Source organism: Maribacter sp. HS (assembly GCF_048059195.1).
Taxonomy (GTDB): domain Bacteria; phylum Bacteroidota; class Bacteroidia; order Flavobacteriales; family Flavobacteriaceae; genus Maribacter; species Maribacter dokdonensis.
In genome coordinates this window covers 749728-865070 of record NZ_JAYLVV010000002.1, presented here as the reverse complement: position 1 = coordinate 865070, position 115343 = coordinate 749728, and the positions used below count along the sequence as shown (strand labels likewise).

91 protein-coding genes and 2 tRNA genes (2 of these 93 only partly in view) are annotated in these 115343 nt (G+C 36.2%); 53 read left to right on the top strand and 40 right to left on the bottom strand.

Annotation, left to right across the window (positions count from 1 at the left end; translation table 11 throughout):
• From VBZ51_RS03830 to dnaE, 5 genes are all read right to left on the bottom strand, one after another.
• On the bottom strand, positions 1-1458 hold the 5' portion of the coding sequence (locus VBZ51_RS03830) for a hypothetical protein (protein WP_416576110.1). It extends 459 nt beyond the left edge of the window; 1458 of the gene's 1917 nt are visible here — the first part of the coding sequence; the start codon lies at positions 1456-1458; its stop codon lies beyond the left edge, outside the window.
• Positions 1459-2087: 629 nt separating this feature from the next.
• A tRNA-Asp gene (locus tag VBZ51_RS03825) sits at positions 2088-2161 on the bottom strand.
• 72 nt (positions 2162-2233) lie between these two features.
• A complete protein-coding gene (locus VBZ51_RS03820; protein WP_215998577.1) occupies positions 2234-3163 on the bottom strand; it encodes a DUF58 domain-containing protein in 930 nt (309 codons plus the stop codon).
• Positions 3164-3286: 123 nt separating this feature from the next.
• On the bottom strand, positions 3287-3604 hold the full coding sequence (trxA, locus tag VBZ51_RS03815; protein ID WP_027065108.1) for a thioredoxin: 318 nt from the start codon (positions 3602-3604) through the stop codon (positions 3287-3289).
• Positions 3605-3817: 213 nt separating this feature from the next.
• Positions 3818-8254: a DNA polymerase III subunit alpha gene (dnaE, locus tag VBZ51_RS03810; RefSeq protein WP_416576109.1), complete on the bottom strand. Its 4437-nt coding sequence runs from the start codon at positions 8252-8254 to the stop codon at positions 3818-3820.
• Between the two features lie 354 nt (positions 8255-8608).
• Here dnaE and VBZ51_RS03805 point away from each other — a divergent pair, with 354 nt between their 5' ends.
• The 8 genes from VBZ51_RS03805 to VBZ51_RS03770 all read left to right on the top strand — a co-directional run bounded on the left by VBZ51_RS03805 (position 8609) and on the right by VBZ51_RS03770 (position 19129).
• Complete coding sequence (locus VBZ51_RS03805) at positions 8609-9172, top strand: 30S ribosomal protein S16 (protein ID WP_091607202.1); 564 nt, start codon at positions 8609-8611, stop codon at positions 9170-9172.
• A gap of 13 nt (positions 9173-9185) precedes the next feature.
• Complete coding sequence (gene rimM, locus VBZ51_RS03800; protein ID WP_058104061.1) at positions 9186-9713, top strand: ribosome maturation factor RimM; 528 nt, start codon at positions 9186-9188, stop codon at positions 9711-9713.
• 188 nt (positions 9714-9901) lie between these two features.
• The gene (locus VBZ51_RS03795) at positions 9902-12253 is read left to right on the top strand and encodes a PSD1 and planctomycete cytochrome C domain-containing protein (protein WP_416576108.1); all 2352 of its coding nucleotides are present in this window, start codon (positions 9902-9904) and stop codon (positions 12251-12253) included.
• 2 nt (positions 12254-12255) lie between these two features.
• Positions 12256-13749 carry a DUF1501 domain-containing protein gene (locus VBZ51_RS03790; protein ID WP_058104060.1) on the top strand — a complete coding sequence of 498 codons (1494 nt, stop codon included), beginning with the start codon at positions 12256-12258 and terminating at the stop codon, positions 13747-13749.
• Positions 13749-14783 carry a 6-bladed beta-propeller gene (locus tag VBZ51_RS03785; RefSeq protein ID WP_416576107.1) on the top strand — a complete coding sequence of 345 codons (1035 nt, stop codon included), beginning with the start codon at positions 13749-13751 and terminating at the stop codon, positions 14781-14783. Before VBZ51_RS03790 ends, VBZ51_RS03785 begins: the two co-directional genes overlap by 1 nt.
• On the top strand, positions 14780-15586 hold the full coding sequence (locus VBZ51_RS03780; RefSeq protein WP_416576106.1) for a chitobiase/beta-hexosaminidase C-terminal domain-containing protein: 807 nt from the start codon (positions 14780-14782) through the stop codon (positions 15584-15586). Before VBZ51_RS03785 ends, VBZ51_RS03780 begins: the two co-directional genes overlap by 4 nt.
• 1 nt (position 15587) lies before the next feature.
• Positions 15588-17645: an FN3 associated domain-containing protein gene (locus VBZ51_RS03775; protein ID WP_416576105.1), complete on the top strand. Its 2058-nt coding sequence runs from the start codon at positions 15588-15590 to the stop codon at positions 17643-17645.
• A gap of 50 nt (positions 17646-17695) precedes the next feature.
• On the top strand, positions 17696-19129 hold the full coding sequence (locus VBZ51_RS03770) for a sulfatase (protein WP_416576104.1): 1434 nt from the start codon (positions 17696-17698) through the stop codon (positions 19127-19129).
• On the opposite strand, the gene VBZ51_RS03765 is transcribed toward VBZ51_RS03770, so the two are convergent.
• From VBZ51_RS03765 to VBZ51_RS03745, 5 genes are all read right to left on the bottom strand, one after another.
• A complete protein-coding gene (locus tag VBZ51_RS03765) occupies positions 19130-22468 on the bottom strand; it encodes a VCBS repeat-containing protein (protein ID WP_416576103.1) in 3339 nt (1112 codons plus the stop codon).
• 119 nt (positions 22469-22587) lie between these two features.
• A complete protein-coding gene (locus VBZ51_RS03760) occupies positions 22588-24159 on the bottom strand; it encodes a SusD/RagB family nutrient-binding outer membrane lipoprotein (protein WP_071341173.1) in 1572 nt (523 codons plus the stop codon).
• Positions 24160-24168: 9 nt separating this feature from the next.
• A complete protein-coding gene (locus tag VBZ51_RS03755) occupies positions 24169-27270 on the bottom strand; it encodes a SusC/RagA family TonB-linked outer membrane protein (protein ID WP_416576102.1) in 3102 nt (1033 codons plus the stop codon).
• Between the two features lie 144 nt (positions 27271-27414).
• Complete coding sequence (locus VBZ51_RS03750; protein ID WP_416576101.1) at positions 27415-28539, bottom strand: family 10 glycosylhydrolase; 1125 nt, start codon at positions 28537-28539, stop codon at positions 27415-27417.
• Positions 28523-29614, bottom strand: a complete 1092-nt coding sequence (locus VBZ51_RS03745; RefSeq protein ID WP_416576100.1) for a carbohydrate-binding family 9-like protein — start codon at positions 29612-29614, stop codon at positions 28523-28525. Before VBZ51_RS03745 ends, VBZ51_RS03750 begins: the two co-directional genes overlap by 17 nt.
• Before the next feature lie 339 nt (positions 29615-29953).
• On the opposite strand from VBZ51_RS03745, the gene VBZ51_RS03740 reads away from it, so the two are divergent.
• The 4 genes from VBZ51_RS03740 to VBZ51_RS03725 are packed head-to-tail and all read left to right on the top strand — an operon-like array spanning position 29954 to position 33728.
• Positions 29954-31039: a sensor histidine kinase gene (locus VBZ51_RS03740; RefSeq protein ID WP_071341177.1), complete on the top strand. Its 1086-nt coding sequence runs from the start codon at positions 29954-29956 to the stop codon at positions 31037-31039.
• Positions 31036-31749, top strand: coding sequence for a LytR/AlgR family response regulator transcription factor (locus VBZ51_RS03735; RefSeq protein ID WP_071341178.1), 714 nt, complete (start codon positions 31036-31038; stop codon positions 31747-31749). Before VBZ51_RS03740 ends, VBZ51_RS03735 begins: the two co-directional genes overlap by 4 nt.
• 31 nt (positions 31750-31780) lie before the next feature.
• Positions 31781-32494, top strand: coding sequence for a tRNA1(Val) (adenine(37)-N6)-methyltransferase (locus VBZ51_RS03730; protein WP_416576099.1), 714 nt, complete (start codon positions 31781-31783; stop codon positions 32492-32494).
• A gap of 55 nt (positions 32495-32549) precedes the next feature.
• Positions 32550-33728, top strand: a complete 1179-nt coding sequence (locus tag VBZ51_RS03725; RefSeq protein ID WP_416576098.1) for an acyl-CoA dehydrogenase family protein — start codon at positions 32550-32552, stop codon at positions 33726-33728.
• Between the two features lie 133 nt (positions 33729-33861).
• Here the strand turns inward: VBZ51_RS03725 and VBZ51_RS03720 are convergent, their stop codons facing one another.
• From VBZ51_RS03720 to VBZ51_RS03695, 6 genes are all read right to left on the bottom strand, one after another.
• Positions 33862-35223, bottom strand: coding sequence for a GH1 family beta-glucosidase (locus VBZ51_RS03720; RefSeq protein ID WP_416576097.1), 1362 nt, complete (start codon positions 35221-35223; stop codon positions 33862-33864).
• A 15-nt stretch (positions 35224-35238) separates the two neighbouring features.
• Complete coding sequence (locus tag VBZ51_RS03715; RefSeq protein ID WP_416576096.1) at positions 35239-36237, bottom strand: glycosyltransferase family protein; 999 nt, start codon at positions 36235-36237, stop codon at positions 35239-35241.
• Entirely contained in the window at positions 36234-37097 is an 864-nt protein-coding gene (locus VBZ51_RS03710) for a UDP-2,3-diacylglucosamine diphosphatase (protein WP_058104044.1), read from the bottom strand. The genes VBZ51_RS03715 and VBZ51_RS03710 overlap by 4 nt, the downstream gene beginning before the upstream one ends.
• 239 nt (positions 37098-37336) lie before the next feature.
• On the bottom strand, positions 37337-39634 hold the full coding sequence (locus VBZ51_RS03705) for an FdhF/YdeP family oxidoreductase (RefSeq protein WP_416576095.1): 2298 nt from the start codon (positions 39632-39634) through the stop codon (positions 37337-37339).
• 82 nt (positions 39635-39716) lie between these two features.
• Positions 39717-40082, bottom strand: coding sequence for a DUF7009 family protein (locus tag VBZ51_RS03700; protein ID WP_074671776.1), 366 nt, complete (start codon positions 40080-40082; stop codon positions 39717-39719).
• A 263-nt stretch (positions 40083-40345) separates the two neighbouring features.
• On the bottom strand, positions 40346-41224 hold the full coding sequence (locus VBZ51_RS03695) for a nucleotidyltransferase family protein (protein ID WP_416576094.1): 879 nt from the start codon (positions 41222-41224) through the stop codon (positions 40346-40348).
• A gap of 142 nt (positions 41225-41366) precedes the next feature.
• On the opposite strand from VBZ51_RS03695, the gene VBZ51_RS03690 reads away from it, so the two are divergent.
• Complete coding sequence (locus VBZ51_RS03690) at positions 41367-42719, top strand: Gfo/Idh/MocA family protein (RefSeq protein WP_416576093.1); 1353 nt, start codon at positions 41367-41369, stop codon at positions 42717-42719.
• A 3-nt stretch (positions 42720-42722) separates the two neighbouring features.
• Here the strand turns inward: VBZ51_RS03690 and VBZ51_RS03685 are convergent, their stop codons facing one another.
• Entirely contained in the window at positions 42723-43916 is a 1194-nt protein-coding gene (locus tag VBZ51_RS03685) for an AEC family transporter (protein ID WP_416576092.1), read from the bottom strand.
• A gap of 123 nt (positions 43917-44039) precedes the next feature.
• Complete coding sequence (locus VBZ51_RS03680) at positions 44040-45230, bottom strand: pyridoxal phosphate-dependent aminotransferase (protein WP_091607154.1); 1191 nt, start codon at positions 45228-45230, stop codon at positions 44040-44042.
• Between the two features lie 480 nt (positions 45231-45710).
• Between VBZ51_RS03680 and VBZ51_RS03675 the strand changes: the two genes are divergently transcribed.
• Positions 45711-46184 carry an Lrp/AsnC family transcriptional regulator gene (locus VBZ51_RS03675; protein WP_058104038.1) on the top strand — a complete coding sequence of 158 codons (474 nt, stop codon included), beginning with the start codon at positions 45711-45713 and terminating at the stop codon, positions 46182-46184.
• Here VBZ51_RS03675 and VBZ51_RS03670 read toward each other — a convergent pair whose 3' ends face one another.
• Positions 46185-47576: a Gfo/Idh/MocA family protein gene (locus tag VBZ51_RS03670; RefSeq protein WP_416576091.1), complete on the bottom strand. Its 1392-nt coding sequence runs from the start codon at positions 47574-47576 to the stop codon at positions 46185-46187. It lies immediately after the preceding gene.
• Between the two features lie 227 nt (positions 47577-47803).
• On the opposite strand from VBZ51_RS03670, the gene VBZ51_RS03665 reads away from it, so the two are divergent.
• Both VBZ51_RS03665 and VBZ51_RS03660 read left to right on the top strand, forming a co-directional pair.
• A complete protein-coding gene (locus VBZ51_RS03665; protein ID WP_416576090.1) occupies positions 47804-48262 on the top strand; it encodes a COG2426 family protein in 459 nt (152 codons plus the stop codon).
• A 105-nt stretch (positions 48263-48367) separates the two neighbouring features.
• Positions 48368-48724 (top strand): pyruvate kinase, encoded by a 357-nt coding sequence (locus VBZ51_RS03660; RefSeq protein ID WP_071341190.1) that lies wholly within the window; start codon positions 48368-48370, stop codon positions 48722-48724.
• Between the two features lie 182 nt (positions 48725-48906).
• Here the strand turns inward: VBZ51_RS03660 and hutG are convergent, their stop codons facing one another.
• The 4 genes from hutG to hutH form a co-directional block, all read right to left on the bottom strand.
• The gene (gene hutG / locus VBZ51_RS03655) at positions 48907-49863 is read right to left on the bottom strand and encodes a formimidoylglutamase (RefSeq protein WP_416576089.1); all 957 of its coding nucleotides are present in this window, start codon (positions 49861-49863) and stop codon (positions 48907-48909) included.
• A gap of 6 nt (positions 49864-49869) precedes the next feature.
• On the bottom strand, positions 49870-51870 hold the full coding sequence (locus tag VBZ51_RS03650) for a urocanate hydratase (protein WP_416576088.1): 2001 nt from the start codon (positions 51868-51870) through the stop codon (positions 49870-49872).
• Between the two features lie 100 nt (positions 51871-51970).
• A complete protein-coding gene (hutI, locus tag VBZ51_RS03645) occupies positions 51971-53218 on the bottom strand; it encodes an imidazolonepropionase (RefSeq protein WP_416576087.1) in 1248 nt (415 codons plus the stop codon).
• A 4-nt stretch (positions 53219-53222) separates the two neighbouring features.
• Positions 53223-54797: a histidine ammonia-lyase gene (hutH, locus tag VBZ51_RS03640; RefSeq protein ID WP_416576086.1), complete on the bottom strand. Its 1575-nt coding sequence runs from the start codon at positions 54795-54797 to the stop codon at positions 53223-53225.
• Between the two features lie 84 nt (positions 54798-54881).
• Between hutH and VBZ51_RS03635 the strand changes: the two genes are divergently transcribed.
• Together VBZ51_RS03635 and VBZ51_RS03630 are read left to right on the top strand one after the other, a co-directional pair.
• Positions 54882-55769 (top strand): LysR family transcriptional regulator, encoded by an 888-nt coding sequence (locus tag VBZ51_RS03635; RefSeq protein WP_416576085.1) that lies wholly within the window; start codon positions 54882-54884, stop codon positions 55767-55769.
• A gap of 147 nt (positions 55770-55916) precedes the next feature.
• Positions 55917-56474, top strand: a complete 558-nt coding sequence (locus VBZ51_RS03630) for a nitroreductase (RefSeq protein ID WP_416576084.1) — start codon at positions 55917-55919, stop codon at positions 56472-56474.
• Positions 56475-56483: 9 nt separating this feature from the next.
• Here VBZ51_RS03630 and VBZ51_RS03625 read toward each other — a convergent pair whose 3' ends face one another.
• Complete coding sequence (locus VBZ51_RS03625; protein ID WP_416576083.1) at positions 56484-56999, bottom strand: DUF456 domain-containing protein; 516 nt, start codon at positions 56997-56999, stop codon at positions 56484-56486.
• A 144-nt stretch (positions 57000-57143) separates the two neighbouring features.
• Between VBZ51_RS03625 and VBZ51_RS03620 the strand changes: the two genes are divergently transcribed.
• From VBZ51_RS03620 to hemW, 7 genes are all read left to right on the top strand, one after another.
• Positions 57144-57506 carry a BlaI/MecI/CopY family transcriptional regulator gene (locus VBZ51_RS03620; RefSeq protein ID WP_071341198.1) on the top strand — a complete coding sequence of 121 codons (363 nt, stop codon included), beginning with the start codon at positions 57144-57146 and terminating at the stop codon, positions 57504-57506.
• Positions 57503-59959: a TonB family protein gene (locus VBZ51_RS03615; protein WP_416576082.1), complete on the top strand. Its 2457-nt coding sequence runs from the start codon at positions 57503-57505 to the stop codon at positions 59957-59959. Before VBZ51_RS03620 ends, VBZ51_RS03615 begins: the two co-directional genes overlap by 4 nt.
• Complete coding sequence (locus VBZ51_RS03610) at positions 59960-61099, top strand: tetratricopeptide repeat protein (RefSeq protein ID WP_416576081.1); 1140 nt, start codon at positions 59960-59962, stop codon at positions 61097-61099.
• Between the two features lie 42 nt (positions 61100-61141).
• Complete coding sequence (locus VBZ51_RS03605) at positions 61142-61618, top strand: hypothetical protein (RefSeq protein ID WP_091607132.1); 477 nt, start codon at positions 61142-61144, stop codon at positions 61616-61618.
• Positions 61619-61623: 5 nt separating this feature from the next.
• The gene (gene ruvC, locus VBZ51_RS03600; RefSeq protein WP_416576080.1) at positions 61624-62181 is read left to right on the top strand and encodes a crossover junction endodeoxyribonuclease RuvC; all 558 of its coding nucleotides are present in this window, start codon (positions 61624-61626) and stop codon (positions 62179-62181) included.
• A 59-nt stretch (positions 62182-62240) separates the two neighbouring features.
• Positions 62241-62606 (top strand): four helix bundle protein, encoded by a 366-nt coding sequence (locus VBZ51_RS03595; RefSeq protein ID WP_210708415.1) that lies wholly within the window; start codon positions 62241-62243, stop codon positions 62604-62606.
• Positions 62607-62676: 70 nt separating this feature from the next.
• Positions 62677-63810 carry a radical SAM family heme chaperone HemW gene (hemW, locus tag VBZ51_RS03590; RefSeq protein WP_416576079.1) on the top strand — a complete coding sequence of 378 codons (1134 nt, stop codon included), beginning with the start codon at positions 62677-62679 and terminating at the stop codon, positions 63808-63810.
• Between the two features lie 98 nt (positions 63811-63908).
• Here hemW and VBZ51_RS03585 read toward each other — a convergent pair whose 3' ends face one another.
• The 3 genes from VBZ51_RS03585 to VBZ51_RS03575 all read right to left on the bottom strand — a co-directional run bounded on the left by VBZ51_RS03585 (position 63909) and on the right by VBZ51_RS03575 (position 65382).
• The gene (locus tag VBZ51_RS03585) at positions 63909-64199 is read right to left on the bottom strand and encodes a GIY-YIG nuclease family protein (RefSeq protein WP_416576078.1); all 291 of its coding nucleotides are present in this window, start codon (positions 64197-64199) and stop codon (positions 63909-63911) included.
• Positions 64200-64586: 387 nt separating this feature from the next.
• Positions 64587-64877: a GIY-YIG nuclease family protein gene (locus VBZ51_RS03580; RefSeq protein ID WP_416576077.1), complete on the bottom strand. Its 291-nt coding sequence runs from the start codon at positions 64875-64877 to the stop codon at positions 64587-64589.
• A 214-nt stretch (positions 64878-65091) separates the two neighbouring features.
• Complete coding sequence (locus VBZ51_RS03575; protein WP_416576261.1) at positions 65092-65382, bottom strand: GIY-YIG nuclease family protein; 291 nt, start codon at positions 65380-65382, stop codon at positions 65092-65094.
• Between the two features lie 472 nt (positions 65383-65854).
• On the opposite strand from VBZ51_RS03575, the gene VBZ51_RS03570 reads away from it, so the two are divergent.
• The 10 genes from VBZ51_RS03570 (at position 65855) to VBZ51_RS03525 (ending at position 76795) form a co-directional block, all read left to right on the top strand.
• Positions 65855-66601, top strand: coding sequence for a cyclase family protein (locus tag VBZ51_RS03570; RefSeq protein ID WP_416576076.1), 747 nt, complete (start codon positions 65855-65857; stop codon positions 66599-66601).
• 2 nt (positions 66602-66603) lie between these two features.
• Positions 66604-66963, top strand: a complete 360-nt coding sequence (locus VBZ51_RS03565; RefSeq protein ID WP_058104020.1) for a DUF4260 domain-containing protein — start codon at positions 66604-66606, stop codon at positions 66961-66963.
• The gene (locus VBZ51_RS03560) at positions 66956-67582 is read left to right on the top strand and encodes a DUF4230 domain-containing protein (RefSeq protein ID WP_058104019.1); all 627 of its coding nucleotides are present in this window, start codon (positions 66956-66958) and stop codon (positions 67580-67582) included. The genes VBZ51_RS03565 and VBZ51_RS03560 overlap by 8 nt, the downstream gene beginning before the upstream one ends.
• Positions 67583-67636: 54 nt before the next feature.
• A complete protein-coding gene (locus tag VBZ51_RS03555; protein ID WP_394332428.1) occupies positions 67637-67996 on the top strand; it encodes a Dabb family protein in 360 nt (119 codons plus the stop codon).
• Positions 67997-68006: 10 nt separating this feature from the next.
• On the top strand, positions 68007-68549 hold the full coding sequence (locus tag VBZ51_RS03550) for a GNAT family N-acetyltransferase (protein WP_416576075.1): 543 nt from the start codon (positions 68007-68009) through the stop codon (positions 68547-68549).
• A gap of 1 nt (position 68550) precedes the next feature.
• Positions 68551-68904: an MmcQ/YjbR family DNA-binding protein gene (locus VBZ51_RS03545; RefSeq protein ID WP_416576074.1), complete on the top strand. Its 354-nt coding sequence runs from the start codon at positions 68551-68553 to the stop codon at positions 68902-68904.
• A 66-nt stretch (positions 68905-68970) separates the two neighbouring features.
• Complete coding sequence (locus tag VBZ51_RS03540) at positions 68971-70743, top strand: MutS-related protein (RefSeq protein WP_416576073.1); 1773 nt, start codon at positions 68971-68973, stop codon at positions 70741-70743.
• A 48-nt stretch (positions 70744-70791) separates the two neighbouring features.
• A complete protein-coding gene (locus tag VBZ51_RS03535; RefSeq protein ID WP_416576072.1) occupies positions 70792-73191 on the top strand; it encodes a hypothetical protein in 2400 nt (799 codons plus the stop codon).
• A gap of 197 nt (positions 73192-73388) precedes the next feature.
• Positions 73389-75785 (top strand): hypothetical protein, encoded by a 2397-nt coding sequence (locus VBZ51_RS03530; RefSeq protein WP_416576071.1) that lies wholly within the window; start codon positions 73389-73391, stop codon positions 75783-75785.
• An 8-nt stretch (positions 75786-75793) separates the two neighbouring features.
• Positions 75794-76795 carry a metal-dependent hydrolase gene (locus VBZ51_RS03525; protein ID WP_416576070.1) on the top strand — a complete coding sequence of 334 codons (1002 nt, stop codon included), beginning with the start codon at positions 75794-75796 and terminating at the stop codon, positions 76793-76795.
• A gap of 3 nt (positions 76796-76798) precedes the next feature.
• On the opposite strand, the gene VBZ51_RS03520 is transcribed toward VBZ51_RS03525, so the two are convergent.
• Together VBZ51_RS03520 and VBZ51_RS03515 are read right to left on the bottom strand one after the other, a co-directional pair.
• Positions 76799-79084, bottom strand: coding sequence for a BamA/TamA family outer membrane protein (locus VBZ51_RS03520; protein ID WP_416576069.1), 2286 nt, complete (start codon positions 79082-79084; stop codon positions 76799-76801).
• A gap of 46 nt (positions 79085-79130) precedes the next feature.
• On the bottom strand, positions 79131-84107 hold the full coding sequence (locus VBZ51_RS03515; RefSeq protein WP_416576068.1) for a translocation/assembly module TamB domain-containing protein: 4977 nt from the start codon (positions 84105-84107) through the stop codon (positions 79131-79133).
• A 429-nt stretch (positions 84108-84536) separates the two neighbouring features.
• Between VBZ51_RS03515 and VBZ51_RS03510 the strand changes: the two genes are divergently transcribed.
• Positions 84537-84665 (top strand): hypothetical protein, encoded by a 129-nt coding sequence (locus VBZ51_RS03510; RefSeq protein WP_257786201.1) that lies wholly within the window; start codon positions 84537-84539, stop codon positions 84663-84665.
• Positions 84666-84725: 60 nt separating this feature from the next.
• Here VBZ51_RS03510 and VBZ51_RS03505 read toward each other — a convergent pair whose 3' ends face one another.
• From VBZ51_RS03505 to VBZ51_RS03490, 4 genes are all read right to left on the bottom strand, one after another.
• Positions 84726-85829, bottom strand: coding sequence for a DUF4407 domain-containing protein (locus VBZ51_RS03505; RefSeq protein ID WP_416576067.1), 1104 nt, complete (start codon positions 85827-85829; stop codon positions 84726-84728).
• Between the two features lie 116 nt (positions 85830-85945).
• Positions 85946-88279 (bottom strand): M56 family metallopeptidase, encoded by a 2334-nt coding sequence (locus VBZ51_RS03500; RefSeq protein ID WP_416576066.1) that lies wholly within the window; start codon positions 88277-88279, stop codon positions 85946-85948.
• Between the two features lie 2 nt (positions 88280-88281).
• A complete protein-coding gene (locus VBZ51_RS03495; RefSeq protein ID WP_058104004.1) occupies positions 88282-88647 on the bottom strand; it encodes a BlaI/MecI/CopY family transcriptional regulator in 366 nt (121 codons plus the stop codon).
• Positions 88648-88743: 96 nt separating this feature from the next.
• Complete coding sequence (locus VBZ51_RS03490; protein WP_416576065.1) at positions 88744-89280, bottom strand: GldL-related protein; 537 nt, start codon at positions 89278-89280, stop codon at positions 88744-88746.
• 123 nt (positions 89281-89403) lie between these two features.
• Here VBZ51_RS03490 and VBZ51_RS03485 point away from each other — a divergent pair, with 123 nt between their 5' ends.
• A complete protein-coding gene (locus VBZ51_RS03485; protein WP_416576064.1) occupies positions 89404-89982 on the top strand; it encodes a PhnA domain-containing protein in 579 nt (192 codons plus the stop codon).
• Between the two features lie 144 nt (positions 89983-90126).
• Here the strand turns inward: VBZ51_RS03485 and VBZ51_RS03480 are convergent, their stop codons facing one another.
• Positions 90127-91518, bottom strand: a complete 1392-nt coding sequence (locus VBZ51_RS03480; protein ID WP_416576063.1) for a dipeptidase — start codon at positions 91516-91518, stop codon at positions 90127-90129.
• Positions 91519-91646: 128 nt separating this feature from the next.
• On the opposite strand from VBZ51_RS03480, the gene VBZ51_RS03475 reads away from it, so the two are divergent.
• From VBZ51_RS03475 to VBZ51_RS03445, 7 genes are all read left to right on the top strand, one after another.
• Positions 91647-91728, top strand: a tRNA-Leu gene (locus tag VBZ51_RS03475).
• A gap of 307 nt (positions 91729-92035) precedes the next feature.
• The gene (locus VBZ51_RS03470; protein WP_416576062.1) at positions 92036-92710 is read left to right on the top strand and encodes a DUF6796 family protein; all 675 of its coding nucleotides are present in this window, start codon (positions 92036-92038) and stop codon (positions 92708-92710) included.
• The gene (locus VBZ51_RS03465) at positions 92703-94355 is read left to right on the top strand and encodes a CRTAC1 family protein (RefSeq protein WP_416576061.1); all 1653 of its coding nucleotides are present in this window, start codon (positions 92703-92705) and stop codon (positions 94353-94355) included. Before VBZ51_RS03470 ends, VBZ51_RS03465 begins: the two co-directional genes overlap by 8 nt.
• Before the next feature lie 7 nt (positions 94356-94362).
• Entirely contained in the window at positions 94363-94638 is a 276-nt protein-coding gene (locus tag VBZ51_RS03460; RefSeq protein ID WP_416576060.1) for a hypothetical protein, read from the top strand.
• Positions 94625-95008: a hypothetical protein gene (locus VBZ51_RS03455; RefSeq protein ID WP_416576059.1), complete on the top strand. Its 384-nt coding sequence runs from the start codon at positions 94625-94627 to the stop codon at positions 95006-95008. The genes VBZ51_RS03460 and VBZ51_RS03455 overlap by 14 nt, the downstream gene beginning before the upstream one ends.
• A gap of 219 nt (positions 95009-95227) precedes the next feature.
• Entirely contained in the window at positions 95228-96433 is a 1206-nt protein-coding gene (locus VBZ51_RS03450; protein ID WP_416576058.1) for an alpha/beta fold hydrolase, read from the top strand.
• Between the two features lie 16 nt (positions 96434-96449).
• The gene (locus tag VBZ51_RS03445) at positions 96450-96731 is read left to right on the top strand and encodes a DUF427 domain-containing protein (RefSeq protein WP_058103996.1); all 282 of its coding nucleotides are present in this window, start codon (positions 96450-96452) and stop codon (positions 96729-96731) included.
• Positions 96732-96783: 52 nt separating this feature from the next.
• On the opposite strand, the gene VBZ51_RS03440 is transcribed toward VBZ51_RS03445, so the two are convergent.
• Together VBZ51_RS03440 and VBZ51_RS03435 are read right to left on the bottom strand one after the other, a co-directional pair.
• Complete coding sequence (locus tag VBZ51_RS03440) at positions 96784-97032, bottom strand: hypothetical protein (RefSeq protein ID WP_058103995.1); 249 nt, start codon at positions 97030-97032, stop codon at positions 96784-96786.
• Between the two features lie 130 nt (positions 97033-97162).
• On the bottom strand, positions 97163-99499 hold the full coding sequence (locus VBZ51_RS03435) for a TonB-dependent receptor domain-containing protein (RefSeq protein WP_416576057.1): 2337 nt from the start codon (positions 99497-99499) through the stop codon (positions 97163-97165).
• 227 nt (positions 99500-99726) lie between these two features.
• Here VBZ51_RS03435 and VBZ51_RS03430 point away from each other — a divergent pair, with 227 nt between their 5' ends.
• The 4 genes from VBZ51_RS03430 to VBZ51_RS03415 all read left to right on the top strand — a co-directional run bounded on the left by VBZ51_RS03430 (position 99727) and on the right by VBZ51_RS03415 (position 106763).
• On the top strand, positions 99727-100755 hold the full coding sequence (locus tag VBZ51_RS03430; protein WP_416576056.1) for a sensor histidine kinase: 1029 nt from the start codon (positions 99727-99729) through the stop codon (positions 100753-100755).
• Positions 100752-101456, top strand: coding sequence for a LytR/AlgR family response regulator transcription factor (locus VBZ51_RS03425; RefSeq protein ID WP_416576055.1), 705 nt, complete (start codon positions 100752-100754; stop codon positions 101454-101456). Before VBZ51_RS03430 ends, VBZ51_RS03425 begins: the two co-directional genes overlap by 4 nt.
• A gap of 137 nt (positions 101457-101593) precedes the next feature.
• On the top strand, positions 101594-104380 hold the full coding sequence (locus VBZ51_RS03420; protein ID WP_416576054.1) for a triple tyrosine motif-containing protein: 2787 nt from the start codon (positions 101594-101596) through the stop codon (positions 104378-104380).
• 298 nt (positions 104381-104678) lie between these two features.
• A complete protein-coding gene (locus VBZ51_RS03415; protein WP_416576053.1) occupies positions 104679-106763 on the top strand; it encodes a family 16 glycosylhydrolase in 2085 nt (694 codons plus the stop codon).
• 520 nt (positions 106764-107283) lie between these two features.
• On the opposite strand, the gene VBZ51_RS03410 is transcribed toward VBZ51_RS03415, so the two are convergent.
• Together VBZ51_RS03410 and VBZ51_RS03405 are read right to left on the bottom strand one after the other, a co-directional pair.
• A complete protein-coding gene (locus VBZ51_RS03410; protein WP_257786203.1) occupies positions 107284-107415 on the bottom strand; it encodes a hypothetical protein in 132 nt (43 codons plus the stop codon).
• A gap of 182 nt (positions 107416-107597) precedes the next feature.
• Positions 107598-108848: a 3-deoxy-D-manno-octulosonic acid transferase gene (locus VBZ51_RS03405; RefSeq protein WP_416576052.1), complete on the bottom strand. Its 1251-nt coding sequence runs from the start codon at positions 108846-108848 to the stop codon at positions 107598-107600.
• 90 nt (positions 108849-108938) lie between these two features.
• On the opposite strand from VBZ51_RS03405, the gene VBZ51_RS03400 reads away from it, so the two are divergent.
• From VBZ51_RS03400 to VBZ51_RS03385, 4 genes are read left to right on the top strand one after another with little or no spacing between them, the layout of a single operon-like run.
• Complete coding sequence (locus tag VBZ51_RS03400; protein WP_416576051.1) at positions 108939-110093, top strand: DegT/DnrJ/EryC1/StrS family aminotransferase; 1155 nt, start codon at positions 108939-108941, stop codon at positions 110091-110093.
• 43 nt (positions 110094-110136) lie between these two features.
• Positions 110137-111153: a UDP-glucose 4-epimerase GalE gene (galE, locus tag VBZ51_RS03395; protein ID WP_099189860.1), complete on the top strand. Its 1017-nt coding sequence runs from the start codon at positions 110137-110139 to the stop codon at positions 111151-111153.
• 34 nt (positions 111154-111187) lie between these two features.
• Positions 111188-112459, top strand: coding sequence for an amidohydrolase family protein (locus tag VBZ51_RS03390; RefSeq protein WP_416576050.1), 1272 nt, complete (start codon positions 111188-111190; stop codon positions 112457-112459).
• A gap of 41 nt (positions 112460-112500) precedes the next feature.
• The gene (locus tag VBZ51_RS03385; protein WP_416576049.1) at positions 112501-112854 is read left to right on the top strand and encodes a hypothetical protein; all 354 of its coding nucleotides are present in this window, start codon (positions 112501-112503) and stop codon (positions 112852-112854) included.
• 13 nt (positions 112855-112867) lie between these two features.
• Here VBZ51_RS03385 and VBZ51_RS03380 read toward each other — a convergent pair whose 3' ends face one another.
• Together VBZ51_RS03380 and VBZ51_RS03375 are read right to left on the bottom strand one after the other, a co-directional pair.
• Positions 112868-113971: an acyltransferase family protein gene (locus VBZ51_RS03380; protein ID WP_416576048.1), complete on the bottom strand. Its 1104-nt coding sequence runs from the start codon at positions 113969-113971 to the stop codon at positions 112868-112870.
• Positions 113972-114005: 34 nt separating this feature from the next.
• Complete coding sequence (locus VBZ51_RS03375; protein WP_058104326.1) at positions 114006-114521, bottom strand: hypothetical protein; 516 nt, start codon at positions 114519-114521, stop codon at positions 114006-114008.
• A gap of 117 nt (positions 114522-114638) precedes the next feature.
• Here VBZ51_RS03375 and VBZ51_RS03370 point away from each other — a divergent pair, with 117 nt between their 5' ends.
• On the top strand, positions 114639-115343 hold the beginning of the coding sequence (locus VBZ51_RS03370; protein ID WP_416576047.1) for a 2-oxoglutarate dehydrogenase E1 component. It continues 2091 nt past the right edge of the window; only the first 705 of its 2796 coding nucleotides appear in the window; it begins with the start codon at positions 114639-114641; its stop codon lies beyond the right edge, outside the window.

Sequence of the window (115343 nt, the reverse complement as noted above, 5' to 3'; positions counted from 1 at the left end):
ATAAACATAATAGTAATTACCCATACCATCACTTAGCAACACATTACTTCTTTCCCTTAAAAAGTTTGAGTTGGTATAACCAATAACTGGACCATTAAACAAATTTTCCCCCAATATTTTAAAAGTTCCATCTTTGCGCACCGAAGTAGTACTTATAGAATTAACTACCGGTTCCTTGGCAAAAACAACCTCTATTTTGTTTCCTTCGCTATTGACAAAATCAAATACTTCATCCCCATCGGCATTTCGTATGACCAATTTAAAATCGGTACCTTCTGCCGGCAATACATTTGGAAGTTCCGGCATCTCAACCCTAACCCCTGATGTAATGGATGTATTATACTCATCTTTTTTAATCAATTCATAATAGACCCCACCCTTTAAAAGGAAAAATTCATGATCATCCACAGCATCATCCTTTATATATACAAACAAATCAAAAATATGTCCCGGCCATATTGCTTTCTCAACAGGTATTGGATTGCCATCGTTATAAGGGGTTACTACCCTTGTGAAATTCGATTTTCCTTTAAGTAACCTAAATCCGTCAGATTCATCGGTATTTTCACTTGCTATCGAAACTTCAAGTGCAAATCTGTTATTTGTATAGGATTCGGGTAGGGTTGCCGTTATTTCATTGGTTTCTTCATTAATACTCTTTACCTCAAGGTCAAAGGACTCCAAATCACTGAACAACCGTACTTGGATACTATCGCGATAAGGTGTGAGTTCATTCACCTCGAACGTTATATCGCCTCCTAAAGGCACATCAGCAAATTCACTTGAAACAAAACCATCTATTCTCACTTCTTGAAGTAGCCGATTCTTAGCCAAAACAAGAATCTCATTTGTTGAACCATCGGCTCCTGTCACTGTATATTTGACCGGAGAAGAATAATCAGTTATTCCGGCGGGATCAGGCTCCAAAGTAGATCCTTCAGAAACCTCGATCTGTGCTGTTAAATCTGTTATATCGGCAAAGGTGAACGTGTAGTACAATGTATCTATATCTGCCGGATTTTGCCCGTAAAAACCTGTGCTATAACTACCCGAATTCTCAAAAGTTACCAATGTAATTTCATTTTCGGAATCAGATTTGTCCAATACGGCCGTATATTCCTTTTGGGATTCGTCCTCAGCTGTTACCGTATATTTAACCGGACTTGTAAAATCTACCGTTTCTTCCGAAGCTGGATCTATATCCGCCAATTCGGAATAAGTGATTATCGGTGCCAAAGCAGTTAAATCCGTGGTAGAAGGAAAAGTATAAAAGATACTGTCGTTCCTGATTGCCGCCGTATAATCTTCATTGTCAATACTTATTTTAAATGAAAGAATCTCTTTGGCATCACTCAAAACCTCCTCTTCTGGAATTTTAGGCGAATCATCGGATTCATTTTTAGAACATCCTAAAAAAGACAAGATCAATAAAAAAAGTGCAATAGGTTTTTTAAGCATAATTTGATTGTTTGTTAAATTGGTTTAACGACGAAAATATAATTTCATTGCTTTTAAAAACATAATCACGGGTATTCACAACATGTTTTGCTCTCTACGTATTATTTCTTTTTAACACAGGAAGGGGTTAGCTACTTTTTACATGTAATTAAAACGAAAATTTTTTTTATTTTCATGTAGTGCAATCATAAATCAATGACATATGTTATTTGTTTAGTTTTGAGAATATTGGTTTAATAATCTTAGCAAATTAATATACTTACCATCCGGATGCCCGTTTCGATTAGGTCCTACAGAGATTATTGCTTGCCCCGCGGACGGCTAAGTTTTAGAAAATTTCTCTGCTTAACAAACATACTTGCGATAACATAAGGTAGATTTTTTTACAATTTGGAGTTTCTGTTGATGGTCAATAGAATATCTAATCTTGGATAATTGTGAATAGCCTCCGATATAATCGAATATTTAAAATTACCAATTGTATCATCTTGTCTCTAAGGACGGACAGCTTGTAGAAATAAATATGAGTGTAATTTTAGCTAGGAAAAGTGTTACCGTACAAATACCGTACACGCTATAAACACAAAAATCCTAACTAGTTATTAGTAACTAATTAGGATTTGTTTTTGCGGTCTGGACGGGACTCGAACCCGCGACCCCCTGCGTGACAGGCAGGTATTCTAACCAACTGAACTACCAGACCGTGGCGTTTAGCGAGTGCAAATATACACCGCATTTTCAATTGCACAAACATTTTTCTTTATTTTTTTTCAAACTAGAGAAACTTATTTCTCTCTACAAGAAAAGTATTGAGCACTGTAGAGAAATCTCGGTGTATATCTATGTCCACATATTTAATTTTATATTGGGCACATTTCATTTTTATATCATTTAAGTAATTTGTAACCCGTTCATTATAAGCTTCTTTTATGTTGTCTGCATAGAGGTCTAAATGTTCTCCGGTTTCTACATCGACAAATCTCTTGGGGGTGTTTTCAAAATTGAAGAAGATTTCTCGCTGTTTATCCATTGGGTGAAAAAGTACCACATCATGCTTATTATATTTTAAATGACGTAGCGCTTCAAACAATTCTGCATCATTTTTTTCGGTCTGAAACATATCGGTAAACAAAAAAATGAGACTTCTACGCTTAATATTCTCTGCAATCTGATGTAAATAGGTGTACGTTTTGGTCTCCTTAGGCGGATTCTTTGCCATTCCCACACTACTTAATTGGGCTAAAAGCATCTGAAAATGACGTTCGCTGCCTTTTTCTGGGGCGTAATAGTTATAAGCATCGGAGTATATGCTAAGCCCAACAGCATCTCGTTGTCTTTTAAGTACGTTCATCAACGCTGCTATACTCAAGACGCTAAAACCAATTTTATTTAAGTTATCAATACTTAAATTGTCTACCTCAGGATAATACATAGAAGCAGAGTTATCCAAAATCATGTGACATCTTAAATTGGTCTCTTCCTCATATCTCTTGGTGTAGAGTTTGTCTGTTTTGGCAAATAGTTTCCAATCTATATGCTTGGTACTTTCGCCATTGTTATAGATTTTATGTTCCGCAAATTCCGCAGAAAACCCATGGAACGGACTGCGGTGTATTCCACTTATAAAGCCTTCTACAACTTGATTGGCAAGTAGCTCTAAATTGGAGAATAACGACGATTTGTTTAATTCTGATTGTAGATTCACATTACTAAAGATAGTGAAGACGGCTGAACTATATAAATGGAAAGAATTAAAATTACTGCAAATAATAAAAGCCGGCATTTGCCGGCTCTCCTAACTTATTTTATTATAACGTGATACAGTTGCTTACAAAGCTGCGTCAATAGCGTCTGTGTACACTTTCTTAGGTGAAACACCTACTTGTCTACTTACTATCTCGCCGTCTTTAAAAACTAAAACTGTTGGTATATTACGTACACCATATTTTGCAGCAAACTCTTGATTTGCATCTACATCAACCTTACCAACAACAGCTTTGCCGTCATATTCAGTACTAACTTCGTCTATGATAGGACCTACCATACGACAAGGACCGCACCATGCTGCCCAAAAATCTACTACTACAGGTTTATCGCTTTTTAAAACTACCTCGTCAAAAGTAGCATCTGTTATTTCTAATGCCATTTTATTTACTTTTATTGATTATGCAAATTTAGTCAATTATTCTTCTGTTTCCTTACGTGCCAACAATTCGTTTTGCCTATACGGGTATCAAGCTAATTTATCAATTTTTAGGGCTATTTTCTTACATTTTACTGCTAAATAAAAGTTATAATTTGCAGTAATGATGTTTTGTAAAACGCATATTCTTAGCTTAATACTTCATAAATGCATTATTTAGTTGAGCTTAAAATGAACGTCTTGTTGCTCTAAAAGTTGTAATAATTCGCTCGAAATCTGCACTTTTTGTCGTCTACTGTTCAAATTCACCTTAATTTTTTCTTCCATTTCGTAGACAATAAAATTAATGGCATGGTCTCCTTTATGGTTGTCAAAGGTGTCTTTTAAGGTCCTGACTTTTTCTTCTTTTAACTCGGCAATATTAAGTTTAATGGTCAATTTTCTGGCATAGGTTTCCATGACTTCTTGTAATAACATAAAGCTATTGAATTGCATTCTTGGATCTCCTTTCTTTCCCGTATCCTTATTTGTCCATCCATCTCGTACATAGAGTTTTACATACGCGAAGGAATTGATCATTAAGAAATGTCTGAATTTCAGGTATTCCTCACCAAATATTCTAAATTCAAAAGAGTCCGTATAATCTTCCATGGTAAACGCAGCCCAGCCTTTACCGTTTTTAGAAACCCTATGCTGTACATCTGTAATGACTCCTGCAAACGTAAGTTCTCTGTTTACATATGTTGGTAAATCGTTTACGCAGCCCACATTTGCGTTACAAAAAGCTTTGATTTCCGTTTTAAAATCGTCCAAAGGGTGTCCGGATATATAGATACCTACCACTTCTTTTTCTCGACGGAGTTTTTCCATGGTTCCCCATTCTTCGCAAGGTGGTACAACGGGTTCTGGTATTTGTACTTCACTGGCGTCACCAAAAAGGCTTACCTGTGAAGAGTTTTCGTTTTCTTGATACTTGGCACCGTATTTAATGACTTTTTCAAGAAATGTAATACCGTCACCTTCGTCATGAAAATATTGTGCCCTATGTGTAGTACCAAAAGAATCGAAGCCACCTGCAACGGCAAGGTTCTCAAATGCCTTTTTATTGGCTGCACGTAGGTCTATTCGCTTGGCAAAATCGAATACAGATTTATAAGGACCTACATCTTTTCTGTTTTCAACTATGGTTTCAACGGCACCACGACCAACGCCTTTTACTGCTCCCATACCAAAACGAACCGCACCGGCATCGTTTACGGCAAATTTGTAGTAAGATTCGTTTACATCTGGTCCAAGTACATCTAAGCCCATACGCTTACATTCTTCCATGAAAAATGTAACCTGTTTAATATCGTTCATGTTGTTACTCAATACCGCGGCCATATATTCGGCAGGGTAGTGGGCCTTGCAATAGGCAGTTTGGTACGCAATCCAAGCGTAACAGGTAGAGTGCGATTTGTTAAAGGCGTAGGCAGCAAAGGCTTCCCAGTCTTTCCAGATTTTTTCCAATTTATCAACGGCATGCCCTTTTGCTGAAGCTTGTTCAATGAACTTGGGCTTCATTTTATCCAGAACGTGCTTTTGCTTTTTACCCATGGCTTTACGCAAAACATCGGCCTCACCTTTGGTAAAGTCGGCCAGTTTTTGAGAAAGGAGCATCACCTGCTCTTGGTACACGGTAATTCCGTAGGTTTCCGCTAGATACTCTTCGCAAGCATCCAAATCATATACAATTTCTTCTGTACCGTGTTTACGGGCAATGAAGCTAGGTATATATTCCATTGGGCCTGGGCGGTACAGGGCATTCATGGCAATTAAATCCGCAAAAACCGTTGGCTTTAATGAGCGCATGTGTTTTTGCATACCGGGGGATTCGTATTGAAAAACCCCAACTGTTTCCCCTCGTTGAAAGAGCTCGTATGTTTTTACATCGTCAAGCGGAAAATTCTCTGGGTCTAGTTCAATACCATGTTTTGCCTTTACGATTTTAACGGTGTCCTTGATCAAGGTCAGCGTTTTTAATCCCAAGAAATCCATTTTCAACAACCCTGCGCTTTCCACTACCGAGTTGTCAAATTGGGTACAGTACATTTCCGAATCTTTGGCAAGTGCCACGGGTACGAACTTGGTTATATCATCTGGTGTAATGATAACCCCACAGGCATGAATACCGGTGTTACGTACAGAGCCTTCCAATACGTACGCTTGGTTTAAGGTTTCAGATTCTAATCCGTCGCCTTCGGAAATGTTCAAAAGCTCGTTTATCTTCTCGAGTTCTTCACTGTTGAATTTGCTTCGGAGTACCTTTTCATCAATGCCGATAATTTTTTTCAGCTTGGACATGTTCGGGATCAACTTCGCCATACGGTCCGCATCACCTAAAGGTAGATCAAGCGCTCTTGCCGTATCTCGAATAGATGATTTTGCGGCCATGGTACCATAGGTGATAATCTGTGCCACCTGGTTAGATCCATACTTGTCAATTACATAGTCCATAACTCGACTTCGCCCTTCGTCATCAAAGTCAATATCGATATCGGGCATACTTACACGATCCGGATTTAGGAAACGCTCAAAAAGTAAATCGTACTTAATAGGGTCTAAATTCGTAATCCATAAGCAATAGGCAACTGCAGATCCCGCAGCCGATCCACGACCCGGACCAACGGATACATCCATTTGCCTTGCCGCCCTTATGAAATCTTCCACGATCAAGAAATACCCTGGGTAGCCGGTCTTTTCAATTACCTTGAGTTCAAAGTCTAAACGTTCATCAATTTCGGGCGTAATTTCCCCATATCTCTTTTTAGCACCTTCATAGGTAATGTGTCTTAGAAATTTGTTCTCACCACGTTTGTCTCCGTCTAATTTATCTTCTTCGAATTGAAACTCTTCTGGAATATCAAAAGCAGGTAACAGTACGTCACGTGCTAGGGTAAAGGTTTCTACCTTGTCTATAATTTCTTGAATATTGATGATGGCTTCAGGAATATCCTTAAAAAGCTCCTTCATCTCATCAGATGATTTAAAGTAGTATTCTTGGTTGGGTAAACCGTAGCGGTAACCACGACCACGACCTATGGGAGTTGATTGTTTTTCCCCGTCTTTTACACATAAAAGAATATCATGCGCATGGGCATTTTCTTTCTCTGCATAATATGTGTTATTGGTAGCAACGAGCTTGACATTGTGCTTTTTTGCGAACTGTATTAAAACTTGGTTCACACGGTCTTCATCTTCTTGACCATGGCGCATAATTTCTATGTAGAGATCATCGCCAAAGGTTTCTTTCCACCAAAGCAATGCCTCTTCAGCCTGATTTTCACCAACGTTCAGTACTTTACTTGGAACTTCACCATATAAGTTACCGGTAAGTACCATGACGTCTTCCTTGTACTGCTCAACAATTTTCTTATCAATACGTGGTACGTAGTATTTACCGTCTACAAAGGCTATTGAAGACATTTTTGCCAAATTTAGATATCCTTTTTTGCTTTTGGCAAGCATGACTATTTGGTATCCATTGTCTTTTTGAGATTTGTTGGTATGGTCTTCACATACTTGAAATTCACAACCAATTATGGGTGTGATCTCCTGTTCTGGTTCGGGCAACTCATTTAAAGGTTCTTGACCTTCTTCCAGCGTTCCGTTTTGGGTAGCCTCATAGCGCTTTTGGTTGGCTTCATTCCTGGATACTACTCCTTTATTATGATTGAGTACGCCGTTGACGAAATGAAAGGCGCCCATCATATTTGCATGGTCCGTCATAGCTACTGCCGGCATTTTTGCCTTGGCGGCGGCCGCTACTAGATCAGGAACACTAATGGTGGACTGTAGAATAGAGAATTGCGTATGGTTGTGTAAATGCGCAAAACTTGCATTTTCTAATGTCGCAAGGTTTTCCTGTATTTCTTCTTGTGAAACTCCGCCCGTATCTTTTTCCCATAGGGCATCGGCAATTTTTTTCGATGCTTTTTTAAGGTTGATATGCTTAAGACCAATGAGTTGAATTTCTTGCGGATTAGCTTCGGAGAAATTCTTGAAATAATCGGGTTGAACGTCTAATTGTTCTTTGGTATATTGTTGCTTTCGTATAAGTTCTAGAAAACAACGTGTGGTAGCTTCAACATCGGCGGTTGCATTGTGGGCTTCACCAAATGGTTCGCCAAACAAAAATTCATGCAGTTCTGTCAATGTGGGTAATTTGAACTTACCGCCACGTCCACCGGGTATTTGGCATAGTTGTGCAGTGTGCTCTGTACAAGTATCTAAAACGGGTAGTTCTTGTAATGGGTTTTCAACACCTAAACGGTGAAATTCCGCCCCCATGATATTCACATCGAATCCAACATTTTGCCCAACAATGAATTTTGTTTTGGACATAGCAATGTTGAATTTCTCTAAAACCTCTGCAAGAGATACACCTTGCTGCTCCGCAAGTTCTGTAGAAATACCGTGGATCTGTTCAGCATCATAGGGAATGTTGAATCCGTCTGGGCGCACCAAATAATCTTGATGTTCAATACAATTACCCATTTCATCATGCAACTGCCAGGCGATCTGTATACAACGTGGCCAGTTGTCCGTGTCAGTAATAGGGGCATTCCAATTTTTTGGAAGACCGGTGGTTTCGGTATCAAAAATAAGGTACATATCGTGTTTTCTGAGTGTTCAAAAGAGGTCAGAATTTTGACCTAAAAAGTGCCTATAAAATTACGAAAAAGGAGGTGTTGGTGAAAACGTAGTTGCTAAGAGTTATCAACGGGTGATTTTTTAGCTATTTTTATTTGGGCTATTCCTGATTTAAATAATTGAATTTGAGTGTTTTTAGAGCTTGAAAAGAATTTTGGGTTTGTTGATTCAAATAACTTTAAAACATTGTTGCCAATTCAGCATTTTGAATTATATTTGCACCCGCTTTCAGATGAGCTTTGCTTATTGGTGGCGAACGAGTTAAAAAACTAGAATTAATAATCAGGGGTCGGGCACCCTACAAATTAATGTGATATGCCAGTAAAAATTAGATTACAAAGACACGGTAAAAAAGGTAAACCATTCTATTGGGTAGTTGCTGCAGATGCAAGAGCTAAAAGAGATGGTAAATTTTTGGAAAAATTAGGTATCTACAATCCTAATACAAACCCTGCAACTATTGAACTTGATGTTGATAGTTCTGTAAAGTGGTTACAAAACGGTGCACAACCAACGGATACAGCTAAAGCTATTCTTTCTTATAGAGGTGTGCTTTTAAAGCATCATTTATTAGGAGGTGTTCGTAAAGGAGCATTGACCGAAGAGCAAGCTGAAGAAAAATTCAACGCTTGGGTTACTGAAAAAGAAGCTGCAATTGCAGATAAAGTTGGTGGATTGGATAAAGCGAAAGCAGAAGCTAGAGCTGCTGCATTAAAGGCTGAGAAAGAAGTAAACGATAAGCGTGCTGCTGAAGCTGCCGCTGCTGCTTTGCCAGAGACTCCAGAAGGTGAGGACGCTGAAGCAGAAGTAGAAGCTGTTGAAGCTGCTGGTGAGCCAGAACAAGCTACTGAAGCTCCTGCTGAAGACGATAAAGCATAATTTTTAAGAAACGATGCGAAAGGAAGATTGTTTCTACCTAGGTAATATCGTTTCAAAATATAGTTTCAAAGGTGAGGTATTGGTTAAGCTAGATACCGATGATCCTGAGATATACGAAAATATGGAATCAGTATTTGTTTCTTTAGGAAACAATCTGGTTCCATTTTTTATTAAAAGATGCCGACTTCATAAATCTAACTTACTTCGTATAGATTTTGAAGAGGTGAAATCAGAATCAGATGCAGATCGCATCATGAAATCTGGACTTTATTTGCCCCTTACCATGTTGCCAAAACTTACCGGCAACAAATTCTATTATCATGAGATTATCGGTTTTGCTATGATCGACTCCGTTCACGGTGATATTGGTATTATACAAAGTGTTAACGATACAACTGCACAAGCGCTCTTTGAGGTAGAAAAAGATGGCGCGCAGTTATTGATACCCATAAGTGATGATATCATCACTAAGGTAGATCGTGAGAATAAGCGTATTCTTGTAACTACACCAGAAGGTCTAGTAGATCTGTATCTATCTTAAAATCAAACACTACTACATATTGCTGTTTTTGTAAGTATTTCAAGCATTTTTTAGGATAATCATATTTTATGATTTCATTTTTACGAATTTTGATATTATTTAGCTTGTTTGCTTTGTTATTGGTCGAATTTTAACGGTTATAAAATGGTAAAGTTTGTAAGTTCATTACAGATTTAAAACCACCATCAATGACCAAGAATGTAATGAGCCAATTGTTCAGCATTGCTGCTTTTGTTTTTGCAAGCTGTATATTATGCAGTTGTGCTTCTGAAGCTGATAAGACAATTGCACTGGAAGATGGCAATAAAGAAACGGCCATACCCGAGAAAATCGATTTCACTTTTCATGTTAAGCCTATTCTATCGGACCGATGTTTTATATGTCACGGACCAGATAAGAATGCCGTTGAAGGTGATCTATCTCTTCACTCCGCCGAAGAAGCATATAGGGCTTTAGGCGAACTTAAGGACCATGCGGCCATTGTGCCCGGTAATGCAGCTAAAAGTAGTTTGGTAGAACGTATTTTCAGTGATGATCTTAATTTGATCATGCCACCACCGGAATCTAACCTGGTTTTAGAGGATTTTGAAAAGGCTATTCTAGAAAAATGGATAGCTCAAGGTGCCGAGTATAAAACACATTGGGCATTTATACCACCTACTCCGCAAGAAGTACCGGAAAATGATGGTGCTAAAGTTTGGGGCAGCAATGAAATAGATGCTTTTATCTTAAATAAATTGACCGAAAAAGGGTTGAGCCCTAGTTCTCGGGCAAGTAGTGAAAAACTATTGCGTAGAATTACTTTTGACTTAACCGGATTGCCACCCACTTTAGAGCAAATAGAAAAATTTGCGACAAATCCTTCACAGCAAAAATATGAAGAGGTTATAGATTCATTGCTGTTAACGGTAGATTATGCCGAGAATATGGCTGCAGAATGGATGGATATTGCCAGATACGCAGATACCCACGGGTATCAAGATGATTTTGAACGTACCATGTGGCCTTGGCGAGATTGGGTTATTCACGCTTTTAAGAAGAATATGCCATATGACCAGTTCGTTACCTATCAATTAGCGGGTGATCTAATGCCAAATGCCAATCTAGAACAAATATTAGCTACCGGTTTTAACAGGAATCACAAGATAACTGCCGAAGGTGGGGTGATTCCTGAAGAATACCGGGTTGAATACGTAGAGGATAGAAATACCACGCTGGGTACGGCGTTTTTGGGGCTTACCTTAGAATGTGCAAGATGTCATGACCATAAGTATGATCCCATTAGTCAAAAAGATCACTTTCAGTTTTATAGCTTCTTCAATACAATACCTGAAAAAGGCTTGTTGGATAATGCTGCAGATTTGCCAGAACCTTACATTAAAGTGACGCAGAAAGAAGTGAACGATATTCTAGGATTCATCAACCTAGAGAAAAGTGAGATGAAAGAGGTGCCGGTAATGGTGATGAAAGAAATGGATCAGCCTAGGTCTTCATTTATATTAAAAAGAGGTATTTATGATCAATATGGCGATGAGGTATTTCCTGATACTCCGGAATCCATTTTACCTTTTGATAACTATCCGAAGAACAGATTAGGATTGGCAAAATGGTTGTTTGATGATGAGCACCCACTTACGGCAAGGGTTGCGGTGAACAGATTATGGCAGCGAATGTTCGGTAGTGGTATTGTAGCATCTTCTTTCGACTTTGGTAATCAAGGTTCGTTGCCTACACACCCTGAATTATTGGATTATCTGGCAATCAAATACAAAACTGAAGGTTGGGATACCAGAAAAATGTTGAAATACATTGCAATGTCCGAGGCATATCAGCAAGATACAAAGGCTAGTCCCGAGAAGTTGGAGCAAGACCCTGAGAATAAATATTTGGCGCGCGCCACTCGTTTACGACTTTCGTCTGAAGCTATTCGTGATCAAGCCTTGGCGTTTAGTGGATTACTGAATAGGGAAGTGGGCGGTCCTAGTGTTAAGCCCTATCAGCCAGAAGGTATCTGGGAAGAAACCACGGGTGGCGGTGGTGGTAGTACGGCTTCCTATACCTTAAGTGAGGGTGAAGATGTGTATAGAAAAAGTATTTATACGTTTTGGAAACGTACCGTTCCACCACCAAGTATGATGACTTTTGACAGTAGCTCAAGAGATTATTGTTCGGTTAAAAGGCAAGAGACCAATACCCCGTTACAAGCTTTGGTATTATTAAATGATCCACAAATAGTTGAAGCCGCAAGGGTAGCTGCCGTAGGTGAGATGGAGGCAAACCCCAATGCGGAGAGCGAGCAGATAAAAACCCTGTTTTACAAAGCAACCTCTCGTATGCCCAATGAAACGGAGATACAGTCATTGACCGATTACTATACTGAAATGTTGTCGAAAGTTGAGAACGGCGAAATTTCTACAAGCGAGTATTTAAGTATTGGCAGAAGTGAAGTACCTACGGGTTTAAACAAAGAAAAGTTAGTGGCAATGACCTTAACGGCACACACAATTTTGAATTTAGACGAAACTATAAATAGAGGCTGATTATGAGCGAAAAGAAAATAGTTGAAGAGCGGTCGCTAATTTTAAACAGACGGTCTTTTTTAGGAAAAGCTGCATTGGGAGTTGGTGGAATTGGATTGGCTTCCTTATTGGGTACAAACTTATTTAGAAAAGGTGAAAACGGATTATATACGGCAGATAGCGGACCTACTGGAGTAAAGGGAGTATTGGATTCGCTACATCATCCATCGAAAATTAAAAGGGTTATTTATTTATTTCAAAGTGGTGGTCCTTCGCAATTGGAGCTGTTTGATTATAAGCCGCTTTTAAACAAACGTAGAGGTGAAGATCTGCCGGAATCTATTCGTAACGGACAACGATTAACGGGTATGACTTCCGGTCAAGATAGATTTCCTTTGGTGGGCTCTAATTTCGGATTTCAGCAGTATGGTAAAAATGGCACCTATATCAGTGACCTTTTGCCTTATACCGCCAAAATTGTAGATGATATCTGTATTGTTAAATCAATGTACACGGAAGCTATTAACCATGATCCTGCGGTAACATTTTTTCAAACAGGATCACAGCAACCGGGTAGACCAAGTATTGGCTCGTGGTTAAGTTACGGGCTGGGTAGCGAGAACGAAAATTTACCCGCTTTTACGGTGCTTCTGTCAAGAGGTTCGGGTAGACCTAACGGGCAACCGTTGTATACGAGACTTTGGGGTAACGGGTTTCTACATTCCCTTCATCAAGGGGTACAGTTCAGAGCGGCAAAAGATCCTGTTTTATATTTGAATGACCCCAAAGGAACTACGGCAGATGTTAAAAGATCTATGTTGGATAAATTGGCAGAACTCAATGATCAACATTACCAAGAATCTAACGATCCTGAAATTCAAAGTAGAATTGCCCAGTATGAAATGGCATATAGAATGCAAACTTCTGTACCAGATGTTATGAATACGGATGGTGAGCCAGATTATATTTATAAAATGTATGGTTCGGATGCTAAAATTCCCGGGACTTTTGCAGCTAATTGTCTTTTAGCAAGACGTTTGGCAGAGAAAGATGTTCGTTTTATACAATTGTACCACATGGGCTGGGATCAGCATGATAATCTTCCTGGGGCTATAGAAAAACAGGCTAAAGATGTGGATCAAGCATCGGCGGCTTTAGTGGCAGATCTTAAACAACGTGGTATGCTAGAAGATACTTTGGTGGTTTGGGGAGGAGAATTCGGTAGAACCAATTACTCCCAAGGTTTGCTCACAGATACCAATTATGGTAGAGATCACCACCCAAGATGTTTTACCATGTGGATGGCAGGTGGCGGTATTAAACCGGGTATTGTGTATGGTGAAACCGATGATTTTGGGTATAACATTACCAAGAACCCGGTGCATGTTCACGATTTTCAGGCTACTATGTTGCATCAATTGGGTATTGATCATGAGAAATTCACCTATAAATATCAAGGTAGACGATTTAGGCTTACCGATGTTGAAGGTCATGTGGTTAAAGATATTTTATCGTAATGCAGAGAAGAACATTTATAAAAAATACCGCCGCAGCCTCAGCGGGACTTTTAACTTGCTCTTCTTTTGGCGCAAGTATATTGGAATATAAAGATGCCGTTATTGGTCATGGCAGTCACCGGTATAAAATAGATTTGAACTGGGGTGCATTGAATTCTAATTACCATCCGGTGAACGATTGCCATGAAATGGTGCAAGATTCCAAGGGCAGGATTTTATTGTTAACCAACCATACCAAGAACAATGTTATTATTTATGACCGTTCTGGTAAATTGTTGGAAACCTGGGGAACGGATTATCCCGGTGCGCACGGTTTAACATTGAATGTTGAAAATGGTGAGGACTTTCTGTACATAGCGGATAACAATAGGCATGAGGTGATTAAGACAACCATAGACGGTAAGGTGGTACAAGTTTTTTCGTATCCCAAGGAATCAGGAAAATATACTGCCAAGGAGCAATACATACCTACAGAAACGGCTATTGCTGAAAATGGCGATGTATATATTGCTGACGGTTATGGCGCTCAATACATTATGCGGTACAATGCCAAAGGGGAGTTGTTACAGACTTTTGGCGGTAAAGGCGATACAGATCACCTTTTTAATAATGCCCACGGTATTTGTATAGATACTAGAGGCGGGAAGTCTCCCGAACTTTTAATAACAGCAAGACAGCAAAATAAGTTGAAACGGTTTACCATGGATGGGGAATTTATAGCAAGTGTAGATTTACCCGGAGCATATATTTGTAGACCGGTAATTAAGGGTGATACCATTTATTTGGCAACTATCTGGTCTGGTGATGGGTCTGATGGTACCGGATTTATCTCCATATTGGATAAGCAAAATAAACTTACATCCGCACCTGGCGGATGTACTCCTGTTTATGGGAAAAATGGTTTGGAGCCCATGTATCAATCCATCAAAATATTTACGCATCCGCATGATGTATGTGTAGATGATGAAGATAATTTATATGTTGCCCAGTGGAATTCAGGGAAGACGTATCCTATAAAACTGAATAGAATATGATCAAACGAATTTTCTATTCAATAGCTATAATTCTAGTATTGTGCCAAGCCTGTTTTTCTCAAAATACGGAACATGCACCAACAGCCTTATTTAAACTATCCAACCCTCGTGTTCAAGTGTCGTCCATATTTTTCGATTCGTATACTATGCTCAATTTCAGCGTAGATATGCCAAATTCGATTATAAAATATACCTTGGATGGAATTTCGGTAAATAAAAACGCAAAGGTGTTTTCTGGACCATTGAAAATACAGGAAAGTGCCGTAATCAAGGCTAAAATGTTTCATCCGGATTATAAAGAAAGTGATGAAGTTGTAGTAGAAGTGGTAAAGATTGCCAAGAATAGTGCTATTAAGCAGGTAGCAATTAAACCGGACCCTAGCGATAAATATTCAGGTATGGGTGCCATGGGGTTATCAGATTTGAAAAAAGGAAGTGCACAATTTGCAGGGGATAAACAGTGGATGGGTTTTCAAACGGAGATGATAACGGCATCACTTCAGCTAGAAAAGAATAGCACGGTCAATAAAATAGTGGTCAGTGTATTGACCAATCAATCCAACTGGATATTCGCACCTGGTAAAATTGAAGTTTTTAATGAGAGCGAATTAATAGGAGAAAGGACGTTTGCAAAGAGTGAACAAGAAACACCTAACAGTCCCACATTTTTACATGTACCGGTGAGTACAGGAATGTACAATACGTTGAATGTAGTAATACATCCGCTAAGCGAAATTCCAGCATGGCACCAAGGAAAAGGAACAACGCCTTGGGTTTTTATAGATGAAATAATTATACAATAGCATGATTCAATTAGGAATACAAATAGGACACCTGCACCCGCTTTTTGTTCACCTGCCCATAGGTATCATCATGCTTGCCTTTATTTTAGAGGTTTATGGTAGATTAAAATCAAAAGGATCTTTTGCTGAGGTAGTAGAATTTACACTTTTGGTAGCGGGTATTACGGCAATATTTTCACTGGGTACCGGGTGGTTGCTCGGAGAGGAAAGTGGTTATGATGAAGATTCCCTTTTTCTACATAGGTGGATGGCTGTTGCGTTTACCGTGACAACAGTACTTCTCTATTTGGTAAAACGAAGTAAAATTGGGTGGGTTAGAAAAACCTATATTCCAACGTTTTTATTGGTATTGGCATTAATTAGCCTTACCGGTCACTTTGGCGGTAATATGACCCATGGAGAAGATTATTTATTTGTAGATGAAAAAGAAGCTATTGTCATTACAAATATTGAAGAGGCTCAGGTTTACGCCCAAGTCATACAACCTATTTTTGACGCTAAATGTGTAAGCTGCCATAATGAAAGCAAGGCTAAAGGCGGTTTGCTTATGGGTTCACCTAATGATATTATTAAAGGTGGTGATACGGGTAGTCTTTTAGATACTATTTCAGGTCAAGAAAAATCTTTGTTCTTGGAAAGGGTGCATCTGCCTTTAGATCATGATGAACATATGCCACCACAAGGTAAGGTGCAATTGACCGATAATGAAAAGGCTTTGCTTGAATGGTGGATGGAAAATAACAATTGCTTTGAGTGTAAAGTAAATGAACTGACTAGGGAAGGAAATATAGCTGGAATATTAACTTCATTGGAGCAAGACACTTCTGCAATTGCCGTATTAACTAAAGAAGCAATGGAAGTGCCACAGGAATGGTTGCAAAATGTTAGGCGCGCCGGTATATCGGTTCAAACCTTATCTAGTGAGAATCACTTGCTCTCGGTGAATATGGCAAGTATGGATTCTATTACTGACGATACGTTAGAAGTGCTTGAAGAATATGCATCCAACATTGTGGAACTAGATTTAGGGTTCAGCAATTTTAACGATGATCTTGCCTCAGAATTGAAACCGTTTAAAAATCTGTTGAAATTAAAGTTACAGCACACTAAAGTAACCGATGCTATTGGGAAATATCTTAGTGATCTTGAGCTGTTAGAGTCATTAAATTTATATGGTACCGCTGTTACCGATAAGATCATTCTTGATTTAAAGGAAAATAAAAAGCTTCGTAATATTTATTTATGGAAAACTGATGTTTCCGAAGACGGACTGGTACAATTACAGCAGAATTTACCGGGAGTGACCATTCAGCAAATTGGGGCAGATGTATTTAAGGCAACCGTTTTAGATCCGCCCACCATTATAAGTGACCGTAGTTTTTTTAGTGATAGTTTAACCATAGCTATTGAAAGCCTATTTGATGGTACTGAGATTTACTATACGCTTGATGGCTCTGAGCCCACGGAATCTTCTTTGAAGTATGATGGTGCGATCACATTAGAGACAACGGCAAATGTGAAAGCGATTGCTGCAAAAAAAGAATGGGAGCCAAGCAACATCACCGAGCGAACGTTTATTAAGAACAATATAGCCTATGCCGATGTAGATTTATTAACGGTGCCCAATGATAAGTATCAAGGAAAAAAAGGTAAAACTTTAATGGATCAAAAGCGTGGGTCTACCAATTTTGTAGATGGCAACTGGTTGGGTTTTGAAGGAAAGCACTTGAATGCCGTGGTGGAGCTGAAAGAGCAGAACGCCATTTCAAAAGTATCTATTGGTGCATTGTCCGCACCTGCAAGTTGGATTTTTTACCCCACATCTTTTGTGGTATCGGTTTCCAATGATGGTACTAACTTTAAGGAAGTAGGGAGAAAAGATATGGGAGAAGAGAAACCCAATGCCGAGGTGAAACTCACTTTTTTCGATTTAGACATACCTGCCACCCAAGCAAAGTATGTAAAACTATCCATTAAGAGTCCCTTGAAAAACCCTGATTGGCACACTGATCCTGGTGGTAAAAGCTGGATTTTTATTGATGAAGTAGTGCTGAATTAAAAAGGGTATAGTATTGAGAAATGTCCATTAATAGAGTCAAAATAATAGTTATGAGTTTAAGATCAGTTTACTTTATAATATTCCTATTGGTTAAGGGGCAGCGTCTTTTGGCTCAGAAAACCGGAGTTGCTGCAAATGATAGACCTAATGTTATTTTAATTTTTACGGATGACCAAGGTTACAATGATGTGGGCGTTTTTGGTGCTCACGACATAGATACTCCCAATTTGGACCAAATGGCTAAAGACGGTGCAATGCTTACCCATTTTTATGCTGCTCAAGCTGTGTGTTCCGCCTCAAGGGCAGGTATATTAACGGGGACATATCCTAATAGGATCGGTATTCATAACGCTTTTATGCCCAATAGTAAAGTAGGTTTGAATCCTGATGAAACTACCCTCGCAGAATTATTGAAAGCGGAAGGGTATGCTACGGCTGTTTTTGGAAAATGGCATTTGGGAGATGCAAAAAAATTTATGCCCAATAATCAAGGGTTTGATGAATATTATGGTATACCTTATTCCAATGATATGTGGCCGTTACATCCGCAGCAAGGTCCTATTTTTAATTTTGGTCCCTTGCCTCTTTATGAGAATGAAAAGGTATTGGATACATTAACGGATCAAACGAATTTGACTACTGAGATTACAGAGCGTAGTGTTGACTTCATTAATCGTAATAAAGAAAACCCATTCTTTTTGTATGTACCGCATCCTCAGCCCCACGTGCCTTTATTTGTGTCCGATAAGTTTAAAGGAAAGTCTAAAAGAGGATTGTACGGTGATGTTATTATGGAATTGGATTGGTCTGTAGGTGAAATTATAAAGGCTGTTGATAAGAATGGATTAGCCCAAAATACCATTATAATTTTTACTTCTGATAATGGACCTTGGTTGGCATACGGAAATCACTCCGGAAGTGCTTTACCATTTAGAGAGGGTAAGGGCACTGGATGGGAAGGTGGTCAACGTGAACCGTTCATCATTAAATATCCGAAAGAAATAAAAGCGGGAATTACTATTGAGGCACCTGTTATGGCAATAGATATTTTACCTTCAATAGCAGCCGTTATCAATGCTCCTTTGCCAGAGAAAGAGATAGACGGTAAAAGCGCATGGTCTTTATTTACAGGCAAAACAGATGAGAGTCCGCAAGAAGCCTATTTCTTTTATTATCGCGTAAATGAGCTGTTTGGGGTGCGGTATGGGAAATGGAAGCTTTATTTTCCTCACAAGTACAGAACTATGAACGGACAAACTCCTGGTAAAGATGGATTGCCCGGGGTGTATAAAATGATTGATCTAGAGCAAATTGAACTCTATGATTTAGAACAGGGTGAAAGCGAAACTACCGATGTAGCAGCAGCTCATCCAGAAGTGGTAAAGACCATACAAAAATTGGCGGATGATATGCGAGCCAAATTGGGCGATTCCCTTTTGGACATAAAGGGTAGTGAAACCCGGTCTCCCGGGCGTATTGATTAATTAGTTTTTCTGTAATTCAAAAATCTGAAGGACATCATCATTATTGCCCACCAAGAAATAGTCATTTTGAACATTGCTTAAGGTAACCAGTTTTTTGGCGTCCCTATCTGCAAAGAATCCTATCTCTGACCCTCTTTTAGCAGAAAAGCTCCCGTTACCATCTCCCAATAACAGTAGTCCTGTTCCAGCGTCGTTTCTAGGGGTTTCTATCTCTGAAACGTATAAGTTGCCTATGGCAAGAACATCTAATGCCCCATCGCCGTTAAAATCCCTTACAAGCATATCATTGAGATTAGATAGTTGAGCTACATTGGGCAAGTCCGTTATTTTAAATTGACCATTGCCTAGATTTTCAATGTATACCGATGCAAAAGTGTCTGCGCTGTAATGTAGGGAGTTTTTCAGTTTTTCTTCACCATATACATCCTTTAGTTCCATAGAGGCAAAGGCATCATACTTTACTATTTTTTTCTTTAGGGCAGGAATTTGTTCCGATGAACATGAAAACCCTCTTAATGGATAATGTTTTTCCTTGTTGTAATATCCTAAGACAATATCTGCATTACCATTGGCATCAAAGTCATTATAATATACATCAAAAGGTTTGTCAGAGCTGGTTTTGTACTTGTAGTTAAGACCTAAATTACCCGCTATATAATCCAAATCTCCATCATTGTCAAAATCTCCTTGTTCTATGCTGAACCACCAGCCGTAGCTAGATGTAAAGTTTTCCTTCTCAACCTTTGTTAGGTTGCCATTATTGTTTTCAAAAATGGTAATAGGCATCCATTCGCCAACAATCATTAAATCTAAATCTTGGTCATTGTCATAATCGCTCCAAATGGCATCGGTAATCATTCCTATTTGCAACAATTGTGGGGATAATAATTCTGTTTGGTTCACCAATTGTCCATTGTCGTTTACCAATAACATGCTAGAAGATGGGTTTGGGTATTGTTGCGGAGTATGTCTGCCACCAACAAAAAGGTCCATATCACCATCACCGTCATAATCGGCGGATTTTACTACAGAGCCACTAATTCTGTTAGCATTTAAAATGGCTCCTTTTTTAAAGGTCGCATTACCTTGGTTTAGGTAGATTCTATCCGTATAGTGAAAATCGTTTTTTGGATACTCATTACCACCACTTACTACGTACAAATCTTTTAATCCGTCATTATTGATGTCCACAAATAAGGCATCTACATCTTCATAATCGGCTTCTTTTTGCCAAAATGCAACCTGACTTTCTTCAAAATTGCCATCTTTTTGTTGAATAAATAGGGTAGGTGCTTGGTTGGCGGCACCGCCAATATAGAAATCATCCAATCCGTCATCATTGATATCTCCCGCGGTCAGGGCTGGTCCAAATTGAGAAAGCTTATGTGGCAACAGTATTTGTTTCTTAAAATCATCGAATTGATTCTCTTGATGTCTAAATTTTACAGGAAAAACATTGGTCATATCTGCAAAAAGAGTCTTATCCGTTCCTTCATTTTTGATTTCTAAAATTTCAGATTCGTCAGATGAAATTTCTAACAGTTGATTTGCCGAGATGTCTCTTTTTACAGTACTTTTTCCATTGGGCCAAACAACCGTTAGACTGTCTACTTGTGTCAAATTCTTTAATCCAAAATGTAGCGTAGGTTCACTGGTAGAATAAATACCACGTACGTTTGTGGTCTCTAAGGTTTGTACACCATTTTGAGTGTATATGTTTACCCTAGTTCCAAATGTTGGTCTGTTGTTTTTATCGACCAATTGTATTCTTAGATAGTTACTGTTTGGTTTTGCTTCCGAATTGTTTCTGTAAATAAATGCCTCACTGTTGATGTTATTGACCACCAAATCTAGATCACCATCGTTATCTAAATCGGCATATGCTGATCCGTTGGAGAAAGATTCATTGTCCAAACCCCATTCAGTGGAAGTATTTTTAAATTCCAAATTGCCCAAATTTTGATAGGCGTAGTTTTTTAAAGGTTGGGACGGGACCATGCTAACCGCTTTTTCAAGGTCTACGATATCCCATATGCTTTTTACGTTTTGAGCATTGGGATTATTCTGTAGCCATTGTGCTCTAGTGGTATTTATATAATGGGCTACATTTTTATCCGCATCTGTATTTCTAATATCACGCAATAATCCGTTGGTGACATAAGTGTCTTTTAGACCATCATTGTCAAAATCGGCTATAAGATTAGACCAGCTCCAATCTGTTGCGGACATGCCGGTAAATTGCGCAATGTTACTGAAGGTTTCATTACCGTTGTTTAGCTGTAGTGTATTATACATGTATTGATATCCGCCACCGTCTTCTACTACTTTCCAAAAAGCACCAATGTTCATACCGCTCATGTTAGATTTTAATCTGAAATTATCTTCAGACACCATATCCAGTACAAATACATCTAAATTTTGGTCATTATTGATATCGGCTACATCTACACCCATACTATAGTAAGACGTTTGTTTTAAAGCGTTTTTTTCAATGCTTGTAAACGTGCCGTCTTGATTATTTAGAAATAGAAAATCTGGTGCATAAAAATCATTGGCCACATAGAGGTCTGGCCATCCATCATTATTAATGTCACTTGCCGATACGGCATTTGGAAAACCGGTGCGGTCTATACCAGCAGCTTTAGAAACATCTTCAAAGGTATTGCCATTGTTTTTATACAGTTTTAGTGCATATTCCGGTATGAGTAAATTGTCCGCACTGTGATATTGAGAAAGACTTCCCGGATTTGGTGGTTGCGTCAATAGAAAAAGATCTAATAGTCCATCTTTATCAAAATCTAAGAATGTTGCGTGTCTTGTTCTTTCGGTATTTGCAATAGACAATTCTTTGGCTTTCTCTGTAAATGTGCCATCTCCATTGTTAATGTACACTAAATTTCTTCGCCACTCCGGGTTTTCATCATACAGTTCTCTGCTGACATAAATATCTTGGTGTCCGTCATTATTGATATCAGCAATGGTGACTCCGGTAGACCAACCATCAAAATTTTTGATGCCAGCTTTTATGGTAACATCTTCAAAAACCAAATTTCCTTTGTTCAGATATAATTTATCAGGTACCATATTCCCTGCAAAAAAAATGTCTTGCAGTCCATCATTATTAAAGTCGCCCACACCAACACCTGCCCCGCCATAAAAATTGGCATAGGCAAATATGTTTTTATGCTTATCATCTTTAATAATATTATTAAAGTCAATTCCTGTATCATTGGAACTGAGAAGTGTAAATAATTTTGGTGTTGCCTTGGTCTCTTCAGGAGCATTTTCACAACATAAAACGAGTAAGGAGCAGAAGTATAATAAATGCCTAATTTTCATGATTACAAGATACTATTTTATACAAAAAAAGGAGAGTTTCCCCTCCTTTTCAAACTCAATAAAAAATTAACTCAAAACTATTATGAGAGGTTTCACTCAAAAACCAAACTTAATTGTTATTATTCAACATCCCACCACACTCTAGTGGTAAGAACATCTGGACCTTGAGCGGCTATTACAGCGGCATAATTATCAGGGTTGTTACTTTGTTCACTTTCAGAATACGTTAATCTTCTTGGTATAGTACCGTTGGTAACATTACCAGGGTAGTTTACCGGTGTAAGTGCCGGGAAACCTGTTCTTCTCCAGTTAGAGAAAGATTCATATTCATTTAAGAAAGTGGCAGCCCAATATTGTGTATTGATCTGCTCTAGTGCATTAGCCGAATCATAAGGATTGGCAGCAAGATAATCTGCAATGTCGGCATCTGCAATAATACCGGCATCACCATAAAGTGATAATTGTTTCATAGCAGCGGTAACTCCATTGTTATAATGTGTTTCTGCATCACCTGCAAGACCCCATCTTACATTTGCTTCTGCAAGCATAAACTCTACTTCTGCATAAGTTTGAAAAATCATAGGGGCAGTTTCTGAGGTAATTAAAAGACGATTAGGCTCAGAGTAGTCGTTTAAATTGCTGAAAAGATTATCAAGGTCAACATCTTGCTCTTGTAGCATTGGAAGATCCTTACCATTGGACAGACCTCTTTGTGCGTCTGGATCCAGTCTTTCCTCCACTGTTCTATCTTCTCTAAAATCCTCTATGAACAGACCAGGATTATCAGGGTCTTCTTTGAAAATTATTTTCTGTGCAGGTAATGATGCCAATACCGTTAATCTTGGGTCATTTGCATCTTTTAATAAATTGATGAACGTATCGCTCATTCTTGGATTTCCATCAGCCGTAAACACTTCGCCAATTCCATTTTTATTGTCTGCATCATGTTGTAGGTAAAAGATGTCATCATTAGATGTCATTACACCTCCGTCAATAGCTTTTGTAACCCAAGCTTGTGAAGCGGTAGGGTCTACTTTAATTAGCCTAAGACCTAAACGTAGCATCAAGGAATTAGCTAACTTTTTCCATTTTGCTTGATCACCATTATAGATGACATCTGCAGAACCAAATTCAGAAATGCCAGAGCCTAATGCAGCAGAAGCCTCTTCCAGTTCATTTAACAAATCTGGGTATATTTCGCTTTGCGCATCATATTTAGGAAGAAAAATACCTTCTATAACTGCTTTACCTGCCTCGCTATACGGCACATCACCATATAGATCGGTAAGTCTGGAATAAGCAAAGACACGTAGTATTTTTACAATTGCCTTCATTTCTTCAGGAGCTTCTTCCTCTTCTAATTGAAAGGTTAAATCCTCAATTGATTTAATGGCATTCTCATAATAGCGATCCAATAAGGATGAAGCATAACCTTTGTTCCACGTATATTTATCACCACTCCAGTAACCGGCAGTTGTAGCTACATGTTGCATCATGGTAGATTGATAGATCATGGCCGCTCTCCAGTTGTCATATCTTTCACTAGATATAAATTTCATCACCGCAGTTAGCTTATTACCCGCAGCAACTTGGGTAGGTTTTGTTGGATTTACATTTAAATCTTCAAAACCATCATCACATGCACCTACAGAAAGTAGTGCAAACATTAGTATATATATTGATTTTTTCATAGTTCTCTTTTAAAACTTTACATTGATAGTTAGACCGTAACTTCTAGAAGAAGGAACTCCAAAATATTCCAGACCCTGTGAGTTTCCAACAGAGTATGCACTTTCCGGGTCAATATTATCTACACTTCTTTTTATGTAGAATAAGTTAGAAGCGATTAGTGATACATTAACATTGGTTAAAAATACATTGTCTAAGGCTTTCTTTGGTAATGAATAACCTAGGCTTAATTGTCTGAATTTTATATAATCAGAGTCTTCAACGAATTCTTCTGCGATATCTGCAATTTCACCATAATAGTCAGCTAGATTTTCAGGTGCCACTGTCGTAGTAAATGCAGCCCCGGTTTGGTCAACACCAGATACGGTTAAACCATTTTCTCTACCTTCTAAAGTGTTTTTGTGAAGTCCATTACTATAAAGTATAGTGTTGGTGCCAGAAAAGATCTGTCCACCAAATTTTCCGTCGATCAAGAAGTTAAGGTTGAAGTTCTTGTAAGTAAATGAATTTGAAAAACCTAACGTTAATGGAGGTACACCCTCACCTAAGATTTTACGCTCACCTTCAACAGCTCTAGGTACACCATCATCACCTACTTCATAAACTATGGTACCGTTTTCATCACGCTCATAAGAAACACCAACTATAGAACCATAAGTTTCACCAACGATGTGGGTAATTCTTACATTCTGTGTTCTTGGTTCATCTAAGTTAACGTCAGAATTAACATCATCTGTAGCTACTACCAGTCCTTCATTATAAGCACCGTTTACGGTCATATTCCAAGAGAAGTCATTAGTTCTGATCGGTGTACCACTGATTAAAAATTCAACACCCTCGTTGGTTACCTTACCTAAATTTGCGCTAGCCCCGGTATAACCAGAATATATAGATGTTGATACATCTACAATATCATTTGTAGTTTCATTGCTATAGTAAGCAACATCAAAAGATAGTCGGTTATTAAAGAACCTCATATCTAAACCAATTTCTGTTTCACTTTTGCTAAAAGCAACTAAATTGGCATTAGGAACAATGCTACCGGAAACTCTACCTAATGGCTGACCGCTGATCGGGATTCCGAAAATTTCATAGTTCAAAGCCAATGTATAAGGATCTTGAGCACCACCTGCAACTTCTGAATAACCACCTCTTAATTTTAAGAAGCTAACGAAAGAAGGCATATTAAAAGCATCTGATAATATTAAACTACCATTAACAGAAGGGTAGAAATCATCATTTGGTGTAGTCTTGCCAGGGAATGATAACGTAGAAAACCAGTCATTTCTACCAGTAAACGTTACATATGCCCAACGGTCATAAGATAATTCCAACGAACCGTAAACAGAACCAATTTTTCTTTCTGAATATTCTCTGCTACGAGATTGGCTAACTGTGTTGCCTATGTCTTCTAAACCTGGAACAATAAAGTCGTTACCACCTAAAAATAAATTTTCAGATTTAACGTGGTTGTTGTTTGCACCTACTAATGCAGAAATGGCAAACTTATCTGTAATATCTTTTTCTGCCGCTAAAATTAAATCGGCATCCACTTGATTGTATCTTCTTTCTTCCTCGTTAATGCCTCCCAATGGTTTATAAGCCGTACCGAAAGGTTCAACGGAAGTTCTTCTGATAATATCATTATCAATACCAATTCTACCGGTTAGCGATAGCCAATCCAATATATCATAACGAAGAGATGTTGATGCAATTATTCTATTTCTGACATCTTCATTATTGAAATTATAAGCGGCAAAATACGGGTTGGTAGAAAATGTATTGTTTGAGAATTGTCTTTCAGAACCATCAGGATTGGTAGATGGCTGTAATGTAGTTACATCTATATTGCCTGGTAGCAAAGCCACTGAAAAGTTGGCATTACCAGGGGAATCTGAAAGTCTAGGTCTGTTTTGTACCTTTTCTATAATATATTTGGCATTTACGCTACTAGTTATCTTATCTCCTAAGATAGCACTGGAGTTGAAAGAAAAAGATTTTCTGTTCAATCCTGCATTTGGCAATACATCCGCATTATCCAAATTAGATGCAGAAAGTCTATAGGTCAAATTTTCTTTAGCACTGGTTATGGCAACCGTGTTAATGAAAGTAGACCCTGTTCTATAAAATTTGTCAACATTGTTACCTAAATAGGAGTAAGGTCTTGATACACCATCGAACTGAGGAGAATTTACACCATCATAAGCTTCTCCCCATGAAGAACTACCTGCTTCTAATGCGGCGCTTTGTGAAGATGGTCTTACACCTCTAACTCCTTGTCCATATTCTGTTTGAAAATCTTGTAATGAAGTGTCCACCTTGTCAAAGGTTACGGAGCTACCTACTTCAATGCCAAAACCTTCCTGGCCCTTACCGGATTTTGTGGTAACGATAATAACACCACCCGCAGCACGAGAACCGTACAGCGCAGAAGCCGCACCACCTTTTAGTACGGAGATAGATTCAATATCATCTGGATTTAAACTAGAGATACCGTCCCCACCATCTGATCCACCCCATAAACTGGCAGAACCGTTATTACCATTTCCGATAGGAATACCATCCACTACATAAAGTGGTTGGTTGTTACCGGATAATGAACTTGCACCTCTAATGACTACTCTACTGGAACCGGCGGCACCAGTAGCATTTTGAGAGATGTTTACACCTGCAATTTTACCCTGTAAAGAATTAATTGCATTTGGAGTTTTAATGGTTGCAATTTCTTCTGCATCTACTTCAGTTAAGGAGTATCCTAATGCTTTGGTTTCTTTACGTATACCAAGTGCTGTAACAACTACTTCGTCCAATTCGCTGGCATCTTCCGCTATTGAAGTGTTTACTATAGATCTACCATTTACTCCTACTTCTTTGGTTTTGTATCCTAAAGAAGAGAAAACCAATGTAGCATTTGCATCAACGTTGATGGAGTAATTACCATCAAAATCAGTAGAAGTTCCATTTGTTGTGCCTTTTTCAACGACGTTAACACCTGGCAAAGGTGAACCGGTGTCATCTGTGACTACACCAGATACGGTCTTGTCTTGACCTATTACTGCTTGAAAAAACAGCAGCACAGCAATGGTCAAAAAACTTGAGATTTTTTTATTCATAAATGTTTGAGTTAAGTTAGTTTGTATAAAATACTGTCATAAGGTGAGCCATATTCCAGTTAATTATCAAAAATTTCGACAAATAACAATTATGAAAAGCTTAACAGCATGTTAATAAATAGGAAATTTTTAGGAATGAAACAATTATTGAGGGTTTTGTGATGCTCTAATTACTTGCCATTGTTCTTCAGTTATGGCAGGTCCATCAAAGAAAGATACTCCTTTTGCACCGTTGCTAATAGATTGATGTATAGCTTCCTGCAATTGTTCTGGTGTCATGCCCGGCACATATATGCCAGTATGTAACTCAGTGTTTTTCCCTTTTAAATCAATAACACCTTGCTGGGTTGCATACCCGATCCAATCTATTTCTTCATTATAAAAGACATTGTAGATCATGGGTAGAACTGCATCTATATTCCATTTATCCCAACGTTGACGAACCATGTGATCTGCCATTTCTGGATAAGGAAATACAGCTGCGGTAAGTATTTTGCCATTTGCATGCGTAATTTTGTAAGCTTCGTCTACAATGGCTTTTACTTTATTTAAACGGAAGTTTTTCCACTCCATATCTATTGCCGGATTGCTAAAATCATTTGGGTTTTTATGATGTTCTTTTTCAAATTCCGAAGTACAAACATCACAATAGCAAAAGTCATATCTGGGCAATTCCGTTTCTTGTTTTAAATTGTATTTAGGAAGAAGACCTATAGGTAAAAAAATGTCCGAGTATCTAATATAATCTAAATGGAAACTTGCTACACCCTCTACTTTTGACAATCCTTCAATTAAACTTAGTATGTGTTCGCGAGATTCTTTTCTTGTGGGGCAAAGCCATTTGTAATATCCTACATAGGGTGGTTCATCAAAGCAAGACTTGCCATCTCTACTTACAGCATACCATTCTGGATGCTGTTCTGCAACTTTATCGCCAGGGCGGTTCATAGTGAACATCCAAGCATGGACTTCTAAATTGTATTTTTTGGCTATTGGTACCAACCTAGCCAGTAATTCTGGATCTCCGTAGGTATTTATAAGTATTGCATTAATACCATTGTCTCCGTACTTTTTAAACTCTTCATCAAAAGATTCATTTGTCCGTGCTTTGTCAGCAGTAATCCATGTCCATAATTTAAATGTCTCAGTGTTAGATGAAGTATCTGTAGTGGCTATTTTCTCTTTTTTTTGTTCATTTGTTCCGCATGAGATGAAAAGAGTAATAAGTACAAGAAGTAATGCCTGTAAAAACTTAGTTGGTTTGGTCATAGTCAGTTGTAAATTTTCCGTCAGTATGTATAATTAGTCTGTTGTTCGTGAATGGGCTTTTTGCCCATATGTTAAAGCCAAAGTTGTTCTTTTCTAAAACAGCAACAACCGGTTTGCCCTGTATTAAAATCGGCTTTTTTTGCAGTTCCCCATGTACGGACAACCATTCTTGGTCGTTTTTGGTCTTTACATTTCTATATAGTTTGTATAAATACCATTTTATATGTTCATCATCAGGTATATCGAATTTGGTGGTTTTGCTACCTTTATTGAAATAGACATATCCCCAATGTTCTGGCTCGTGCATATTAATGACTCCCTGTGGTGACCATACCCAATTGTATTCTGGTAAAAAATTACCATTGCTATCTTTCTTTCTAGAATACGTACCATTATCAAGATCAAAATCCCAGTTTACTCTAGAAAAATTTATTCTCCAATATTCATTTTCCGGTACTTTGGTAGTTCCACCTGGGGCTGTAGTAAAAGACCATGGTATGGCTACTTCAACAGTCCAACCTTGGTCTATGTCCGTTGAGTTGTTCAATGTGCCGTTGCAATGTATGGCGGTTTTAATGCCTTTAAAATCCCAAGCATCGGTAACGTGCCCATTATTTCTGTATGGTTTTGATAAGTAGAGGTCCCATATGGTATTTAGGGCATTTATTTCAAATTCGTAATAGTTGTGCGTATCGCCATCTGGGTCCAGGAATATTTCAAAATCGTTATTGTAAAATATTATGGTATCCTTTTGCTTTAATGTGGCCCAAATATGTGGTTCTTCAATTTTTGCAAAAAAATAAATGTATTGTTGGTCCCATAGCATTTTAAATTTTGTGTTATACGTGGGTTTCTTAGTGCCTTCAATATCAATAAAATCGCTAGACCAACTGGTTGTCTGCCATGCACTCTCATTCATTTTGCCATCTATGGATATGTTTTCAAGTGTATTTTCTGCAATATATGAGCGTGGTGTTTCTTGGGCCATTAGGGAAATTGCTCCTAGGTATAGTAGAAACAATAATAATGCTATGGCTTTTTTAGTTTTTAAAGATTTTTTATTGATTATATCCATAGCCTAATAGTCTGTCCTGTACTTGTTGATGATCTTATAATCCTAAGAATAGAAAATTGTAAGTAGTGAATAATCTGCTACTTCTGTATTATGCTAAGCTTTTCTAAAGTTTTTGAATGCACAAACTAAGCGATGAAGTTGCTTTTCAATTTTACAAATTACACTTTTGCTTAGGCCGTTTTTAACTACATTTAGAAATAATTAAGCTAAGGAGGCTATTCTGAGATTATAATTGAATATTTTTAAAATTCTTCGTAAACTGAATGTTTTTAGCTTAACAACCGTAGATTGTTGCTCAACGTCAAAAAAACGGAAAAAATAAATTGGTTTTAGTAGCCTATGGACATTAGATTAATGAAGTTTTTGAGAAGGCCCAAATTTTTTGGTACAAGTGAAATTAAACCTTGGCACCATATTTTATTTTGGTCTGTCTATTTTATCTTTAATACGTTTAGGTGGACCTTTATACATGACGACTTTTTACTTTCTTTACGTACCAATCTTATAGGTTTTCCCATTCATATGTTTTTGGCGTATTTAAATGCCTATTACCTAATGCCAAAATTTATATATACCAAAAGATACTTTGAGTATACGGTATATATACTTCTGTCATTGTTCATAATGCTCTTGGTGAAGTATAACCTAACGTATTACTTGGTAAGTACAGATGTTATGCCCGAAGCACAGGATGTTATCAACTCATTGACCATTGGGTATGCCGTGCAGACAATGATTGGTGAGGTTTATGTGATATCGTTTTTTACAGCAATTAAATTGACCATAGATTGGTTAAGGGAAAGTAGCAAGCTACATGATCTTGAAAAACGACAGCTAAAGACCGAACTTAGATTTTTGAGGTCACAGGTATCACCTCACTTTTTCTTCAATACCTTGAACAATATATATTCATTGACCTTGGAGAAATCTGACCAAGCTCCAGAGGTGGTTTTAAAACTTTCAGAGCTAATGCGTTACTTATTGTACGCAACCAAAAAGCAACGACAGGATCTAACCAGTGAAATTAATTGTATAAGAAATTACATAGATTTGGAACGTATAAGGTTCGATGATTCTTTGAAAATTGATATGAATATCTCGGGCAACCTTGACAATTGTAAAATACCACCTATGTTATTGATACCACTTATTGAAAATTGCTTTAAGCATGGGGCAAGTAAGAATATTGGGGATATGAAGATTAAGATCGATGTAAATGTTGACGATAGTTTTATGGATTTTAAAGTATCCAATTCCATACCAGTAGTAAAAAAAGAATATGTATACCCGGTAAAACGAGGAGGTATTGGTCTTTCTAATGTGAAAAAGAGGTTAGAGCTGGGCTACGCTAAGAGTGAGTACGATTTAAAGATTTTTGAAGAGGATAAAATGTTCAATGTGTTTTTAAAGCTTAAGGTAATATGATTTTAAAAGTAATAGTAGTAGATGATGAGCCGTTGGCAGTAAATGTGATTAAGAACTATATACTTAGGGTAAAAGAATTACAGCTAGAGGGTACTTTTTCCAATGCCTTGGATGCATCGACCTTTTTGAGGGACAATGAGGTAGATATCATGTTCTTAGATATCAATATGCCTTATTTGGACGGATTGGAGTTTTTAAGCACCTTGCACAAAAAACCGTTTGTAATCATGACCACCGCTCATGAAGAACATGCATTAAGAAGCTTTGAACTAGAAGCCATTGACTATTTGGTGAAACCCATTTCATTACCTCGATTTTTTAAATCCATAGATCGTATTATAGGTCTTAAGAAAATAGGTAGTAACGGTAGTGCTGAAAAAGAAGAGAAGCCTTCTATTTTTGTTAAGGTTGACAAAAAGAAGTTACAAAAGATTTATTTGGACGAGATTATGGTGATAGAGAGCCTAAAAGATTACATTAGGATCATAACGCCAACGGCAAAATATATAATTCACAGAACCTTAAGCAGTTTTACAGATGAGTTACCAGGTGATAATTTCATAAGAATACACCGTTCCTATACTATTGCTGTTGATAAGGTAAGTGTGGTTGAGGGCAATAGCGTTGAAATTGGCGGTATTAGGTACACCATAGGTAGAAGCTATTTAGCCGATGCCAAAAGCAGAATACTTAACAACCTTACAGATTAAAATTTCTTATTCACTATAGAATTAAATTGCCTTGAGCCAACTATTTAAATTTAAACAATTTAGTATTGAACAAGATCGTTGTGCCATGAAAATTGGTACAGATGGTGTGATGTTAGGTGCATGGACGCCAGTGGACACATCATTGGAATCTATTTTAGATATTGGCGCCGGTACAGGAATCATCGCTTTAATGCTGGCCCAGAGAAGCAATGCGGATGTGGTAGATGCCATTGAGATAGATGCTGATGCTTATGAACAATGTGTTGAGAATTTTGAAGGCTCCCCATGGGGAGATCGGTTGTACTGTTACCACGCCGGCTTAGATGAATTTGTTGATGAAATCGAAGACCAGTATGAGTTGATCACGTGTAATCCTCCTTTTTATTCGGAAAATGTCAGTTCTGGCAACTTACAGCGGGATCAAGCACGCCAGAACGGTTTTTTACCTTTTAACGAGCTTATTGCCTCGGCTGCTGTTTTGTTGGCGGAAAATGGATTGTTTACAACGGTAATTCCCTATAAAGAGAAAGATGAGTTTGTCGCCATGGCAGAGGAAAAAGGTCTTTATCTTATCAAATGCACTTATGTAAAGGGTAATACTATTGCAGAGGTGAAACGGGTATTATTGGCATTCTCAAAAAATAAAACACCATTAGAATCGTCAGAATTGGTCATTGAAACTGAAAGGCACTCTTATACTGATGATTATATAGCCTTAACTAAGGAGTTCTATTTAAAAATGTAACTTTAGTGTTACATGTTGTTATATTTCTTTATTTATCTTTGATAAAAGCATAGTTATGAGACCAGATTTATTTGAAGCCCCAGACTACTATCACTTAGATGATTTATTATCTGAAGAGCATTTGTTGGTACGTGATGCCGCACGTCAATGGGTAAAAAGAGACGTATCCCCAATTATTGAAGAATATGCCCAAAAAGCTGAATTTCCTAAGCAGATAATAAATGGCTTGGCTGAAATTGGTGCATTCGGACCTTATATTCCTGAGGAGTACGGCGGTGCGGGATTAGATCAAATTAGTTATGGAATTATTATGCAAGAAATTGAAAGGGGAGATAGTGGTGTTCGTTCTACGGCATCAGTACAATCCTCTTTGGTAATGTATCCTATTTATACGTATGGAACCGAAGACCAACGTAAAAAATACCTACCTAAGTTGGCTACTGGCGAATGGATGGGCTCTTTTGGGTTGACCGAACCAAACCATGGTTCTAACCCTAGTGGTATGGAAACCAAGTATAAGGATATGGGCGATCATTATCTTTTGAACGGAGCCAAACTTTGGATTTCCAATGCTCCATTTTGTGATATTGCGGTAGTATGGGCAAAGAACGAGGAAGGACGTATTCATGGTTTGATCGTGGAGCGTGGAATGGAAGGTTTTACAACACCGGAAACCCATAACAAATGGTCATTGAGAGCTTCGGCTACCGGTGAATTGATATTTGATAATGTAAAGGTCCCTAAAGAAAACCTATTACCTAATAAATCTGGTCTAGGGGCGCCATTAGGATGTTTGGATTCTGCCAGATTTGGTATTTCTTGGGGTGCTATAGGTGCTGCTATGGATTGTTATGATACTGCATTAAGATATGCCAAAGAACGTATTCAGTTTGGTAAACCTATTGCTGCAACTCAATTACAGCAGAAGAAATTGGCAGAAATGATTACGGAGATCACCAAAGCCCAGTTATTGGCCTTTAGACTAGGTCAATTAAAGAATCAAGGGAAGGCAACCTCTGCCCAAATATCTATGGCCAAGAGGAATAATGTAGAAATGGCCATTAAAATAGCACGAGAGGCGAGACAAGTTCTAGGTGGTATGGGTATTACCGGTGAATATAGTATAATGAGGCATATGATGAATTTGGAAAGCGTAATTACCTATGAGGGTACTCATGATATTCATCTGCTGATTACAGGGGCGGATATTACTGGAATGCCTGCTTTTCAATAATTTAACGGTTTGCTTTAATGGGCATAACATTTAACTGTTGAACACCATCTATCTTTGATTTGCGCGTGTAAGATGTGTGCATGTTTTTTTTAGATATAAGCTATGGCCGATGGAGACATCGGCTTTTTTAATGCTAATTTTTTCGCGATAAAAAATCGGCAAACCATTTACCAGAGGCTTTAATAGTCCTTTTTAAGGTTTTAAAATTAATATGTACCAAGCCAAACCTAGGGTAATACCCTTCTGCCCATTCAAAATTATCCGTAAAGGTCCACACGAAATATCCGTGGATATTCAACCCTTCTTTTTTGGCTTTAAGCACTTGGTTTAAATAACGCTGCAAATAATTTACCCTAGCGATATCATTTATAATTTCTCCATCAATGGAATCTTTAAAAGCAGCACCGTTCTCGGTGATGATGATTTTTTTAATTTGCGGGTATGAACTGTATTTCTTGATCATGTTGTAAATACTAGGCGGATATACCTCCCAATCCATCAATGTTGTAGGTACATTTCTCTTACTTGCCTTTACAATTTTAGCTCTAATGTACGGTACCAAAAGACTATATCTTACTTTTTCTCGAGTGTAATTTTGAATTCCGATAAAATCGAAATCAAACAGGCAATCTTCCATATCAGTAGGTTGAATGTAAGGTTGTAGTTTTTTTAAAACCGGAGCTTCTTTGGTTGGATAACCTAAACCCAATGCTGGTTCAATAAATAACCGATTCAATAAGGCATCAACCAGAACAGCTGTTTTCTTGTCTCTGTTATTTTGTCTGTAGGGTGAAATTTGTGAACATGAAAACGTGGTGCCTATTTGGGCATTGGGTACTAGTTTACGAAGTAATCTGCCACCTTCCGCTTGGCACAAAACAGCATGGTGCACGGCGGGAAGAAAATTCTTCAATCTTTTTTTTCCAGGTGCATGTACGCCTAGAAAGTAACCGGCACCCGTAAATACCATGGGTTCGTTCAAAACCATCCAATGTTTAACCCTATCTCCAAAAGAAGTTGCGCAAAGGCTGGTAAATTCTGAAAACCATTGTATAATGTTTCTATTCGTCCATCCGCCTTTACCCTCTAACACCTGTGGAAGATCCCAATGGTATAGGGTTACCCATGGGGTAATACCTTGTTCTAGACAAAAGTCAATGACATTATTATAAAATTGAATACCTGGTTCGTTTACAGAGCCAATACCATTAGGTAAAATTCTTGACCAAGAAATAGAGAAACGAAAGTTGTCAATATTCATGGACTTCATCAATAGAATATCTTCCTTGTATTTATGATAGTAATCGCAAGATACATTGGCATTGTTACCATTTAAAACCGTATTTGGTTTGGTGGTAAATGTATCCCAAATAGAGGGTCCCTTTCCATGGGTGTCGTACGCGCCCTCAATTTGGTATGCTGCGGTGGAAACTCCCCAAGTGAAATTTTTGCCAAATTCATGGGCATTTAAAAAGAATTCTTCTTGTTCTCTCAATAGAGTAGTGGCTTTTTAATGTGTTTTTAGAGATTTCTCTAATAGTTGGCTCACAATTTGGTCGGTAATATCTGGGTAGTCTATCGGCACAATGGTTTCGGTATCTAACCAATGTTGCAACTTGGGTAAGTGTTTTGTTTTAAGCGATTTTATTACCGGTACACCCATATCTGCCAAGGCAGCTGCATTACATTGCTGCTCATATTGCCCTTTCATAGGCACTACCATTAGCTTTTTTTGCATGTGTAGGCTTTCAGCTGGTGTTTCAAAACCTGCACCGCATAGTATTCCTCTACTACTTGCCATGCTTTTTACAAATGCCTCATTGGTTATTGGCTTTATATGAATGTTCTTTTTAAAATATTCATAGGTATTGTGCTTTGAAAATACTTCCCATTTTACCCTTTTCATCTTACTTAAAAACTTCAACAATTTCTCATCACTGTAAGATGGTAGATATACGGTATAATGCTCGCCTTTGGAAATTGATGCCGATCGTATATCGTTTCTGATTATAGGTGTGTAGATATTAGGTTCATAAGGTTTGAAATGAAGTCCGAATTGATGGCTGGTGGGTGCATAATTATTAAGAATCCATTTGCCCATTCTGTCCGTTTTTTTAGGCTTTGGAGCTAATTTAGAGAGTACTGCCGCTTGGTGGCTAAAACTATAGCAAGGTATATTTTTTAACTTGCACGCCCACGCCGTAACCGGTTCAAAATCATTAATAATGAGGTCGTAATCTTCAACCGGTATACTTTTTATCTCTTTTTGCAAACGCATAGAGTTTGCCTTGTAATAGGTTTTCCAAACATCTACACCTCCTTTTTTGCCAAAAATAAAGCTTAATCCTTTTAGCTGATACTTAATGGGGTAGGGTAGTTTTATATCTGCTTGAATGCCGCTCACTAAAAGATCTAATGAAACATTATGTTTTAATATTGCAGGTATTACATCTCTAGCCCTGCTCAAGTGTCCGTTGCCGGTACCTTGAATTGCGTATAGTATTCTCATTTACTCTGTTGCGTCATTCCACTTATTCTAAACTCTTCAAGCAAGCTTTGAAACAGTTCAGCTTTTTCCAATACATAGGTTTCTTCCTTACTATCCTCTTTATGGTCAATGGTTAATTGATCTTCAAGATAAGAGTATAGTTTCCAGTGACCATTATGATACTCAAGTGCGGTTAAATTTTCTATCCAATCTCCAGAATTTAAATAGACGACTTCTCCTTTATCTGTTTTTATATTGCGAATTTCCGGTTGGTGAATGTGACCGCAAATAACATAGTCATAACCATTTTCTATGGCAATATCTGCGGCAATCTGTTCAAAGTCGTTTATGAACTTAACGGCAGACTTTACACCGTTCTTAATTTTCTTGGACATTGAAATTGGACCCTTGCCCATTTTTTTGCTTATAAAATTAATGGCTCTATTTAATAGAATTAAAAAGTCATATCCTTTTGCACCAAGTTTGGCTACCCATTTTGAATGCTGCATGGTAACATCGAACACGTCACCATGAAAAATCCAAGCTTTTTTATCTTCAAGCGGAATCACCATTTTATTGACAATATTTAATGAACCCATACTGTTGCCCGAAAATTTCCGCAAAAGTTCATCGTGGTTACCTGTTATATAATGTACCGGAATTCCTTTGGCCACCCATTCCAATAATAGTTTAATGACTTTCATATGAGACTTGGGCCAATAGCGTTTGCTAAATTGCCAAATATCTACAATATCGCCATTAAGGATTACCTCTTTTGGCTTAATGGACTTTAAATATTTTAAAAGCTCTTTGGCGTGGCAGCCATATGTTCCTAAATGAACATCGGAAATGACGACAATATCAACCGGTCTTTTTTTCATAAGTGAATGAGGGATTCCTTTCTTGGGAATTTTAGAAAATTAGAAAGAGATAGAACCACCTCAAACTTGACATTAAATGCAAGAATGGCAATACATAAGGCGGCCAAATCAGTAGATTTCATATGCTGAAACTTATGACCGTAAAGTTTCAAAATTTATGATTATAGAAAGGTTACTGTTAACTTATTATTCGGTTACGAGATTGTTAAGTAATTGAATTTCAGAAATGTATTTATTAACTATTTCTTTACTAGTCTAACTTTTACAGATTTGCTTATTGGTGTTTTGCTTTTATCGGCAAAATGATTGTAGGGTACTAAAACATTGGTCTCCGGAAAATAAGAAGCCAGATTTCCAGATGGAATATTATATGGAACGATCTTAAAATTATGGGCTGTTCTTACAATACCGTCATAAGTACTGGTAATATCAACAATGTCCAGTTTGTTTACACCAATGGCCTTCATATCGTCTATATTCATAAAAACCACTCTTCTTGCATTGTAAACACCTCTGTAACGGTCATTTAATCCGTAAATAGTGGTGTTGAACTGATCGTGAGAACGTATAGTCATCAACATGTATTCATCCTTTGCCAAGGTGTGTTCAGGAAGTTTGTTAATGGTAAATTGTGCTTTACCGTTGGGCAACATGCTAAAATCCAATTCACGTACATTATTTGGTAAGTAATAGCCTGCGCCTTTTGAACGTTCTTCGGTATCATTGAACCCCTTTGCAACTTGGTCAATTCGCTTTCTGATCAATTCATAATCTTCACCTAATGATTTCCAGTTCATAGGGTGTTCTTGGCCGAACAAGGTATGCCCTAAATTGGCAATAATCTCTGGTTCGCTCATGATGGTCTCCGAGGCAGGTTTTAATATTCCCTTGGATCTTTTTACCCTGCCCATACTATTTTCAACCGTAAAATGACGGGGCTTGCCATTTTTCAAATCTTTTTCAGATCTTCCAATAGTCGGTAAGATCAAGGCGGTTTTACCGGTGATTAAATGTGTACGGTTTAATTTGGTACTGATCTGTACCGTTAAATCGCAATTTTGAATTCCCTTTGCGGTATATTCTGTATCAGATGCCGCCATTAAAAAATTTCCGCCCAAGCACATGAATACTTTGGCATTACCTTCATACATCGCTTTTAAGGAGCCTACAACATCTACACCTTCATGCTCAGGTGGGGTAAACCCTAAATGTTCTTTAATACGTTCGTTCATGGCACTATCTACAAAATGCTGAATACCAACGCTGCGATCACCTTGAACATTACTGTGACCACGAACCGGACATGTACCTGCATTTGGTTTTCCAATAGCTCCTTTCAACAATAGAAGATTTATGAACTCTCTAATATTTTCTACGCCATTCTTATGTTGAGTAAGACCCATGGCCCAGCACACTATAATTTTAGATTTATTCGCCAATAGTGCAACCGTGTCGTTTATTTTTTCCTCGGATACGCCAGTTTGCGCCAATAGGTCTTTTGCATTGTAGTTTCTTAAATCAGAGATCAAAGACTCATAACCATCTGTATATTTTTCAATGAATGCGTGGTCAAAAACTGTATTTCCTTTTTCTTCTAATGCAACTATTTTCTTTAAAATTAATTTTACCAGGGGTATATCTTGGTTAATGTTGACCGCCAAATGAATATCTGCCATGTCCTCACCACCGCCGATCCATCCGCCTAGATGTTGCGGATTTTTAAAATTCACTAATCCTGATTCTTCTAACGGATTTATACTAATGACCTTACCACCGTTCTGCTTGCATTTTTCTAATGCGGATAACATTCTAGGGTGATTGGTACCTGGGTTCTGCCCGGCTATCAATACGACCTCTGCTTCGTATAAATCCTCTAAAGTGGTCGAACCCTTGCCTATGCCCAAGGTTTCTCCCAAGGCAACACCGCTGCTCTCATGGCACATGTTAGAACAATCCGGAAGGTTGTTGGTGCCTAATGCACGCGCAAACATACCGTATAAAAAGGCAGCTTCATTACTTGATCTACCAGAAGTGTAAAAGATAGCCTCGTCCGGATTGTCCAACTTTTTTAATTCAGCTGCTATCAGATCAAATGCGACCTGCCAAGAAATTGGTTCGTAATGAACGCTGCCGGGTCTTAATACCATAGGTTCAATTAAGCGACCAAACTTGTTGAGTTCGTAATCAGTAAGTTGAGAAAGTTCTTCTACCGAATTATTTTTGAAATAATCTGCACCAATATGTTGGGTAGTAGCTTCATCACCTAAGGCCTTGGCTCCATTTTCGCAGTACTCAGCTACTGGTGATGGGTGTTCGGGATCGGGCCAAGCACAACTTGGGCAATCAAAACCGTCTTTTTGGTTCATGCTCAGCAAGGTGCGCATTGATCGTAATACGCCCATTTCTTTGAATGTATGCTTTAGGGCTTCACGTACGCCTAAATAACCTGCAGCATGTGTTATAGGTTCTTTTACTTCAATATCCAGAAATTCTTCAGACCCTCTAAAAGAGACGTTGCGTTCGTTTTTTGCATTCATGCAATAAACTTAAGAAATGTAATAGTAACGTTTATAATCATTTCTATTAAAACTGTAACCCAAATGATTAAAATGGGATATTTTAACTCAACTTAGGATTGGGGTAATTGTCAGATTGGTCTTCTATAGTATTGTCCAAACAGGTGAAATCTTTTTCCAATAGCAAGTACAGGTTGTTGCCAGCGGTTGTTTTCAAGGTATGGTCAAAAGTTATGATATCATTGGAAAACCAAGATCTGCCATTAGCCTCTGGCATAGAAAGGATAATACTACTGTTTTCAAAATTGATATGTAATTGCTCAATATCGCTCTTTAATACTACACCATAGTTAAATTTTGTAGTTCCAAAATTTGTACTGTCGTAAATTTCTCCACTTTCCGATAATGTTTTCACTTCAGATTGGGTTAATCTAAACCGTACAGAATCGCCTTTTATTCTAATTTTCATAGCTATAGATTCAGTTCACAACAAAAATAGCCCATCTGACAACAAAATATAGGGGGTTGACATCAATTTGTTTCTAATAATTAACCTTACCTATATATTTACAATGTAATTAAAAACGAATAAAATTTTTTCATTTTCATATAGTGTTCTCGTAAAAGAGTCCGGTCTGATAAGATCGGACTCTTTTTAGTTAAAGTCGGTTTTAAACATAAAAAAACCCATTAAATTAAAATCTAATGGGTTCTGGTATATGTTGAAAAGGGTTATTTCCAAATAGGCGCAGGGTACTTTCCTGAATCGGATTTTTCCTTTAAACTGTTCATTGCTTTTTCCTTGTCACTGGCATATGTTACACCAAACCAATCTCCACCAGAAGGTATACATTTAACCTCAATTTCGTTGGCCTGTAACATTTCTTGTATCATTAAAGGAATGTATAGTTCGCTGTTAGCGATACGGTCATCATCTTTTAAGAAAATTCTAAATTCAGATTCTATTTTATCAAAGATAGATGGTCTACAAACCCAAAAGTTCATACTGGCCTGTTCATCACCTGTAAATTCTAAATTGGTATCCTCATCAATAATCTTATCTCCCTGTTGTACCAGTTTTAATCGCTCTTGTACAGATACAAGGTTATCGCCATTTACTTCGCAAACACCTCTAGATACAGAACCATGCTCAGATAAAGTGTTTTTAAGGGTATAACCTAAAAGTGCATAGGCACTATCATCCGATTTCATGAAATCCGCAGCTTTTTTATAGGCAGACTGACCATAAAAATCATCTGCATTAATCACTACAAACGGTCCGTTGATCACATTTCTTGCCGTCCAAACTGCATGAGCGGTACCCCAAGGTTTTTTACGTTCACCTGTAAAAGTAACTCCGTCAGGTAAATCTGTAAGTTCTTGAGCAAGAACGTTCAATTGAATATTGCTAGGAATTCTTTTTGAAAGATGTTCCTCCAAAAAAGAAACATTTTCTTTTTTGGTAATAACTACTATTTGTTCAAAGTTATTCTGAATAGCATCATATATAGCAAACTCCATTAAGAATTCACCATTAGGACCTAAATCATCAAATTGTTTTAGTTTTCCATATCTACTACCACTACCGGCAGCCATTAAAAGTAATGTCATGATTTTTGTGTTTAAATGCCAAAAATATGAAATGCTAATAGAAATTGTGGCTAATTTTAGATGTATCCCTTTTAAAATTGATGATTAATTAATATGAGTCAGTTTCTTTTTTTAAATTCAGTGTTCTTAATTACCACCAACAATGACAACGAGAAGAAAATTTATTAGAAACACATCAATAGCAAGTATGGGTATTGTTACAGTACCTGGTTTTGCACATAAAAAATTTAGTGTAACGGATAAACTAAATGTAGGTTTAATAGGTGTAGGTTTAAGGGGAACTAATCATTTACAGAACTTATTACTTAGAAAAGACGTTAACGTTACCGCAATTTGTGATATAGACGAAAATAGGATAGCAATTGCCAAAAAGCATATTGCAGGTGCAAATGGTAAGAGTCCTAAAGTATTTGGGGCTAATGAGCATGATTATAAAAACCTTTTAGCTCTGCAAGAGGTTGATGCCGTAATTATAGCTACGCCTTGGTTATGGCATACCCGAATGACGGTAGATGCCATGGAAGCGGGTAAGTATGCAGGTGTTGAAGTTTCTGCGTCTAATACCTTAGAAGAATGTTGGGATCTTGTGAATACGCATGAGCGTACCGGTACCCATATGATGATCCTTGAGAACGTAAATTATAGGCGAGATGTATTGGCCGTTCTGAATATGGTAAAGCAAAATGTATTTGGTGAAATGGTTCATTATAGATGCGGATATCAGCATGATTTACGTCATGTAAAGTTCAATGATGGCAAAACGGCTTATGGCAAAGGTGTTGAATTTGGTGAAAAGGGTATTTCTGAATCTAAATGGCGTACGGAACATTCTGTAAAGAGAAATGCCGATGTATACCCAACACATGGTTTAGGGCCGGTTGCTATAATGGCAGATGTCAATAGGGGCAATAGATTTGTATCTATGACTTCACATGCAACAAAAGGTATTGGCTTGCACAATTATGTTGTTGGCCAGGGGGGGACAGAACACCCAAATGCAAAAATTAAATTTAAGCAGGGTGATGTCATTACCTCAACCATTAATACCGCAAATGGCGAAACAATAATCATTACACACGACTGTAATTTGCCTAGGCCTTATTCATTAGGTTTTCGCGTGCAAGGTGCAAACGGACTCTGGGAGGTTGACGGAAGTCGTATTTATGTGGAAGGAAAGTCTGAACCACATCAATGGGATGATGCAAAACCTTGGTTAGAACAATATGATCATCCACTTTGGAAAAAGTATGGAGCGTATGCCTTAAATGCTGGTCATGGCGGTATGGATTTCTTTGTACTTAACTCATTTGTTGAATCTGCAAAACAAAACATAGCGCCACCTTTAGACGCTTACGATGCAGCTGCTTGGAGTGCTGTTACACCATTATCAGAGGCTTCTATTGCCAATAATGGCGAACCCCAGGATTTTCCTGATTTTACTAGGGGACTTTGGATCAAAAGAAAGCCTTATGAATGGATGAAAGAAACATACTAAAGTTTAGCTGGCCTTAGCTTCATTCATTGTTTTCTCGGTCTTATGTTTAAAATCGTTTTTTGCGATGGTAAGCTTAGATTTTGGTTTAACTGATTTTGGCATTTTCTTACGCTCTCTGTCGAGCATAAAACTGGTGGATTTAAAAATATCGGGGGCAAATGTGATCCCTAAAATTATTGCGCCTAGACCAAGAAGTGTAAGCGGGTTGATGAAGTATTCGCTAAATGAGAATATGCCAATTATTAATAGTGTTGAAAAGGGTAGGGAACAAGCCAAAATGTTCAACCCAAAATTGACATCGAATGTAGGTTTTGGCTGTTCGTCTTTTTCTTCCATAGATTGTATGGCACTCATGTGGGCAAAAGGCCAAAAGCTACAGGCACTTTGCGGAAAGACTACTAAAAGTAGAATCATAGCAGGCGTTAATGCAGGTATTGTATAGGCAAAAACACCGCTTATTAAAAATGCCAGGCCCATTCTGCGTAACAGCATAGCAAGTATCAATTTAAACTCGCCTTTATTAATTCTTACCGCCATACCTATGAACAAGAGCACTAACGGAGTCATTAAATCTTTAATGCTCAATGCGGTATTTTGAAAAAAGGTTGGTAGTGATGAAAGATCAAGTCCTAAACCTAGCATGATCAATCCTATGACGATAACCAAGTTAATAGGTTCATTGATCAATGAAATAAATAGTCCTTTAAGCTTACTTTTAGAAGATTCCTGTTTCTTGATTACGGAGTTCTTACGATACCAGTGCATGGCTAGCATGTATAGTAAGATAAGTACAAATATCTTGTTTCCAATATCTGCAAGTGCAGCTAAGGCTAAGGTGTCGTCACCTAAGTAAGCTACAATAAATGGAAAGCATGATAGCCCAGGTGCTGTTGAGGGTAACAACATCATCAATGTTCGCTTTTTGCTCTGTTCTTCTTTGTGTAATGATGCAGCTAAGAAGTATTTTGTTGCTGCCAACATTATAAGATTAAAAATTAATGCAACTAGGGGAAACACCAATAAGGTTCCCTTAAGTTCTATTTTTAATAGTGCAACAAAAATAGTTGCAGGTAGTGCAACGCTTAAAATCAGAACTTTTATCCCTTTTAAATCTTGCTTTGCCACCTTCTTTTGAAGTAGTAGTCCAAGTCCTATAATCAGTATTAATTCTAGGGTTTTTTGTAGTGCAAAATTCATGCTGTTGAAAATTTCATTGGGATTTGATGTTGTAAAGTAAATTAGAAATAGCCCAAAGGAGTTGAACTTTGGCTTTGTGTCAAGGCAATGCTTTATATGCCCAACTCCCGGACTAATTCAAACTTAAACGAGCACTTTTTCAAGTGCAGTTGTAAACAACTTCATTTCATCCATAGTGCCCATGCTCACGCGGCACCAATTTTTACCATAGATTTCAAAAGCTCTTACACCAACACCTTCGGCGGTCATCTTCTCTAAGAAGGGTTTACCGTCCATTTGTATGGGGAAAATAATAAAGCTGGTAGAAGAAGGCACATATTCAAACCCCAATCTGTCAAGATTTTCATATACATAGTCTCTACATTCTTTATTTAGTTTTCTGGATTTATCTTTAAAGGCAACATCATCCATACTTGCCATAGCAGCGTAAACAGATGGTAAGGAGATTCCCATGCCGCCACGTGTAATTTTTTGAATAATTCCTAGAGTTTCTGGTTGTGCTACAATATAGCCAACACGCAAACCTGCCATACCTTGTATTTTTGAAAATGTACGGGCTATGATTACGTCTTTACCTTCATTGATCAGTGATACCATACTTTTTTTGGTGGCGTCATCCAAGAATCCTAAATAGGCTTCATCAACAAAAATGGGGGTCTTTTCAGAAACACGAGAGCAAAAATCAATAAGTTCATCATGGTCTGTCATACTACCTGTTGGGTTATTAGGATTACATATATATACCAACTTGGTGTCATCATCTACAGCTGCTTCCATTGCAGCCAAATCATGTGACCAATCTTTTTTAAGTGGAACTGGTTTCCAAGTGGCACCCGTTGCTTCTGCAACTTTAATAAGTGACATATACGCCGGGTCCGCAGAAACGATATTTCCTCCATTTTGAAAGAATACCATGGCGGTTTTTTCCAAAAGATCAGATGAGCCAGGCCCCATCATTATATTCTCTTGCTTAACACCTTCTTCAATTGCAATCTTATCCATTAACTGATATAGTTCTTTCCATGCATAACGATTTCCTTTTGGTGCGTACTCCTGCATGGCAGAAACAGCCATTGGTGATGGTCCATAAGGGTTTTCATTTGCATTTAGCTTAGCCGCCAAGGCTAAAGGTTGCATTGGTGCTTGTGGTAAATACTCCTTAAAAAAAGGAGTGTAGGGAATATTACCGTTGGCATCTAACGAAATAGGTTGTGACGGAAAAGCCCCGTAAGTCAAATAAGGTGCTGCCATAACTCCTGCAGCTGAAAGAACTCCTTTTTTAAGCCAATCTCTTCTGTTTACTGTTGTTTTCATCTTTGTTCAAGTTTGAAATGTTGGTAATGGGTTGTTTGTTCCTTATAAATAAAGTAACCAAACATCAATTTTATTTATCGATATAAACATGTTAGCTACTATGGTAAATGTTCATGTTTAGTGCTAAACAATATTATTGAATGTTCAAGGATTATGGAAATAGCCTATGCTTACAACGGCTTGTAAATACAGGGTGTGTAGCTTGTTTTATTGAATAATAGTTAGATTTTGTTTGAAATTATACCGATAATTTAAGAAGTGATTTGTTCACTGTTGAAAATGTGCGGATACGGCATAATTATTCTAAAACCCTCTTTTTATGTATTTGTCAATTTGATTAGAGAATTATAAACAAAACCTCATTTTTAAGCCTTTTTATTGTCATATAATTACTAAAATTTAACTAATTATAAATTAAATTTGTTAAAATGGATTAAAACCTTGTAATAATTCAATGAATATTTCAAATGATTATGAAAAATGAGGAATAAACTTGATCACGTAGATTTCAGTATTTTAAATATTTTGGCAGAAAATGCCCAGACCCCGTATACAGATGTTGCTAAAAAATTAATTGTTTCTCCAGGTACGGTGCACATGCGAATGCGTAAAATGAGAGAAATGGGTCTTATTACCGGGGCAACCTTAAGTCTTGATTATGCAAAAATGGGGTGGAAGATGACCATATTTTTGGGAATCTTCTTAAGCGAGATCAGTTTATTTAAAAAGGTAATGGAAAGATTGAACGAAATTGAAGAGGTGGTCAAAATACACCACGTAACCGGAAAGTATGACGTCTTCATAAAAATGCATGCAAGGGATAGCTTTCATTATAAGCAGGTATATCAAGACGAAATTCTGAGTATTTCTGGAATACGTGGTATAGAATCTTTTATTTCAATTGAAGAAAACTTGGAACGCCATATCCAATTTGTTGAAACAGAAGAAAATTAACTAGATCAATTTCATTTTAGTAGGATCCCAATTTACCGGTTGTTTTCTAGTATAACTTTCATTTGCCAACAAAGCTGCTCCTGATGCCCTAAGTCCAAATTTTGGGTCTTGTATTACTTTTCCATTTTCTCTTATGCTGGTAAAAAAATTATAAAAATGGTCATAATGCGCTCCTTTATAATCACGTGGTGCTTGCCAAGTTGTTGATCCCGTAGACAATTTACTTGCTCTAGTATTTAATTTTTTAGCGGCATATTCCTTTCTTATTTCCGCTTGCATGCCTTCAGTAAATGAAATCATTGAATAACCACTGGGTTCTAAGCCTAGGTTAGAACGGTTAACGGTTACCGAATTTTGACCAATTTCCATTTCTCCTTCAGTGCCAATTAATTTAAAACCGCCACCGCCTCCACTGCCCGCAATAAAGTTGATGCGAAATGCCGCATTAAAAGGCGAATGTGTTTCGGTTTTAGGGTAGTCATATAATGTAATGGAAACATCTGGAACATCCCTGCCGTCTTTCCAATAGCGTAGCCCGCCTGTAGCCATGGCTCTGTTGGGACCATCTGAGCTAATTACAAAATTTAAGGTAGAGAAGGCATGAACAAATAAATCACCGGCTACTCCGGTCCCATAATCTTGATAATTTCTCCATCTAAAAAAGCGGTTATTGTCAAAAGGTACCTTTGGTGCGTTTCCTAAAAAAGTGTCAAAATCTACGGTATTGTTATTGGCATCCGTTGGTATGGGATATTGCCAAGCACCTTCGGCTGAATATCTATCATTGTACATATCTAGCATTACAATATCACCAATGGCACCATCTTCATATAGTTCTTTTGCCTTTTCATTACCAAGGGAAGCCATGCCTTGGCTACCTATTTGACAGATTTTGCCTGAATCTTTTTGCGCCTGTATAATTTCTTGGCCCTGGTTAAAATTTTGAACCATTGGTTTTTCACAATACACATGTTTTCCAGCTTTCAATGCTGCTACTGTAATGGTTTGGTGCCAATGGTCTGTTGTAGCAATCAACACGGCATCAATATCTTTTCTACTTAATATTTCTCGATAATCTCTTGTTACAAAAATATCATTGCCCCATAATTCTTTGGCGCGATCAAGTCTACCCGTATATAGGTCACAAGCAGCTACAATTTTTACACCATCTACCATTAAGGCGGCTTGTGTATCATATATACCTTGAATTCCTGAACCAATTAGTGCAATATTTATATGGTCGTTACTACCATACTGATCTAACGAATATTCTCTATGTAGTAGTTGTACTTTATTTGTTGATGCCGATAATAAATAGGGGGCTGTACCAAGTGCAGCAGTGGTTAAAGATGCTTGTCTTAAAAATGATCTTCTGGAATTCTTTTGATCCATGTTGTTTGTGTTGATATTAGTTGTTGTTAGCTATTAAAAATACCAAATAAATGATGTTGCTAGGTTATCATGATTGGATAATTTGAGATTACATGATTTTAAGCGCTAACAATTTTTCAACTTAAGTAGTTTATCTATATAAATTGGTAATTGACAACATTTATGATATAAATGGCAAACAATTTTTCAAGAACAACGTAATTTTGCATTCGCTTAAAAAGAACGTTTTGTTGAAAGATATACTTATAGCAGCACTTTGGAGTATCTCCCCTTTAGGAGAGGCTAAAGTTGGTATACCCTATGGTTTATTTCATGGAGTAAATATTTACGTGGTATTGGCAGTTTGTTTTTTAGCGAATGTTCTGGTATTTCCTATTATGATGTTTTTTTTAAATACCGTTAATAGATATTTATTAAGATGGCATTTCTATAAAAAGAATGCGTTGTTTGTGGCAAGACGGGCAAAAACGGGATCTGGTGATAAAATTAAAAAGTATGGGTTTTACGGACTTATATTCTTTGTAATGCTACCAGTGCCGGGTACAGGTGTCTATGCAGGTAGCATTGCTAGTTACTTATTTAAAATAGAAAGAAAGAAAGCTTTTTTAGCGAATACCATAGGCATCTTTTTATCTTCGGTTATCGTTTGGGCAACTACCTTGTTGACCATGAAGGGTATGGCGTAACATTTACTTGGTTATGTTTTTTATTCATTTATTTTGTGGATAACTATACCTAATATTAATTTCATTAACAGACATAGCCTTTTAAATTTGTAGCTTTTTTAAGCTATGGATACCCTTAAAATTGGAGATAAATTATATAATGTTGAGCAGAATGGTTTCAACGATTTTGCCAGATATTCTTTTTCTGAAGTTGTACGATTAACAGAAACACTAGCCGTTCTAAAAAACGGAGTCCGATTAATAAATAGACCTAAACAATCTTATATTATGGAAGATGTTGGGTATTCCGTTTCTCGTAACAAGGGTACTCATTGGCACATTGTGTCTTTAAAAGCCATTAGAAATGCCCAGATAGAAAATGAAAAGATCAAGGTGCATGACTGGTTTGAGAACAAACAATTTACCTTGAAAGAGAAGCAATATATTTATAAGCTTTTTAAGGGTGATGAAGATCAACAATAGGTTTATAGATCTTAGTTTTTACAAGAATTGTACAGACCGTTATTTTTATTTAAAAAGCTTTATTACCTTTACGGCGTTGTGTTGTGTCTCAAAGAATATTTGAGGCAATTGTGTTTATCGGATTCAACCGATAGAACCCAATGAAAGGCTTTCCATTAAGGGAGGCTTTTTTTGTTTTTACCCTAAATTTTATGAATAACATAGTGTACTAAAGACGCAGCAAGTTTTGCAGTTTGGTCGTCTATATCGTAATTGGGGTTTAGCTCTACAACATCCAATCCCAATAGTTTGCCAGATTCAATAATCAACTTTAAGCCTTCTAGCACAATGTCTGGAGAAAAGCCCATAGGTGATGCCGCGCTTACACCTGGTGCATAGGCAGAAGAGAATCCATCAAGATCAATGGTAGTATAGATATAATCTACATCCTCCATGAACTGAATAAGCCTTAGTTGAACATGTTCTAAATAATTAATGTTAAAATGCTCTTGAAGTAGATAGTTGACATTGCGCGATTCTGCAAAATCAAAAAGGACTCTGGTATTTGCATCTTTTCGAATACCTAAGGCCATATATTTTATAGATTCGTTCTTAGCTTCCTGTTCTATCGCAATTTGATAGAATGGAGTGCCAGAATTGTTACCCTCAGTGTTGGCTCTCAAATCAAAATGTGCATCAAAATTGATTATACCTAATTTTTTATCTGGCTTTAGATATTTTTTTAGTCCGTTGTAATGACCATAGGCAAGATCATGGCTGCCACCAAGTACTATTGGTTTAGCACCTTTATCAAGTAAAGAGGTGATCGTATTGGATAAATCTTCTTGTAAAGCCTCAAGGTCATCTTCTTCACATTCTAAATTTCCAAAATCAAATAATTGTGAGTTTTCTTTTAAATGATTGGTCATTTTACCCAACTGTTTCCGAATAGCGTTAGGTCCAAATGCAGCACCAATTCTTCCTAAATTACGTTTAACACCTTCATCACTACTATAGCCTAGTATGGCAATGGTTGTGTGCTCTGATATATTGATAGGATCTTTTATACTTGAGAATCTAATTTTCTCATGTAAATAGAGTTCTTCACCAGATACTCGACCAAACCAATTTTCTTTATTTGCTTTAGTATAATGTGACATATATTGTTAGAATAATTTATCAATAAGTTGGTCTTCTACTAAGGTAGGGAATGTTACTTTAAATAATTTCGTTCTTTCCATTTCTCGTTGTAATGCAAACATTGCTTCTTTGTTTCTTGCCCAGCTTCGTCTTGCAATACCATTGTTGACATCATAAAACAACATGTTTTTCAATTTGCGCTCTGCATCTGTAGAGCCATCTAGTACCATACCGAATCCGCCGTTGGTGACTTCGCCCCAGCCTACGCCACCACCGTTGTGTATAGATACCCAGGTTGCACCTCTAAAGCTATCGCCAATGACATTGTGTATGGCCATATCTGCTGTGAATTTACTGCCGTCGTAAATATTACTAGTTTCTCGGTATGGAGAATCGGTGCCGCTTACATCATGGTGGTCGCGTCCTAAAATTACCGGAGCACTTAATTCTCCATTTTCAATTGCTTCGTTAAAAGCCAATGCAATTTTTGCCCTTCCTTCTGCATCTGCATATAATATTCTAGCTTTAGAGCCCACTACCAATTTGTTTTGTTCTGCTTCAGAAATCCATTTAATATTATCTTCTAATTGTTGTTGTATTTCTAATGGAGCGTCTTTTTTAATCTCTTTTAGAACTTGTAAGGCAATGGCATCTGTTTTTCTTAAGTCTTCCAATGTACCAGAGGAACAAACCCATCTGAACGGTCCAAAACCATAATCAAAACACATGGGTCCTAATATATCCTGTACGTATGACGGATATTTGAAATCTATATTGTTCTCTGCCATTACTTCTGCACCTGCTCTTGAGGCTTCGAGTAGAAAGGCATTTCCATAATCAAAAAAGTAGGTGCCTTTTTTGGTGTGTAAGTTTATAGCGTTGGCATGTCTACGTAGCGAATCTTGCACTTTCGTTTTAAATACCTCAGGTTGCTTATTCATCATTTCGTTAGACGCCTCAAAAGTTAACCCAACTGGGTAGTACCCTCCTGCCCATGGGTTATGTAAAGAGGTTTGGTCAGATCCTAGGTGAATGAATAATTCTTCTGCAAAAAAACGTTCCCATACGTCTACAACATTGCCAATAAAAGCCAATGATACTATTTCTTGTTTGTTTTGGGCTTCTTTGGTTCTTTCTACTAAATCATCAAGGTTGTCTATTAATTCGTCTACCCAGCCTTGTTCGTGTCTTTTCTTTGCGGCAAGTGCATTCACTTCTGCACAAATGGTGATGCATCCGGCAATGTTACCGGCTTTTGGTTGTGCGCCGCTCATTCCGCCTAAACCTGCAGTTAAGAATATTTTTCCGTTGGCATTTTCATCCGCCTTCAGTACTTTTCTAAATGCATTCATTACGGTAATTGCGGTGCCGTGCACTATGCCTTGCGGACCAATGTACATATATGAACCCGCGGTCATTTGACCATATTGGGTTACACCAAGCGCATTGTATTTTTCCCAATCGTCTTGTTTAGAGTAATTGGGAATCATCATTCCGTTGGTAACGACAACTCTTGGGGCATCTGCTGATGAAGGAAACAAACCCATAGGATGGCCAGAATAGATATGCAAGGTTTGCTCATTGGTCATTTCAGATAAGTACTGCATGGTCAAAAGGTATTGTGCCCAATTCTGAAAAACGGCACCATTGCCACCGTAGGTAATGAGTTCTTGTGGATGCTGGGCTACCGCTGGATCTAAATTATTCTGGATCATTAACATGATCGCTGCAGCATGACTGGTCCGTGCCGGATATGCTGATATAGCTCTCGCATGCATATCATAATCTGGCTGAAAACGATACATGTATATTCTACCATGTTTTTGCAATTCCTTTGCAAATTCAGGTGCGAGAACGGCATGCCAGTCTGCCGGAAAATAGCGTAGCGCATTTCTGATCGCCAATTTTTTCTCTTCTTTTGAGAGTATTTGCTTTCGGTTAGGTGCATGGCTTACCGTAGAAGAACGCTCCTTTCTTGGAGGTAATTCAGTAGGTATTCCCATCTGTATCTGTGCTTTAAAATCCATCTTTAATATTTTAAATTTCGAAAAGTCTAAATTGGTTTAGAACCTTTAAATTTATTTTCCAACAACCAACAACCAACAACCAACAACCAACAACCAACAACTACTTATGCCTATCAAAAACCAAGACCCCATTTTTCCATATCATACAGGGCTTTAAATTTCCTTGGTTATAAAGAATATCTTGATAATTATCCGAATGAAAAACGGCAAGGTCAGCTAAATGTCCCACTTCCAATTTACCGCGGTCTTCTAATTTTAAAGCGGCTGCGGCTCTAAAAGTGATTCCTGCCAATACTTCGGCATTGGTCAATTTTTCAAAAGTTCCCAATATACTGGCCTGGGTCAATAAATCGCCCATTGGAGCGGAACCTGGGTTGTGGTCACTGGCTATGGCAAGTGCTGCACCGGCATCTAATAATTTTCTTGCGGGCGTAAAATTGCACCCAAGTCCTATTGAAGCACCTGGTAAGGCTACGGCTATGGTATCACTGTTTGCTAAAAGTTCAATTTCTATGTCCGTACTAGCTTCAAGATGATCCGCGCTAATGGCATTGTAATCCACCGCAACCTTGCTTCCACTTGTTGAAAACTGGTCTGCATGTACGGTGATGTCAAAATTCAGGTCGTTCGCTTTCAAGAAATATGCTTTTATATCTTCCGAAGAAAAAGCGCTCTGTTCTATAAAAGCGTCAATTCTATTTGTTAGATTTTCTTCTTTGAGAACTGGGAATAACTCTTCGCTGATCATTTTTAAGTACGCTGTTTCGGTTCCCTTAAAATCCTTGGGTAACATATGTGCGGCAAGACATGTAGTTATTAATTCAGGCAATGCCACTTTATCGGCTTCTTTAATAGCGCGGAGTATTTTCAATTCTTCATCTACTGTTAATCCGTATCCACTTTTAACTTCTAGCGTTGTGGTACCGTTTTTTAAATGACGATTGGCTATTTTTATGGTGTTTTTGGTCAATTCTTCTATACTTGCTTTTCTGGTTTGGGTAACGGTATCCCAAATACCACCACCTGCATGAGCAATTTCTAGGTATGATTTTCCGGCATTTCGCATGGCATAATCTTTAGCGCGTGATCCGCCAAAGCAGATGTGGGTATGAGCATCTATAAAACCGGGTAAGCAAACATGATTTCCTTTTAGTTGATGAATAGCTATTTCTGGGAATTTCAATTTTAAATCTTCAAAATTGCCTATTGCCAAAATCTGTTCATTTTCTAATACCATACCGCCATCATCAATGACGTTTAGTTCATTGTCTAAAATGGCGCCTTTTAGTTTTAGCCCCGTCATGGGAATAATCTGTTTAAACGGACCTATGAGTGTTCTCTGTGTCATGCAACTAGTAATTTTCGAACTCTTCTGAGTGTTTTGTTTTTAAAGATATGTTATGTTCTGCTTGTACGCGGTCTATAACGTTTAGTATTGTCCGATCCTTGATCATTGCAATACCCTTTTCAATATCATCTGCAAATACACGGTCTTTACTGGCAAAGGCAACACGCTCACGAACGGCATTATGAATCTCTTCTAAATAAATGCCAGATTTCAATGGTTTTCTAAATTCAAAAGCTTGGGCGGCTGTCAATAACTCAATAGCCAATATTTTTTCAACATTGCCAATTACCTGCAATGCTTTTCTACCGCCAATGGAGCCCATACTAACATGGTCTTCTTGACCAAGTGAAGTAGGAATACTATCCGCGCTCGACGGAAAACATAGTCCTTTGTTTTCACTTGCCAAAGCCGCAGTGGTGTATTGTAAGATCATATATCCGGAATTGATACCTGTATCGTTCATGAGCAATTTGGGTACACCGGGACTATTTCCTTCCAGTGCAAGATAAATTCGACGGTCTGAAATATTACCGATTTCCGATGCGGCCAAACATGCATAATCCAATGCCATTGCTAGAGGCTGACCATGAAAATTACCACCGCTTATGGTTAATTCTTCATTGATGATAACAGGGTTGTCCGTAACCGAATTTAATTCTACTTCCAATAATTCTTTAAGATGTAACCATGCTGTTCTTGAGGCACCGTGAACTTGTGGTATACAGCGAATGGAGTAGGGGTCTTGTACTTTTTCGCAATCTACATGGGCTTCCATAATTTCTGAACCCTTCAGTAATTTTTTAACCCTTTTTGCAACATGAACATTTCCTTTAAATGGGCGTAGCGCATGTAGTTCATTGTAAAATGGTTTTACTGACCCTTGTAGACCTTCTATCATCATAGCGCCAATAACATCTGCCTGAGCTAAAATAGCATGTAATTGTACAACCACTTTTACGGCATGTGCCGCTATGAATTGAGTACCGTTTATAAGTGCCAACCCTTCTTTTGGTCCTAAGGCAATAGGTGCTAACCCTGTTTTTTTGAAAAGTGATGCTGTTGAAATTATTTCACCTTGGTATTGCACTTTACCTAAACCAATTAATGGTAAAAATAAATGGGATAACGGAGCTAGATCCCCAGAAGCACCAACAGATCCTTGGGAGGGGACCACAGGTGTGGCATTGTTTTCAATGTGCCAGATTATACGGTTTAAGGTTTCAATGGCTATTCCCGAATATCCCTTGGCCAGTGACTGGGCTTTAAGGATCAGCATTAGTTTAGCGATGTCATTGTCTACGGGTTCACCAACACCAACGCTATGACTTTGAAGTATGTTGGTCTGTAGAATATTGGTTTCGGACTTTGATATTTTGGTCGTACAGAGCGGGCCAAAGCCAGTATTTATGCCGTAAACTGGGTGACCTTTATCTACAATGTTTTGAACTATTTTCCAGCTATCGGCTATTTTTTGTTCTGTAGTTCTGGAAAGTGTTACCGCATATTCATTGTTTACGATCTGCATGGCTTTGCCCGCCGTAAGCCAATCTTCTCCTATTTTAAAGGTCTGTTTCCCCATAGCTTTTGCTTTTCAAGAATTTTATTAAAATTAATATCTATTTTTAATACTTGGTAATATTAATTTTATCATCAATTCATAACTATGAGTAATCAAATAGAATTGCGGCACCTTACGTATTTCTTAGCGGTAGCCCAAGAATTACACTTTAGAAAGGCCGCGGAAAAATTATTTATTTCCCAACCCGGTCTCAGCAGGCAAATAAAGCAAATGGAAGAAATTCTTGAAACCCAATTGTTTGAAAGAAACAAGAAAAAGGTGGGTTTAACACCTGCGGGGCACTATTTAAAAAAAGAGGTTGAATACATATTCAGCCACATGGAAAAAGTAGAGCGTCAGTTGAAATTGGTAGGAGATGGTGATAGTGGCGAGTTACGCATAGGTTTTTTGGGATCTGCTATGCAACAGGTAATTCCAAAAATGCTTTTACGGATAAAAGATAATTATCCTAAAGTAAAAACATCTTTAGAAGAGCTTTCTAATTTTGCCCAGGTAGATGCGGTTTTAAAGGATAAGTTAGATATGGGTTTTGTCCGTGTAAGTAAGGTGCCTAGTACATTGGAAATGAAAACGGTATTTACCGATACTTTTTCTCTGGTATTGCCAGAAAGATATCCTATGTTGACAAGGGAGTTTGATGGAATGAATCGATTTGCGAATGAAGATTTTATATTATTTAGTCAGGCTTATAGTCCGCTGTATTATGATACTATTATCAGTATATGTAAAGATGCGGGATTTGCTCCAAAAATTTCTCATAAATCGGTTCACGCGCATACCATATTTAAATTAGTAGAGAATCATATGGGCATAGCTATTGTGCCCACATCTTTACAAAATGGCTTTCAAATGCGGGTAAAGTTTATTGAGTTGAAGGATATACCCCAAAGAGCTAATTTGTCCGTCATTTGGAAAAAGGAACATACCAATCCTGTTCTTAAGAATTGTATGGAGTTGCTATTGGAAGGATAAGTTTTAATACTAATCTAACATAGAATGAGGTTTTCAAATCTTAATTTTACTTTGAGTATAACGGAGAGAATAGAAAATAGAATAGAGAAAATAGAGCGTGATGCGCTTAACGTATAGCGTGCAGCGAACAAACGAACAACGATAATTATGATATTAGATATAATAAAGAAGAGACGATCGGTATTTCCGGTACAATATAATGGTACGCCCATTGAGAGAGCAGATATAGAGAAGGTGTTAGAAGCGGCGAACTGGGCACCAAACCATAAGTGTACAGAGCCGTGGCGATTTAAGGTAATTCAAGGTGATGCTAAGGGCAGACTTGGTGCGTTTTTGGCAAAAAAGTATAAGGAGTTAGACCCAAAGCCAAAGACATCCAAGATTAAAAAATTACGGGAGAACCCGAAAAAGGCAGCTGCTATTATTACTATTTGCATGCAAAGAGATCCTAAAGAATCATTACCTGAATGGGAAGAGATTGCAGCAGTGGCTATGGCCGTACAAAATATGTGGTTGCAATGCACGGAAATGGGCATTGGGTCCTATTGGTCATCACCAGGGCTGATAAAACACATGGGCGAGTTTTTAAACCTGGCCAATGGTGAAAAATGCTTAGGTTTCTTCTACATGGGCAATTTTGATGGAGAATTAAATAAGGGTAAACGCGGGTCTATTAAAGCAAAAACCGAATGGATTACCGAGTAATTCCTTTCTTCAACTGAAGAAAGGAAACAACGCATTACTATGCTCCCATGCTTTTGAAATGAAGAGTCCCAAATAAACTATGGCGACCATGAATTTCAAAAATGTCCCCGTTAAAAAACCTAGAAAAGAACCAAAAGCCGCTTTCGTAGCGGTTTTTTTATCCGCCTTATTTAATAACTCTCCTACCAAGGCACCTACAAAGGGCCAGATAATTATTCCAAAAGGTCCTAGAACTGGGAAAAATAAGGCAACCAATAAACCTATGGTAGTACCAATAACTCCGGCTTTTGTGCCACCAAATTTTTTGGTGCCCATGGCTGGTATTACATAATCTAACCCAAAAACAATCAATGCAATCGCCAAGGTAATGCCCAAGAAGGTCCAGTTCATGGCTATAGCGCTAGTAGAGTAGAGTAAAAGTAGACCTACCCAGCTAATTGGTGGTCCAGGTAGTACAGGTAAAAAACTGCCCAGAATGCCTACGAGCATTAAAACAAACCCAAGAACTAATAAAAAAATATCCATTGTAAATAATTAGTGTTGCCTATAAGACTAATATAGGGTGCATTTGTTACATGAACGGTAATCAAAATAAAATTTTTCAACTATAAAATTAGTTTAAACTAAATATTTAGTTATATTTGATTATAGAACTAAAAGATTAGTTGAATGAAACAATTGACGAAAGCAGAGGAGGAAGTAATGATCGTATTGTGGGAATTGCAGAAATGTAACGTAGCATCGATCATTGAAAAATTACCGGAACCAAAACCCGCTTACAATACCGTTTCTACCATTGTAAGAATACTGGAGAGCAAGGGTTTTGTTGATCATGAACAACTGGGCAAAGGCTATTTGTATTTTCCTTTGGTTAAGAAATCTGACTATAGCAATCAGTCCATCAACAAATTGGTAGACGGCTATTTTCAAGGTTCCTTTAAAAGTATGGTGTCATTTTTTATGAAGAAGAATGATATGAGCCTGTCAGAATTAGAATCGGTACTAAATGAAATTAAAAAGGAAAAACCATGATACAATACATTTTAGAGAGCATTGCCTTTCAGCTTCTTTTCTTGGTTGTTTATGATTTTTACTTGAAAAAGGAAACCTTTTTTCAATGGAACAGATTATATCTGTTAGGAACGTTTGTATTGTCTTTGGTTCTGCCTTGGGTAAAAATAGAAGCTTTTAAGCAACATGTGCCACAAACCTTTGCTCCATATCCTGAGTATTTATGGAAATTGCAAAATGAAGCTGTTGTAGCGCAGGTTCAAGAATCATCGGGCTGGAATATTACTTGGCAAGAAGGTATTCTTTATGGCGGAATGTTAGTGGCATTGTTGTTATTCGGATTGAAGATTAGACAATTATACCTTTTAAGAAGGAGCGGAGAGAAGGTTACTTATCCATCATTTACTCAAATTATTATAACAAATAGCAACATAGCTTTTTCATTCTTTACATCGATTTTTATTGGAGACAAGGTGTTGAAAATGAAACACGATACCATAATTGCCCATGAATTGGTACACATAAAACAAGGACATACATATGATTTATTGTTCTTTGAGTTTATGAGAGTGGTAGGCTGGTTTAATCCGCTAGTGTACGTGTATCAAAATCGTATTTCAGAATTACATGAATTTATTGCCGATGCTCAAGTATCAAAAGAGCACCAATCAGAACATTATGAGCAGTTATTGGCTCAGGTTTTTCAAACCGAACATATATCATTCATCAATCAATTTTTTACTAAATCATTAATCAAAAAACGAATCGTCATGTTACAAAAATCAAAATCAAAGAAAGTATGGCAGTTGAAGTATTTGCTGCTAGTACCAATGGTGTTAGGAATGCTTCTATATACTAGTTGTAAAATGAATAAGTCCACAACGGATAATCAAGTAATCAATGAAAATGATGAGCTTTTAATTTCAGAAATAAAGGATGAAATTAAAGTGAATAAATTGGATATGAATTACTTATATACTTCTGGATTAGCTGAAAAATATGAGGATATTGACCAAGAAATTACCAAACATGAATTTTTTCTATATAAAGTCTTACAAAATGAAGTAATGGAGAAGGTTTTTAAAGGTTATATTAAAGAAAACCCGGGTGAAAACATTAAGTTAGCAACGTTACAGCCACCTTCTACTGATGGATATAATAGTTTTGTAGGTCAAAGAAAAGCTTATAAATTAATAGATAATGACCTAAAATCATCGGTTAAAGCATTCGGAAAGGATATTACTTTTTACGATAATGGTTTAGGAGCTTATCCATCAGATTTTCTAGAGTTTAAAGTAAGAAATACATCGAAGCTTAGTTCAAATGAATTGCAAAAATTCATTGAATTGTTGGTTAGTTTAGAAAATGAACCTGATTATTTAACGAATATCATTCTTTCTGATGATTCAAATGTTTTTTTAATAAAGACCGATATTAAAGATTTAAGGGGTAGCATTGAATCTCGAAGTGTTGAGATTGTAAGCGAAGAAGAATTTGAAGATATGGATAATGTCAGTGTTGCTTTTGCAATAGTAGAAGAAGTTCCAATTTTTCCCGGTTGTGAAAATGCAGATGATAAACGCGCTTGCTTTAACGAAAAAATGCAGCGGCATATTGGTAAGCATTTCAATTATCCACAAGCTGCCCAAGATGCTAATATAGAAGGGCGAGTAAGTACATTGTTCACCATTTCTTCAGAAGGAACTATAGAGAACATAAAAATGCGAGGTCCAGATAAGCTATTGGAAGATGAGGTGGAACGCATAATAAAAAGGCTGCCGAAAATGACTCCTGGCAGGCAATCTGGTAAAGCCGTTAATGTTCCTTTTTCTATTCCAGTACAATTTAAGTTAAAGGATAGTGATGATTCTGAAGAGGAAGTTAAAAAAAACATCTATGATAATGATGTACCTTTTTCTGTTGTAGATGAGGTTCCAATTTTTCCTGGTTGTGAAAATGCTACTGATAAACGAGGTTGCTTTAATGAGAAAATGCAGCTGCATATTAGTAAACATTTTAATTACCCAAAAGAAGCACAGGAAAAAGGTATTCAAGGTAGGGTTAGTGCAATGTTCGTAATTACAAAAGAAGGTACTATAGGCCATATATCTACTCGTAGTCCCGATAAACTATTGGATGAGGAAGTAGAGCGAATTATTAAGAGATTACCAGAAATGACACCTGGAAAGCATAAAGGTAAAGCTGTAAATGTTCCTTTTTCCATTCCTGTACAGTTTAAATTACAGGATGATAGTACATTAAATACAGCAAACATGGTTTCTGAAATTTCGAAAGAAAATGAGGTTGAGCCTTTGTACTATGTTAATGATAAAAAAATAACTAAACTAGAAATGGAAGCTATTGATCCAAATACTATAGAAAGTATTTTTATTCTTAAAGATAAAAAGGCTATAGAAAAGTATGGAAAAGAGGGTGAAAACGGTGTTGTCGAGATTAAAATTAAAAAAGAATAATTGAAACTATTTTTTATTTTAATACTGCTATTAATACAAATTAAAGCCGAGGCGCAAACCTCGGCTTCCGTTGTTGCCGACAGTTTATATTCAATAGGTAATTATTCTAAGGCAATTAACGAGTATTCTAAAGTTGGCGGACTTTCTGCTGCGCTACAGATAGCAAGAAGTTATAACGCTACTGGCAATTATGAGAAAGCTATCACACAGTATAAATATGTTGTTGGGGAAGATGTCAAAAATCAACTCGCACAATTTGAACTTGGGAAATTATTGCTGAAAGTAAATAGGTTTGAAGAGGCAAAATCAGTGTTTACAAATTTGTCTAATCTCAATACAACTAATCCGGAATTTCTATTTTATTTGGGGGAAGTCAATCGTCATTTAAATGCTACAGACGCAAGTTTAAAACAATACAAAAAAGCATTTAAATTAGATAGTACACATCTTAGAAGTCTGTTTCAGCTTGCAAAGCATTACACTATTAAACAAGAGCGCGACAATGCATTAACGTATATTTTAAAAGGATTGCGTTATTATGAGAATGATGTCTCGCTCATTAATTTACATGCGTTGGTTCTCTTTAACGATTATCAATATGAAAAGGCTATTCCATGGTTTGAAAAGGTTTTAGAATTAGGGGAGGACAAAGATTATGTGTACGAGAAATTAGCTTTTTCGTATAACAGAAATTGGGAATTTAGTAAAGCAAAAAAAGCTTATCATATTTTGATAAAAAGAGACGATACCAATTCACAGACGTATTTTGACCTTGCGAGTGTTTATCAGAAAGAAAGCAAATTAGACAGCGCTAAAATTTATATTAACAAAGCAATGGAAGTTCAAAAACCGATTTTTGCTAATGGTTACAATCGATTGGCAGAAATAGCACGCGAGCAAAAAGATATTAAATCTGCTTTTGAACTTTATGAAAAGGCTCACCAAGAAGATAGAGCAAACGTTCGAATTTACTACAATTTAGTCACTACCTACGATCAATTTGGTGCCGACTTGCAAAAGAAACTAGCCTATTATCAAATTTTCTTAAAGCGATATCCAAACGAACATCCATATTACTATGAAATGGTCAGAAAGCGTATTTCTGAATTAAAGTCAGAAATCCATTTTACGAAAGATTAAACTCCTCAAAAAAATCGTAATTTCACCCGTAGAACAGGTGTAATGAAACGAGTTATCTATTTTCTTGTGTTAATTCTTATAAGTTCTTGTTCGTTCTTTGATTCTAAACAAAAAAGAACGCAAGAACTTATTAATGAAGAATTACGCCATATAGATTGGAACAGTGTAGATTCTTATCCTTTTTTCTATAGCTGTGATGAGGCAGTAACCAAAGACCAACAGAAAATTTGCTTTGAAGAAACCTTGATCTCTCATTTTGAAGAAACCCTAAATGATTTTGAATTTACCTTAACGGATAAGGAAAGTGAAACCGTTGATGTCATCTTTGTAATAGATACTTTGGGAAGGATAAGAGTGTCCAACATAGAAAAGAATGTATTGGTGCTAGATCAAATGCCAGAATTTGACGGTGTGGTTACCCAAAGCTTAAAGAATCTTCCTAAACTTGCACCCGCTATAAAAAGGGGAATTCCGGTAAATACCAAATATCGTATACCCATTCAATTAAAAACAAACTAAGCATTTTGGCGAACGAAAAAATAATTTTGGGTATTGACCCTGGTACTACTATTATGGGTTTTGGACTCATAAAAGTGGTGGGTAAAAAAATGGAGTTTGTTCAAATGAACGAATTGCTTCTACAAAAGTATAACGACCCATATACCAAGTTGAAGCTGATTTTTGAACGAACCATAGAACTTATAGATACCTATCACCCAGACGAAATTGCGATCGAAGCTCCTTTCTTTGGTAAGAACGTACAGTCTATGTTAAAGCTAGGTAGAGCACAAGGTGTTGCTATGGCAGCCGGACTCTCGCGTCAAATTCCTATTACGGAATATCTTCCCAAAAAAATAAAAATGGCCATTACCGGTAATGGTAACGCCAGTAAAGAACAAGTGGCAAGAATGCTGCAAAGTGTATTAGGACTTAAAACACTCCCTAAAAACCTAGATAGCACGGACGGACTAGCTGCTGCCGTTTGTCATTTTTATAATGAAAGCAGAGTTGATGTTGTCGGTAAAAGCTACTCTGGCTGGGATGCATTCGTGAAGCAGAATGCGAAACGTGTTAAGAAGTAGGGTTATGTTGGCAGTATCAGTTTTCAGTTAGCAGTAATAATAATAAGTAAAAACATTTTATGCAATTTCAGGATTTATTGTCTTATAAGAAGTCTTTTGCGCTTGCTATGAAGATATTTCATGCATCAAAAAACTTTCCTAAAGAAGAGAAATATTCTTTAACTGATCAGATAAGACGTTCATCTAGAAGTGTAAGTGCCAATATTGCAGAAGCATATCGTAAAAGAAGTTATCCTAAACATTTTGTAAGTAAGTTAACCGATAGTGACGCTGAGAATTCGGAAACACAAACATGGTTAGAGTTTGCATTAAAGTGTGAGTATATTGAACAAAAAGTGTTTAATGATTTAATAAGTGATAGTGAAGAAGTAGGTAGGCTTTTAAATTATATGATTAATAACCCAAGTAAATTTGGTTCAGAATAAGTACAAAAAACTATTACTGAAAGCAAGTACAGGTACTGTCAACTGATACTGCCCACTGAAAACTGATATTATGTCCGGAATCTACATCCACATCCCATTTTGCAAACAGGCTTGCCATTATTGCGATTTTCATTTTTCTACCACAATGGGGAAGAAAGAAGCAATGGTGAAGGCATTGTGTAAAGAGCTGGCATTGCGCAAAGCCGATTTTTCAGGTGAACAGGTAGCTACTATTTATTTTGGTGGTGGTACACCTTCGGTTTTAGAGACGGAAGAGGTTGAACAACTGATTGCTGCGGTTCGGGAACATTATGATGTTGTGAACCGTCCGGAAATTACATTAGAGGCGAATCCTGATGATTTATCCGAAGAGAAAATTTTGCAATTAGCAGCTAGCCCAATTAATAGATTGAGTATTGGCATTCAATCTTTTTTTGAGGAGGATTTAAAGCTGATGAACCGTGCACATAACGCTCTGGAAGCTGAAAAGTGTTTGCAATTGGCAAGCGAACATTTCGATAATATTTCAATTGACCTTATTTACGGAATGCCTAATATGACCTTAGATCGGTGGAAACAAAATATTGATAAAGCATTAGGTTTCGGTATTCCTCATATTTCAAGTTATGCCTTAACGGTTGAGCCAAAAACGGCATTGGCGAAATTTGTTGAAGACGGATTGATTACTCCCGCTACCGACGAAGAAACGCAAGAGCATTTCAACGTATTGAATGAAACCTTATTGTCAGCAGGATTTGATTGCTACGAAATTTCCAATTTTGGGAAACCCGGTTATTACTCCCAAAACAATTCTGCCTACTGGCAACAGAAAAAGTATATAGGTGTTGGTCCGTCCGCACATTCTTTTGACGGTGTGCAACGTGGGTGGAATATCAATAACAATCCCAAATACATAAAATCCATAGCACAGAACATAGTACCCATGGAGGTTGAGGTACTTTCTTCGACCGATAAGTATAACGAGTATGTGATGACGGGCTTGCGTACTATATGGGGAGTTTCCTTATCTAGAATTTCAACCGAATTCGGACCTAAATACAAAGAGTACGTTTTACTGCAAGCTGATAAATTTATAGAAGAACACTTGCTGTTCGTGGATGGTGATATTTTGAAAACCACTAAAAAAGGCATGTTTTTAGCCGATGGCATTGCGGCAGATCTGTTTATGGTGAATTTGAAATAGTACAAAATATGCTGTCAGTTCGAGTGGTTTTTTATTGGAGTGAAACGGAAATGAAAAATTGTATCGAGAACAGGTTTGGAACATGAAAGTTTCTCGATTTACCGAAATTTCTTTTTCGCAAGATTCGGTAATTTTTCATATTCCCCAGCTATCAAGGCATTCTTCTTCGATTGAGACCATTTTTTTATTCGGTTTTCGGTCTCTATAGCCAAGTTAGGATCAGTAAATTCACAATAAAAAGCGAGTATTACAGGTCGTCTTTTGCTTGTGTAACTATTCTTATATTTTCCAGATTGATGAGATTCTAATCTTTGAGTTAGGTTAGATGTTATTCCGGTATAAAAGCTGTTGTCAGCACATTCTAATATATAAACATAGTAAGTAATCACATTTTCAATATACGATTTAGATAGTAACAAAAAAGTTCTCGATACAAATTTTCTCGTACCTCGTAAATTCACTCGAAGTGACATTGGTACTTGAAATAATTCGATTGTAAAGGTTGAAGTATAACGTACTGTCAGTTCGAGTGTTTTTTATTGAAATGAAACGGAAATGAAAAATTGTATCGAGAACTGGATTTGGAACACTCGAGCTTCTCGATACAAATTTCCTCGTGCCTTGTAAATTCACTCGAAGAGACATTGGTGCTTGAAATAAACTGTTTGTAAAGGTTGAAGTCTAACGTACCGTCAGTTCGAGTGATTTTTTATTAGAGTAAAACGGAAATGAAAAATTGTATCGAGAACAGGTCTGGAACATGAAAGTCTCTCGTTTTACCGAAATTTCTTTTTCGCAAGATTCGGTAATTTTTCATATTCCCCAGCTATCAAGGCATTCTTCTTCGCTTGAGACCATTTTTTTATTCGTTTTTCGATCTCTATCGCTAAGTTAGGATCAGTGAATTCACAATAATAAACAAGATCTACAGGTCTTCTCTTACTTGTGTAACTATCCTTATATTTTCCAGATTGATGAGATTCTAATCTTTGAGTTAGGTTAGATGTTATTCCGGTATAAAAGCTGTTGTCAGCACATTCTAATATATAAACATAGTAAGTAATCACATTTTCAATATACGATTTAGATAGTAACAAAAAAGTTCTCGATACAAATTTCCTCGTGCCTCGAAATTCACTCGAAGTGACATTGGTGCTTGAAATAATCTGTTTGTAAAGATTGAAGTATAACGTACTGTCAGTTCGAGTGATTTTTTATTGGAGTAAAACGGAAATGAAAAATTGTATCGAGAACAGGTTTGGAACATGACAGTCTCTCGTTTTACCGAAATTTCTTTTTCGAAAGATTCGGTAATTTTTCATATTCCCCAGCAATCAAGGCTTTCTTCTTCGCTTTAGACCAATTTTTTATTCGTTTTTCCATCTCTATAGCCAAATTAGGATCAGTGAATTCACAATAATAAACAAGATTTACAGGTCTTCTCTTACTTGTGTAACTATCTTTATATTTTCCAGATTGATGAGATTCTAACCTTTGAGTTAGGTTAGATGTTATTCCGGTATAAAAGCTGTTGTCAGCACATTCTAATATATATACATAGTAAGTTAACACATTTTCAATATACGATTTAGATAGTAACAAGAAAGTTCTCGATACAAATTTACTCGTACCTCGTAAATCCACTCGAAGTGACATCGTAACATCAAGTAAATATTAAAATAATAAGTTGAATAAATATGAACTGTCAGTTCGAGTGTTTTCAACAAGAAAATGTATCGAGAACGAGTTTTGGAACACGCGCTTCTCGATACCCTCCTCAACGGCGGGCAAGCAAATTTCCTTGTGCCTCGTAAATTTATTCGAAGTGACATTGGTGCTTGAAATAATCCGTTTGTAAAGGTAAAAGTAAAATGTACTGTCAGTTCGAGTGATTTTTTATTGGAGTAAAACGGAAATGAAAAATTGTATCGAGAACGGGTCCGGAACGCGAATACTTATCTCATCAATATGCTTTAATCATAACCGCACAAAAAGTCGTAAATTTCTTATCTCAAAACAACCTTGTAATTTGAGCATAATTAGAATGAAAACTACCATTACCCACAATGCTAACCAATATCAAATTGACCTGTCTAAACCATTGGATATTTCTATTGCCATAACCAATAAAAAGGATAATGTCAACGCATGGTATATTGATGCTCCCAAAATAGAACCGCATCGGGATAAGGATTTTGTTGGTAGTATTCCTGCAGGTGCCAGTACTAACTTTTATGATATTTGGTTTAATCCGCATTCGCATGGTACGCATACTGAATGTGTAGGGCATATATCAGCTGAACATCAATCTGTAAACAAATATTTACAACAGTTTTTCTTTCTGGCTGAGGTCATTACTATTTCACCATCGGAAGAAAACCAAGATTTGGTCATTACTAAAGAACAGTTACAAAAAGCATTAGGTGGAACAGCTCCTAGCGCATTGGTGATAAGAACTTTGCCCAATACAGCTATGAAATTAAACCGACAGTACTCCAATAGTAATCCGCCATACATTTTAGAAGATGCCATGGTGTTTTTGAGAGAACTTGGTGTTGAACATTTACTAATAGATTTGCCTTCTGTAGATAAAGAAAAGGACAACGGTGCTCTTTTGGCACACAAGGCCTTTTGGAATTTTAATGGGGAAGTAAGATTAAATGCAACGATTACAGAATTTATTTATGTTCCGGAATCGATTGTTGACGGTTTATACTTTTTAAATCTACAGGTGGCACCTTTTGAAAATGATGCCAGCCCAAGCAGACCTGTGCTTTATAAAATTGAATGATTATGAAAAATCTACTGAAATTAGAGGAACTCGCCTTAATGGTTCTTGGTATTTTTATGTTTGGTCTATTAGGTTATCAATGGTGGTGGTTGCCGGTTTTGATACTTACTCCAGATGTTTCTATGTTAGGTTATTTATTGGGTGCTAAAATTGGGGCAATGTCCTATAACCTATTTCATCACAGGGGTTTTGCCGTGCTTTTGTATTTTGTGGGTATTTACTTTATGCTACCCATTGTTCAATTAATAGGTACAATTCTTTTTATACATACGGCTATGGACCGTATCTTTGGTTACGGACTTAAATACGATAAAGGTTTTAAGTTTACGCATTTAGGCGAAATAGGAAATAAAAATGGATAATATTTTTGATACGATTCTAGGTCTGGTTTTAGGGGCCATTGGTATGTATTGGCTCTTTAATTTTTTTAAGGGCAAGAAAAGTAAAGAGATAACAACACACCAATCTACCGTGTTGTTAGAAAAAATGAAAAGCGTTTGCAAATTGATTTCTGTAGAAGGCGAATTTGCCGAAATCTACAAATATGAAAATGTAAAGGATTTCATGAGTTTGGTAAGCAGTAAAAAGAAAGCACTTGTTGTTATAAAAGCGAAGGCCCATATTGGTTATGATCTAAGTAAAATACTAATGCATGCAGATGAGGGTAAAAAAACAATTATTCTTGATAATTTTCCTCAACCAGAAGTATTGAGTATTGAACCAGAATTGGAGTTTTATGATATTAAAAGCGGATTTTTCAACTTTTTTGCTCCTGATGATCTTACAAAATTGAACGCAGAAGCCAAGAGTCACATTAGAGAGAAAATACCGGAAAGCGGATTGATGGATACGGCCAGAAAAGAAGCCTTGCAAACCGTTTTGATCATGGAAAAAATTGTGGAAACTATTGGGTGGACACTTGATTATACTGCCCTAAAAATTCCACAAAAACAAATAGAACTATTAGAAGAAAAACAGTAATTAAAAATGAATTTTAAAATGAAAAACGTAATTTGTATCCTTGTAATAACACTAATGACCACTGTAACCTTTGGTCAAAATGATGATAAAATGACAGAATTTGATGCTAATTTTTCCCATACTGTATTTTTTTGGTTGAAAAATCCTGATAATCAAGCAGACAGAACCGCTTTTGAAACTTCTTTGCGTAAATTTTTAGATAACTCTGGTTATGCGAAGACAAAATTTATTGGCACTCCTCCAAAGGCTAGTAGAGATGTAGTAGATGGTTCTTTTACCTATTCATTGATCGTAAGTTTTGATTCTGCGGAATCTCAACAAGCCTATCAAGATGAGGCTCCTCATAAACTGTTTATAGAAGAGTCGGAAAAGCTATGGTCTAAGGTAATCGTTTACGATTCCACAGGAATCTAAGATCGATATTATGGTTTTTAGAAAGGCTGCTAAAGTTGATGTTGAGCACATTGCAACGTTACATTCCATAAGCTGGCAGCAAAATTATAGAGACTCCTTTAGTGATCATTTTTTAGATCATCAGGCATTCGATAATAGATTGTTTGAATGGAAAAAGCGCTTTGAAAATCCGTCAGATGATCAATTTGTTGTTATAGCGGAGGAGGATGACGAGTTTTTGGGTTTTATGTGTGCCTATTTTAATCATGATGCCCAATACGGTACATTACTGGATAATTTACATGTAGGCTTACATACTCAAGGAAAAGGTGTAGGTACAAAATTAATGGCCGCTTTAGCGGAAGAGATTCTAAAGCGGAAAAGTGAAAATGGTTTTTACCTATGGGTTTTAGATACCAACGCCGCTGCGATTTCCTATTATGAAAAAATAGGTGGCGTTGCTATGGAAACTGTTGAGTCTAATGATATTGGAGATAAGACTTTTTTAAAAATCAGATATTATTGGCAAAATGCCTCAGCGTTTTTAGAAAATTTAAAAGCCAAAAAATCATAAAATGAATGTTGAAGAATACCGGGAGTACTGCATAGCGAAAAAGGGTGTTACAGAATCCTTTCCTTTTGATGAGGTTACCCTGGTATTCAAAGTAATGGGCAAGATGTTCGCCTTATGTGGTTTGGATCATGTGCCTTTGCGTATTAACCTAAAATGTGATCCTGATTGGGCTATAGAACTTCGTGAAGAACATGATGGTATTATAGAAGGCTGGCACATGAGCAAAAAACATTGGAATACGGTCTACCTTGATAGCATCTCTAAAGACTTAACAAAAGAGCTTATTGACCATTCGTACGATTTGGTAGTTTCTAAACTGACCAAAAAGGTTAAGGCGGAGCTTGAAGTACTTTAATACTACTTTCCATTTATAGAAACCATTTTCTAAGGTTATCTTTACCTTTTTAAAGGGTTTATTTGAATGAATAATTTACAAGAGTTTTATACCACTAAAGTAAACGGTTTTGAAAAACAGATCGAGGCACTGAACAAACAGTTATTTACGTTCAGTATACTTCGTTTGCTAATATTTCTTGGGACCATTGTTGCCATATATTTCGCATCTGTAGATGCTAAATATGTCATTGGTGTATTGTGTGTGGGTATACCGTTGTTCTTGTATCTGGTGAGCAAATACACGAATCTTAAACATCAAAAATCAAAATTAGAGGCATTAAAGGAAATTAATGCGGTAGAGTTACAGGTGTTGAATAGGGATTATTCTAACCTTCCCAACGGAAAGGAATATGCTGACGATATTCATTATTTCAGTCAAGATATTGATCTTTTTGGCGAAGGTTCTTTTTATCAAGTTTCCAATAGAACAAAACTTGCCGAGGGTAGCTTATTGTTGGCAGATATCTATAAGGAAAATTCCATAAATGAGATAAAGGAAAAACAAGAAGCTATTGCCGAGATAGCGGAGAAAGTAGATTGGAGGCAAGAGTTTTCAGCCATGGCAGCATTGACGAAAACAGAAACTTCTACACGTACTATCGCTACTTGGTTAAAGAACTATAAGTCCTTTGTGCCAAAGGCGATGAAATTTATTCCTTCCGTATTTTCTATTATTTCAGTAACTATATTCATAGCGTACTTTTTGGATTATCTACCAGAATCAGTGTTGATTACATGGCTGGTTTTAGGAATGGTCATTGTTGGTTTGTTTACTAAAAAAGTGACCAATTTAGGTCAAAGTGCCTCAAAAATGAAGTCTACCTTTGATCAGTACAATCAGCTTTTGGCAATGATTGAAGAGACTGAATTCACTTCAAATTTATTAAAGAGGCAGAAGGCGAATATTCTAAGTAATGGGGAGCAAAATTCTAAGGTGTTAAAGAAATTTGCTTCGTTATTGAGCAATCTAGACCGTAATAATAATCTATTGTATTTAATATTTGCTAACGGATTTTTTCTTCGCTCGTTAACTGATTGTCTTGCAGTGGAAAAATGGATCGAAGAACACGGTAAAAGCGTGGAAACCTGGTTCAATACTATCGCATTTTTTGATGCTTATAATAGTTTAGGGAACTTTGCTTTTAACCATCCAAATTTTACGTATCCTACAATTACTGATGATGAGGTGGTGTTGAATTCTAAAAACGCAGGTCACCCCTTATTGGATCCTAAGAAAAGTATTTTGAATGATATTACTATAGAGGGCGGACAGTTCTTTATTATCACAGGAGCTAACATGGCAGGTAAGAGTACGTTTTTAAGAACGGTATCCTTGCAGATTATGATGGCGAATGTTGGTTTGCCCGTATGTGCCCAAGAGGTCAGTTATTCCCCTATAAAATTAATTACTAGTATGCGTACTACAGATTCATTGACAGATGATGAGTCTTACTTCTTTTCTGAGTTAAAACGCTTACGTTATATAGTAGATGAAATACAAGTTGACCGTTACTTTATTGTACTGGATGAAATCTTAAAAGGAACCAATAGTACTGATAAGGCATTAGGATCACGAAAGTTTGTGGAACGCTTGGTGAAAAGTAAATCTACAGGGATTATAGCCACTCACGACCTTAGTCTATGTGAAGTCGCCAATGAATATAATGCGGTTAAAAACCATTATTTTGATGCTGAAATCATAGATAACGAATTGCATTTTGATTATACGTTCAAAGATGGTATATGCCAAAATATGAACGCTTCTTTTCTGTTAAAAAAGATGGGGATTATTGAGTAAGAATATTTTATTCATAGATTTAACGGTGTAATATTTTTCCGTCTTTTTATGCATAGAATAACGCTTTTATTTCTTATTCTGATTTCAAATATTCTGTTGGCCCAAAATGAAATTGGTAACAAATTGGTCAAGGATAAATTCTTAAAGTATTTTGAATTACCACGAGAGTCTGTATTTCTACATACTAATAAAACAACGTACATAGTCAATGAAGAAGTATGGTTAAAAGGTTATGTGTATGATAGGCATAATGGTAAACCGTTCAGTGAAACTACAACGGTTCACGTAGGGTTGTATAATGTTGACGGCAAGAAATTTGATGACTATCATTTTAAAGCAAGCAATGGTTATTTTAAAGGTAATATCGCTGTAGATTCAATGCTAGCGAGTGGCGAATATTATCTTCGTTCAAGTACCAATTGGATGAAGAATTTTATAGAAGATGATTCATTTGTTCAGAAGATTACCATATTAAATGAGAAGCTAATTGAAAAGGCTAAATCAGTTAGGGAATATGATATTCAATTTCTGCCTGAGGGCGGTAATTTAATTGAAGATGCACCCGGTGTTATGGGTGTAAAGGTGACTGATGCTAATGGCTATGGTGTAAAAATAGTAGAAGGGTCGGTATTCGATACTAATGATACGCAAGTTGCTAGATTTTATACATCAATCTTTGGTTTAGGGAAATTTAATTTTAATCCAAAGGCGGGTATTGAATATGTGGCTAAAATAAAATTTGACGATGGTAGTACAAAAACGACCAAAATACAAAAGCCTTCTAAGGTTGGTATTTCTTTTACCGTAAAGAGTTTTAATAATGATCAGTTCATTATAAGTCTTACTACAAACGTTGCAACAAAAGAGATTATTAATGAAAAACAGTTTTATTTGTTGGTACATAAAGACGGCCACGCAAATAGAATTCCAATTACTTTCCCAAAGGATAAACTATACGTGTCAAAGGTTTTAAATAAAGAAGTGCTTAATAAAGGGATGAATATATTGACACTATTTAATCCAGATGGTAAGCCAATTGCTGAACGGTTGATTTTTAACTATGCTGATCTTTTAGATGCCGAATTAGAGATCAGCAAATTGTCTACAGCATCAGATTCATTGAATATTCAAGTTAAGCTTCTTGATACTGCTAAAGCACTACAAAATTTAAGTGTCTCTGTTTTACCCGGTAATACAATTTCTTACAATCAAAAAAACTCTATCTATAGTACCTTTTATTTAAAGCCTTATGTAAAAGGATTCATTGAAAATCCTAAATATTATTTTAAGGATGTTACCCCTAAGAAAGAGAAAGATCTTGATCTTTTATTGATGACCCAGGGTTGGTCTAGATATGATTGGACCAATATTTTTAAAGGTGCACCAAACCGGTTTTTTGAATTTGAAAATGGAATTGATTTGGAAGGGTCTATTTATAATAAAGGTGTTACTTCAAATGATAAACTTTTAGTTAGTTTCCCAGATAACCGTAGTAGGTATTTGGATATTTTGGACAATAGATTTTTAATTCAAAGGAACTTTCCGGTTAAAGGTGAGACTTTAGAATTTACTTTGATCAGTGAGAATAGAAAATTAGCGAAAGTTAATATTGATTTAAATATAAGGTTGGGGGGCATACCCAATGAAATTGAAACCACATGGAAAGAAAAGGCAGATTTTATCAACAATAATGATTCTGAAGATGTAATTGTACCTAGCATAACTTATGCCGATAATACTATAAACCTAAATGAGGTGACTGTAATTGAAGAAAAGCTTAAAACTACTGTTGAAAAAAACACTTTAATTCCTAAGTACTTGTCGAGAAAAATGACAGAAGTAACTGAAAATCTAGAATTTAGCTTACCGTATGTTACTGATATTATTAGGTCTAGGGGGTATTATGTGCTTGAGGGGCTTCAGTTTGGTAGTACAAGTCGTGTTATTATTAGGGCAATTTCACCATCTTCCTTTCTTGGAGGTAATATTTATCCTGTTCCAATTATATACCTAGATAATGCCCGTTTACCAACTTTTGATATTTTATATAAAATGCCCACAACCGAAATAGAAAGTTTTATGATTGATAAGACTGGGTCATTTGAAGGAGCAAGAGGAGCGGGTGGTGTAATTCGAATTTATACTAGAAGATTGCCAAGAGATTACAATAATCAGTATAGTAGGGATGAAAATGTTTTTAAGTACGAACTTAAAGAAGGATTTGAGCCTGTTAAGAAGTTCTATACCCCTAAATACACATCATACCTTTCTGACGAATTTGAAAATTTTGGCACTATACATTGGGTTCCTGAATTACAGACCAATGAAAATGGTATCGCTACTTTTAAAATCTTAAATACGTTTCAATCTAATGTCTCTTTTTTTATTGAGGGCATGGGGTCAGAAGGTCAATTAATTTCTGCTGAACAGACTCTTGTGGTTGAATGATTTTAAATTTGATAATATAGCAAAATCTATTGTTTGCAAAGTGGACGATTAACACCATGTTTCAAAAATCACTATACTTCTTAAGTAGATATTTATGATAATATGAATGCTTCTTTCCTATTTAAAGAGATGCGGATTATAGAATAGCACTTTTTTATTCATAGATTTAACGGTCTTAAAATTTTCTACCTTCATTTATGCATAGATTTTTGCTATTAATCGTACTATTTGTATCAAGTAATGTTGTAGCCCAAAATGATGTAGGTCATAAATTGGTCAAGGATAAATTCTTAGATTATTTTGAATTACCTAGAGAGTCTGTATTTCTTCACACTAATAAAACAACGTATATAGTTAATGAAGAAGTATGGTTAAAAGGGTATGTATATAACAGGCATCTTCAAAAACCATTTCATCAAACTACAACGGTTCATGTAGGTTTGTTTAATGCCAAAGGAGAGAATTTCAAAAATTATCATTTTAAGGCTAAAGATGGTTATTTTAAAGGGAATATAGTAGTGGATTCTATGCTGGTAAGTGGTGAGTATTATTTACGTTCCAGTACCAATTGGATGAAGAATTTTAAGGAAGATGATTCTCATATACAAAAGATTACCATCTTAAATGAGAAGCCTTTAAAAAAAGAATCTGCTGTTCGTGATTATGATATCCAATTTTTGCCAGAAGGAGGTAATTTAATTGAAGGCACTCCAAGTACTATGGGGGTTAAGGTTACGGATGGCAATGGTTATGGCGTAAGAATTATAGAAGGTTCCGTTTTTGATGATGACAATGCTCAAGTGGCAAGATTTTACACCTCAATTTTTGGTTTGGGCAAATTTAATTTTATTCCAAAAGTTGGTAAAAACTATATCGCTAAATTAGAATTTAGCGATGGCAACGTACAGACAGTGACACTGCAAAAACCTATGAAAAAGGGTGTTGCTTTTGGGGTTAAGCATATTGATGACGATAGGTTTATAATTACCTTGACTACAAATGAAACCACTAAGGAGATTACTGATAACCAACGGTTTTATTTGTTGGTGCATAGAGATGGCCACGCAAATAGAATACCGTTAGCTTTTCCTAAAAATAGTCAGTTTGTATCTAAGGTTTTAAACAAGGAAGTGCTTAATAAGGGAATGAATATCTTGACCTTGTTTAATTCTGACGGTAAGCCCATAGCTGAACGATTAATTTTTAATTATACAGATCTTTTTGATGCTAAATTAGAAGTAAGCAAATTGGCTTTAGAAACCGATTCATTGAAAATACAAGTAAAATTGCTTGATACTGATGTAGTACAGCAAAACTTAAGTGTCTCTGTTTTACCGGGTAACACAATTTCTCACAATCAAAAAAACTCTATTTATAGCACCTTTTATTTAAAACCCTATATAAAAGGTTTTATAGAAAATCCTAAATATTACTTTGAAGATATAACTACAAAAAAACAGAATGAGCTAGACCTTTTGTTAATGACACAAGGTTGGTCTCGGTACGATTGGAATGATATTTTTAGAGGACCTCCAAATCAATTTTATGAATTTGAAAATGGAATTGATTTGGAAGGTACTCTTTATGGACAAGAAGTTTCTTCTAATGATAAACTGTTGGTTAGTTATCCTGATAATAGAAGTAGGTATTTGGATATTTTAGATAATAAATTTCTTATTTCAAAATATTTTCCTGAGAAAGGAGACATGTTGGAATTCACTTTAATAAATAATAAAACATTAAGAAAGCCCACTGTTGGGATAAATATGGTGACGGCCGAACTGCCTGAAAAATTAGATCAAATTTGGAATGAGAAAGTTATTCCTAAACCTGAAGATTTTAACGAAAATATTAAGATGTCGGGTTTAATTTCTGCCGATAATACAATTAATTTAAATGAGGTTACCGTGGTTGAAGAAAGGATGAAAACAACGGTAGAAAACAATGTTTTTATCCCTAAATACCTAAAAGGCAAAATGACCGAAGTAACAGAAGATATAGAAGTAAATTTTCCGTTAGTAAGTGATATAATTAGGTCTAGAGGTTACTATGTAAGAGAAGAGCTAAGTTTTGGTAGTACAGATCGTGTCATTATTAGAATACGTACCGTACAGTCGTTTGAATCTAAAAGGGCAATGCCTGTACCTGCTATTTATTTGAATAATGTACGATTAAATACTTTTGACCTTTTATATAGAATGCCAACTAACGAAGTGGAAAGTTTTTTAATTGATAAAACAGGAGCTGGTGAAGGTGTAAGGGGTTCTGGAGGTGTTATAAGAATATATACGCGCAGGTTACCAAGGGGGTATACGGATCAAGGTAGTTCAGATAATACTATTTTTAAGTATGAGTTTAAAGAAGGGTTTGAAAAAGTAAAGAAGTTTTATACTCCTAAATACACGTCATACTTTTCCAATGAATTTGAAAATTTTGGAACCATACACTGGGTTCCTGAGTTAATTACTAATGAAAACGGTATTGCGACCTTTAAAATTTTAAATACGTTTCAATCTAATGTCACTTTTTTTATTGAGGGTATGGGGGCGAAAGGTCAATTAATTTCTGCTGAGAGAAATCTCATAATTGAATGATATACTAAATGGATTCATTAACACAAATAGTACTAGGGGCAGCCGTTGGTGAAGCCGTGCTTGGTAAAAAAGTGGGTAATAAGGCAATGTTGTATGGAGCTATTGCCGGTACCATACCAGATTTGGATGTTATTACACGTTATTTCCTTGATACGGTTACAGCAACGGAATGGCATAGGGGTTTTAGTCACTCCATATTCTTTTCTGTGCTTTTTGCTCCTGTGTTCGGGTGGTTGGTCTGGAAGATAAACAGGAAAGAATCTGCTACCTGGAGAGAATGGTCATGGTTAATGTTCTGGGGATTGTTCACTCACCCATTATTAGATGCTTTTACCACTTGGGGAACACAATTGTTCTGGCCCTTTAAAACGAGGTTGGCATTTCAAAGCATTTTTGTAATAGACCCGTTATACACTGTTCCTTTTATCATTTTTTTGATTATGGCAATATTCAAAAAAAGAACTTCCGTTAAACGTCAAAAATATGTTCATTTAGGGCTTGTTATTAGTACAGCATATTTGCTATTTACCCTTGTTTTAAAAGGAATCGCTTTTCAAAGATTTGATAATGCCTTAATGGAACAAGGTATTGTTTACAGTGATATGAATACACGCCCGGCGCCATTGAATACGGTATTATGGATGGCGAATATAGATACTGAAGATGCGTATTTGATGGGAGATTATTCTTTTTTTGATACTAAGGATGTTTCATTTTCTGCATTTCCAAAGAATCATGAACTGTTGGGTAAATGGGCGGATAATGATAAGATAGTACGACTTATTAAAATAACAGAAGGTTGGTATACGATTACCGAAAGAGAAGGGGACCTTTATTTCAATGATTTAAGATTTGGACTCATAAGCTTAGATGAAAACGAAACCCAATTTGCCTTCAGTTATAAACTGGTGCCCAATGGGGAAGATCTCATTGTGGAAGAAAGACCTAAATTTAAACGGGATGCAAAACGACTGATGACTGCCCTTTGGAAGCGTATGTGGGGAAATTAGGTGTTAAAAAGGATAGCCAATAGCAAAGTTTAAGGTCATGTTATTATCGGCATTTCCAAAGAAAGGTACGTTCCATCGCTCGTTTTTAGCTTCGTAGGGAATTCTTAATGGAGACGCAAGATCAAGGCGGATAACAAAATTTTGAACATCTAATCGTAAACCAAACCCTACTCCCGCAGCAACCTCGGTAAGCCAGTCTTTTTCAAATTTACCATCTGTAAAAAGTGTTTCGGAAAAACTGCTGTTCAGTTGGTCTTCTTCTAGTTCAGAGTAATCACCGGTCAGCCACACATTACCCGCATCAACAAAAAAAGCGCCTTTTAGATAGGAAAAAAGTGGAAATCGATATTCTACATTAGCTTCTAGCTTAAGGTTACCGGATTGGTCAAAATAATCGGTAGTGGCATTTTCTGTTTCCGCATTAAAATTACCGGGTCCTAAAGAACGGATGTTAAACGCTCTAACGCTATATGGACCGCCGGAATAAAACTGTTTAACAAAGGGTAATGTTGAACTATTGCCGTATGGAACGCCCCAACCTGCATAAATACGAGATACCAAGGTGCGCTCCTTTTTCCAACGTAGGTACAGTCTTAAATCTGCATCGGCTTTTGCATATTGGGCGTATGTAGAGCCAAAAATAGTTTCTGAACCACCGCTAATAAGATTTAGCATATTACCGGCAATATCAAAGTTGGTTGAAAAGTAAATAGGAGCCTCTTTACTAAGCTTGGATACTTCGTCATAGGTGAAACTATAGAGCAATCCTGCTATAAAACGCTGCTCAAAACTTTGACTCAAATATTCATTGTCGTCTAAAATTGCCTGAAACTCATCGGTTACATTTGATAGCCTTGAGTAATTTATACTGATAGGGTCTAGGGTGTGGTATACGTATTGGTTTTCTTGCCAGGTATAGCCAAAAGATGCATTTACAGAACTTAAGGTAAACAATTGGCTACGCTGTAAAAAATCGTAACCTAAAGATATTTTTGTTTTTGGTACGGCATACTGAAACCTACTGGGTGAAAACGGTATGGACCTGGGTATTACTAGGTCGGCACTTATACCACCTGCTATACTGCTTAAACTGGAATTACTGCCACTTGATAATTGCGATTCATAACTAAAATTGGCAGAAACACTAAAGGTTTCACCACCGTTGAACACATTTCTGTTGGTATGGCTCAGAAGAATACCGGGACCAGTGAAGCCGTTAGATTTTGAAACCGCCTGTATTTCTGCCCTAATGGAGCGTTTGGTCAATGGTGCCAAATAAATGCTTGCTGCCAATGAACCGCCATTACCATCGGTAGCCGTAGTATCCAGTTCCGTGTACTGAATGTTTACATATTTGTAACTGCCCAATGCAGATAACCTATTGCTTGTTTGTTTGGAAATATTGGCATTGTATAGGTCACCCTCATTGAATAATAGATAGGATTCTAAAAGCTTTGGTTTAAAATATAGCTCATTCTGTACAAAATCAATACTGTCTATTTGGGTTACATTTTCTTCAGTTAAAGGCAGTGTGTCACCTTCAATGGTATAATTGGGGTAAACGGTAATGGAATCAATAGTGTACGGAATTGATGCCCGCGCGGGAACATCTTTTTTTAGTCTAAGAAAAAGGTCAAATTTTCTGTTTTTATATTGATTGGTATCTGCCTCAAAAATGAGTAGATCTTCTTGACTGTTATAAAACCCTTTTTGTTTTAATCCATTGTTTAATCTTGCTCTTTCGGCCTTCAGTAAATCTAAATCAAATCTATCTCCCTTTGCCAAAGAGGTTTCCGGAAGCATTTTTTCTATTTCTTTATAAATTGGCAATGAGTCAGATTCAAGATGATAGTTTTCCAAAACATAGGGCTGCGGCATACTGGCCTTATAATTGACCGAAGCGAATTTGTCGTTGTTGACTACTTCAGAAGATGATTTGCTATAGAAGAATCCATTATTGTCCAAGCGATTTAAAATCAATTCTTCTACACGGTCTGTATTTACTTCAGAAAAATATACCGGTTCTTCCCCAAAAGATTTATTCAGAAATTTATATAGAAATCCAGGTTTTTCTCGCTGCGCCTTGTAATGAAAAAATAGGGCAGGCTTCATGCCTAAAAATGTGGTATTCGGGTTAGGTTCAATAAGGTTTAATAATTCGGTCTTTACCTCTTTACTGTCATCTATCTCACCTTCGGAAAGTAATTCAAGTTCTGCACCGGTGTACAGTTGCTCTCCTTCAGGAATATATTTTTCAATGCCACATGAATATATCAGCAAAAATGCCAAACAAATTAAAGTTCTATATGTGCAGTTGTTCGTTTTCAATGTACCGTTATTCTTCTTTTTTGTTCGCGTCTTTTTTAGACGGTTTATTCTCTTTTTTCAGCGGACTGAACAATTGACTGAATTTATTGAACTCGCGATTAAAGATAAAAGCTAAACCCGTTACTATAAGTTGACCGTCAATAATATTTTGATACTCTTGTTTTCTAAACCCCTTTAGTCTGTACGTACCTTCTTCACTTAATAGGTACTCCAAGGTTACGTTACCGATCAATGGTGTTTCACTTTCGCTGGAATATGCACTTCCTTCAACATCTACTGCGCTACCTGCGGTAACGATCAACCGATCGTTAAATAGTCTTTTGCTGGCATTGATATTCAATTGTGTACGACTTTGGGCGCTTCCGCTTTCGTAATCCTCAAAACTGTCCAAGTCAAAACCGAGCTCAAAACCGGTATTGCCCAGTAATTTATTGGAAATGGAAGTAAGTTCGTTAGACAGTACTTTGTTTACGTTGTTTCTGGCAATAGTCACAGCGCCACCACTACTACCATCACTTCCTGTGGTAGGATAAAAACGGTTCAGTGCCAAGAGCGAGAAGACTTGTTTGTTCAATTCGGATTCTTGCTCGTTCAATTGTTGAATACGACTGTACACGGCACCACCAAAGTTACCTTGCGCATTTTCTGGCATGTCCAGGGCAAAGGAGAGTTCTGGTTGCATAAGCTGCCCGTCTATGTTTAAATATACCAAGAATGGTGTAGACTGTGCATAGGAGCCGGAAACACTGCTGTCCGTTCCGTAACTAATGGAAGACATTAATGAAGAAGCAGATGTTTCTATTTCATAAATAGCGGTTACGTCCATTTTGGCATCGAATGGGTCACCGCTCCATACAATACTGCTACCTTTTTGTAATTGAAATTCGCGACTAACCAAGTTGTATAAACTGGTTCTGTAAAAGCCCGAGTTCAATTCTAGCCTGCCCGATAGTCTTATGTCTTGATTTGGATCTATGTTCAAATTCAATGTAGCGTTACCGGATGCCTGCAATTTGTCTTGGGTTTTTTCATCAAGTACAATGGTAAATTTAGCCTCGTTCCCAATTTCTAGAACCGTATTGATATCCATACCGGCAAAAAAGGAATTCGTGGTTTCTTCATCTGATCTGGTAAGTATGGCATCAGGGTTTTCCCTGTTTACAAAAATGACAACACCGTCTCGCTCCTGAATGTCCAATTGGTCTTGAGGTACAACATAAGTTAGATCGGTAATATCGCGAATGCGTAACCTGCCATCTATAACGGGTAGTTCTAAATCTCCCAGTACTTTTACATCTGCTTTTATACTTGCAATTCCATAGACCAATTCATCATCTCCTTTTTTGGAATCTAACACTCTAAATTGATCTGTTTTCACCGTTAGGTCAAAACTTGGGTTGACAAAACTCTCTGTGTAAACCGTTCCATCTATAGTCAATGTACCTTGATTAATGTCCTCTATGGCAAAGGAATTAAAGCTTACTTCGTCTTGGTCAATATCTATGAATTGATCATCTATGGCAAACGTAGACTTATAGGCCGCCAAGGCTAAGCTAAATTCATTAAAGTTTATTCTGCCCGAGTATTTTGGTTCTGCCAGGGTGCCCTTTACCAATAAGCTTCCGTCTAGATAACCCTTGGCATTCGTTAATTGTTCGTTAGAGAATCCTTCTATTATACTGGCTTCCAGCTTTTGAATATCCAGTTCCATATTCAGGTAGGCGGTGTTTTGTTTTGCGGTATAATCTCCGGTTAAATTAAGCTTTGCACCACCGTCTTTTAGGGCGAGGTCAAAGTCATATTCTGATAACGATTTAGAAGTTGCATCTAAGGTAAGGGTGCCTAACGGATTTTGAAGTACCTGAAGATCTTTGATATCTAAATTGGCAACAAGCCCAGACGCGGTGTAGGGATTAATGATTACAAAATCGCCTTCTACCTTACCTATTGCCAAGGCTTCATCAGGATTGAAAAAACTGAGAAATGTCTGTAACTGAAAATTCTCGAACAGGATTCCAATATGTTCCGTATCCATCTTTGGAAATGTATTGGATATTTCCATCTTTTGAGAATTTCGAGTAAAGATTACTTTTTCAAAATCTGAAAATGATTCACTGATCACTATAGAATTGTCCTCTGGAATTTCCCATTGCTTTTTATTAAGGATTAAATCTTCTGGGTCAATATGGAGTTTTAAAGTGTCTTTCTGGAATACTAGACCAGATGCTATGTGCATGACCTGTACCGTGTCATTTTTTGAATTGAAATCAAGTAATAATTCTTTATTCTTTAAGCTACCTTCTAAATAGGTTTGTTTAAGATGAATGGGTTCGTAAATTAAATCTGCAAGGCCTGCAAAGAATTTTAGGTCTACAGAATCTCCTTTTACATAGGCATTTAAACTATCTACAGAACTACCGGCATACGATATGTGCGGTACTTTCACTTGAGCGGAAATTTTTCTCTTTTTAGAATCAAAACTGGCATCTATATTCAGGGAATCTAAATCTTCTACTCCGTTAAAAAATACTTTAGACAATACCGGTGTTGGTATTATGGCAATCGCCAGTTTTGCTTCAATAGTATCTTCGACCTCATAGACGGTGTCGTCTGTTGAGAAATAGTGTTCCAATTGTTTTTTTAATGCGTTGGTAATACGATTAGGCGATGCATTGGATGCCAACTGCCCGTTCAAGAAATTACTTTGAACGGAAACGTCGGTTATGGTATCTTCAACATGTGCCTTTAGAATGATGGTTGACACTTGATATTGCTCGTTATCCGCCACCGCAATACCATCATCAATAACGGTGTTTATCGTAAAATTGGATGGAGTACCTGTATAATCACCATTTATATTAGCGGCAACCTTAATGTTTTCCTTTGTAAGTCCAAGCTCTTTTAAATCTGCCCCAATAATATTTGAAGTGAATTGAATATCATTGTCATTAGATGTAAGAAGCAAAGTTGCACCTGCATCCATATTCAAATTGGGGTCGTTGATGTTTGCGGATATGTTACCCTTGCCATTATTGAGAATACCGTCAATATCAATCGCTTTATAACTGTAACCGCCGTATTGAAATTGCGAAATGTTACCGGTTATGTTGGCATCTAAATTGCTTGTTTCGTTACCAGAGCCATTAGCATTTATTTGCAATGAAATTTCACCTAACTGATCGTTCTGTAACAGTTGCCCTAGTTGAAGACTGTCTATAGAAACGGTACCATCAAATTTCATGATTTCCCCAAAGTCAACAAGGGCATTTATACTTGCATTCCCTTCTGGAATTTTTAGGGCCATGTTTGGTTTTACCCAGCTAGTTCCACCAGATAAGCTGCCTTCGGCTACAATGGTTTTAGGTATAGAAATTCCTAGTTCCTTGGAGGATATTAATTTATCTATAGCGGTTTTGTTGCTTCTAAAGCTAATATTGTTCAAATTATAAAAAAGTGAATCTGTTTGGGTAAGATTTTCAATACTGCCTTTTGCCACAAGATGTGTGTCTGGCCCCCATTGTATTTCTGTACTGAGATCATCAACTTTTCTTAGGTTTCCTCTTGCTTTTAAATGACCGGTAAAAGGATGTTTTGATAAGGAATCTAGATATTGATTTTGGGCAAGTTCCGGTTGAATTTTTAAGAGGTCGCCAAGCTCTAAATTTAGATCGGCAATGTTTGCGGTTAAGGTGCTTTTTTCAGGATTTTCCAATGCATCTTTCAACGAATTGAACTGAACGTTAAGATCTGCATTTGCAGAACTATTGTTTATTTGAAAAACGACATCTGACAGTGATGCCTTGGTATTGTTTAAGCCAGCTTTAAAGGCCAATTGATTTAAATGTATACCGCTAGGTTCTGAGAAGGAGAATTTAGAAACATCTAAATTGAACTGCTCTGGGCGATATTCTAAATTTTTGGAAAGTAGTTGTAACTGCTCAATTTTAAATGCATTGGGGTTGAAGCTTTCCGTGCTTTGCTGGTTGCCATTTATGGAATAACTGAATGTATTCTTGGCTAGGTCTATATCGTTAGCTGCAATGATGAATTCCGGCCATTCAAATTCAGCTGTATTGGTGGTAGTTATTTTAGTTTCTTCACTCCTTAGTTTTACATCTATTTCTGAATCATGAAAAACAAGGTCATCTATCTCATATCTATTTTTGGATACATCTGCCAGTATTTCTGTAAGTTCAATGGTACCAAGTTTTAACTGGGTCTGTAAACCGCCTGGCTGACTGTTGTAGGTGATATTTACGTTATTTACATTAAAATCTTCCACCTCAATATGTGGTAGAGCTGTACTTGTGGTGTCTTCGGTTATTGGGAATTCATGAGATTGAACGTACTGGAGTTGGGTATTGCTCAACTTAAAATTATCCAAAGAGAATTTCATGGAATTCAAGTCGAATTCCGATACGTCAATATCTAATTGGCCAAGTATAAGGTTGATATCTGTTCCAAGATAGGCATCGGAATAATTCAATTTCCAATCAGTGATATCTAAGCTGCCAACATTTATATTCATGGGTTCACCAGTAGTAGCGGTCGTATCTGTCGTAGTAGTCAGTGCATCTATTAAAAACGTAAAGTTGAAAAAATCTGGGTTGTTCTCCCTATTTATTTTGGCAACAACACCTTTAGATATAACATCATCAATTGAAATTTCATTTTTAAAAATGGCAGGGTATATTGGAATGTCCGCTTGTAACGATTTTGAATAGAATAGGGTATCTCCCTTAACATCTTCTAGATAAACACCTTCTATTTGTATATCACCAGAAAAGGTAATGTACAATTTGCCAACTTCTACTTTAGTATGTGTTTTGCTAGAAATATAATTGGTAACCTTAGATACAATGGCATTTTGTGCCCAAGGTGTCCGTACTATCAGGACTAAAACAAAAAATAGCAAAATTAGTCCAAGGAGAATTTTTCCAATGCGCTTTAGGTATTTTTTGAATTTCAGATTTTCGTTGGCCATAAGGAAAACAATATAATATTGAATACAGTCATTCAATTTTTAAGCTCAAACCTGTTACGATCCCAGCTGTGCCATAAAACCTGTAGCAATTATAATTAGTAGAACTATGATGATCATAAGGTTATAAAACCTTCTCTTCTTTTTCTTGGTTTCTTTCAATGATGCCATTAAAATGCAAAGTTAAGATTACCAATATATAAAATTAGCTTATTTACTAAGAAGATTATCGGTATAGAACATGTTGAGAGTCCATTACTGTTTTTGATTTATCAAAGGATAGCTTTAGAAAAATAGGTTCGTCTACACTTATGGTCCATTGGCCTATACTTAGATTGCCCCGGTCAGAAATCAAAGATCTAAGCTGAATTGATGAGGTACCTTTGGAGTGTAATTAATGACTAACTCAAAAAATCACCAATACTAAAAAATATGAAAACAGTAATTAACACAAATAGATGCTTAGGTTATTTTGAAACTGCCAACCAAGAGGAAATTTATGAAATATGTACCTATAACGTTACAAATTCAGAATTGATCTTAGAGGCTATGACCGTGTAAAGAAGTTGTTCAGGTAGTTCCCCCAAACCGAAGAAGGCCAATAGAAATATTGGTCTTTTTCTATTTTAATCCCTTGGTTTGAACATTATGGAAACTATCTGCCTGTAAGCGTAACAATTCTTCCGCTTTTTTCTTTTTGTATCCGTATAGCTCTTCTTCGCCCTTTAAATCTTCATAAATTGTTTGGTTGATTTCTCCATCTGTAGCAACTATTAATTTACGTTGCGCCAATTTTTGGGCAACCCATGTAGCTAAAACACTTTCTTCTTCTTCCAATTTAATGTCGTACTCACCTTTTGGAGCAAGTAATTTCGCAATTATGGGCGAAGTTTCAATAGCTAAGAACAGTAGAAATATAAAAAATGATGGCATCCATGGCAATTCATTTAGAGCCGTAATTCTTGCCATTAATCCGTCGAAACCATCAATAATAGGTTGTGAGTTTTTCACCACGTCTGCATATTCAGTATTCAATGCCGTTATTTGGGCTTCTAAATCTGTAATTTTTTCTGCATTAGTGGTCTTTAATGCTTGTAGTTCAGCAAGTGCGGCATCATGTTTTTCCCGCTTCTCCGCATATACAGGTCCTTTGCCCAATAGCTTTGTACCGGCCGTGCCTTCTGCTTCATTGATATAAATATCATAAAGGGTATTGGTTTCTTTTTCTTTTTCTGCTATTTCAGATTTTAAGTTGGTGATGTCGTTATTTAACTGCGTTATCTTAGGTGTGTACTGTAAGGCAAGTTGATCTTTATTGGCAAGGGTAAGGTCATTCTTTTGCTCTAATAAAACCTGATTGATTTCTTTTTCAAAAATCTTCATTTCCAAAGGTTTTGAAATTACGATAGCAATGATAACGGCAAGAATTATTCGTGGTACTGCCTGTAAAAACTCTTGCCCAAAATTGCCTCGTTTTTTTATGGTCGATACTATAAAACGGTCCAAGTTAAAAATTAGGAGTCCCCAAATGAGTCCGAAAAATACGGCGGCATAGACATTGTCAAATACGGTATACAGAGCATAGCTACTTGCTATAAATGCCATTACCGCAGTAAAGAAAACTGTAGCGCCAATACCTGCGTATTTGTTTTGTTCGCCTTTAGAACATGTTTTTAAAAGTTCTGAGTCGGCGCCAGAACAAAGAATGAAGAAATTTTGAATCATGATGAAAATTCGTTTTTTGATTGATGATGATGTATACTGGGTGAACGTAACTATTTTGTTTTTGGTACGTAAAAAGCCCTCGAAAAGAGGGCTTTAACATATGTTTGACGTTGTGTCTATCGTATTGTTACAGGTGCGGTAGTGATTCTTACTTCGGTCTTTCCAAGTTTCTTACGAGATTCCATATTCAATTCTTTGTTCTTTTTAAGTAAGTCGATCGCTTTATCAGACGTTACTTTTTCGCCTTCAAAATAAAATATTGCTCCTTTTTTTGCCATGTCTATAGCGTAGTCAAGAGGAGAGGGCGGAGTAGGAGGAGTGGGTACAACCGGACTGTTAGGTTTAGAATAAAAAGTTTGGGTGTTTGAAGGAATTCCGTTTGTAGACTTTACATTGAGGTTTAAATGATCATAAGGGTCTTGATTTTCAATGATTTCTTTAATTTGATTATCTGCATAATTCGGTGCTTTTGGAGCTTTGGGCGCTGGTGGTGGTTCTGGAAAATCAGGAAATGGTTCAGCATGCTCTTTTTGCTCTTTGGACATTAATCCGTAAATATGTTTTAATTGATTTACATCAGATTTCAGAATGCGGATATTGCCACCATCGGCTATCATACGGTTGTATTTTTTTGCAAGCTCATTATAGTAGACTAATTGCTCTTTACTTGCGCCATCTTGACTTTGTTTAGGTAAACATTCCGGAAATGGATCTGCCAACTTTTTTTCGGCATCACTCATGTTTCTATAAATAGATTCCAACACTTTTAAATCATTTAAAGGAATTGTTCTTTTAGCAATGGGAATAGCGTTATATTTTTTGGCAAGGGTGTTAAAACGTACAATATCATTTGACTGTAAGTTTAAATTTTTGGTTCTAACGAAAACAGTTTCTGGAGTAACGTTTACGGTATCTTTATATTCCTTTAAAGGCATGATATACTTATTAGAAAAAACAGTAATGCTTTTTGTCTTTAGCTTTCTCAATTCTTGTGAAATGGCGTCTGTAAAACTTGAGTCTATACTTCTTTGGGTATAAATTTGCGCTGATAATATGTTATTCTTAACCGCCAAAGGAAATTCTGCCTTTATCTTTTCATTTAGCTTTGACAATTGAATTTGTTGGTTATTGAACCAAATTTCATTTCCATTCTTTATTTCTATCCATACTATTTCTAGCAATGGTTCATTATTAACATCGGTTTTAAGTTCATTGAAAACATTATTCCTTCTGATATTTTTTGCTTCATCTACTGTTTTATCATGATACTCGCTTGGTTCAAATTCGTTTTTGTCAAGAAGCGTATTAGTTCTTTTACTAAAATGTTCAATATTAGAAATACCTGAAGCTCGTAGTATTGATTGTACTTGGTCAATTAATTTATATTGAGTTTCATCATAAAGTATATGAGCGGTTATATAGTTTCTAGTAATATATGGTCCAAAATTATGATTGACCATTTCTGCTTCTGTTGAAAGATTTTCTAAAGTTGTCGGTTCATTGTTGATTAGCAAATCTCCACTTTTTGTAATTTCAATGTTAATGTCTTTGATAGTGTTTTTAGATACCACGTTCCTTTGACTGAAGCCGTAAAGCATTAAGGATAATAGGGGCAATATTAAAAGACTTCGTATTAAAATACCTCTTTTTGATGTTTGTTTTTTCATGATGATGATTCGTTTTTTGATTGATGAATAATTTATGGCATTTGCGATGCCAACGGATTGATGCGTGTGAGAGTTGTCGTTTGATAAATACGACAGTAAAGTGTTTTGATAGTGTAATTTATTTTCTTGCCCTTTAATTACGGCACTATCGGCTAAAAATTCATGATTGAGTTTTATACTTCTTTTAAATACATAAATCAGCGGATTAAACCAGAATAAAACTTGTAGCAATTCAATAAATAGAACATCTAAACTATGCCACTCCTTAGCATGGGTTTCTTCATGTAATATTACAGCAGCTGGTATACTCTTAGATTCAAATTTTTGCTTGTTAAGAAATATATAGCGAAGAAATGTATGTGGCGGTAGTTCTTCTTTTAACAAGACTTTTACCAAGAAGTTAAATTTAATTTGGGTATTGCGCCTAACACGGATCCATAATTTGGCAATGTTATAAAGAAAACGAAATCCAAAAATTGTAACTCCCAAACCGTAAATAGTATAAAGAATTAAGGACCAATTCATGGGCGATTCTTTCATCTCATGAACTATAGGTGTTATTTCTGGTTGTTCATTTATAGTTAAAACTTGAGTGACAGCAGCGGTTGGTTCTGCTTCTATATATTCGGTAAAAACAATCTGTGGAATTATAAGAGAAACTATAAGCGCAGTTAATAGAAAGAATCTTTTAAAATGGTGCATACTTTCCCTTTCAAGCAAAAGTTTATAGAACACTAAAAAAATGCCCATGCATGCCGTAGATTTTAAAAGATAGATCTCCATAATTACTTCTTTTCTATTTCAACGTCTATTAATTTCTTCAATTCCTCCAATTCAGCTTTGCTTAAATTGGTTTCTTGCGTAAAAAATGATGCAAACTGACTGGCACTATCGTTGAAAAAGTTTTTAATGAGTCCGTTTACATGTTTAGAGAAATAGTCTTTTTTCTTAACTAGCGGATAATATTCTCTGCTTCTGCCATAACTTTTATAGTCAATAAACTTTTTATCGGTCATCCTTTTCAATAAGGTGGCTACGGTGGTGGTGGCGGGCTTTGGTTCTGGGTAAGCATCCAATAAGTCTTTCATGAAAGCTTTCTTTTGCTTCCAAAGTATATTCATTAATTCTTCTTCCGATTTGGATAACTGCATTTTTTACAAGTTTAGAATTTGTTCTACAAACATAGAATAAATAATTTAATTCTACAAATGTAGAGGTTAAATGCGTTTTGGGTGTACTAAGATTTTTTAAAACCTAATATAACAAAAAAGGGCAGTAGCTATAAGGCCTGTGGCTAGCAGAAAGTTTCCGTTTATGAATCCAAATTGCCAGTGTAGAATTTTAAATTGAGCACCAATAATAATACAAATTACCGCAGTTGAATATAATACTATGTTGATGATTTTCTTCTTTGAAGTAGGGGACTGTTCTTCTAATTTGGAGGAATTATCATCTGAAAAAAATACATCTTTTATATAGGCAATGATGAAAATTACCAAGGCTATTCTAAAAATATAGGAAAATATATAACCATAATTTAGATGCAGAACTCTAAATAAGTAATGAAGTAAAAAGGAAATTAATAAAAATAACTTGGCATAATCTAACCAGTTTTTGATTGGTTTCTTGTAAAACCCTATAATGAAGAAAATAGCGATACCACCAACTGCTATAACCAATAATATTTCAGCATAGGGCCAATGCATTATTTTAAAGAGTATGGCAATTAAAGCCAAGGCAATGCTTAGTCTTAGAAATCGGTTGCTTTTTTCCTTAATAATCAAAAGTTTTACTTCTTTGGTTTCTATGTAGAACGACGAATAAAAGTTTTAAGTGTTTTCAAATAGGCTTTGGTGTGTTTTGTTCCCTTTTAAAAGATTAAATTTGCAGCCTAAAAGCAACCTAGAATGAGCGTAAAAGATGATTTAGAAGCACGTAGTGGTTCCACATGTGAATTATGTACCGGAACCAATAACTTAGACGTTTTTGAAGTTGAACCAGTTTCTATAAGTGGAGTTGATTCTAGTATATTGGCATGTGAAACGTGTCGTACTCAAATTGAAGACCCGGAACAAATGGATGCTAATCACTGGCGTTGTCTAAATGACAGTATGTGGAGCGAGTATGATTCTGTAAAAGTTGTGGCGTGGAGAATGCTATCTAGATTAAAATCTGAAGGTTGGCCCAAAGATTTGTTGGATATGATGTATTTAGAACCAGAGGTTTTAGATTGGGCAAAGGCTACGGGAGAAGGTTTGGCAGAAAGTGAGAAGATAATTCACCGTGATGTCAATGGTGTAACCTTACAAAATGGTGATAGTGTTGTATTGGTGAAAGACCTAAAGATTAAAGGTTCTAGTCAAGTAGCCAAACAAGGTACTGCAGTAAGGCGAATTTCGTTAGATAGGGAAAATGCTGAATATATTGAAGGCAAAGTAGGACCTACCCTTACCGTAATCATCACTAAATACGTGAAAAAAATATAGTTGTTCATTATTGGTTCTCGATATCAATTTATCATCAACAAAATATACTTCAACAATAAAAAACGTCTTTGTAAGCAAAGACGTTTTTTAATTTACTGTCAACTGTCAACTGTCAACTGTCAACTGTCAGCTGTCAGCTGTCAACTACTTTTTGGTCATTTCAGTGAAATATTGATAGAAATAAGGGATGGTTTCAATGCCTTTTAAGTAGTTCCATACCCCAAAATGTTCGTTAGGGGAGTGTATGGCATCACTATCCAAACCAAAGCCCATAAGAATAGTTTTACTCTTTAGTTCTTTTTCAAATAGAGCGACTATAGGAATACTACCACCACTACGTTGCGGTATCGGTTTTTTTCCAAATGTGGTTTCGTATGCTTTTGATGCTGCTTGGTATGCATCAGTATCTATTGGCGTTACATAACCTTGACCACCATGATGAGGTTTTACTACTACGGTAACACCTTTAGGTGCAATAGATTCAAAATGAGTTTTAAATAGCTCGGTAATTTCTCTCCAATCTTGGTTGGGTACCAATCTCATAGATATTTTAGCATATGCTTTACTTGCTATAACCGTTTTGGCTCCTTCCCCAATATAACCGCCCCAAATGCCATTGACATCTAAGGTAGGTCTAATGGAGTTACGTTCGTTTGTAGAATAACCTGCTTCACCATACACCGAATCAATATCCAAAGCTTTTTGATATTTTTCTATGCTAAATGGTGCTTTTGCCATTTCAGCTCGTTCTTTAGTAGAAAGTTCTTCTACCTTATCATAAAAACCAGGTATGGTAATGTGGTTGTTTTCGTCATGTAGACTGGCAATCATTTTGGTTAGAATATTGATAGGATTTGCAACTGCACCACCATATAGACCAGAATGTAAATCACGATTAGGTCCAGTAACTTCCACTTCAACATAGCTAAGTCCGCGTAAACCCGTGGTAATTGACGGCACATCATTGGCAATCATGCCCGTGTCCGATATTAAAATAACATCGTTTGCCAATTTTTCTTTATTCTCGGCAACATAAATACTTAAGTTATTACTCCCAACTTCCTCTTCGCCTTCGATCATGAATTTTACATTACATGGCAGCTGATCGGTTTTTACCATCAATTCCAATGCCTTTACATGCATGTACATTTGCCCTTTGTCATCGCAAGCACCACGTGCAAAAATGGCTCCTTCTGGGTGTAAATCGGTTTTTTTGATTACCGGTTCATAAGGTGGGGAAGTCCATAATTCCAATGGTTCGGCCGGTTGTACATCATAATGGCCATATACTAGAACCGTTGGTAGGTCTTTGTTTATGATTTTTTCACCATAAACTATAGGGTAACCGGCTGTTTCATGAATTTCAACAATATTACAACCTGCATCTTCTAATTTTGACTTTACCATTTCCGCAGCGTTTAATACATCTTGAGAGAAGGCAGGATCTGCGCTAACAGACGGTATTTTAAGTAGTTCTATGATTTCATTTAGAAATCGGTCCTTGTTTTCGGAGATATAATTCTTTACGTTTTTCATGCAATTTTTTATCTGACTTTTGATAAAAGTACAAAAAGCGTAATTTTTAAATAGCTAAAATTTAGAGAATTGATTTTTTGCATTATATTTGCACCCCGATAATCACATATCGTGATTTTGGAAAGTATGCAGGCGTGGTGGAATTGGTAGACACGCTAGACTTAGGATCTAGTGCCGCGAGGTGTGAGAGTTCGAGTCTCTCCGCCTGTACAACGAAAGCCTCTTGAGAAATCAAGAGGCTTTTTTTATATACGCTACAAAATTAACATTTTGTCTATATTCAATTACTATTACATAAAAACTACATAGTTCGTTGTATGAATGTGTTCTCTTAAATTATTTTCCTTAGTGGTACTTTTTTAACCTGTGTTTGTGAATAGAGAATCATTATTTTTTCTAATCAAAGTTGTGTTGATTTTATTGCGAAACCTGTTAGTTTGTAGTACATTATAATTTTATTTTCTTTTTCGTTGAAAGAAATTTTAAAGTTTTTCGTCAAAGTAGGTAAATCAATCCAATGACTACAAAACCAACTATTAAATTTCTTGGCTATTTAGGTCTTATCGGCTCTATTTTAGTGGGTATAGGTGAATATTTACTTCATTATTCTCCCAATATTTTAGGACACGCTGAAAATTATGAATTTTTTGCATTTGTAGATTTAAGCCACATGACGGTAGGTCACTTTTTTGCGGTAGTTGGGTTACCTTTTTATTTTGCTGGTTATATTCATATTTATCAAATGCTAAGACCTGGAAATGAAACCCTAGCAAGAATGGTGCTTGGTATAGGGTTCATCGCCTTTGCTGTCGGTGGTATATGGATTGGCTCAAGATCTTCCATAGGTAATACAGTCCACTTAAAGGAATCTATAAATCCAGAGGCGTATAATATATTGTTAACGCACTACACCAAACATATGGAAGTTTTAGTACAAGCATTGAGGGTTATTGTGGCATTATTATCTATTGTTTTTGTCATTGCCATACTTAAAGGTGGTACATACTACAATAAATGGATGGCAATATTTAACCCTATTGTAATTTTAATTGTCTTGGCGTTAACAGGTCTTGCAATTCCTTTAATAGGGCAACATACTTTACCAATTTTAATGAATGTAACACACTTTATATTATTTAGCCTGTCGTTATATCAATTACATAATGTTATAAAACCTGTACAGAATGATTAAAAAATTACTCAAAATAATAGGGATACTTCTAGCACTAATGGTTATCATGGTAATGTTTAAGTTTTGGCGTGATTCAGATTCTGATAAATATGATGTTAGTATCGCAACAACTAAAATTCCTAAATTTACAAATGTTCCTTTAGGTTTTGTACACCAGTACACAGGCGATAAATCATTACCTATAGCGCCTTCTGCACTTATTGATATCAATAACGATAATATAGATGAAGTGTTCTTTGGTGGAGGAATGAGTCAAGAAGATGCAATTTATGCTTATCGTAATAATGAATTTGTTTTAATTTCTGATGAAGTAGGATTACCCAAAAAAGGAAATACCACAACATCTCTTGGTGTGGTTTCAGGTGATATGGATAATAATGGTTTTACAGACTTAATTATAGGTCGTGAAGACGGTCTTCGTATCTATTATAATGACGGAAAGAAGTTTACGGAAAAAGTAGTTGAAACTCCTATGAATAAAAAATCAAGCCCTGCAGGAATTACTCTGGGTGATATTGATAAAGATGGAGATTTGGATATTTTTTTAGCGACCTACCTTAAAAAGGAATTGATGGAGGGGCAGAACATTTTTGAACGTTACGATTATGGTTCAACTAGTGAGTTGTTACTAAATAAAGGTGATAATTCATTTGAAAGTATTACCAAATCTGCTGGCTTAGATTATATACATAATACCTTCCAAGGTGTTTTGGTAGATATTGATAATGATTCTTGGTTGGATCTTGTTGTTGTACATGATACAGGTGAAGCTAGAACATATAAAAATAATGGAGATTTAACTTTTACAATGAAAACCAACCCATTAACAGGTAGGTTTGCTTATCCTATGGGGCTTGCTGTTGGTGATTATAATAATGATGGCTTGGTAGATTTTATGTTTTCCAATGTTGGTACAACGGCGCCAGATTTTATGGCAAGTGGCGATATTAAAGATAAGAGTTTGTACACCGACAAATGGATTCTATTTAAAAATGAAGGTGATTTTAAATTTACAGATGCAGCAGAGGAAGCAAAAATTGCTGGTTATGAATTCTCTTGGGGATGTACGTTTGCAGATATGAACAATGACGGACTGCAAGATTTAATGGTTGCAGAGAATTATGTTGATTTTCCGTTTAGTAAAATATTTAAACTTCCTGGTCGATTATTAATTCAAAAAGAAGATCACACCTTTGTTCCGACTGAAAAAGAAAGTGGCGTTGAAAATCCTTTATATGGAATTACAGCACTTGTTAGTGATTTTAATACAGATGGTCATTTAGACCTAATTTGGACGAATATTGATGGTCCATCAAATGCCTATATAAATAAAGGTAATACCAATAATTTTGTTCAGGTAGATTTGGTAGATAATGCAGAAGCTATGGGGGCTAAAGTAACCATTGTAACACCAAATACAACTTTGACAGATTGGTTAGTGACCGGTGAAGGCTTGGCAAGTGATCAAACAGCTTTGCTACATTTTGGTTTAGGAACGGCACAAAGTATTGAGAAAATAATGGTTAACTACTCCAATGGTAAAGTAGATGAAATTAAGGCTCCTAAAATAAATACAGTCGTTAATGTAATGAAAGAACGAAGTTTGTTGATGATGCAAGACACGGTAATTACTAACCTAAAATAAAAAAATAATGAAATCGCTTAAGAATATATTCAGCAAAAGACCTGATGCATTTGATGAGGTGCCCCAAGGGGTTTGCCCTAATTGTTGGGGTGATCAAGAATACGGTAACGTAGTTCGTCAAAAATATAAAGATTTACAAATTGAAGTAAATAACCATAGCAGTAAACATGCCTTTATTCAAGATTTTGTTGTTACCAATTTAAAAGGTATTCAGTTAAAAAGTAAAATAACAGGATTAGAATGTCCTACCTGTCATGTAATAAACAAAGATGAAGGCGCATAAAAGGTTATTTTGGTTTATATCTTTATTGTTTGTAATAGGTATTATTGGAGCGGGTGGTCTTGTTTTAACAGAAATTAGAACAGGAAATGGTTGTCCTAAATTTGGAACTGTGCCTGCTTGTGTAATTATTCTTTTTTGTTTTGTGCTTCCCTTTATTTCGCATATTTTAAATAAATGGAACCTTATATATTTTCTTTTAACTGGTTTAGCTGCTCTAATTGCACTTGTAGCTTCTATAATCCAATTTATGGGTAATGCCGAATGTCCAAAAACCACTTCTGGTATACCTATGTGTTACCTGTCATTAGTAATATTTACAGCTCTCATTGTTTTAAAACAACTTCATCGAATATCAAAGAACACCTTATAATTAAGGATGAAATTTTTATCAAAATTAAGAATTTGGTCCTATAAACATGGTCACGTTAATAAGTAAACTGTTAGAATTTTAAATTGGAAGGTCTTGTTTAAAAGATATATTTCTAAGGTTTCGTTTAAAATTATTACCATGTTAAACAATTAATGTAAGTTTTAAAGGTTGCTTACTTCTAATACAAGTATTCGATAAATTCTAAAGGAAACAGAAGGTATGGGTTTTGAAAAAGTACAGTTCACTAATTCTCAAGGAAAACAATTAGCAGCCAGGTTAGAAGTGCCAACAAATCAAGAAGCGCATAGTTATGCAATATTTGCGCATTGCTTTACTTGTAACAAAAATTTCTCTGCTATTCGTAATATTTCTAGGGCTTTGGTTAATAAAGGGATTGCCGTATTACGGTTTGATTTTACAGGATTAGGAGAAAGTGAAGGTGATTTTAAAGAAACCAATTTTTCTTCTAACGTGTCAGATTTAAAACAAGCGGCGAATTTTTTAGAAGACAATTATAAAGCTCCATCTTTATTAATTGGTCATTCTTTAGGTGGTGCTGCCGTAATATTTGCTGCGTCTGAATTAGATTCTGTTGCTGCAGTTTCTACCATTGGGGCGCCATCTTCACCAGCTCATGTACAACATTTATTTAAGTCCAATGTAGATGAAATAAATGCAACAGGTAAAGCAAAAGTGAATATCGGAGGACGCGATTTTACCATTAAAAAGGATTTTATAGATGATATTGAATCTAAACCCATGAAAGAGGTCCTAAAGAATTTAAGAAAACCGTATTTGGTGCTGCATTCTCCTCAAGATACCATTGTAGGGATTGAAAATGCAAAAGAATTGTACCAATATGCTCATCATCCAAAGAGCTTTATTTCTATTGATAAGGCCGATCATCTTTTAATGGATAGTGTAGATTCTACCTATGTAGGTAATGTTATTGCAGGTTGGGCAGAGCGGTATTTGGATATTCCTAAAAGTACACCTTTAAAAACATCTCACCAGGTGGCAGTAAGTATTGGTAATGAGGGTTTCACCTCTGAAATAGTGGCTGGTAATCATTTGTTGATCGCAGATGAGCCAAAGGATTTTGGCGGTAATGACTTTGGTCCTTCCCCTTATGATTATGTTTCTTCAGGATTAGGTGCTTGTACGGCCATGACGTTGAGAATGTATGCTTCAAGAAAAAAATGGGACTTACAAAAGGTTATAGTACATGTTGATCACGGTAAAGAACATGCTCCTGATTCTCAAAATACCTCGACTATTAAAAAGATCGATACTTTTAAACGAAGTATAGAATTGTTCGGTGATTTAGACGATAGTCAAAAGAATAGGTTAATGGAAATTGCAGATAAATGTCCTGTACATAAAACCTTGTCCGCAACATCGGTGATAATAACAAAACTTAAATAAAATAAACTAAAATAATATGGTAAAAGCTATATGGAATAATACGGTAATTGCAGAAAGTGATGCTACGGTACAGGTTGAAGGCAATCATTACTTTCCACCTTCAACAATTAAAAAAGAATATTTTAAAACTACGGATACACATACAAGTTGCCCCTGGAAAGGAGTAGCATCTTACTATGATATAGAGGTTGATGGTGATGTCAACAAAGATGCCGCATGGTATTATCCAGAAGTATCAGAATTGGCAAAAGGTATTAAAGGGTATATCGCTTTTTGGAAAGGGGTAGAAGTAAAGTGAAATAAAAAGGACCGGAATAACCGGTCCTTTTGTTTTAAGCTTGTATTGTTATCTATGCTGTGGCATTCTGTGGTGCCCAGTGACTGCATGACATACCTGGAGCTGCTTTTTGTGGGTTAGCGCAATCGCTAGATTCAAACTTTACACAGGTTACACAATTAGTCTCATCTTTTAAGGCTGCTTTCATTTCAAAACTATCACACGTATAACTATTTCCTACTTTTACGCCATGCACTTTACATGTGTTGCCTTCAACCAAATTATCACAATTAACACAACTATTTCCAAATCTTATCGACATAATCTTCTATTTTAAGTTCCTAATAAATTTACATTCACATACGTTTAGAAGCAATTTAAATTGCTGTATTTCAGTAGTATGTATTTAGATTATTTAAAAATAGCTGAACATGTGTTTTATATGTTTTAACTTAAAAATGTTTTTGTCCAGAAAACTCCATAGCCTCTCCTTTACCGAAACCAAAACTTATACCCAATGTAATAAATCTTCCGCGCTTACTATAATCTCTTAGGTAGTAGGTAGGTTGTGTGGTTATACTTTCACTTATACGCGACGCAAATACATCACGTACGCTCAAGTTTACAATAGCTTTACCTTTTAAAATCTTTTTTCTTGCCCCAAAATCCATAAATAAATTTTCAGATACTTCTTGTTGCAAGGTTCTATAATTTGATCGGTAATTACCTATAAGTTCAATGTCAATATCTGCAGGTAATTTAAACTTACCTGTAAGTCGTGTAGACCATTGGTCTCCAGTAAAATCAAATGAGCTTCCTTCAAAATCCCCTTCACGGGCAAAGTGGCTATAATTAAAATCATTTGTAAACGACACCCAGTTTGCAGGTATGTATTTAGCATTGAATTCAATACCAGTAGTGTTGCTTGTGCCCACATTTTCTGGTCTGGATATACTTACGTTGTCCTCAAATTCTACGATCCGTTCCACAACATCTTCGGTATGTCTGTAAAACACGCCCAGGTTCATAGACATTTTACCAATTTTATAGATACTGGTTACCTCAAAACTGTCCGTGAATTCAGCTTGTAAATCTGCATTACCGGTACTGATACTAAAGTTATTCCTAATATTAAAAAACGGATTCAGATCCCATAGTCGTGGTCTAAATATACGTTTAGAATACCCTGCTTGTAATGAAAGGTCATCATTGATTTTATAAGAAGTGTGCCCACTAGGAAATAAGTTGTTATACTTGTTGTCATTGGCAACGTTGGTGTTTCTCAATAGTGTGGCAACATCGGTATCTTCAAAGCGAAGCCCTACTTTAAGACCCCATTTATCACCTTCATAAGCTGTAGTGCCATAAATGCCCAATACCTTTTGGGTCCACTCAAAAATATTGGTCAGGTTTGGGTCTGCTATAAAATTTGTACCGTCGAAATTACTTATGGCAAAATCGTTTTCTACATCATTAATTTGATATTGTGCACCGGTTTCCAATGTAAATTTTTCTGACCAAGGATGTGTATAATCTGCTTTGAACGTGTATTCTGCCTGGCTAAAATCTGTTCTACTTTTTTGAAGCATGTCATCTTCATTGCCAAAAGTTGTAGTATTCGTGAAATTACTGGTCTGGTCTTTCGCAAACAGATTTCCGGTAGCGCTTAATAGTAGAGATTGTTCTTCATTACCTTCAAAGTCTTTTTTGTATTGAAGTTCATACGAGTATTTTGGGTTGGTTGCTTCGGTTATTTCTTGTCTTCTAAAAGCATCGGTCAACGAGTTGCTTGCATCAAATGTGCTAAAAATGGCATCTGCATTTTCTTTCTCCCATTCATAGGCAAAATTTCCTGAAAGGGTAATGACGTTTAGATCGTTTATATGATAATCGGTTCCTAAGATGAGATTGAAAAACGTCTCGTTTTTGTCATTTTCTCCAAAACTGCTAATGTAGGTACCATCTTCTAAATTTCTGTTTTCAGTTTCCTCATCACTTGGAAAAGTTCTACGACCAAAACCAACTTGACTGAATAAATTGAATTTTTCTGTTCGTCTGTTAAGACTTAGGCCCAAACTGTGGTTGTTGGGTACACCTGTATTTAGGGTAACCGCACCGTTAAGTCCTTTTTTCTCCTCTTTTTTTAAGACGATGTTTATAATGCCCGATGTGCCTTCTGCATCATATTTTGCAGATGGGTTAGTAATTACCTCAATGCGTTCTATCATATCTGCGGTTAAGGTTCCCAATGCGTTCCCTTGCTCATTAGCAATTACGGAAGGTTTACCGTTGATCAACATTTGTACACCTTGACTTCCACGTAAGCTTACGGCTCCTTCTATATTAACGTTAACAGATGGTACGTTGTTTAAAACCTCTAATGCACTGGCGCCAGTACTGCTTAAGTCTGCCCCAACATTAAAAACACGTTTATCCAGTTTAAATACGGTTTGGCTAATTTCGCCTTCTACGACAACTTCATCTAATTGTTGTGAATCTTCTGAAATGGAAACAGTGCCTAATTCAATTTTGTTATTGGTAATAGAAGGGTTGTCAAATCTTTGGGTGGTAAATCCTATAAAACTGACTTCAATATAAAAATCAGAAGCCGTGGTTTCAAGAACAAAACTGCCATCTTGCAGGGTAGTTGTGCCAACTATTGGCTTTTGGTTAATTGGATCGCCAACCAAAACTGTGGCAAATTCTATGGGTTCGCCATTATTGGTCTCTATAATTTTACCAGTGATCGTAATTGTATTTTGTGCCAATGCTGTTTGGCTAAAAAGCATTGAAACTAATATTAAAAATGAGTAGTAAATTGGTTTGTACATGTTAAAGGTTGATAAGTTGAACCGTAAAAGTGCACATAACTAATTTTGTTTTATTCTTAAATTCTGCAAACGACATTTGTAGTAGTGCAAACGACATTTCTTTTTGACGTGGCGTTTACCAGTAAAATAATGTCGATGACAGCCTTAATAAATAGCGTAATCCAATTATGTAGTATTTTTAAATAATGACCATAAATTCTAAATTTAAAAATAGTACAACCAAAGAAATTATCTTTCAAGTGCTACTGCATATTGTGGTCTTTCTTTTTTTTACGTTCGATAGAAATGAACCTGAAATTGAAGGTTTTAAAGTGTTGGCTTTTTTAAACTACGCCATAGGTGCCTTTGTAATCAATTACCTATTGTTGCCCAAATATTACTATAGGAAAAGATATTTACAGTTTATTCTTTTTCTGGTTATTCTAATTAGTGCTATTATATCTTTTGAAGAGTTGGTTCTAGAGCAAATTTTTTATCCCAATACACGTGCAGTGTATTTTCCGGGAGTGGTCTATAGCCTGTTAGATGTAATGCCGGTAATATTAATTTTAGTAGGGTTCAAATTTGCTTGGGATGCCTCTAAGAAACAATTGGAGGTAGAAGAGTTGCGTACTTCAGTTAAGGAAAGTGAGTTGTTGTTTTTAAAGTCACAGATCAATCCACATTTTTTATTCAACAATTTAAATAACCTTTACTCTTATGCCATAGAAGAATCCTCAAAAACGCCTTCTATTATTCTTGAATTGTCTGCAGTGCTAAGATATATGCTTTATGATTGTAAGGAAAAGTATGTAGCCTTGCCCAAAGAAATGGAACATTTAAAGAACTTTACGCAACTAAATGAAATGCAGATAGAGGAACGGGGTAGTGTTAATTTTAAAACCGAAAATATAAAGAGCGGCTATCTAATAGCTCCTTTAATTCTATCTGTTTTTATAGAGAACGCTTTTAAACATAGTACGGCAAGTCAGTCTCATGGTATTTTTATAGATGTAAATGTGTCATTGGATGAGAAGGGAGTTTTAAATTTTGAATGTAGAAATTCATTCTTAAAACTATCTAATACCCAAAGTATTTCAAATGGTATAGGTTTGCAAAATGTGAAGAAAAGACTTGAATTACTATACCCAAACGCGCATAAATTACATATTCAAAAGGAACAGCATATTTATTATGTACATTTAAAATTACAATTGATACAGGCAAGCTTATGATGCAGTGTATTATAATAGAAGATCAACCGCCAGCGCAAAGAGTGCTTAAGAAGTATATTTCAGATATAGGCAACTTGCAGTTAAAAGCTACGTTTGCCGATGCAATTCTGGCAATGGAGTATCTAAAAACGGAGCATGTAGACCTTATTTTTCTAGATATTCATTTACCTAAGATTTCAGGAATTGAATTTTTGAATGTTTTAAAGCAAAAACCTAGCGTAATATTGACCACGGCATTTTCAGATTATGCCTTGGAAAGTTATGAGTATGGGGTGGTAGACTACCTTTTAAAACCGTTTTCATTTAAGAGATTTGTGCAAGCGGTCCATAAAGTGCCAACCAAAGAAAATCTTTTAATGGATGGAACAGCTCAAAATGATAATGTTTTACCTGATGTGATTTTTGTAAAATCTGGATATGAACATGTTAAGATTGAAGTGATGGATATAAGTCATATTAGGTCCGATGCGGACTATACAGAGATTCATTTGATAAAACACAAATATTTGTCGCAAGAAACCTTGAAATACTGGCAAGAGCACTTAAATAGCCTTAAGTTTTTAAGAGTGCATAAATCTTACATCGTAAATATGAGCAAGATTAAAAAAGTGATTGGAAATCATGTAGTATTGGAAAGGAATGTGAGAGTGCCTATTGGTAGAGCCTATAAAGAGGATTTTATGAAAAGCATTATAAAGTAAAATATACTAAGAGTATGAGTTGTATGTGATAAAACTATATGCTTTTTTGCAAGCTTCATAACAGAATTAGGTAAATTTTAAATACCTATATTTAAGTTTGTCAATATATGATTCGCTATTAGATGGTATTTAAACCGTTGCATTTTTTATTTGCCTTATTAACCGTAGCTGTTTCGGCTCAAGAATTGCCCCCTATTCAAAATTATACTCCTATTGAATATGAGGCGGGCAATCAAAATTGGTCTTTTACCCAATCTCAGTCTAAGACCATGTATATTGCAAATAATAATGGTTTACTTGAATTCAACGGTACTTCATGGAAATTGTACCAATCACCGTATGGAACACCTGTAAAATCGGTATTATCCATTAAAGCAAGAGTGTACACTGGTAGCTATATGGAATTCGGTTATTGGGAAAGAAATAAATTAGGGGTCCTAACCTATACTTCTTTATCCAGTGTAATAAAAAATCAGCTGGTAGAAGACGAAGATTTTTGGAACATTACAGGTTTTAAAGACTGGGTTTTGTTTCAATCTTTGGATAAAATTTATATCTATAATTCAAAAACTAAATTGTTTGAGGTTTTCGATACGGTAACCAAAAGGGCGAAGATTTTTAATGTAAAGAACAAATTATACTTTCAAAGCGGGGAAAGAGGTTTGTTTACTTTAAGTGATGGAAATTTAGTACTAGTTTCAGATCATGATATTTTTAAGAATGAAATAATTGTTGGGGCATTTTCTGTTCAGGATTATATGTTGGTCATAACCGAAACAGGTAGGTTTTTTCATTTTGATAATAGAGAATTAAAAGAATGGAAGATAAGTGCAAAGGTTGACTTGAATGCTACCAAAGTATATAGCACCTTGAAATTGCATGATGGATCTTATGTTTTAGGTACCATTTCTAAGGGTATATTTCATTTAAATAAAAATGGGGAGTTAATATATCATATAAATCAAGAGAAGGGTCTCAACAATAACACCGTTTTATCATTATTTGAAGATGCAGATCACAATGTATGGTTAGGTTTGGATAATGGTCTAAGTATTCTGAACTTAAATTCTCCGTTTAAGGAATACGTAGATCAATTAGGTACCATTGGGGTTGTATACGCTGCAAAGAAAATTGGGAAGCTACTTTATTTGGGAACTAATCAAGGCTTGTTTTATAAGAATGATGATAGCCAAGACTTTCAAATGGTTGAAGGTACCGAAGGTCAAGTTTGGATGTTGAAAGAGCTTCAAAACACATTGTTCTGTGGTCATCATAATGGTACGTACGCAATAAATGATGCCGTTGCTACAAAAATTTCTGATTTTCTTGGTACTTGGGATATTCAGGAAATCAAAGAATATCCGAATTTATTGATTCAAGGTAATTATAAGGGGCTCAGTATATTGCAATTTATTAATGGGCAATGGATATTCAAAAATAGAATAGAGGGTTTTGATAATTCTTCTAGGTTTTTTGAGTTTATTGATCAAAATAAAATTCTTGTAAATCATGATTATAAGGGTGTTTATAATTTAGAACTGAATACTGATTATACTAGAGCTTTAAATGTTGGTCAAATACCTTCAAAAGGTAATGGCTCAAGTTTAATGAGATTTAGGAATGAAATTGTTTACACAACTATAAATGGGGTCTTTGATTACAAGCCGAAAAAGCAAGATTTTATAAGAGATTCACTTTTATCCAAAAAGTTCTTTAATGCTCAAGATAGTATCATTGGTATTGTTCAATCTACTAATGAGTCTAAGAGGTTATGGGGTTTTTCCAATAATAATATTATAAGTGTGTCATCTGGGAATCTAACAAATAATCCCGAAGAAATTAAAATCTCTATCCCTGTTTTTTTTAGAAGGAGTATGGGCGTTCTGGGTTTTGAATCTGTGGTTCATTTGGAAAAGGAAAACTACTTGATAGGTATGTCAAACGGTTATGTGACCTTAGATTTAGATAAGAAACATGATAGAAATTATCGTATCGAATTAAACGGTATATCTAGAACTTCTTATAATAGCCCTAAAGTGTCAATACCTATAGTTGAAAATAAAGAGTTTGACTATTCAGAGAACAATATTTCTTTCTCGTTTCATGTAGCTGAATATGATAAGTTTACAGAAGTGAATTATCAATATATGCTTGATGGTCGATATGATCAGTGGAGTAATTGGTCAACTGAGCCCTCCATTGCTTTAGAAAATCTAGCTTATGGCTCGTACACATTAAAGGTGCGTGCAAAAGTGGGCAATACACCTACTTTAAATGAGGTCAGTTATTCTTTTGTAATAAAAAGACCTTGGTATATGTCACTTTGGGCATTTTTAAGCTATGTGCTTATGATTATTTTATGCTCCATTTTAATTCATAGAATTTATAAAAGTTACTATAGGAAACAGCAGATGCAGCTAATTAAGGAAAATAAGAAACGTTTAAAACGTAGGAAATTAAAGAATCAAAAGAAATTGGTTCAAGTAAAAAATGAGCGCTTACAAGAGCTTGTGGATAGTAAAAATAGAGAACTGGCTATCTCCACTATGAGTATTATTAAAAAGAATGAATTTTTAAATGCTATAAAAGAAAAATTAAAAGATTTAAAAGATGATGCCCAAGTCAGATCGGTGATCAAAACCATAGACAGGAATATTAATAATGACGATGATTGGACATTCTTTGAAAATGCCTTTAATAATGCTGATAAGGATTTTCTAAAGAAAGTAAGAGAAAAGCATCCGGAATTATCTTCAAACGATCTTCGTTTGTGTGCTTATCTTAGACTCAATCTTTCTTCCAAAGAAATAGCGCCATTGTTGAATATCTCGGTTAGAAGTGTAGAAGTAAAAAGATATCGTTTAAGGAAAAAAATGAATCTTTCGCATGATGACGGGTTAACCGACTACATCATCAACATATAATTTCCTTATCATATTACATATTTACCACAACATTACCACAACATAGGTTATTTTTATTGATTTACTAATGATTTAGGAATGATATGGATTCTTAGATATTAGTAGGTTAAATTGTTAAATTGCTATTTAAAGTGCTTATTTTTTGAATTGTATGTTTTTTGTATAGGTAATTTTTTAGAAATTATTAATGTTTGAATTTATATTGCATAAGTGTTACTATCAAAATTAACAGTTGTTGAAAAGCTGTATAGGATAGAGGCAAGAATCAAATAATTAACTCAAACAAATGATTTAAACTATGAAAAAATTAATGTACATCACAATATGTATGTTCACGGCATTGATCGGCTGTGACGAAAATGATATTGATATTCCGGTTTCTGTGTTACCATCTAACCTAATTGTGGATGCCCAAAATATGGGCGGCGGAACTGTCAATTTTACAGCGACTGCAGATAATGCAAATTATTATCATTTTGATTTTGGCGACGGCACATCTGCCCTAGGTACTTCAGGAGAGGCATCTAAAACCTATGAAATGATTGGAGATAATTCTTATACAGTAACGGTAACAGCTGGTTCCACAGAAGGCAATAAAATTTCAGAATCTGTAGACGTTTCTGTTTCTATTGCTTTTTCTGACCCTGAAACGGTTTCTTTGTTAACCAATGACAGTTCAAAAACTTGGTTTCTTGCAGCGTCTCAACAAGGGCATTTAGGCTTAGGGCCAGCTCGTGAAGGTATAGATGGAGATTGGTGGTATCCTAAATGGTATGTGGCTTCGGCATTTGAAAAGTGTGGTAGTGAAGATTCTGATTGTTTATGTGATGATGAGATAACTTTTGCGCAGGATGCTAACGGTAATTTAACTTTTGAGCTTGATAATAAAGGGCAAACTTATTTTAATGTTGGTCATAGAGCCGTAGTTGGTGGTAGTGAAGATTCTGATTTTTGTTATGATTTTGATACCAGTGGTACAAAATCCGTTGTATTATCCCCTGTTGAAGGCAATGTGCCAGATGAAGAAACTACTGGAATACAAATGACAATTGCAGATGGTGGTTTTATGGGGTATTATGTTGGTTCTTCGGTCTATGAGATATTGGCAATAGAAGATGACTTTCTATATGTACGTACTTATGATACTGAAAATGCTGATTTAGCTTGGTATCATAAGTTTACCGCAGAAGCGGCTATTGATGGTGGTGATGAAAACCTGGAGACCATTTATACCAACTTGGTTTGGTCAGATGAATTTGATGTAGATGGCGCTCCTGATCCATTAAACTGGACCTATGACTTAGGTGCTGGCGGATGGGGCAACGGTGAGGCTCAGACTTATACCAATGATTCAGAAAATGTAAAAGTTGAAGATGGTGTCTTGAAAATAACCGCCATTGCAGGTGAAGGTGAAGCTGCTGTTCATTATTTTGATGAAATGACGTTGATCGATGCTGGTGGCACCGAGCAAATATTAGAAGACTTTGAAAGTGCTGCGCCAACTTTTACAGGTTTTGGTGGTTCTGAAACAACCGTAGTGGCCAATCCAGATGCCAGTGGCGAAAATACTTCCGCTAATGTTGCGCAATCTACAAAAGCTTTAGGGGCAGAAACTTGGGCAGGATCTTTCTTTGACCTTTCGTCTCCTATTGATTTAATGACGTATACAACAATTAGTCTTAAAACCTGGTCTCCTTCCGTGGGTGCTAACATAATTCTGAAATTAGAAAATCAAGCCAATTCAGATGAGAATGTAGAAGTAAGTGTTAATACGGCTACGGCAAATGCATGGGAAACACTGAGCTTTGATTTTAGTGCCGCTCCTGCCGGAACTTATGATAGAGTAGTGCTGTTTTTTGATTTTGGTGTATCGCCAGCTGGGGGAATTACTTCAGGTAGAATTAAATCGGAAAATCTGTTCGAGTTTACTTATGGTAGAGTAGAAATTAGAGCTAAACTTCCTTCAGGTGGGGGTACGTGGCCTGCACTTTGGGCATTAGGTGCTAATTTTGATGAAGTAGGCTGGCCTGCAAGTGGTGAAATAGACATTATGGAACATGTTGGCAACAATAATAATGTGGTCAGTAGCGCATTGCATTATCCTGGTAATTCAGCAGGTAATGCGGTTGTAGGTACTACCCCGGTAGCGACGGCTACTTCAGAATTTCATAATTATACAGTAGAATGGACACCGGATAGCATTAAGTTTGTAGTAGATGATGAGGTAGTGCATAATAGTTTTGTCAATAATGGAACTACACCGTTTAATAGCGATTTCTTTCTGATTATGAATGTAGCTATGGGAGGTACTCTTGGAGGTTCAATTGACCCAGCGTTTACACAAGATACAATGGAAGTAGACTATGTTAGGGTCTATCAGTAAAAACAGTTAGTTAATTTTGTTTTAAAGACTGTCAGGTTTTATTTGACAGTCTTTTTTTTGTGTTATTACTCTCGGATATCTAATGTTCGGAATGTTATAAATATAAAAAAGCCCCTTTCAAAGGGGCTTTTAAAATGTAATTTTTTGCAATAAGCTTTAATTTAAAAGATTAGACAATCCCTAAAAGGGTTAATATTGCACCTACCGCAACAACAGCCAAAAAAGCATTCATTGCTATAATAAGTACGGATAGATAAGTTTCTACCCCTGTTTTAAATGATAAATTGTTCATAACATTACCTACTTTAAAGTTACTCTACTAAAGTTAGTTGAAATGAGCAACTTTTACCTAGTAATTGTTGTAAAAACTTACAAAAACGACGTAAAACCTTACTTATTTGTGGTTGATAGTTCTTGATAGATGCATTTTATCCGTAAAATTGGTGTTTCATCGATGTTGAACTATCAGTAATGTTTTGAAGTCAACTTTTAAAAGCTTTGATGTAAATGTTACTTGTAATTATTTGATCAGTCCTAACCAATCTGCTATACCTGCAAGTGGTACTGCTAGAAGAATTAGAATTAAACATGTAATCATTAATTTGAGAAATCCGTTGAGCATTTTCACTCCAGAAGTTAGTTCTTGTTCCATAATCATACTTATATTGTTCTGTTCTCAATATAAGTATTAGAAGTGTAAAGTGCTGTAATATAGTGATGTAAAATCGATTAACGTATCATATAATCAGAGGAATGCACCCAAATTGAGTCTATGGTAGTCTAATTTTTAAACTAAATATTCGGTAGTTTATAAGTTTGGTTGGTGTGAATACTTCAATTTTTTGTCGCTAAAACTGAATTTAATTCATTCAGTATACATGGTGTGGCCCCAGCCTTTTCTTTAATGTATTTAGAATTGATTTGTCCGGTTAATTCCCGTTTATCATTGTCGTTGAAGAATTCGTCTACTTGCTTTTTTAATTCTAAAAAGCTATTTACAGTAATAATACCGCCTAGCGTAACTAGTTCTTCCGCTTCTGCAAAACCTTCGTATTTTTCTCCAATAATTACGGGTATCTCAAAAACTGCAGGTTCTAAGGTGTTGTGTAATCCTGTAGCGAAACCACCACCAACATATGTAATGTCTGCATAACTGTATATTTTGGTCAATAATCCAATGGTATCGATAATTATAACATCGTAATCATTTAATACTACCTTTTCATTTAAATCAGAATAGCATATAACAGATTTATCAATAGATGAAACTATATTTTTTATATGATCAGCTTTCATAGTGTGCGGCGCGATCACATACTTAATAGCATATTTACTTTGGTTGATATAATCAATTAGTAGTTTTTCATCCTCTGGCCAAGTGCTACCTGCCACAAAACAGAACTGTTCATCTTTGAATAATTTCATAAATTCCAGGTCGTTATTGCGCTTTGTTATTTCAAGCACCCTGTCAAATCGAGTATCTCCTGCAACGGTCACATTTTTTAGACCAATAGATTTTAGTAAGTCTGAAGACATGGAATTCTGAACAAAAATATGAGTGAAACTTTTTAAAGCTTTACGCATAAAATGACCGTACCACTTGAAATAGGGTTGTTTCTTTTTGAATAAGGCAGAAATTAAAAAAGTGGGGGTATTCAAATTTTTAAGGGCGGCTAAGTAATTAGGCCAAATTTCATATTTGATGAAAATGGCAATATCTGGGTGTGCCATTTTTATAAATGATTTTACATTGTTTTTGGTGTCTAATGGTAGATAACATATTACATCGGCAACTTTGCTGTTTTTCTTTACTTCGTACCCTGAAGGAGAGAAAAAAGTAAGTAGGGTTTTGTAATGTGGATATGATAATTTTAATTGCTCCAATACTGGTAACCCTTGCTCAAATTCACCTAAAGAGGCGGCATGGATCCAAATTACTTTATCTTCTTTAGAAATGGACTTTTCAATAATGGAAAGCGAATTTTTTCTACCATTTACAAAAAGGGAAAGCTTAGTGTTTACCAATGCCAAGCCTTTTAAAATTACAGAAGCAATTACCGCTATGAAGTTATAAAGAATATACAAACTGATGCTTTTGGGCTAAATTACGTTTCTTTCCATAAAATTAGTGTTGCCCGTTTCGTATTTTTGTTGCACTTCATGTAATTACAACAGATGAAAAAGATACAAATGGTAGACCTAGGTGGTCAATACCAAGAAATTAAAGGACAGGTAAATAACTCAATTTCTCAGATATTAGAGACATCAGCATTTATTAATGGTCCAGAAGTTCATGCATTTCAAAAGGAACTGGAGGAGTATTTACAGGTAAAGCATGTCATTCCCTGTGCAAATGGTACAGACGCTTTGCAAATTGCAATGATGGGGTTGGGTCTAAAACCTGGGGATGAGGTGATTACTGCCGACTTTACCTTTGCCGCTACGGTTGAGGTAATTGCATTGTTACAACTTACGCCGGTTTTGGTAGATGTATATCCAGATACTTTTAATATTAACATTGAAGCGATCGAAAAGGCGATTACCCCTAAGACAAAGGCTATAGTGCCGGTACATCTTTTTGGGCAATGTGCTAATATGGATGCAATTCTAGATTTGGCAAAAAAGCATGATTTATTTGTTATCGAAGATAATGCACAGGCAATAGGTGCCAGGTATTATGCTAAAGATGGTGCTAAGCAGATGGCCGGAAGTATTGGGCATGTTGGTGCCACTTCTTTTTTTCCTTCTAAAAATTTGGGCTGCTATGGTGATGGCGGCGCTATTTTTACTAATGATGATGAATTGGCACATACACTTCGTGGTATTGTTAACCATGGTATGTATGAGCGTTACCATCATGATGTGGTTGGGGTAAATTCTAGACTAGATTCTATACAGGCTGCGGTACTTAGGGCAAAATTGCCAAAATTAGATAGCTATTGCGAAGCAAGAAGAAATGCGGCAAGAGCATATTCCAAAGCGTTTGAGGGTCAAGAGCATATCATAACCCCGGTGACCGTGAATAATTGTGAGGGAATTTGCGATGTGTGCGATTGTCACGTGTTTCATCAATATACGTTGAGAATAACAAATGGCAAAAGAGATGAGCTGGGACAATTTTTAGCAAAGAATGAAGTTCCTTTTGGTGTATATTATCCTATCCCGTTGCATAAACAAAAGGCATATTTGGATGATAGGTATAATGAGGCAGATTTTCCTGTGACCAATCAATTGGTGAAAGAAGTAATTTCCTTACCGATGCATACGGAATTGGATGAAGAACAGATTAACCATATTACGCAGTTGGTTATCGGGTTTGTTAATGGGTAGTGCAAAGTTTTTTTAATTTGGCAACGTTCAAATAATATAATAGATGAAAGTATTAGTAACAGGAGGTTTAGGTTTTATTGGCTCACATACTGTAGTAGAATTACAGAATAAAGGGTTTGAAGTGGTCATTATTGATGATTGTTCTAACTCTGATGAAAGTGTGCTAGAGGGTATTGAGGCCATTACCGGTAAAAAGCCACTTTATGAAAAACTGGATCTTAAGGAAAAACAAAAAGTCGAGGACTTTTTTCAAAAATACCAAGATGTTACTGGAGTTATACACTTTGCTGCGTCTAAGGCGGTGGGAGAGAGTGTTGAGAAACCATTATTGTATTATGAAAACAACATTGGTACTTTAGTATACATATTAAAGGAGCTTTGTAAAAAGAATAAGGCAAGTTTTATTTTTAGTTCTTCTTGTACGGTATACGGACAGGCAGATAAAATGCCAATTACCGAAGATGCACCGGTCAAGGTGGCAGAATCTCCATATGGCAATACCAAACAAATGGGTGAGGAAATTATTGCAGATACCTGTAAAGTTACTCCTGGTCTTAATGCTATTGCCTTACGATATTTTAATCCTATGGGAGCGCATCCAAGTGCGAATATTGGAGAATTGCCAAAAGGGGTTCCACAAAATTTGGTGCCGTTCATTACTCAAACAGGTATTGGACTTAGAAAAGAGTTATCTGTTTTTGGAGACGATTACCCTACGCCTGATGGCACATGTATTAGAGATTATATTTACGTGGTGGACTTAGCCAAGGCACATGTGGTAGCTTTAGAGCGCTTGCTTAATGGTGACAATGCATCTAACTACGAAGTGTTTAATGTAGGTACGGGTAAAGGTAGCTCGGTTTTAGAGGCTATTAAGAGTTTTGAAAAGGTTTCAGGTAAAAAATTGAATTATAAAATTGTAGATAGAAGACCTGGAGATATTACAACAGCATATGCAGATACTACCAAGGCAAATAAAGTGTTAGGTTGGAAAGCTGAATATACTTTAGAAGAGGCAATGAATTACGCTTGGATCTGGGAGCAGAAAATTAGGGATTGATTTTTTGATACTATCAATATAAATACCACCTCTTATGAAAAAATCTCTATTTGTATTGTTCCTGTTTGTTATAGGTCTGGCTAATGCACAGGACACTTACTTACAATGCGGTAAAATTGTTGACGTTGAATCTGGTAAAATTTTATCTGAAAAGACAATTATAGTATCGCGTAATAAGATCAAGGAGATTAAGAATGGTTATGTATCGGGTAATGATACGGATATGGTGGTAGATTTAAAATCCAAGACCATATTACCGGGTTTTATAGATATGCATGTGCATATAGAAAGCGAATCTAGCCCATCTAGATATTTAGAAGCATTTACCTTGAACGAAGCTGATGTGGCATTTCAATCTACGGTGTATGCTAAACGGACTTTAATGGCCGGTTTTACAACAGTTAGGGATTTAGGTGGTTCTGGTGTAAACATTGCCCTCAAGAAGGCAATTAATAAAGGAACAATAGTTGGTCCAAGAATTTTCACCGCCGGAAAATCTCTTGCTTCTACAGGTGGACATGCGGATCCTACCAACGGAAGAAGTCAAGAATTAATGGGTGATCCAGGACCAAAAGAAGGGGTGGTCAATTCTCCGGAAGATGGCAGAAAAGCAGTTCGTCAACGATATAAAGATGGTGCAGATGTTATTAAGATTACCGCAACCGGGGGTGTTTTAAGTGTAGCTAAAAGTGGTCAAAATCCACAATTTACTATTGAAGAAATAAAAGCGATTACAGATACTGCAAATGATTATGGTATGCTTACCGCTGCACATGCACATGGTGATGAAGGTATGCAAAGAGCTATTTTAGGCGGAATTAAAACTATTGAACATGGTACATTAATGTCTGAGGAAACTATGGATCTTATGATCAAGCATAATACTTTTATGGTGCCTACCATTTCTGCTGGTCAAGAGGCTGCTAGGTTAGCCAAAATACCTAACTATTTGCCGCCGGTAGTGGCTAAGAAAGCCTTGGAAATAGGACCTAAACTCAATGAAACTTTTGCAAAAGCTTATAAGAAAGGGGTAAGTATAGCCTTTGGTACAGATTCAGGGGTGTCTCCCCATGGTGATAATGCTAAGGAATTTGTTTATATGAACAAGGCGGGTATGCCCGTTATTGAGACATTACGTTCAGCTACAATAACCAATGCTATGCTTTTAGGCGAGGCTGATTTAGGACAAATTAAAGAAGGGTATATTGCTGATATTGTTGCTGTAAATGAAAATCCTTTAAATAATGTGGAAACCCTTACAGATGTAGTTTTTGTGATGAAAGAAGGGGTCGTTTATAAACAATAATGGTATAGAAGGTTCAGCTAATTCTTGAAAATAAGCTTTGCATGAAAATCAATATTGATACTAGTAGGCAGTTGGTGCAAATAGCATTAGGTGACTCCCTTTTTGAAAAATTGGTTAAACAAGTGGAGAAAGATTTCATTCTTGCCAATAATCCATTGAAAATCACGAAAACTATAGATGGCGTTAGCTTCATTGCCCTTATTCGTGAAAAGGTCTATTACTTAATGATGGAGCATTTCGCAGAATACCTCAATCTTATGTATATCATAGATATTCCTGAAAAGGAGTTTGAGCATATTCAAATTACGGATACTGTAGATGTAGCTGATCAAATTACTTTTTTGATTTTAAAGCGGGAATATAAAAAAGTGTGGTACCGTAACAGGTATCAATAAGATGATATCAAGATTACACCTTTATATAAATGCCTTTTTTATCCATGATATAACCTACTAACCAGCAAGTGAACATTATCCATAAAGCAAAGAATAACGAGCCAAAGTAGTCACCTGCTATATGTATAAAGATGTTATCTGCAATCCAGTTGTAGGCGGTTGTGCCCTTCATTGATATTTCTGCCAAACTAATGATAAAAAGTTCAGATAATAGGTAGATAAACAGTGTATTTCTGCCAAATACTTCAAAGAAATAAGTCCATTTTCCAGGTTTGGACATATCTAATAGGTAAATAAGAATGGAGATTATAAAAATATCTATTCCAATGGTTAGCAAAACAAAAGAACTGGACCATAGTTTTTTATTGAAAGGGAATGTGAGGTCCCATGCAAATCCTGCTATTATGAGAAGTCCGCTAACCATAATCAATTTGGCAATGGTCTCAAAATTCTGACCGTTCTTTTGAATGAATTTACCAGTAAAGAATCCGGCTATAACATTTACAATGGCAGGCAATGTGCTTAATAATCCTTCTGGGTCAAAAGCAACACCGCCATTGCCTTGGTACATATGGTCTGCTCCAATAATGAATTTGTCAAGTTTTAATACGGCATTCCCGGTTAGTGATAAATCTCCGAATACCATTAGGATAATATGATAACCAATAAGAGCAATGGCGCTAAAGATCAAAACAGATTTAGTCTTGAAATAATGTAATAAGATCGATGCAAATAGGTAACAGAGGGCAATACGCTGCAGTACACCAAAAATTCTGGTTTCTGCAATTGGTTTTAAACTCCCATTTTCAAAAAATGGGAACCAATACATTAAAAACCCTAATAGGAAAATAATGGCAAAACGTTTAAAAACCTTTTTTAAGAATTCAGAACTTGCCACATTTTGGTATTTTTTCATGCTAAAGCTCATAGCGTTTCCTACTACGAATAAGAAAGTAGGAAATACTAGATCCGTTAACGTAAATCCGTTCCAGACCGCATGTTTTAAAATGCCAAAACTGGTATCGCCATTTCCGGGGGAATTCACAATGATCATTAAAGCGACATCCATGCCTCTAAAGACATCTAATGAAAGATACCTGTTTTTCAATGTATTCATGTTGGTTGGTTTGGTATTGGTAAGGTAGTAATTTTTAGAAGTACACGCGTACAAATGGCATTAGTGCATTTCCGTATATGCTTTTGTTGTCGTCGTACAGTAAATCATATCGCAATCCCATAGTAACGTTTCGGGTGCTGTAACCCGCACCTATGAAAAATGCAGGTAGCCAGTAGTTATCTTCAATATCTATAGTTGAGGTCGCAATTGTTCTGTTGATCCTAAGCTGTTCAAATTCTGCGGACATTTGAAGTTGGGGAATAGGGTTAAAGAGAGTAAGAACACTCCCGCCGTATGCTAGAAATTTGTCTTCATCAAATTTGGCATAGTTGAAACTTAAACTGGCACCAGAAGCAAATTGCTCATTAAATTGATAAATGGCACTTGGGGAAATAGACCCATTGAATCCGTTATTTGTAAATCCTAATCCAATACTTCCACCAAATCTTACGTTATTCCAGAAATCAGAATTGTTCCTAGTGGTTTGGGCCAGTGAAAAGGTGATATTTAATGTGATAAAACCAATGAATATCATTTTTTTTAAGCTCATAGGGCGATTTTGTTTTAAAGTTTCATTTTTTTCAATAATACTTGGCATTCTATCGTTAGATATTGTAAATGTTGTATTTTTGTTAGAAATTTATTCTAAAGATACAGAAAGTAATTCATGGATAAATATTCCTTTTTGAATACCGCTCATACCTCTTTTTTTTCAGAGTTATACGATAAGTATTTAGTAAATCCGGATAGTGTAGAACCAAGTTGGAGAGCCTTTTTTCAAGGATTCGACTTTGGGATGGAAAGTTCATTAGATGAACTTGAAATTGATGAGAACAGAACTACTGTTGTAGTAAACGGTAATAAGAGTGAAATGCCAGAATCCTTGCAAAAAGAGTTTCAGGTAATCAGACTTATTGACGGTTATAGAAGCAGAGGTCACTTATTTACGAAAACAAACCCGGTTCGTGAGCGAAGACATTATGAACCTTCATTGGAAATAGAAAATTTCGGACTTTCATCGTCTGATCTTGAAACCGTTTTTAATGCTGGTGATATAATTGGTATAGGTCCAAGTGACCTCAAAGAAATTGTTAGACATTTACAAAGTATCTATTGCGATGCTATTGGTGTTGAGTATATGTATATTCGAAAACCAGAGCGTGTAAAATGGATTCAAGACTGGATTAATGTCAATGACAACCATCCTGATTTTGAGCCGGATAGAAAAAAGCATATTCTTAAAAAGTTGAATCATGCCATTTCTTTTGAGACTTTTTTGCATACAAAATATGTAGGTCAGAAAAGATTCTCCTTGGAAGGGAATGAATCATTGATACCTGCCTTAGACGTAATTGTTGAGCGTGCCGCAGAA

Coding starts and splice junctions, on each gene's coding strand:
- trxA (WP_027065108.1), bottom strand. CDS start 3,604: ATGGCATTAGAAATAACAGATGCTACTTTTGACGAGGTAGTTTTAAAA.
- dnaE (WP_416576109.1), bottom strand. CDS start 8,254: ATGTACCTTATTTTTGATACCGAAACCACCGGTCTTCCAAAAAATTGG.
- VBZ51_RS03805 (WP_091607202.1), top strand. CDS start 8,609: ATGCCAGTAAAAATTAGATTACAAAGACACGGTAAAAAAGGTAAACCA.
- rimM (WP_058104061.1), top strand. CDS start 9,186: ATGCGAAAGGAAGATTGTTTCTACCTAGGTAATATCGTTTCAAAATAT.
- VBZ51_RS03795 (WP_416576108.1), top strand. CDS start 9,902: ATGACCAAGAATGTAATGAGCCAATTGTTCAGCATTGCTGCTTTTGTT.
- VBZ51_RS03790 (WP_058104060.1), top strand. CDS start 12,256: ATGAGCGAAAAGAAAATAGTTGAAGAGCGGTCGCTAATTTTAAACAGA.
- VBZ51_RS03785 (WP_416576107.1), top strand. CDS start 13,749: ATGCAGAGAAGAACATTTATAAAAAATACCGCCGCAGCCTCAGCGGGA.
- VBZ51_RS03780 (WP_416576106.1), top strand. CDS start 14,780: ATGATCAAACGAATTTTCTATTCAATAGCTATAATTCTAGTATTGTGC.
- VBZ51_RS03775 (WP_416576105.1), top strand. CDS start 15,588: ATGATTCAATTAGGAATACAAATAGGACACCTGCACCCGCTTTTTGTT.
- VBZ51_RS03770 (WP_416576104.1), top strand. CDS start 17,696: ATGAGTTTAAGATCAGTTTACTTTATAATATTCCTATTGGTTAAGGGG.
- VBZ51_RS03765 (WP_416576103.1), bottom strand. CDS start 22,468: ATGAAAATTAGGCATTTATTATACTTCTGCTCCTTACTCGTTTTATGT.
- VBZ51_RS03760 (WP_071341173.1), bottom strand. CDS start 24,159: ATGAAAAAATCAATATATATACTAATGTTTGCACTACTTTCTGTAGGT.
- VBZ51_RS03755 (WP_416576102.1), bottom strand. CDS start 27,270: ATGAATAAAAAAATCTCAAGTTTTTTGACCATTGCTGTGCTGCTGTTT.
- VBZ51_RS03750 (WP_416576101.1), bottom strand. CDS start 28,539: ATGACCAAACCAACTAAGTTTTTACAGGCATTACTTCTTGTACTTATT.
- VBZ51_RS03745 (WP_416576100.1), bottom strand. CDS start 29,614: ATGGATATAATCAATAAAAAATCTTTAAAAACTAAAAAAGCCATAGCA.
- VBZ51_RS03740 (WP_071341177.1), top strand. CDS start 29,954: ATGGACATTAGATTAATGAAGTTTTTGAGAAGGCCCAAATTTTTTGGT.
- VBZ51_RS03735 (WP_071341178.1), top strand. CDS start 31,036: ATGATTTTAAAAGTAATAGTAGTAGATGATGAGCCGTTGGCAGTAAAT.
- VBZ51_RS03725 (WP_416576098.1), top strand. CDS start 32,550: ATGAGACCAGATTTATTTGAAGCCCCAGACTACTATCACTTAGATGAT.
- VBZ51_RS03715 (WP_416576096.1), bottom strand. CDS start 36,237: ATGAGAATACTATACGCAATTCAAGGTACCGGCAACGGACACTTGAGC.
- VBZ51_RS03710 (WP_058104044.1), bottom strand. CDS start 37,097: ATGAAAAAAAGACCGGTTGATATTGTCGTCATTTCCGATGTTCATTTA.
- VBZ51_RS03705 (WP_416576095.1), bottom strand. CDS start 39,634: ATGAATGCAAAAAACGAACGCAACGTCTCTTTTAGAGGGTCTGAAGAA.
- VBZ51_RS03700 (WP_074671776.1), bottom strand. CDS start 40,082: ATGAAAATTAGAATAAAAGGCGATTCTGTACGGTTTAGATTAACCCAA.
- VBZ51_RS03695 (WP_416576094.1), bottom strand. CDS start 41,224: ATGACATTACTTTTAATGGCTGCCGGTAGTGGTAGTAGATATGGAAAA.
- VBZ51_RS03690 (WP_416576093.1), top strand. CDS start 41,367: ATGACAACGAGAAGAAAATTTATTAGAAACACATCAATAGCAAGTATG.
- VBZ51_RS03685 (WP_416576092.1), bottom strand. CDS start 43,916: ATGAATTTTGCACTACAAAAAACCCTAGAATTAATACTGATTATAGGA.
- VBZ51_RS03680 (WP_091607154.1), bottom strand. CDS start 45,230: ATGAAAACAACAGTAAACAGAAGAGATTGGCTTAAAAAAGGAGTTCTT.
- VBZ51_RS03675 (WP_058104038.1), top strand. CDS start 45,711: ATGAGGAATAAACTTGATCACGTAGATTTCAGTATTTTAAATATTTTG.
- VBZ51_RS03670 (WP_416576091.1), bottom strand. CDS start 47,576: ATGGATCAAAAGAATTCCAGAAGATCATTTTTAAGACAAGCATCTTTA.
- VBZ51_RS03660 (WP_071341190.1), top strand. CDS start 48,368: ATGGATACCCTTAAAATTGGAGATAAATTATATAATGTTGAGCAGAAT.
- hutG (WP_416576089.1), bottom strand. CDS start 49,863: ATGTCACATTATACTAAAGCAAATAAAGAAAATTGGTTTGGTCGAGTA.
- VBZ51_RS03650 (WP_416576088.1), bottom strand. CDS start 51,870: ATGGATTTTAAAGCACAGATACAGATGGGAATACCTACTGAATTACCT.
- hutI (WP_416576087.1), bottom strand. CDS start 53,218: ATGACACAGAGAACACTCATAGGTCCGTTTAAACAGATTATTCCCATG.
- hutH (WP_416576086.1), bottom strand. CDS start 54,797: ATGGGGAAACAGACCTTTAAAATAGGAGAAGATTGGCTTACGGCGGGC.
- VBZ51_RS03635 (WP_416576085.1), top strand. CDS start 54,882: ATGAGTAATCAAATAGAATTGCGGCACCTTACGTATTTCTTAGCGGTA.
- VBZ51_RS03630 (WP_416576084.1), top strand. CDS start 55,917: ATGATATTAGATATAATAAAGAAGAGACGATCGGTATTTCCGGTACAA.
- VBZ51_RS03625 (WP_416576083.1), bottom strand. CDS start 56,999: ATGGATATTTTTTTATTAGTTCTTGGGTTTGTTTTAATGCTCGTAGGC.
- VBZ51_RS03620 (WP_071341198.1), top strand. CDS start 57,144: ATGAAACAATTGACGAAAGCAGAGGAGGAAGTAATGATCGTATTGTGG.
- VBZ51_RS03615 (WP_416576082.1), top strand. CDS start 57,503: ATGATACAATACATTTTAGAGAGCATTGCCTTTCAGCTTCTTTTCTTG.
- VBZ51_RS03605 (WP_091607132.1), top strand. CDS start 61,142: ATGAAACGAGTTATCTATTTTCTTGTGTTAATTCTTATAAGTTCTTGT.
- VBZ51_RS03595 (WP_210708415.1), top strand. CDS start 62,241: ATGCAATTTCAGGATTTATTGTCTTATAAGAAGTCTTTTGCGCTTGCT.
- hemW (WP_416576079.1), top strand. CDS start 62,677: ATGTCCGGAATCTACATCCACATCCCATTTTGCAAACAGGCTTGCCAT.
- VBZ51_RS03570 (WP_416576076.1), top strand. CDS start 65,855: ATGAAAACTACCATTACCCACAATGCTAACCAATATCAAATTGACCTG.
- VBZ51_RS03565 (WP_058104020.1), top strand. CDS start 66,604: ATGAAAAATCTACTGAAATTAGAGGAACTCGCCTTAATGGTTCTTGGT.
- VBZ51_RS03560 (WP_058104019.1), top strand. CDS start 66,956: ATGGATAATATTTTTGATACGATTCTAGGTCTGGTTTTAGGGGCCATT.
- VBZ51_RS03555 (WP_394332428.1), top strand. CDS start 67,637: ATGACCACTGTAACCTTTGGTCAAAATGATGATAAAATGACAGAATTT.
- VBZ51_RS03550 (WP_416576075.1), top strand. CDS start 68,007: ATGGTTTTTAGAAAGGCTGCTAAAGTTGATGTTGAGCACATTGCAACG.
- VBZ51_RS03545 (WP_416576074.1), top strand. CDS start 68,551: ATGAATGTTGAAGAATACCGGGAGTACTGCATAGCGAAAAAGGGTGTT.
- VBZ51_RS03540 (WP_416576073.1), top strand. CDS start 68,971: ATGAATAATTTACAAGAGTTTTATACCACTAAAGTAAACGGTTTTGAA.
- VBZ51_RS03535 (WP_416576072.1), top strand. CDS start 70,792: ATGCATAGAATAACGCTTTTATTTCTTATTCTGATTTCAAATATTCTG.
- VBZ51_RS03530 (WP_416576071.1), top strand. CDS start 73,389: ATGCATAGATTTTTGCTATTAATCGTACTATTTGTATCAAGTAATGTT.
- VBZ51_RS03525 (WP_416576070.1), top strand. CDS start 75,794: ATGGATTCATTAACACAAATAGTACTAGGGGCAGCCGTTGGTGAAGCC.
- VBZ51_RS03515 (WP_416576068.1), bottom strand. CDS start 84,107: ATGGCCAACGAAAATCTGAAATTCAAAAAATACCTAAAGCGCATTGGA.
- VBZ51_RS03510 (WP_257786201.1), top strand. CDS start 84,537: ATGAAAACAGTAATTAACACAAATAGATGCTTAGGTTATTTTGAAACT.
- VBZ51_RS03505 (WP_416576067.1), bottom strand. CDS start 85,829: ATGATTCAAAATTTCTTCATTCTTTGTTCTGGCGCCGACTCAGAACTT.
- VBZ51_RS03500 (WP_416576066.1), bottom strand. CDS start 88,279: ATGGAGATCTATCTTTTAAAATCTACGGCATGCATGGGCATTTTTTTA.
- VBZ51_RS03495 (WP_058104004.1), bottom strand. CDS start 88,647: ATGCAGTTATCCAAATCGGAAGAAGAATTAATGAATATACTTTGGAAG.
- VBZ51_RS03485 (WP_416576064.1), top strand. CDS start 89,404: ATGAGCGTAAAAGATGATTTAGAAGCACGTAGTGGTTCCACATGTGAA.
- VBZ51_RS03480 (WP_416576063.1), bottom strand. CDS start 91,518: ATGAAAAACGTAAAGAATTATATCTCCGAAAACAAGGACCGATTTCTA.
- VBZ51_RS03470 (WP_416576062.1), top strand. CDS start 92,036: ATGACTACAAAACCAACTATTAAATTTCTTGGCTATTTAGGTCTTATC.
- VBZ51_RS03465 (WP_416576061.1), top strand. CDS start 92,703: ATGATTAAAAAATTACTCAAAATAATAGGGATACTTCTAGCACTAATG.
- VBZ51_RS03460 (WP_416576060.1), top strand. CDS start 94,363: ATGAAATCGCTTAAGAATATATTCAGCAAAAGACCTGATGCATTTGAT.
- VBZ51_RS03455 (WP_416576059.1), top strand. CDS start 94,625: ATGAAGGCGCATAAAAGGTTATTTTGGTTTATATCTTTATTGTTTGTA.
- VBZ51_RS03450 (WP_416576058.1), top strand. CDS start 95,228: ATGGGTTTTGAAAAAGTACAGTTCACTAATTCTCAAGGAAAACAATTA.
- VBZ51_RS03445 (WP_058103996.1), top strand. CDS start 96,450: ATGGTAAAAGCTATATGGAATAATACGGTAATTGCAGAAAGTGATGCT.
- VBZ51_RS03440 (WP_058103995.1), bottom strand. CDS start 97,032: ATGTCGATAAGATTTGGAAATAGTTGTGTTAATTGTGATAATTTGGTT.
- VBZ51_RS03435 (WP_416576057.1), bottom strand. CDS start 99,499: ATGCTTTTTAGCCAAACAGCATTGGCACAAAATACAATTACGATCACT.
- VBZ51_RS03430 (WP_416576056.1), top strand. CDS start 99,727: ATGACCATAAATTCTAAATTTAAAAATAGTACAACCAAAGAAATTATC.
- VBZ51_RS03425 (WP_416576055.1), top strand. CDS start 100,752: ATGATGCAGTGTATTATAATAGAAGATCAACCGCCAGCGCAAAGAGTG.
- VBZ51_RS03415 (WP_416576053.1), top strand. CDS start 104,679: ATGAAAAAATTAATGTACATCACAATATGTATGTTCACGGCATTGATC.
- VBZ51_RS03410 (WP_257786203.1), bottom strand. CDS start 107,415: ATGGAACAAGAACTAACTTCTGGAGTGAAAATGCTCAACGGATTTCTC.
- VBZ51_RS03400 (WP_416576051.1), top strand. CDS start 108,939: ATGAAAAAGATACAAATGGTAGACCTAGGTGGTCAATACCAAGAAATT.
- galE (WP_099189860.1), top strand. CDS start 110,137: ATGAAAGTATTAGTAACAGGAGGTTTAGGTTTTATTGGCTCACATACT.
- VBZ51_RS03390 (WP_416576050.1), top strand. CDS start 111,188: ATGAAAAAATCTCTATTTGTATTGTTCCTGTTTGTTATAGGTCTGGCT.
- VBZ51_RS03385 (WP_416576049.1), top strand. CDS start 112,501: ATGAAAATCAATATTGATACTAGTAGGCAGTTGGTGCAAATAGCATTA.
- VBZ51_RS03380 (WP_416576048.1), bottom strand. CDS start 113,971: ATGAATACATTGAAAAACAGGTATCTTTCATTAGATGTCTTTAGAGGC.
- VBZ51_RS03375 (WP_058104326.1), bottom strand. CDS start 114,521: ATGAGCTTAAAAAAAATGATATTCATTGGTTTTATCACATTAAATATC.